This window comes from Terrimonas rubra, assembly GCF_042686025.1.
GTDB classification, from domain to species: Bacteria; Bacteroidota; Bacteroidia; order Chitinophagales; family Chitinophagaceae; genus Terrimonas; species Terrimonas rubra.
This window is the reverse complement of sequence record NZ_JBHUOZ010000003.1, coordinates 1,614,802-1,730,144: the sequence shown is the minus strand read 5'-3', so window position 1 is coordinate 1,730,144 and position 115,343 is coordinate 1,614,802. Positions and strand designations below refer to the sequence as shown.

Below are 115,343 nucleotides of genomic sequence, written 5' to 3'. Positions count from 1 at the left end.
AATTACCGTACTTACGATACCTCACTAATGTATATAACACGCCGTTACTCTTGGAAGATTTATCATAAAGGAACTGAGTTTAAAAAGAATGATTACCCGGCCATTATGAAAGCTGGTAACAAAAACAATTTGGATTTGATGTTTTTGCAAAATGAAAGTGATAAAATACTTAGGTACGAAATGACCTTCCGTAATTCTTTTATTAACTATTTACTTAAGTATTATTTATTCAGTTCAAAGGTGGCAGCTGATATGGCTATATTTAATCATCACCCTGTAAAGCGTTTTTACCAACGCTACCAGGAACTAAGCCCCGAGCGTTCTTTTAATAAAAAGAACAAAACCGAAATTGAAAAATTTGTATCTCGTACAAAGCAATTTAGTTTAGCAAGTGCATTTGATAAGATTACCCGACATGACCTTTTAATACATCAATCAAACGTTACTTTCGATCAAGATATATTTACTATGATGTACAATGTATTTTGGGATAAGGTAAGGCAGTATCAATTAACTACTACTGTAAGTATTGCGCAATTGCAGCATAAAATAAAGGAGGTAAACGACAAAGTAAAGCACTATAAAAAACTTGGTATTAAAGGTCAAAAGGCAAAGGATAGCAGTCGGCTTGTAATAGCTGCGCTGTTATTTCAGCATATGAACATTGATCATTTAAAACAATATATCCCGGAGCGTACTTTTTATGATTTAAAAAAAGATATGTCTAACCTGGGCATAGGGTCAAATAGTACAATGCTCAATATTCCACAGCCCAAAATTGATTATTCAGACTATAAAATTATTTTCTTAAACTATATACATTTATGGCATGGCTTTTAAAAAGAAAGACAACAAAGCAATATTTATTTTTGTACCGTGAGTACGGTAGTTGTATTTCACTTGCTTTCAGTGATAAGACTTTTCATTCAATACAATTTCCTACTCGTTATCGTGCTCAATCTTTTAAACAAAAACATAAATTATGGGAACTCCAAATTTCGCAAGTTTCTGATAGTGATATTTATATACAAAAGAGAATTGAAGATTTTCATAGCGGCCAATAGGCCGCTATTTTTGTTTTATCGCTAATATTATTAATTTAGCTTTTAAAACATATATACTATGCTTAAAAAGCACTTAACAAATATTTGGAAAGACCTTATAAAAAATCCTGATATAAAGGATGGTGAACGTTATGAGGACATTGTTTGTAATGACTATTTTCCTGCTTCACATTATGATTTAATTCATCGTACACATGACGTTAATACAAATTCTATTCGTTTCATAGAAAGTAGTAAATGGCCGGATTTATGGTTTAGAATTAAAGGCACAAAAACTGAATTTAGAATTGAGTGCAAAATGCGTAATAATTATACTGATAGTAATTTGATCAATATTTGCACTGATGATCAGCTCCAACGTTATAAAACTTTCCCTAACACGTTTATAATGCTTTACGCTTATTCTGATAATGGTTACGATGATTATTTAATACCTGTAAAAGAAATGCGTTTCAAAGGAATGTATTTAAACCAGCTACATCCGTACCTTATAAAGTATGATCCTCCTATCTTTCCCGGATTAATTACTAAGTACATAAATTAACAAGTGTTAATAAAAAAAAGTAAAGCAACATTATAATATGTTGCTTTTTTTTTATACTATTGCTTTTAGTTCTTTGTTACTTTTAAATGGAAACGCATATACGTTAATTGACGATACTCTACACTATTTGTAAAACCGCTCTGGTAAAACATCCTACTTAACAAAACGTCAATACTTACATAACGATTTTTTTATATTTATCTCCAAAGCCTTGACAGGCGTGCGTTTTATCTTCTACTTCGTCAACCTTCATATTATAAATTATAAGAAAATAATAGACGCATATAATTATTAATGAATGAATTATGATTTATGAATTTCAATAATAATTTTAAATATTAATTATTAAATATTTAAATATGAAATCCGGCACGCTCCCGGGTTAAAAAAATTACCGGCTACCCCATGGATAACCGGTAATTGATCTTGTGCCATAAAATGCCGGTTTATTTCACCAGCATCAGGTATTTATCTTTATTGTCAATCATGATCCACAATAATACCACCCACATAATAATGGCCATAAGTAAGCCATCGGGGGCTACAATTATATGGGTAAGCAATATGCCCACCATTACCGGGAAAACCACCAGCGCACCCAAGGCCCTGGTTTTGGGTATGGCCAGTAATAAACCGCCGATAATTTCGGCCCAGGCAATCAGCGGCATCAGCCATTCAATTTCCATCATCGCCATACTGTCTTTTACTATGGCCTCAGGCATATTATCCGGCATGGGCATATAATTAAAAAACTTGTTCAGGCCCGCGTTAACCAGGAAAAGTCCCAGCAAAACGGATAATACCAGCAAAATTGTTTTTTTCATGTTGTTCATTTTTTATGGATTATTCATTTTAAACGTTCCAATTTACCCTTACGTTTTACAATGTTTTTATAATCCCACTGTATATCGCGGGCCAGTTGCAGCCAGCGTTGCAGGTCTTTCTTTTTTATTTCGCCTGTAGCGTTGTAAAATATGGATGCATCTTTAAACTTAGCGCCTTTTACGGCCAGGGCTTCTTCCTCAAAATCGGCCCCGCTCCAAAACATCAGGCGGATACCCGCTTTCTGTTTGCTGTATCCGGCTATGGGGTTACCATCAATAAACCATACCGGGTGTGCATGCCATACTTTATTTTCGGCTTCGGGTAACTGTTTGCTTATTTCGGTGGCTAATATGGTACAGATGACTTTATCGTTTTCGTTCTGCGTATTGTTATACGTTAATACATCCGGGGCAATTACTTGTTTCATGCTGTTGTTTTATACTAATCAATTACCGGGTGCCCGGCTGTATTGGTAGTACAAATTACAATACCGTATTGGAATTACAATTGTCATAGGGCAAGAAAATAACAGATAGTTTTTTAATTAATATAATTAATACGTCATTTGTGTCAATACCAGCTTGTAAATGACTACCGGATATTATTTATATTTATACTGCCCTTATCCCTTATTAATAAACCAGTTAACCGTTATAACTTATGCAAAAAGTAACCGGCCTTGGCGGCGTATTTTTTACATGCGATGATCCGCAGGCCATGAACAATTGGTACGCCAAAAACCTGGGCCTGCCCGTAAGTGCCTATGGTGTAACCTTTGAGTGGCGGCATGCCGATGAGCCGGCCAAAATTTATATTTAATAGGTAAGATATAATATTGGGGCGTGTCCCTTGCCCCGATTACATAGTGTTTCAAAGAGGATCATGTCATGCGGGCAAGGGTCGGGCTATACGCTGCTACTCCGCCACAGATGCCACCGCACAAGGCTTCAGCGGGGTATTCGCTGCTATCCCTCACGCGAATTAATAATAAAAATATTTAATCTTGATGAAGCTGCTTATTTTTTTATGGGCTTTGTGTGATTAAGCATTTTACCAACTTCTAACAAAATTTGAACTGATTTTTCGGGTACATTTCCATTACCATCAGGTCCTATATTTAGTAATAAGTTACCGCCGTTGTTATTTATCTCATTAAGCTTTTGATATACTGTTTCAGGCAATTTCCAGTTGTTATCTCCTATTTTAAATCCCCAAGAATTATTTAAAGTATAGCAGGCCTCCCACTCATAATCTAATTTTTCTTTCGGATGTTCTTGTTCGGGAGTACCAAAATCCTTTTTAAATAATTCCCGCTTAGCCACCCTATTGTTAACAATGATACTGGGTTTTAATTCTCTGATATAATTATAAAGGTCTGTTCCAGCATCATTATTCCACCATTCTACCCAATCCCCATCAAACCATAAAATATCAGTATCATAATTTTCTATCAGTTCTTTTATTTGATTTTTCATATATAGGATATATTCACTACGCTTACCGTATTTCATTTGTACATCTCCCCACATTGACCAGGAACTTACTCCTGTTACATTCCGTTGTTGACTATTATGATGCCAATCAATAATGCTGTAATATGTACCGAATTTTAGTTCATATTTTTTGCACGCAGCACTAAGTTCTGCCAGTATATCTCGTCCTTTAAATGGTGTATTGACTACATCAAAATTAGTGTACTTACTATCCCAAAGACAAAATCCTTCGTGATGTTTGGTGGTAATAACTATATATTTCATGCCTGCTTCTTTTGCAAGCGAAGCAATCTTGTCTGCATCAAAATCTTTTGGGTTAAAGGTGTGCGTAAGCATTGCATAATCCTGTGCAGTAATATCTGCACCTGCCTGTATCCATTCAGCATATCCATCTATTGTATCTTTGTTCCAAATGCCACCTAATTGACTGTAAAGTCCGAAATGTATAAACATTCCATACTTTGCCTTTTTAAACCAATCCATACGCTGAGAATATGCAGTTTTGGATTCTTGCGTGTAATCGTGTGAGACCTGCGAATTTGCAAATGCATTCAACATGAATATCAAAATAAGTAATAGTCCTGTGTTTTTCATTTTACAATAGTTTAATTAGCGTTAGCTGCTAAATTTAACAACATGGTTGATTCCGGTTAACTAAAAAATATTTAAATATAATTTTTTGTTCTCAATAAAGCAGAATTGTTGATGAATATTTCTTTATAGGAATACTAACAGTGTATTCCTGCTGCCAACCTCGTCATTGATGGTTATTTTTGGGGGTATAGTTTTGGATCGGCAGCAGGTATGATTTTTCTTTAGGTGTGTTGTTTATATTTTCCTGCACGTACATATGTTAGCCATCGCTTTGATGACAACCGTTAAAATTATGCAGCGTACTTTGGCAGGATAATGCGCCGTGCCCGGGCTGGATAATCAAAAAGGATTAACTTCTTTTGTGTATCATAATAAATCCAGTAGTATCTAGTATAATATTTTTTAGCTCATTTACTTTAATGATGCTGGGTTGACGATGCAACATACGATGACAGTTAGCACATACTAATGCTAAGTCAGTAACCTTTGTTGGTCGGTTAATATCGTAAAGTGCTAAGGGCTCAATATGGTGGCACTCAATAAAACCTTTGCCTAGTTCACCATAGGTTTTATAAAAATCAAACCCACAAGCCTCACAAGCGAGTGTGCCGGTAGCTTTTAATACCGCTTTCTTTTTTGCAGCTATTACTTTAGTATTACGCTCGCGGTATTTATGCATTTTGTAGAGTACTTGTCCCTCTTGTACTCCATCAGTAAATGTGTTTTCATCTTCCTCTATTTGGTAGAGTTGTTGCCGTAAAGACTCATTAGTAGTAATGGCTTTTATTTGTTGTACTAAGTGATGAAGGCGGGCACGATCATTTTTAAACTCCTCAAAAACCAATTTATCAAGTTTGCCACCTCTTTCCATACCCTTACCGCCATAAGCAGGGTCGATTGCTAAAAAGTTGGATAGTTTTAAACTAACGCCGTTCGGATTGCGAAAACGTTCAGCATCGGGCCTGATGGACACAATGGGTAATTTGTTCAGTAGTTCGGATAAGGCAATAATGTTTGGGTTGCGAGCATCTATACTACCTCGATTGGGATCAAAGTAAAGATCAAGGGCAAGCATAAGCTCGTCGCGGTGCCAATTAGGATTTTTCAAAACTGGTGGTTTGCTTTAAAAATATTAAATATACATTTTTAATTATATAAATGATATTTCTAGTTATCTATTCATCCTGCCGCGTGAGGGATAGCAATGAATACCTCTACAGCGGTATAGGGCTGGCATATTTTTACTCAAAAAGATGATGATTAATCCCCTTTATTCGTGGGTACGCACTAAAATAGGTATAGTATTCAGGCTTTTTGCAGCAATAACGACGGCAGTATAATTTTAGATTCTTTTTGTTTAGCCTCATCTTTCCAATATACCACAAAGTTTATTTTGGCGGTGGTAATGCTGAAGCCACGATCATAGTACGCCTGCAAAGTAGCCTTGAATTTTTGGGCGTATTTAAGCATTTGCTCTCCATGAGGGTTGGACAAGCCATCATCTAGTGGTTGTAAGGAAGTACCGCTGAAAAGATGGTTGATTCTGTGCTGCACATATTCGAAATAGCCTAACTGCACATCACGGTGTGTGAGGTGCAGGGTTATTTGCTGTGGTTCAGGGTACTGATTATGGTCTTGATTATAAACAAGCTCCTCTACAGAAAAGGGTTGTAGGTAGTGGCCCTGGTAGTGTATGTTCAGGTTGGTTTTAGCCCTGGTGATGGCCACGTATATTTGTCGCTTGTCTTCATCGGTAGCGGGCGTAAATTGTTGTAACAGAAGGTACACGTTATCAAATTCCTTGCCCTTGGATTTGTGAATGGTAGATGCGTACACTACTTCGGTATCGATGCTGAGAAAGTCTTCTATCTTAGATTCTAAGAGGAAAGCCTTCCAGTCGCTTTTGTATTTTTTGGCGGTATTGACTGCTTCAAATGCCTGGATGGCGGCAAGGGCTAGGTCTTTCTGGGTGCTGGTTTGGATATGCCCTTGTAGTCGGCGTTTAGCATCGGCCCAATCCTCGTCGGTTATTAAGGGGTTGTCAGCATGGGCATGAACCATATCGGAAAAATAACGTAGTTCGTACAGGTTACTAAGGTTAAAGCCTTCGTTGGATTGGATGAGCTTTGCCTGCATGCCTTGTTGCAAGAGCAAGCCGCAGAGCAGTTGGGCTTCTTCATTGGTTTTGGTGAGTACGCAGGTAGAACCGGATAGCCCGGCCTTGCCTATAGTACTGGCCAGTGGCAGAATGATAGGGTTGTATGTGTATTGTGTTATATGAATTAACCCGTTTTGTTGCTGGCTGGCAAAACAAGGCTCGGTTTTAAGCCTGTGGCTGATGGTGGCGGCCCATTGGTTGGCCAGCGATACAATATTGTCTTTGCTACGGTAGTTTTCTGTAAGCTCGTATTTAATGGCACTTTTTTCGGTAATGAGCTGTTGCATATGGGCTGCATCGGCACGGCGAAACCCATAGATATTTTGGTCATCGTCTCCTACCAGGATGACCCGCATGTCTTCGTTTTGCTCCATGAGTGCCTTTACCAGTTCGTATTCTTCGCTGTTCATGTCCTGGGCTTCATCTACTACCAACACCGCTTTAGTAATGCGGAACGTTTCTATTTCACCGTTTCTTATTTTGGCTACTGCCGTTTGTATAATGTTATCAGATTCCAGCAGGCTGCCTATTCTTCCCAGCAGATCGAAACAATAGGAGTGAAAGGTTTTGATTTCTGTAAAATGCGCCGCATTGCCTATGAGTTCGATCAGGCGCTTTTTAAATTCGGTGGCTGCTGCACGGGAAAAAGTGAGCATGAGCAGTTGCTCGTGCTTTACATCTTCGGCCATAAGCAGTGAGGCCAGCTTGTGCACCAATAACCTGGTTTTGCCACTACCCGGCCCTGCAGCTACCACAATATACTGGCTATTGGTATTTTTAATGATTTTTAGCTGAGTCGGCGAGAGCGCACCAAATAATCGCATAAATTTTTCCGGCGTTAAGGTTCGCTTGATTTCATCCTGCCGGCTGCCGGGAAAGTATTTTGATAAGAAGGAGGTATAGTTCAACTTGAAGTAGTCATCTACAAATTTTAAAGCTTCCTGATAATTGCGGATCATTTTTTGGGCATACTCTCCTACAATATGGATCTGTTGTACTTTTTGTTGGTAAAACTGTTTTAATTTTTCGTAGTCGCTTTCTTTGTATTGTATCCGGTTGTTTTTTTCAATTCGCTCGATGGTAAGCCTGTTATGCACCACCAGGAATCCTCCTTCAATTTTGATGGCTTCTATACGCGACAGGTAAAACAGGCTGTCCTCTACATCGTCGATGGTGACTTGTATGGCAAACAGCCCCTGCTCCTTTTCGATCATCTCTTTAAGCTCTTGTACCGAAAATTCGATCAATACTTCTTCTTGAATGTTATCGTTTGTGGTAAGTGTTATCACCTTTTTGTGCAGGTATTCGGTGATCAGCTTTGCGAGTAAATGGCGTTTCTCCTGTTTTTCCCGGAAGACGTTTTTATCCATCATTAAACCAATCTGCACATGGTTCCTGGAATATTCCAAATTACGGCGTTTGATCCAGTTCTTGATTGCCCAGAAGTTGATGATAGTCTTTAATTGGTTCAGTGAGCTGTCTTTAATACCTGATTGCAGCGAGCCCTCGATGATCTCTTTTAAATGATAAGCAGCCTCTCCTTCTTTTAACTGCGTTAATAGCAGTTCTTCCTGTTTTCTAAAGCTTTCAACTATGGCTAATGATTTATTGGCAGATTCGTTTTTTTTGATAAAAGCTGTTAGATCTTTGGTATGGGCAAGTATATTTTCATCCCGCATTAATTCAATTACCCGGATCACCTGCTCTCTGTATATCCCCAGCTGATCGGAGATATAATCTATTCTTGATTCTGCCACTTCTTCTGTGGATAGTCTTTTGCTTTTGCTGGAAAACAGTTTTTTAATGATCCGTATCGCTTGCTCTTTTTCTGTATTGGAGAATTTTTCTGATGTATTTATCTTGTCGATGGCCTCTTGTGCATTTTTACTAAGGATGCTGCTGGCAAAAACCCTGGGCATGTTTTGTCCCCGTTTTAAGTAGCCGGCATCTTCCAGGGCTGCAATGGCGGTGGTTACCCTTGTTTCAATTTCATTGATGCCATCGTCCCACCCTGCTTTCCTGGCTATTTCCAACGCCGAATTGGAGGCTTTGTCCCTTGTTTTAGTCAGTTCTTTTATGGCTTTCCACACCTGGTTAATTTCTTTGCTGCTGATCTTGGTCTGGTTCAACAGGATGAAATGTTTGTCCAAGTCTTCTTCATTAAAAAGTATGAAACAATCGGCCTTGATTTGCTCATCACGACCGGCTCTTCCGGCCTCTTGAACATAGTTCTCTAGTGAATCGGAAATGTCGTAGTGTATGACGGCGCCTACATCGCTTTTATCTACCCCCATACCAAATGCTGAAGTAGCTACCATAGTATTTATCTCGCCGGTCATGAAGGCATTTTGGTTGGCAGTTTTCTCCTCCTTATTCATTTTGCCATGATAAGCCTTGGCTATAAATCCATCGCTGGTGAGCCTTTCCGCCAGTTTATATGCTCTTTTTGTACGGGATACGTACACAATCGTAGGACAATTTTTTTCTTCGATAATACTTCTGAGCTGGTTGTATTTATCCTCTTCATTGTCCCGCCGATAAACCCGGTATTGCAGATTGGTGCGACCAGCATCGGCTCGGAATACAGTTAAATTGAGCTGCAATTTTTCCTTGAAGTAAGAGCGGATGTCTTCTATTACCTTTTGCTTGGCAGTGGCCGTAAAGCAGGAGATCGGAATGGTATGATTGAGCCCTTTTTTTTGTTGTAGGTTTTTGATGAAGTCGCCGATATATAAGTAATCTACCCTAAAGTCCTGCCCCCAAGAGGAGAAACAATGTGCTTCGTCAATTACAAACCGGGCGATTTTTCTTTTCAGCAGTAATCGCTCGATGGTAACAGACCGGAGTGACTCGGGAGAGATATATAACAAGCTGGCTAGTCCGTTTTCAATTCTTTCAATGGCTTTACCCCGATCTATGGGATCCAGCAGACCATTGATGGTAACAGCTTCTGTGATGCCTTTTTTTTCAAGATTATCCACCTGGTCTTTCATTAAAGACTGTAAAGGGGCTATCACTACGGTAAGGGCTTTTGCATTTTCGCCACTCATGAGTGCAGGCACCTGGAAGGTGATGGACTTGCCGCCGCCGGTGGGAAATACGGCCAGGATGGAATCTCCTTGTATTGCTGCCCTCACCGCATTTTCTTGCAACGGCTCATGGCCATATTTACGGAAACCTGGGAAACCAAAGTGTTTTTTTAGAGCAAGCACGGGGTCGTGGGCAAGCCTGCAATAGTTGCATCCCGACACACAAGGATTATTCCTCATGAGAAAAAGCAACTTTTCAACATCGGGGTAGTTTTTTAAGACCCAGGGTGGTGTAATGGAAAAACGATCATCGCAATGGAGTAATGCCAGTGTATAGGCCAAAGCCACCGGAGATTCTTGCATAAAAGATTTCAGGTCACTTTGGTTGCATATGGCATGTTGAAATAGATTGCTGATGCTGATTTGTAGCTGTTCTTTGTCTATAGAGGTGGTATAATTAAGGTACCGGAAGAAGTTGTCAAAGCCTTTTTGATCGTGTAAAAGCCTATACAGGATTTCTTTAAACGTATTATCCAGCGCTTGAAAGGCAGCTACCTCATCATAAAACAGATCTCTCGCTTTTTTAGCATCATTGAATGGATTGCTGCGCTCCTCCGTCTGTACCTTATCATCTTTGAGTAAGCGGTGATAGGGTTGTTTGGGGAACAATAAAGGTGATAGCAATAGTGTATCAATAGCTTTATGAATACCCCATTCCGCATTACCAAAATGCCTTTGTAGAAAGGCCAGGTCGTGAGCAATAATGTTGTGCCCGCAAATAAAGTCGGAGGTATCAATAAATGTTTCGAATTCTTTGGGTTGATTCTTATGGAAGCCAGATCCGTCTGATAAAACACAGCCGATATCCAGCAATTGTGCGCTTGTAGGATTTAGTTCAATATCAAAAAAGGCAATAGAGGTCATTTTAAGACTTTCTTTAGTACATACCTCTAAAATAATTATAACTATTTAAATTAAAAGTGTTTGCCAGCTTTTTATACCATAGGATATTTTGTAATATCACTGCATTTGCTACAATTAGTTGAGACATTCGGTGTGATTAAAACGAGGTCTAATCGAGCCTTACCACTATTTCATCTCCGCGTGAGGGATAGCAGCGGCTACCCCGCTGAGGCAATGGTGCGGTGGCATCTGTGGCGGAGTAATAGCGGATAGCCCGACCCGGAGGGGCACGCCCTACCCTGGCCATAAAAAATCCCCTGGTTACAGGGGATAGGGTATAATAGGACCGTTATTTTATTGCGGCAGTTGGCTGGCATCCGAATACATAATTTCCCACTGGTGACCGTTGGGGTCGGCAAAGGAGTCGTAATACATCCAGCCATGGTCCTCGCCCTGGCGGTAACGGGTGGCGCCATTATCCAGGGCCAGTTGTACCAGTTCATCTACCTTTTCGCGGCTTTCTACCTCAATAGCGTTAATTACCTGCGTAGTGCCGGTGGCAATGGGCCTGTTGGTAAAGCCACTGAAGAAGGGCTCACTTAATAACATGGCATAAATAAGTCCTTCGTTCAATACCAGGCAAAGGGCTTTGTCATCGCTGAACTGTTCGTTAAACGAAAAGCCCAGTGTGGTCCAGAAGGCACGGGTGGCGGCCACATCCTTAATGGGCAGGTTTACATAAATTGCTTTTACTTTCATATACTGTATGGTTTATTTGCTGGTACAAGGTTACAGCATAACTGAACTAAGGCACTTGGCATAAGGCAAGAAATAATAGTGCAGCCTAAGGTTTTTGATAAACAGGTTTTATGAATATCTTTAGTCAACCATGCCGGTAACATAAACTACCCGTATAAAACAAAACAGTATGGCCAAACCAGCACAAATAAAGACCAAACCCACCACTGTAAGTGTGGACGATTTTATTGCCGCCGTAACCAATGAGCAACAACGGAAGGATAGCCAAACCATACGTACAATGATGGAGAAAGCCAGTGGGGCAAAGGCAAAAATGTGGGGTGCTTCGCTGATAGGCTTTGGCGATAAACGGTATAAAAGCGCGGCTACCGGGCGTGAAGTGGACTGGTTTATCATCGGCTTTTCGCCGCGGAAGGCCAACCTCTCGCTGCACCTGGCCATTAACCTGGAAAAACAAGCCGCTACCCTGCAAAAGCTGGGCAAACATAAAACCGGCGCTGGCTGTATTTATATTCATAAACTGGAGGATGTGGATACCAAAGTATTACAGGAACTGATAAATACTGCCGTGAAAGTAAAATGATATTATCGCTAAACAGCCTCTGGCTTTAAACCTTTCATTAGCCCGCCAGTCAATGATTGTATAATTACCACACATGAAAACTGTTCGCTTTTTTTTACTGCTCCTCCCCTTTTTTAGTTGTTCACGCCAAAACCCCGATCCTGCACCGGGTGGCAATGATAGCCTGTATTTTCCACCGGTAAACAGTAGTACCTGGGCAACGGTATCCCCTGCCGGATTGGGATGGAATACCGCCGCCATTACCGATTTAAAGAACTTTCTGGCCGATAAACATTCCAAATCGTTTATGATACTGGTGAATGGCCGCATAGCCATGGAAGAGTATTTTAACGGCCATACTGCCACCGCCACCTGGCCCTGGAATAGTGCCGGCAAAACCCTGGTAGCCACCACTACCGGCATAGCACAACAGGAAGGTTTACTGCAGATCAATAACAAAGTATCGCAATACCTGGGTACCGGCTGGACCAGCGAACCCATAGATAAAGAAAACCTGATTACTTCGCGGCATTTGCTCACCATGACCTCGGGGCTGAACGATGCCAGTAACCTGGTAATTAAAGCCAATATGACCTACCTGGCTGATGCGGGCACAAGATGGTCGTACAGCAATGTATTCCAGAAACTGATGGATGTAGTGGCGGCTGCCAGCAACCGTAGTTTTGAAACCTATTTTAACGAGAAGTTGAAAAACAAGATTGGCATGGATGGCTTTTGGAACAATGGCCTGATATTTACCATTTACCATAGCAATACCCGCAGCATGGCCCGCTTTGGTTTGCTTGCCTTAAACAAAGGCCTGTGGCAAAAGGAGCAGGTGATCAATGAAAGTTTTTTCAACGAAAGCATCAGCACTTCGCAAAACATCAATCCCTCCTATGGGTATTTCTGGTGGCTGAACGGCAAAAACAAGTTTATGTTACCCGGCGGACAAACCGTTTACCCCGGCGCCCTGGTGCCCAATGCCCCGGCTGGTATGTATAGTGCTATGGGTGCGGAAGATCAGCGTATATATGTTATTCCAGACCGGAAGATGGTCATTATCCGCATGGGAGATGCCTCTGACCCGCAGAACCCCAATTTTGCCTTATCGGGCTTTGATGAAGCTTTATGGACAAAGCTTAATGCGGTGATACGGTAAATGTTTAGGTCACAGCGTAGCACAGAGTGGTTTTACGGAGTAACACAGAGGAGTGTTATGCCTTGAAATAGTTTCCTTATATCACTGTTGCTCTTTAAAGACGATTTTAAGCAATACAATCCCCCTACTCTTTTTTAGGTTTCTCCGGGGTATGATACTCCGTTTGCTACACAGATTTTGAAAAATAAATTTGTGTAGTTAAATGGCTACGCATATATTTGTAGTCAAATAGCTACATATTTGTTGCTGCTATTGTAAAATGTGTACCAATGAATTTAAGACGTGATGTTTTCCAGGCCATTGCCGACCCTACCCGCCGGGCCATTTTGTTACTGGTGACCAGCCAGGCCATGACGGCCGGCGCCATTGCCGCCAATTTTGATACGGCACGCCCTACGGTATCCAAACATTTACAGATATTAACGGAATGTGAGTTGCTGCAGCAGCACCAGGAGGGCCGCGAGATTTATTATCATTTAAACCCGCAAAAGATGAAAGCTATTGCCGATTTTATTGAACCCTTCCGCAAAATGTGGGATGACCGCTTTAATAAACTGGAAAGCATTATGAAAAATTATAAGCCTAAAAAATAAATAACGATGGCATTAAAAACAAAGATCAACGCCGAAGACGGCCGGCATGACCTACAGATTACCCGGGAGTTTGAACTGCCTGTGGAATTGTTATTCACTGCCTATACCGATGCGGATATTGTAGCACAGTGGATGAATACCAAAGTGGTAAAACTGGACAACCACCCCTATGGTGGCTGGCAGTTTGAAACCAGCGATAAGGAAGGCAATGTGGTATTTGCCGCACATGGTACTATTCATACCCTGCTACCCAATGAAAAAATTGTCCGCACTTTTGAAATGCGCAATGCACCCTTTGATGTGCAACTGGAGTTTTTAGCCTTTGAAGCCCTGAGCGATACGACCAGTAAGTTAACGATACAGATCGTTTACCGTAGTATTGCCATACGCGACCAGATGTTGCAGTTACCCTTTGCGCAGGGATTGAATATGGCGCATAACCTGTTAGAAAAGATCATGCAATCAAACTAAAACAAATACCATGAGTAAACGTAACAAGATCATTTACTGGATAGCCACCCTTTGGCTATCATTGGGTATGGCATCCACCGGCATAGTACAGGTATTACAGCTAAAAGAAGAAACTGAATTTGTTTTACTTTTGGGTTACCCCGCTTATTTTTTAACCATCATCGGGGTATGGAAATTATTGGGCGTGGTGGCCGTATTGGTACCCAAATTGCCGATGGTGAAAGAATGGGCTTATGCCGGCTTTTTCTTTGTCTCTTCCGGGGCTTTGATCTCGCAGCTGGCCATGGGCCATACGGCTATTGGTGAATGGTTCCCGGCCGTATTGTTATTGATACTAACCATTATATCCTGGTACTACCGCCCTGCCGGCAGGAAACCAGTTACATTTTAATATTACAGCTATATAAAATAATACAAGATGGCAAACACTAAAAAAAAGTTACCGGCTTCACAGGTGGCCGAGTTGCTGGATATTTTACAAAAGCGTTTCGAAAAAAATATGCAACGCCATAAAGGCATAGAGTGGACAAAAGTAAAAGCCCGCCTGGAAGCGCATGCCGATAAATTATGGTCGCTGAACGAAATGGAAATGACCGAAGGCGAACCTGATGTAGTGGGCTTTGATAAAAAGACCGGGGAATATATTTTTTATGATTGCTCAGCCGAAAGCCCCAAGGGACGCCGCAGTATTTGTTACGATCCGGAAGCACTGGAATCCAGGAAAGAACATAAGCCCAAACACAGCGCTCTGGGTATGGCCGATGAAATGGGTATTGATATACTGACCGAGGAACAATACCAGGAATTACAGCAGTTAGGAAAGTTTGATACCAAAACCTCCAGCTGGTTGTTCACCCCTGCCCCGGTACGTAAACTGGGCGGTGGTATTTTTGGCGACTGGCGGTATGGCCGGGTATTTTTTTACCACAATGGTGTGGAATCGTATTATGCGGCCCGCGGTTTCAGGGGGGCCTTGCGGGTGTAAGCCGGATAGCGATACTATATTCAAATACTGTATTTTATATATATGTTATTTTTTAAATTTTTATGTATTGGACTTGCTAACACGCTGGTTTTAAAATTATTATTTCCACTTTTTAATATTGGAATGTTTTTTGCTTAGCAGTTAAAAAAATAACTTTATGAAAAAAGTATCGCTCTTTTTAGTGAGTGCCCTGTTGGTTATGGCGGGTTTTATGGCCTGCGAAAAAAGTGATAAAACCAGTGACGGAACTGCCCGGATGCAACTTTACCTGACTGATGACCCGGCGCAATATGAAAAAGTGCTGATTGATGTACAAAAGATAGAGATACATTCCGATGTGGATGGCTGGATCAGCTTTAATATCCTGAAACCCGGTGTATATAATTTATTGGATTTTACCAATGGACTGGATACCCTGATTGCTGATATAACCCTGCCTGCCGGCAAAATTTCACAAATGCGTTTGATACTGGGCAACAATAACTCGGTGGTGATAGATGGTGTGTCTCATCCACTGGCTACCCCCTCGGCCCAGCAAAGCGGTTTAAAATTTAATATTCACCAGGACCTGCAGGTGAACGGTTCATATAAAGTATGGATAGATTTTGATGCGGCCCGTTCCATTGTTGTACAGGGAAATGGGAACTATTCTTTAAAACCTGTTATTAAAACCTATACCGAATTAACAGATGGTAGAATTAAAGGTATTGTGTTGCCCCTTACTGCAAGGCCGGTAGTATATGCCATTAATAATACCGATACTTCGGCGGCCATTCCAAATGCTGCCGGCTTTTACCTGTTCAGTGGTTTGCCGGAGGGTACTTACAAAATATGGATCGATGGAGATGCTACCGCAGGCTTTAGTGATGCAGTGATTGAAAATGTAACAGTACGCTTTGGCGTAGTAACAGATGTTGGCATTACTACATTAGTACCCTGATAAATACGATATCAACGACCTTTTTTTAAAACAGCCCCGGTTACCGGGGCTGTTTGCCTGTATACTGATCATGTTTAAGGCTTACCTGTTTTGATCAGCTGGGTGGTTTGTTGCTGCCAGTCAATATCCGGGCTTAAATAGTGGTCCGGTTTGATGCCATAATCTTCATACGGTAAAAGTGAAGCGCCGTTCTTCATATCGGTGGCATATACCGAAAACTGCTGGCTGGGCAATGTAATGGTATTACCATAATTACTACCATAAGCCAGCATGCCTTTGGTGGTTTGGCCCAGTACCACCACGTTTTTTAATTTTTTCAACTTGAGTAACAATATTTCGGCTTCGCTAATGGTACCATTGTTAACTAACACATAAATCTTTCCTTTTTTAGCATATTGCTGTAACAGTTTGTAGTATTTATTACTTTCTTTTTCGGCCCCGCCTTCATTATTCCGGAGGTCGAGTATTAAATAAGGTGCTACTAAAGCCGTTTTTATAGAGTCGTAAAAGTTTTTTGACAGCTTGCTGGTCTTGCTGTTGGCCTGGAAACTTTGAATCAAGAGGTATTGTATATCGTTTGTGGCCTGTTTTAGGTTAAACTTCGAATCGCCTCTTACAAGATTCACAAAATCTGTTCCTGGTAAATTTTTAGTATAGGTGCCCCCAAAAAAGGAACGCTTAAAGCTGCTGTTTATCAATGATCCGTTTGTATATTTTTCGATAGGATCAAGGTTGAAATTTTTGGTGTAAGGGTGGGCATAGATGGCTTTGTAATGATATGTATCCTGTTCATACAGGTGCACTGCTACCTGTCCTTTTTCCCAGAAATTCAGTTCCGAATCCAGGATAATGCCAACATATTCTTTCTCCTTTACCCGGAACAGACCTATCGTATAAAATTTGCCGTAATGATAAATGCCTTCTACTTTATGGGCCGGTTTAACTGCCAGCGCCTGTTGTAAAGAATCAATGTTGATATTGTACGACGGATAGTTGTGAAAAGTGCTGGTTTGCACAAAACTATCAATACTGGCCTTACTCCTGAAAGGACGATCATCAGCCTGCTGGTAAAATGCAATATGATTGTCCCGTATAGGAAATAATAACTGCGCCAGGTTATAAAAATATTGATAACTGTTTACATCGGTAATAGTATCAGCCAGCAGCCGGTTATACAGATCCTGGTAAGCAGTCTTTTTTGCCCCTTTTATCTGCGCCTTATACGATTTTGTTTTTTCAATAACCGCTTTTAAAGCCGCCAGGTCTACCTGGTAAACGGATCGCTGTGCTTTTAACCCCAATGCCGCTAAAAGGAAACAGGTTATGGATAATAATATATTTTTCATGCTGTAAACCTGGGCTGGTGAAGAAATACAATGATGTTTATTTTACCTTGTTTAAATAATCTAATACATTTACCACCTTGTATTTAGGACTACGCTGTAACCACATATTAAAGAAAGCGGTATGGGTAGCGCCCATTAATATAAACACCCTGTCCTCTTTTTTTAATTCAACCTGGTTGATATTGGAATACATTACCAGGTTACGGTGATAAAACTTGGCGGCTTCCTCTGCTCCCTCTGCCTTGCCTTCGGTGGAAATATGCGTAAGTATATCGGCATTAATGTTCATGAGCATATCCAGGTACTGGGGGTGATTGGCCATTTTTAAATGATCCAGTACGGTCATCTTATCTTCGGGATATTGTTTGTCCAGTGAATCCAGCATACGCATATACCCTTTTACGGTGGTTGTATCTTTGTATTTAATATTCCTGCCGATCATATAGTTATACCCTTCTTTATAATCAACCCCATAAATGCGTTGGGTATTACTTAAACGACCTATTTCATAAGCAAGCAGTTGGATCTCTGAAGGGTGCTCAAATTTCATTTTCGGGTTTTTCAGGTAGGCATTGTATTCATTTTGCAGGGTAGTATTATAGGATGGCTGTCTTTCTACCAATATAACGGTAGGCTTAAATTCGGCAATGGCTTTGGCAATGGCATGTACCCGGCGTACATTCTCCGCATTGTGTTCATCAAACTCTGTTTTATTGGCATCCGATGTAAAACCCATATGAAAACTGCCCATATTCAATACGGCAATAGCAGTATCAAACTTAGTGCTTACGGCCAGTGGTGGTTGTGCCAGTACAGGTTGCAGGCTGCATAACAGGATAATAGCGGTAATAATTGTTTTCATCGTAAATATTTATAAAATGAATGAATAATATTGGTGAGGCAGATTAACAGCACAAAAATTGTCTATAAATTCCCCGGCTAAAAGTTTTTTCTGCAAACCCCTTTTGTTTTTCTGCAAACCGTTTCCTGCTTTCCTGTGGTGTGTATTACTTTTATAAAAATTTGGGCCATGCCGTATCAACGATCTTTATCAGTTAAAAAAGAAGTCACTATACATATTGTATTCTGGCTCATAGCGGCCTATTTTACCCTCATAAAGTTTAATAATACCAAGCTGGAGCTGGTGCCCCTGCATGTTTTTGAAATAACCTGGGCCTTCATCTTTGTCAGCAGCTTTTATTTTAATTACCTGCTGGTATTACCCCGGCTTATCAGGCCCTTCAGGTGGAAAAAAGTGTTTACCGGAATCTTGTGTAATATAGTATTCTTTATACTACTTCGTTATTTACTGGAGGAAGTACTGGCTTATCGCTTATTCGGATTTAAGAATTATTTTAAAGGTACGCCGCTGTGGTATTATATATTTGATAACCTCTACTATAGTACCCTGCCTATGATACTGAGTACCTTTTTCTGGCTGGTGATCTTTGTGATCCGTTTGTACGACTATAACAATTATATTGTGGAAGAACAAAAGAGTACCGAGATCAAGTTTTTAAAAGCCCAGATCAATCCCCATTTTATTTTTAATACCCTGAACAATATTTATTCGATGGTGTATTTTCAATCGCCGCGGTCTTTATCCGCCATTGAAAAACTCAGCAGTATTATGCGCTTTACTACCTATGAATCGCAGAAGGAAAAGATCAGGCTGACGGATGAGCTGAATTATATACAATCTTATATCCAGCTGGAGGAATTAAGACATGAACAGGAAGATTTTGTAAATACGAGTATCATGATCAGTGAACAGCAGATCATGATACCGCCCTATATCCTCTCCCCTTTTGTAGAAAATGCATTAAAACACGGCCAGGTGGCTACTGAAACACCTATAGAAGTGCAGTTACAGGCCACACCCAATACGCTGACCTTTACGGTGACCAATACCATCGGGCAGCAGAAAAAAGATAAACTGGGTGGCATTGGCCTGGAGAATGTAAAACGCCGTTTGGAAATTTATTACCCGGGTAAACACCAGCTCACCATTCATAACACGAATAATATCTTTACCATACAACTGTCTATACAATTAGCATCATGAAAACAATAAGCTGTATTATATTGGACGATGAGCCACTGGCGGTAAAGCTGGTGCATGATTATGCACAAAAAATAGCAGAGTTAAAGGTTGTATATGCCGGCAGCGATGTGTATAAAGCCATTGATATATTGCGCAGCCAGGAAATTGACCTGGTATTCCTGGATATCCAGATGCCGGAACTGACAGGCATGGAGATCATGCAATTATTTAATAAACAGCATAATTATATTATTACTTCGGCCTATCAGGAATATGCGCTGGATGCTTACCAGTTTAAAGTAGTGGATTTTTTGCTGAAGCCCATCACCTTTAACCGCTTTTACCAGGCGGTGGAGAAGTTCATACAATGGCAGCCGGGTATACAACCTGCTCCGGCGGCTACCGGCCACCTGATGGTAAAAGCGGACCGTAAGCACCACCAGGTAGCCCTGGATAATATCCTGTATATTGAAGGACTGAAAGATTATATCCGCATTCATACCCTGGATGATAAAATTATTGTATGGGAGAATATGAAAGATATACTGGAAAAACTACCTGCACAGCAGTTTATCCGTATCCACCGTTCCTATATTATACCCGTGAATAAAATAAAACTCATTGAAGGCAACCGGGTGCAGATGCAAAACATGGATTACCTGCCTATTGGCGAAACCTATCGCAAGATGGTGGCGGACTGGCTGGGTAAGTATTGAACCGGTTCTTTTTTCTATCACGTTCCAAACCTCCATCAGCTATATATGAACAAAGCGGTTTTGCAAACTAAAAAAATGATAACGAAGATTTTGCATTTGAGAGATAAAGAGCTATGTTGAAGTATTAACTTTGTCTAAATTTTTACCCATGAAAGAAACAGTATACGCTGCATTATTAGTAATTGGCCTGTCAGCTTTTACAGCCTGTAACAATGAATCCGAAGTGAAAAAGGAAGATACACCTGCTCCTGCTCCTGCTGCCGCTGCGCCGGAACCTAAAGCCGAAGAAACGGAGTTGAGTGTGACCGGCAAGATCACCGGCATTGAAAAAGGCAAGGATGGTTATATGGCCACCATTGAAGACTCAACCGGTAAAAAGTATACCGCTACCATTAGTATTGTAAACCTGCAAAAAAGCGGCGGAACCTATAAAGCGCATGAAGTGGGTGAAACCATCACGGTGCAGGGCCCCGGATGGAGCGATTCCACCGGCAATACCTTTATTATGGCAAAGCAATTGAACTGATCAATTGCTTTTTTTTATACATTTTCTTTAGTAACTTAAGGTAAATTATAAGGTTATTAAATGTTAAGTGATGGATTATATTGACTATTACCAGGTACTGGGCATTGATAAAAAAGCGACAACAGACGAGATTAAAACAGCCTACCGAAAACTGGCCCGGAAATACCATCCTGACCTGAACCCGAACAACCCGGAGGCGGAGAAACGTTTCAAGGAGATCAATGAGGCCAACGAGGTATTGAGCGATCCCGATAAGCGAAAAAAATATGATGCTTACGGGGCTAACTGGAAACAGGCCGAACAGTTTGAACAGGCCAGGCAGCAGCAATCTTCCGGGGCTGCAGGCGGCAATCCCTTTGCCGGCTCCGGTGAGGGGTATTATTCTTTTGGTGATGGTGAGGATTACTCCGATTTCTTTGCTTCCATGTTTGGTAATTCCGGGTCAAGAAGTAAGCAAACCCGTTTCAAGGGATCCGATTACAGGGCTGGTTTACAACTTAACTTATCGGAAACCTATAAAACACATCAGCAAACCTTTACCGTTAACGGGAAGAATATCCGTATTACCGTTCCGGCCGGTGTGGAGAATGGCCAGGAGATAAAAATTACGGGTTATGGTGCGCCGGGTGTAAACGGTGGTCCTAATGGCGACCTCTATATTACTTTTACCATTCATAATGATACCGGCTTTGTGCGTAAGGGGAATGACCTGTATGCAGATGTACCCCTGGACCTTTATACAGCCGTTTTAGGCGGTGAAGTGGTGGTGGATACCATGGATGGTAAGGTGAAACTGAAAGTAGCACCCGGAACCGCCAATGCTACCAAAGTAAGATTAAAAGGAAAAGGTTTCCCCGTGTATAAAAAGGATGATCATTTCGGCGACCTCTATATTACCTACCAGGTACAGGTGCCGCAAAACCTTACTGAGAAAGAAAAAGAATTATTTCAACAGCTCGCCCGGGAGCGTCAACAACAATAATTATGCAAACAGCCAATAATATTACTATACAGGAATGCTGCACCCATTATCGTGTTGAAACCAGTTTTGTGTATTCATTGCAGGAGTATGGATTAATAGAAATTATCCATAACGGAGAAGAGCAATATATTCATTATGAGCAACTGGCATTACTGGAAAAATATATGCATCTTCATTACGACCTGGACATTAATTTTGAAGGGCTTGATGCTATTGCCCACCTCCTGCGTCATATTGAAAACTTACAAACTGAGGTGAAAACATTGCGTAACGAATTAGGTACCTAGTATACAATAGCTTACTATCTATTGGTTGTTTTACTGAACTACAGCGGGTAAACTGTAACCCCTTAGTGTTTTGTTTAACAGGCTGTTCTTTGGCTGTTCGGGTTAATTGATCTAACTTCAAACTGGACTTTTTTACCATCAACCATAAAACCTACTCGTATGTCTACATCTGTTAAGCTGAAGCTCTATGGCGTTAGCCGGGAGCCGGGCAGTTTTGAACCCGAACCCTATCTCCAGTTAGAAGAAGCTATTGACTTAAGCACTACCCGCGGCGACAAAGAGGAAAAAGAAATTGAACTTACCGACGATGATTTTATTGAAGTGGTATTTGATGATGATACCACCTGGTTTGGTGATAAGGAAACATTGTGGGAATTATTTCCCAATATGGAAGTTAAAACCAGGTCAGGGGTAAGTGTTGCTGTTTTACCGGAGTCACTGGAAAGTGATGAAGAAACCCGGGGCATTCTTAAAAAACTATTTCCCCGGCTTTTTAAACGGTTCTCCAAAAAAGCAGTGGATAAAACGGTAAAACAGCTGGCCGAAGAATTAGAGAATAATGCACTGGATAATAAAATAGGCCTTTATAAACTTACCAAAGATTTTTCCCTTCTCGATTTTAATGGTGCAGGTTCGGCTCCGGGCCAGCATTATCTTTTATTGCTGCATGGTACGGCTTCTTCCACATCAGGTTCATTTGATAAAATTACCGGTTCAAAGGAATGGGAACAGATCACTGGTAAATATGGTGATAATATCCTGGCCTTCCAGCACCGGTCGCTTACCCAAAGTCCTTTAGATAATGTACTGGATCTGATCAACCGGCTTCCCAATAATGTTTCGCTGGATATTATATCCCAATCCCGTGGTGGTTTGGTAGGTGAGTTGCTGATACGTTTTATTGAAGATGTCAATGGTTTTTTACCGGCCAGCATTACTCTGCTGGAGAAAGAAAAGAGAACTGCTGACCTGGCGGTGATCGGTAAAATATCACAGGCCATTAAAACAAAAAATATCAGTGTTCAAAAATTTGTCCGCTCTGCCTGTGCGGGCAGGGGTACTTCTTTAATGGGTAAAAGGGTGGATATTTTTATCAATACCCTGCTTAATTTCATCAGGCTCTCTCCCTCCCCTGTCCTTTTTATCATCGCCGGTGGGTTAAAAGCCATTATCGCGAATGTATTAAAAACAAGGAATAACCCCGATGTGTTACCCGGCCTGGAAGTACAGGCTACTGATTCTATTTTCGTTAAAATTTTAAACACACCTAAAAAAATATCGGGTGATATAGTGGAAGGTTTTGATAACCGCCTGATCGTTATTTCCGGTGACAGTGAATTTAGTTTTTCCCTGAAAGGTTTGCTGGTGATATTGTCCAATTACTTCTTCAAAAGAAAAAGGAACGATTTTATCAATGATACTGCCTCCATGTACTATGGTGCCAAAAGAAAAAATGTCATTCAATATTATTTTGACCAGGGCAAGGATGTACATCATTTTAATTACTTTAAAAATGATAAAACCCGCGGCGCTATCTGGACAGCTTTGAGTACGGAGGGTGATGTGATACCCGGCTTTAAAACATTATTGCCGGATAATTTTGAAGAGATCGAACGGGCCGGCATCTTTGGCCTGGAGTATGGCCGTTATTTCAAAGAGAATGTGTCGGGCAAAAAACCGATCGTTGTCCTCTTACCGGGTATCATGGGTTCCTTCCTGGAACGGAATGATAAAAATATCTGGATCAACTATTTCAATTTTGTAATAGGCGGCCTGAAAAATATTGCTATTGATAAAACCGGGGTAAAAGCCACCGGCCTTATTAAAACCTCTTATAAAGACCTGGGCGCCTACCTGGAAGTAAATTATGATGTGGTGACCTTTCCCTTTGACTGGCGGCTTACCTTAACCGAAGCCGGTAACCAGCTCAATACCAAGATCACGGAACTCATGCAATACAAACAACCCATTAAACTGGTGGGGCATTCCATGGGTGGCCTGGTGGTAAGGGAACTGATGATTAACCATACTGCCACCTGGCAGCAACTGAATACGCAAAATGATTTTATCACGGTACTACTGGGTACGCCCTGGATGGGCTCCTACCGTATACCCTATGTATTAGCCGGTTTGGATGGCATTATCAAACAATTGAACCTGATTGATATTGCGCATTCCATGTCAGAGTTAATTGACCTGTTCATCAAATACCCGGGTTTACTGGAACTATTGCCTATCGGCATTAATGATATTGATTTTTCCAATAAAGATGTCTGGAATTACTTTCAACCGCTGACGGGGTATAACTGGAGCATACCGGATGATAAACAACTAACCGCTTTTAAGGAATTTCGTACCAATGTACGTAATAAAATAGATAGTATTGATTACTCCAAAGTAGTATATGTAGCCGGTAGGGATAAATCTACCATTGATGGTTTTTACATTGAACACAATACGCTTAAATTTACCGAAACACCTTATGGTGACCAGAGTGTTACCTGGGCCTCCGGTATACCTGCTGGTGTAAACAAAGAAAAAAACCTTTATTATACCGATGTATCTCATGGTGCACTGGCCTGTGATAATAGTTTGTTTTCCGGTATCCGCGACCTGTTGAATACCCGTACCACCGGCTCTTCTGCTTTTTCCCGTACACCACCGGCAACACTTACTACCAAAAGATCTGTTGCTGCCAAAGAAAGCTTTGTGTTTGAATCGGGTGAAAGAGGCGTGATACAGAATATCCTGGGTATTCCTGCTTACGAAACAACAGAAAGGCCTTCCGCTCCTATCTTAAAAATAACCGTGAGCAGGGGCGATCTTATTTTCGCCAAATATCCCGTAATGATCGGGCATTTCCTCAATGATGGTATTTACAGTGCCGAAAAAGTAGTGAACAAATACCTGGATAACACCCTGGCCTTCAAACATGCTTTAGGTATTTATCCTGGTGCCGTGGGTACTTATGAGTTCTTTAAGGATGAGAACAACAACTCACCCTTCCCCGGTACCCTGTTAATTGGTATAGGCCAGTGGGAACACCTGAATGTATACCAGCTATCCAAGGCGGTTGAAAAAGCGGTCTCAGGTTACCTGATCAGTGAATGGCTGCCGCGGATCAAACAACAAACGGTTACAAAACAGGTCATAGGTATCTCTACGGTTTTAATTGGCGCGGGTTATGGCCGTATCCCTATCGAGAGTTCGTGCAGGGCAATTATACAGGGTGTGGTCAATGCCAACAGCCGGGTGGCGGTTACTACCAATGAAGATAACTTATACATCAGCGAGCTGGAATTCCTCGAGCTTTTCCAGGATAAGAGTGTGAGTTGTTTTTACAGTATCAACAAACTGGTTTCATCGGAAAACAGCGGTCTGAACCTGGCTTTTACCAAAAAATCGATACAGGTATTGCCGGGTTCCCGTTCGCGGTTAATGACCGAGAATGAATCGGAATGGTGGAGCCGTTTAAGTATTATTTCCAGTAAAGTATACCCTGTACCGGGTGATGAAACCCAGTGGGAAAGAGTATTAAGTTTTTATTCCAGTACGGCCAGTGCCCGTGAAGAAAAAAGGGAACTGAACAGCAATCTTCCTCTGATTGAGAACCTGCTGAATGAAGTATCACTGAACCGGCGCTGGAGTTATGAAAAAGCCCGGGCCATTTTCGAGTTAATGATCCCTAAAGACTTTAAAGAAAATATCAGGCGTAATGCCAACCTGCTGTGGGTATTGGATAAATATACCGCATCCTTCCCCTGGGAGTTGATGCAGGTAGGTAATAAAGAAGAAAAGCCCTTATGTATCTCTTCTAAAATGATCCGCCAGCTGGCTACGCAGGATTATACCGTGGAGCCTAATATCACCAACAGTAACAGTGTATTAATTGTTGGCGATCCTGACCTGGCCGGTTATACAAAAGCAGGTCAGCTGGACGGAGCTGCCAGGGAAGCGGAGGAAGTATATAAAGGTATAACCCGTTTGAATGCCGGCTTGCAGGTAGAAATGCCTATCATCAGAGGCAATAGCGATGATATACTCACTGCTTTATTTAAACAGGACTATAAAATACTGCACCTGGCAGGTCATGGTATTTTTAATGAAAAAAGAGAAAATGAATCCGGTATGCTTATTGGCAAAAAGGCAGGACTGGATGAAGTGGTATTACTCACCCCGCGTCAGATCGCACAATTACCCAACCCGCCGGAGCTTGTTTTTGTGAACTGCTGTTTCCTGGGACGTATTAACCCTTATGCGGAGGAATTATCGGCAAGCAGGTTCAGGCTGGCCGCAAATATTGGTACGCAGCTTATTGAAAGCGGCGCTAAGGCCGTGGTAGTAGCCGGCTGGGAAATTGATGATAGTGCTGCTTTATTCTTTGCAAAAGTGTTTTATGATAATATGTTGCAGCATAAAACATTTGGTGAAGCCGTGCACCGGGCAAGGGTACATGTATATGAACACTTTCCCAACAGCAATACCTGGGGCGCTTTTCAATGTTATGGCCAGCCTGATTATACCCTGGGCCTGGCACAAAATGAAAGTGCCGGTAATACTGCCAAACAATACAGTATGGTGGTAGAAGCCTTAAACGACCTCGAAAACCTCTTGAGCAAATGTGACGTACCTTTTTACAGCATTGATGAACTAAAAACAGAATTGCGGCTTATAGAACAGGGTGTGGACAATGCGGGTTTTATACTACCCGATATTATAGAAAAGCTCATGAATATATGCTGGGAACTGGGCGAGACAGAAAAAGCGGCTGCACATGGTAAAAAACTCTTTGAACAAAACAATGCTGTGTATGAAGTAAAATCACTGGAACGTTACCAGCAGATACTGCGCAGGCAGGCAATTGAATCGGTGATTAATAAACACAATCCTGCCAAAGAAGAAATAGAAAAAGCGGCACCCCTGGTGGATATCGCACTTCGCAATATTGAAAGCCTGTTAATGATCGGGCAAACCGGCAGCCGCATTGGTTTAAAAGCCAGCCTGTATAAAGTAAAAGCATGGCTTGCTCCCGGTGCTGTTGAAAAACGTAAATTCCTGAAAGAAGCGGTCAGCCTGTATAAGCAAGCTTATGGGTACCTGCAAAATGTGCACAGTTATACCAACTGGCGAATGCTGGAGTATTTTTTACGTAATGACCGGAACGCGAAGGCCAAAACAAGTAAAACGGTAAAAACAAAATTCGATACCAAGCCTAGGATATTGGAGGAACTAAGAGTACTGGATAAAAAATCTGACCTGGAAAGAGGCCAGACCAGCGAGATCAACTACTGGCTCATGTCCGACAAAGCCAATATCGCTCTCTGTACTTTTATATATCATACTACAGATGAGACTACAGCGGAAGTTTTATTCCAGTTAGAAAAAGCATGGAAAAAAGCAGGCTCTTATATTAAAAAACAGCGTCAACAGGAGCAGTTTGACCTGTTGATACATTTATGCGATTTTGCCGGAAATAAAACCCTGGCCAACCGGTTACGAAACATAAAAAACACTGTTTCGGGCTGGAAGTAGATAACAATAATTATCAAATGCATTAGTCATGTTGTTTTATTACAACATGACTAATGTTCATTTCTTCTTTGGCTTACGCCATAACCAGGGCGGCGAAGCATTTTTATCCTGCCACAAACCGGCTTTATTTTTTCTAGCCATTTGTTCCAGCCGGTAATAACTGCTGTCGTTACTGTACTGTTTAAAATGCCAGGCCCACCCGGCTTTCACTAGTTCCTTATTTACATTGATGGTGTCATTAACATAAACTTCGGCAATGAGACGTTTATAACGGTCTTTTTGATTACTGGCCACTACCCTCACCTCTTTGCCGAAACAAATAGCGGCTGCAAATTGTTTGGCCTGTTTGCCATAAGGTTGTGATCGTTCGGGGCAATCAATATGCGCCAGTCTTATTACCGTTGCTTTGCCCTGGTGTAGTACTTCAAATGTATCGCCGTCTTTAATGGCCACTACCTTGCCGGTAAAACTTTTTGCCTGCCAGTGCAGGGGTTCCCTGTTAACCAGTAATAAAAGCCATACCAGCCATATTTTTCCCATCAGGAGTGTATCATGTTTTATGAATAAAGGATTGCGAAGGTAGGATTTAGACAGGAGTATACAGATAGTAGATGATAGATAACAGATAATAGATAATAGATGATAGACAATGAAATTTTATATGGCAGGATGTTCCCTGTCTTAGATGTATACTATAATTTTTTGTACCAGCGGCAGTACAATTTTCATCGTTCCTTGCGTCGCACACTTCAGCCACAGAATCATTGCTCACCATTTTGGTAACGTAAAAGGTTCATATTCTTTTGGCTACCTTTGTAATCTTTAGTAACCTGTAAAAATAAAATATGGCATCCGCATCCTTTGTTTGTTTTGGCGAAATATTATGGGATATATTACCGAACGAAGAAGTACCCGGCGGTGCGCCCATGAATGTAGCTTATCACCTGCAACAATTAGGCAATAAACCTGCTATTATTACTCAAACGGGTGAGGATGAAAGAGGAAAAAAACTATTACAATTATTGCAGGAACAGCAAATTGATACGCGGTATGTATTTACAACCAATGAATACCCTACCGGGGTGGTGAATGCTATTCCCCAGCCTAACGGTGATATGCGTTATACCATTATGCAACCGGTGGCCTGGGATTTTATTCCATACAACGGGGAATCTGCTTCCCTGGTGGAACGGGCCGACTATTTTATTTTTGGTAGTCTTGCAGCACGTAGTGCCGTATCTGCCAATACCCTGCAGCAGTTATTAAAAGCTGCAAAAACCAAAGTACTGGATATTAACCTGCGGGCACCTCATTATACCCCCGACACCGTTACCTCCCTGTTAACGGCTGCAGATATCCTTAAACTGAATGAAGAAGAACTGGTACTTATCACTGATTGGTGGGGTGACTTTCAAACCCTGGAAGAAAGGACCATTTACCTGCAGGATAAATTTCAATTGCAATTGATCATAGTGACCAAAGGTGCTGAGGGTGCTATGGTGTACAGGGATGGTCATTTTTATTACCAGGAAGGTATTAAAGTAAAGGTAATAGATACTATTGGCAGCGGTGATTCTTTTCTGGCCGCATTTATGACCCGTTATGCTGACGGTAAGCCTATACCGGAAGCCTTATCTTTTGCTACTAAACTGGGTGCTTTTGTGGCTTCCTCAAAAGGCGCCTGGCCTGCTTATAAGCCGGAAACATTATAAGTATTATCAGCTCATTTTGTTCTTTGTACAATACTTATGATCAACCCTGCCCCGGGTTAACCTCAAATTGCTAACAATCAATTCACTGTCTGTACTAATTACAGCCGGCATATTTTATTGCCGTTTTTTCTGAAAACTTATCCCCCAATTGGCCGGTTTGGCGTGAAAATGGTTGACTATACATTATCACATAAAAACCTATCATTATGAGTACAGAGAACTTGCACGACAAAGAAGCCATCAGTAAATTAAAAAAATTAGCCGAGAAAACCGATATAGGTATGTTTTGTACCCACGTTAAAGACACCAAACATATCCATGCAATACCCATGAGTACACAGGAAGTGGATGAAGAAGGGAATATCTGGTTTTTATTTTCGTCGGAAAGTGAAACCTATAAACACTTACAGGATGATAAAACCGTTTGCCTCCTGTATTCAGATATTAAAAATTATAACTTTCTCAGCATTCATGGAGTGGCAGAAATATCCGGCAGTAAAGTATTGATCGATAAATACTGGAATAAAATGATGGAGGTCTGGTTTGAGAAAGGAAAAGATGACCGGCATATACGTGCTTTAAAAGTAATCCCCTCCGAAGCACATTACTGGGATAATAAGACCAATAAACTGGTGACGTTTTTTAAAGTTGCTGCCAGTGCCTTATCAGGTGAGCCCATGGATATTGGCAGGCAAGGCCACCTGAACATTTAATGTATTGTTTCATTTTTAAATATAATTGTTATGACTAAGAAAATAGCCATACTGGCAACACATGGATTTGAAGAGAGTGAATTGAAATCACCCAAGGATCACTTGGAAAAACAAGGCTGGACGGTACATATTGTCAGTACTGAAACCGATACCATTAAAGCCTGGGCCAAGACTGATTGGGGAAAGGAATATGAAGTGGATAAACACGTGAACCAGGTTTCGGCTTCGGACTATGATGCCCTGGTTTTGCCCGGCGGTGTATTGAACCCTGATAAATTACGCACCGATATGGAAGTGATCGCTTTTGTACAGGAGTTCTTTAAACAGCAAAAGCCGGTAGCGGCCATTTGTCATGGCCCGCAGGTGTTGATCAACGCAGAAGTAGTGAATGGCCGTACCCTTACTTCAGTTGCCGCAATACGTATTGACCTGGAAAATGCCGGGGCCCGCTGGCTGGATGAGGAAGTGGTGGTGGATGCCGGCCTGGTAACCAGCCGCACACCCCAGGACCTGCCGGCATTTAATGCCAAGCTGGTGGAGGAAATAAGGGAAGGAAAACATGTTAAACAACATGCCTGATCGGGAATATTGTTTTAGTAAAGCACCGAAAGGTGCTTTTTTTATGCAATAAGTAATATATGCTTGTATGTCAATCAAAATTAATTTTTGTTCATGTACTGCTGTAGGATAAAAGAATTAACTTTCGCAAATAATAATTCTTAAACACCAGTAAAAACTACTTCATGATCTCCCGTATCAGTATTGCCTGCCTTTTAACTCTAGTTACCGGATACTCAGTATATGCACAGAAAGTATTGCCCCCGGCGCCGGTATTGCCTGTTCCCAGTGCCAAACAATTAGCATGGCAAAAAATGGAGATGAATATTTTTGTACACTTTACTACCAATACTTTTACAGATAAGGAATGGGGTTTTGGCGATGAGAAGGAAACGGTATTTAACCCTACAGCGGCCAGTCCTGACCAATGGCTGCGGGTGTTTAAAAACAATGGCTTTAAAGGGGTTATTCTTACTACCAAACACCATGACGGCTTTTGTTTGTGGCCGAGTAAGTATACAGAACACTCAGTAAAAAATAGTCCCTATAAAAATGGTAAAGGCAACCTGGTAAAAGAAACCAGCGATGCGGCAAAAAAATACGGCCTGAAATTCGGCATTTATCTTTCACCCTGGGATCGTAATCATGCGGCATATGGCACACCGGAGTATATTACTTATTACCGTAACCAGTTAAAGGAATTAACTACTCAATACGGCCCTATTTTTGAGATCTGGTTCGACGGCGCCAATGGTGGTGACGGATATTATGGCGGAACAAACGAAACCCGGAAGATCAATGGTGCTACTTATTATGACTGGCCCACTACCATCAGCCAGGTGCGTAAAGTACAACCTCAGGCATTATTTTTTAGCGATGCCGGTCCGGATATACGCTGGGTGGGTAATGAAAGTGGTATTGCCAATGTGACAAACTGGAACACCATTACCCCTGATACATTATATGCGGGTAAGCCAAATATAACTGAACTGTTAAACACCGGCTCACCTGACGGAACAAAATGGATACCAGCCGAAGTGGATGTATCTATCCGCCCGGGTTGGTTTTATCATGCTAAAGAAGATAACCAGGTAAAAACGCCGGAACAACTGTTTGATATTTACCTGAGCTCAGTAGGTCGCGGTTCGGTGTTGTTACTCAATATTCCTCCCGATCGCCGCGGACTGGTACATGAGAATGATATTAAATCCCTGGAAGGATTTACCCGTTTGCGTAAAGAACGCCTGGGCAATAACCTGGCAAAAAATGCGGTTGTAAAGGCTTCTAACACCAGGGGTAACTCACCTTTATACAAAGCTGCCAATATTACTGATAATAATACCAATACTTACTGGGCAACGGATGATAATCAAACTACCGGCAGTTTTGAGATGGATCTGAAAACGGCTAAAGAAATTAAATATATTTTATTACAGGAGTATATAACATTAGGTCAGCGTGTAGAATCATTCACGGTTGAAGCCTGGCAGGATAACGGCTGGCAAAAAGTGGCAGAAGGCACCACCATTGGTTACAAACGTATCTTGAAAATTGAGCCGGTAACAACATCAAAGATCAGGGTAACCATTACCGGTGCAAAAGCCTGCCCTTTAATATCTAACGCAGCATTGTATTAATTACATTTTCCGGAATATTTTGTTTGTTAGTCTTCCCCTGACATACTGTTGTCACAGGCCCGGGATAGTTTTGTCTGAAAACAGATAATATGACGCAACAAAAGGCATTTAAAATCATTGGTATTACCGTACGTACCACCAATCAAAACGGACAGGCTACACAGGATATCCCGGCCTTATGGCACCGGTTTATGGGCAATAACCTGGCAGCTATCATACCTAATAAACTAAGTGATGATATATATTGTCTGTATACAGAATATGAAAAAGATCATACCCTGCCCTATACTACCATGATCGGTTGTAAAGTATCCAGCCTGGATACCATACCCGAAGGCATGACAGGTAAAACCATCAGCGCCGGCAGTTTTACCAAATACACGGCTAAAGGCAACCTGGCACAGGGTGCGGTATATAACGAATGGAAAAATATCTGGGCTACTGCCACCAACCGTGCTTTTACAACGGATTATGAAATATATGGCGCCAAAGCGGCTAACCCGGAGAATGGCGAGGTAGATATTTTTGTAGGCGTGAAGGAGATATAAGATTTGCGATTTATGATTTAAGAATTATTGCAGTAGTGGGCTTAAAGGTTTAAGAGCTCCCCTAGGTTCGAAAGTGTTAAACAACTATTGAATACTGGTGTCTTCACTTCTTCTTCTATCCAAGCCCTTTTGTATCTTTAGCCGGAGATAAAAATTACACTATGCATTCCGTCCCGCTCTATGTTATCGGTCAGTTACAACCTGTGATGAAAAGCCAGCTGGAGGAATGGCAGGCTGCCGGCAGTGTAAAATTTCCCGCTGACTATACCGCTTTTCTGCTGCAATATGGATTGGGAAGCATCAATGAGTTGTTGATGATTGATGTTCCGGATCCGGATTATATGGCGCTTAATTTTAGCGACTACCTCGATTTCTGGGAGTTGACGGAGACAGATAAAACTGAACTGATGAAGGGCTTAACTGTCCCTACTACTATTGATGGCGATATCCTGGTACTTACAAATGACGACCATACTCCCTTTATGTTGTTACCGCGTCATTCCGGTAGCATCAGACGTTTTCCGGATTTTAATACCGTGATCGGAGATTATATTAACAGGTATGCCCTTGGTACAGATATTTACTTTGATCCTTACGCCGGTTATGCGCAGGAGTATATCAGTTTTATCATCGATAATAAATTAGATAAGAAGTTGTTTGATAAAGTGCATGAGGCTTTGTTAGCGAATTACCGGTTTGACCGGACCTTTAACGCCGCTATACAACCGAAATATATTTTACAGTCTATCGGTGGGTGGGTCTATGCCGATGCGGTAGGTAAATCAGCTATCAGGGTAAAATACCAGCAGGCTTTTGCAACCGAAGCTGCAGTAGTGATTGATTTTATAAAGAGCAAAATAGCAGCGCTTACTTCTTAGATCTAGCGTCTCAGATATCATGCAAACAACTCCTGTTGCTGCTGTACACCTTCCAGTTGTAATAATTTTTTCTTAGCCGGTAATCCTCCCGCATAACCGGTGAGTTCGCCTTTGCTGCCAATGATACGATGGCAGGGCACAACAATAGATATGGCATTGGCACCATTGGCCGATGCTACCGCACGAATGGCTTTTTCATCACCCAATTGCCGGCTTAATTCCAGGTAGGAGATTGTTTTACCATAAGGTACCTGTAATAACTGTTGCCATACTTTTTGCTGAAACTCAGAGCCAGCCAGTAAAAGCGGGATATCGAAATTGTTTCTTTTTTTGTTAAAGTATTCTTCCAGTTGCTGTATGGTATGCTGATGTAAGGGGGTAGATTGGTGCACATATTTGGCAGATAAAAAATGGCATACCCGTTCATCTACCTGTAACCGGCGGGCACGGTATTTCCAATCCAGTAAACATAATTGTTCTTCGTAATCGCCAATTAACAAGGTCCCAAAAGGACTTTCGTAAGTGGTAGTATAAACGGTATTCATAATATGAAAAATAGTGAAGCAAGTTACTCTTTTTTCCACTGTCAATAAAACCATTTGTATAGATGTGTATATCCTTGTGAAGCTGTATATTTAGTATAGCTAATCACCACCTATTCATCACCGATCTATGAACCTGCACCCCACCCTTGTCACAGATATCAGGGCCATTATTGCTAATTCCCGGCATAAAGCTATCCGTGCTATTGATCATGAACGTACTTTAATGTACTGGCATATTGGTAAACGTATTTTTGAAGAAGAGCAATCCGGGAAAGACCGGGCGGATTATGGCACTTACCTGATAAAATACTTATCCCAACAATTACAACCGGAATTCGGAACAGGATTTTCTACTAGGCAACTGGAAAGATACCGGCAGTTTTACAGGCTATTTCCAATTGCGCCTACACTGTGGACGCAATTAAGCTGGAGTCAATATAAATTATTATTAAGCATTGATAATCAAAGTAAAATAGAATTTTATATGGCGGAGTCCATTAAAAATAACTGGACGGTCAGGCAACTGGAAAGACAGATTAATGCCAGTTTATACGAAAGACTTTTGGTGAGTAATGATAAAGAGCGTGTACTGGCTGTAGCTAAAAATGAAAAACTCCCTGCAGACGCCGGGGAGATCATTAAAGACCCCATTTTCCTCGAATTTTTAGGATTAAAACGTGAGGCGGCCTATTATGAAAAAGACCTCGAAGCAGCTATCATTACCCATTTACAGGAGTTTTTATTGGAGCTGGGCAATGGGTTTTCCTTTGTAGCCCGGCAAAAAAGGATACATATTGAAGGTGATGAGTTTTTTGCTGACCTGGTGTTTTACAACCGGCTGATGCAGTGTTTTGTGATTGTTGAAATAAAGACCACTAAACTTACCCACCAGGATATAGGTCAGTTACAGATGTATGTAAATTATTATGATCGGGTAGAAAAGGCAGCACACGAACAACCCACTATCGGCATTTTATTATGTGCCAGTAAAAACGATGCAGTGGTACGTTTTACTTTACCGGAAGGACAACAACAGATCTATGCCAGCCGCTATCAATTGTACTTACCTACCGAGCAGCAATTACTGGCCGAAGTGCATAAGGAAATGGAGAGCTTTAAGGAGCAGCAGTCCCCCGGGCAAAACCGGCAGTAAGATGAGCTGGTGAACTTTTTACGATCTTTGTTAATTATGTTCAACTTTAGTATAAAAGATAAAGGGATCATATCCCATACCTTTCTGGCACATCATATCGCTGATTTTAAAAACGCCTGCAGTTTTATAGCCAACCTGCCCTATAAGCGTAATACCAATAAGGAAGATTTAACTACCGTATTTACGGAGAATGGCGGAACCTGCAGCACCAAACATGCCGTGTTACAAAAACTATGTATGGAGAACGGGTATGAAGCGGTGAAACTGGTACTCGGTATTTTTAAGATGGATGGTGTTTATGCGCCACCTATAACACCGGTATTACAGGCATATGGATTAACCTATATCCCCGAAGCACATAACTATTTACTTATAGAGGCTGACTACTTTGATTTTACGGAACCGGGTGCCCATTATAGTGACTTTAAAGATAAACTGGTACAGGAAGAGTTGATTGATTATACACAAATAACCACCTATAAAGTGCAGCAGCATAAACGTTTTCTGGCAGCATGGCTTCAAACAGAACAATTGACTTATTCCCTGGATGAATTATGGCAGATACGTGAAAAATGTATTGCGGCATTACAGGCTTAGTTTATTATCTTGTACTATAAAAGTTAAGTGTATGCAATTTGGAAAAGTAGCGAATCCCGGGGCGGTTGATTTTACCTTACCCAAAGATGCGCCCGAAACAGCAAAGGTATTAGAGGCTTATAAAAATGATATGCCCTTTGATGTATATGTGGGTTGTGCCAAATGGAATCGGAACGATCTGAAAGGCTTTTATCCCCGCGGCACCAAAGATGAACTGACCTACTACTCTACCCAGTTCAATTGTATTGAGCTGAACGCTACTTTTTACAAAATGCCCGATTTTAAACAGGTAGAGACCTGGAAGAATAAAACCCCGGCCGGCTTCCGCTTTTTTCCTAAAATAACCGATATCATCAGTCACTATAAACGGTTGATTGATGTACAGCAGCCCCTGGAAGAATTCTGTAATGCTATCAGTGTGTTTGAAGAAAAACTGGGCATGCCCTTTTTACAGCTGCACGATAATTTTGCACCGAAGGATTTTGACCGTTTGCGCAATGTACTGGAAAATTTCCCCAAAGGCATTCCCCTGGCAGTGGAAGTACGTAATGAAGCCTGGTTTGCGGATAAAGCGGTCAGCAAAGCCTACAGCGAGTTACTGGAAGGCTTAGGCATGGCCAATATTATTGTGGATACGGCAGGCCGCCGTGATATGCTGCATATGCGCCTCACCGGTCCTGAAGCTTTTGTACGTTATGTAGGGGCTAATCACGCAAGCGATATTACACGGCTTGATGACTGGATCACCCGTATAAAAAAATGGCGCAAGGCCGGCTTACAAAAGTTATACTTTTTTGTACACCAGAATGTAGAGCTGGAATCACCCTTACTGGCAGCACATTTTATCACCCGTATGAATAAGGAATTTGGTTTAAACCTTACCATTCCCAATAAGGGTGATAAAGGGCCGCAACAATCTTTGTTTTAGTAAGTTAATCTTTCCAGCGCCAGTCACCTGCAATCTGTAAGGCTTCTTTCAGGTTGTTTTTAATCAGCATGGCTTTGATCTCCATATCGGTCTGGCGTTTTACCGGTATAAGTTCTGCATCGGCCAGACCGTAGGTTAACATGGCATTGTAACGAACGGTGTTCTGCATACCTTTTTCATCTACCAGGTCAAAATCATCGCAATCCGCATGGTAACAGCGCCCGCTGTTATTAGGCAGCTTACCGCCGCCTGCCCCGCCGGTTGCTACACCTTGCAACATAAAGGGCTGGTGATCGCTATGCAGGCCAACACCGGAGCGGAATGTATTTTTAAAGGCTGTATCAATATGCTGTGCAATAGCGCCAATGCTTTCAAATAAGGCTTTGGTCTCTTCACGACTGCTGGAATAACCGGTGGGATCGTTGGTCATATCATAATTAAGCATATACCTTACCTGGTTTATGCTTTTATCTTTTAAAGCCTGCGCCACATAATGTTTGGAGCCTAACAGGCCCTGCTCCTCGCCCATAAACAATACAAACTCCACTGTGCGGGCCGGTTGTAATTGCAGGGCTTTAAAAGTGCGTGCCATATCAATTACCGAAAACGATCCAATGCCGTTATCAATAGCACCGGTGGCCAGGTCCCAGCTATCCAGGTGACCACCTACCACAATTTTTTCGTTGGGTAATGTCTTACCTTTTAAAGTGGCAATTACATTACGGGCTTTTATTTTACCGGAGAAATTGGTCAGGGTGATCTGCGCCGTCTGGTCAGAGGTTTTTAATTGTTCTTTAATGGCAAAGCCATCCTCCTTACCAATACATACGGCGGGTATGGGAATTAATTTACCGGTTACCGATGCGGTGCCCGTTAATAACACACCATTATCCACGGTGTTGAAAATAATAATACCGGTAGCGCCATACTTTATGGCAAGAGCCGTTTTTTCGGACCGGTGCAGGTTTTTTAATCCTTCCTTTGAGCCTGGTAATATGCCTAAGTAAACCAATGCAATTTTACCTTTTACTTTATTCACGTCGGCTTTATAATCCTCTTCCAGGCCATTACCCATATCTACAAGTGTACCGGTGATATTGGCTTTTACCGGTGCATGGGCCAGCGATACTGCTTTTACAGGGGCCAGGTTATTGGGATTAACACCCACTTTTACGGCAATGGTACCACGGCTCCAGCTTTCTACTTCAAAAGTCTGGAAACGTACATCGGTAAAACCATAACTCTTTAACAGGTCAAAAGCCTGCTGCTCGGCTTTGGCGCCATTGGTGCTGCCGGTTAACCGGTGACCGATGGTAGATGTTGACAGTTTAAGATTGGCGTATGCCTGGGAGTTATTCAACACTTCCTGGTTGATATTGTTGAACACCTGTGGCCAGCTGGCCGGATTTTGCGCCAGGATACTATTACTGCCCATTAAAAGCAACAAAGCCGCTGCTAAACTTTTTACCTTATTCATATATTCAGTATTATATATTCTTTTTCAGACTTCCGTAAAAATAAGGGATAGTTTTATGTTGTTCCCGGCTGTATTGCCAGTGGCATCGCCTGTTGCGTCGCACACTTCAGCTGTATAACGCTGGTCAGCAGCAACCGGTCATGTACACTACCTCTCATCCTTATTGCAAAGAACCCCGAATATAAGCATAAAAAGCTTGCCATATGCATTGGCTGTCACCTGTTGATAACCGTATTGTATACCATGGTATACATTTTTATACAATGGCCTGTATCCTTAATTCCACAATGGTTTTTTACCACTGGGTTTAATGCCGCCTTTCGGTTTGCTGGATACTTTTATGTTTTGCCTGGGATCGGCCTTGGCCGTGAATTTTGAAAATTCACTTACCGGTATATCATTCGGATCAACCGTATGTTCATGGTGTTCGTTAGATAATAATGTGTCCACAGGTACTGCCACAGGGGGCTGGTTTATTTCCAGTGGCTGCGATATAATGAGTTTGTCAGTTGAAACCGCTTGTTGCGTGGATCTTTTTGACGTGGATTTTCTGGCGGTTTTTTTCTTTGGCGCTGCTTTTTTTGTTGTTTTTGTAGCTGCCGCTTTTTTCTTCGGACCTGCTTTTTTTACGGCTGTTTTTTTTGTCGCCGTTTTTTTTACTGCTTTTTTGGGAGCGGCCTTTTTAGTCGCTTTTTTAGGAGTAGCTTTTGCGGCTGTTTTTTTAGCGGCGGCTTTCTTTTTTGGGGCTGCTTTTTTTGCAGCAGATTTTTTGGTAGCTGTTTTTTTCGCTGCTTTTTTAGGAGCGGCTTTCTTTTTAGGTGCAGGTACTTTAGCGCCCTTTTCCCTTGCTTCGGATAAACCGATAGCTACCGCTTGTTTAGGATTGGTTACTTTTTTACCGGATTGCCCGCTGGTTAACTTACCCTTTTTCATTTTACGCATTGCCGAGGCAACTGTTTGCTGTGCTTTTTTTGAATACTTGGCCATAATCATATAGTTTAAAAATGATTCAATACAAAGTACAGTGGCTTATGGTGGTAGGTTTTCAAAAACCATACCATTGCGTTAATTATAGGAATTCATACCCGGGTAATGATATAAACCACCTGCCTGTTGGGCCGAACGGTTAATGATGATAATGCCGGCAATTACCAGTATCATTAAGAGTACCAGCTCGAGATAAGTTTGAATACGGGAACTGTTGATGATATAATGCGAGCTTTTACCCAGCAAATCGGCTTCCGTTGCCTGCAGGTTACTTAACTTTTTTAAAACCTCCTGCGAATGAATAAAGTGTTGTTGCAGGGTGGCCTGGTCATAATGATTGGAATCGGCATTGACCAGGTAGCCTGCCTCGGTAATATTGTATTGCAGTAAACTGTTTTTAAAATGCCGCCAGTAGTTTTCTTCAGCGGGTGTTAAATAAGTATTTTCATAGGCTTTGATAATAGCCGATACATCCTTATTATGCGCGGCAATGGCCGCTGCTTTCTCCGACTGCGGAATACCGGGCTGTTGCAACAACAGTTTTTTCTGGTACAGGTGATCGTGCAACTGGTAAATATAACCGGATGGCATGATCCTGTCCTTATAAATGGAAGAGAAATTTTTACTGAGGTTGGTATAGTTGCGCCAGTTAGAAAAATTATTCAGCATAATGGCTACCACCAGTACAATAAAGATGAGCAGCGCTTTTTGCTGCGGTTTGAGTTTTGTTTTCAGGTTCATATAACAAGTTAAAAATGGACAGCAGTTGTTTGCTAATGAAAGCTTGCCGGGTGAGGGATAGCAGCGGAAAGCCCGCAGCCGTGAGGTACGAGCGGCGAGGACTTGCAGCGTATAGCCCGACCCGGTGTAAGCAAGGGGTTCTGCAGCCCGGGCATGGCGAACACCGGGGCACCCCATCAGCATAACAAACAAAAGGTCAACAATCGTTAACCTGTAAGATAGTTACTGAAAGCCAAAAAGAAAAGGTAAAATTATTGTAAGGCTACTGACCAGGTACGTTCAAAACCGGCCTGTGGTGCCAGGGATTGTATGCCTTCTTTATTGGTTAGCTGCTGGCTGGCCTGTACACTATCCGCTATACCACACCAGGGTTCTATACAAATAAAATCGGCTCCTTTGGCTGCCCATAGTCCCAGGTAATCAAAGCCCGGGAAACTGAAGGTGAGCGCCTTATTGGTTTTGTTACTGGCCAGGGTGACCCTGTTGGAACGTAAATGTTTTAGCACCAGCGCATCTTTGGCAAATAACTCCTTGGTAACGGGCAACAGGTTGTTGTGGTCCAGTAAAGGAAGCGGCTCCTGTTCTATCAATCCGTCAGGCGAAATGGGCCAGCGGCCGGCAGTTTCTTCCTGGTCAAATTTCAGAAAGTAATCATGATAAGCCGTATCAGTTGTCATAGGCAGTTTAAAAGCCGGGTGACCACCTACCGAGAAATACAGTGTATCCGTACCGGTATTGATTACATGATAGGTTACGTACAGACTGTTGTGTTGTAAACGATAGCTGATGCTGAATTGAAAGTGAAAAGGATAAACCGCATGTGTGGCGGCATCGTCCGTTAGCTGCAGGGTAATACTTTCGGCATCCTGTTGGGTAACCGTAAAGTTTTTATCGCGGGCAAAACCATGGCGGGGCAACTGATAAGCTTTATCCTGGTAATAATAGGTATTATTTTTCAGTGTGCCCACAATGGGAAAAAGTACCGGGGAATGTTTGGCCCAGGCCTCCCCTGCCGGCCACATATAATCATCGCCCGTGGCTAATAAAATTAAACTGCTGAGTTCTGCACCCTTGCTTAAAATAGTTGCCTGTAGTATGCCATTGCTGATCGTGTACATACTGCAATTTATTTATTTTTCAGCACCAGTAACCAACCTTTGTTTTTTTGTACCGGAATTTTATCGCCGGGTGTAAATGTACGTGCAGGCTGGAAGTTGGCTACAGCCGGCGCTTCAATAACAGCGTTGGCGGCATTAATGCCTAATGCTTCCCAGTTGATCTGTAGTTGTACTTCAGTATCCTCAGCAGCCCAGCTGGCAATGGAAATAAGGGCGGTGCCGTTTTTTTTGTACACGGTAGCCAGTACCTTATCATTGTTTGTTTTAACGGGGCAGTTGGGGCTCCAGTAGCCGATCATATCCGTTTGCTGTATGCCAAAATCGTCCCATACTTTCCAGATCGGGCGTGGGTCGGCATTGGCGCTCCAGGGTAAGCGGTTGGTAATGCCATAGATCATACCACGCCAGGGATTACCACCACCTTCCAGCATTTCGCCCATTAAGCCAAAGGGAATACCGCTGACCTCTGTCAGGTAAAAATCGGGATTGTTTTTTTCATAATCGAAGTACTCGCCAAACCATAAACGGTTGATATAGGGAAAGTGCTCCATGTACAGGTTAGCGCTGTTATTAAAGCCATCACTTTTATTGTACTGGTTGGCGGAGTGCAGGTCAATGATGCCGGGTTTGTTATTTTGTGTCAGCACCCTTTTAATACGTTTCATGGTAGTACGGTCAAAAGCCACATCATCCAGGTAAATGCCGTCTATACCTACTTTTTGTGTAAGCCAGTTCATACCTTCCACATAGTAGTTATGCCAGCGACTCATACCGCTGTTGATGATGGCAGCATCTTTTATTTCGGGTACAAACCAGGCGGCAATATAATCGTCCTTTACATGCTCCTGTAACCAGCTAAAACCACCGCCTTTACCGGGCGAATATATTTCGTGGCCCAGGCTGCGCAGCGGGAAGGTTTCATAAGCTTTATTGGATAACTCCCTTACCGTGTTGTATATTTTTACTTTTAGTCCTTTCTGGTGTGCCTCATCAATATAGGCTTTCATTTTTTTCCATTCAATAAAGGGATAGTTGATCCAGGGATTAATGGCATTGGCATGGTGAATATTCACCACGGTTGCACCGGCAGCTTTAATGGTATCTATTTCTTTGTAGCGGTGGTAATACCTGTCGGCCCACTGCTGCTGCGTATTTAAAGGGTGGAAAGGGGTAAGTAATAAAGTAAAGTTGTAATAGAGTACTTCGCCTTTTTTCATGTTACGTTCACCACTGTAGGCATTTACCAGTACCGAACTGCCTTTTTTAAAAATGTCGATACCGCCCTTGTTGCTGTTGCCCCAGGATGTGGGTAATAACAAAGGTTTTTGCAGGTAAAAATTAGTATTCAGCGGGCGTACATAGTGCTCGTCACGTAAAGAAAATTGCAGGCCTATATTTACATCGCCCAGCCAGGCGCCATCCTGGTTTTTGTTGGCTACATCCCATTTCCATAATACGGAGTCGGGACGGTTACCGCCTTTCAACCCAAGGCCCATTACATATTTAGCATGTTGTGGCGCTACGGGAATATGAAAGTTGATATCGCTGAGGGTAATATCTTCCAGTGCTGTTAATTTAACCTGGTAGTTTAAAAAGCCGTCAAATTCCAGGCTGCCGTTTACCTGCATGTTCAGGTTAGGTGCAGTGCTGGTAGCATGCCAGCTAACTGTGCCGGGTTGGCGGTTGGTAAACTGTAATCCCTGTTGCTGCCAGTTTATTTTTTGTTTACCGGCGGTAAAATGAAAATGCATAGGCTCGGCCAACAGGTTGTAAGCCTCTTTCCCTATGCTGGTCATTTCCGGGGTAAAAAAGCTTTGTACCTGTGCAGGGAAGCCATCTTTGGCAATCAGTAATTTTCTGCCTAATAAAGAGATGGTGGTATCTGTTACCTGTAAAGGTGTATAAGGCGCAATCACGGTGTTCTCCTGTGCCAGTGTGGAGTTTAACCAGTGTAGTCTTGTTTGTTTTTCCGGCTGGCCAATACCGCCTTCCGTTGCGGTATTGTTACTTACCTGTAATTGTATACGAATGGTGGTAGCTGCCTGTCCCGCCACGGTTATGGTAGCCGTGCCGTTGTATACACCGGCGCTGATGTTTTGCGGTACCTGTACCATACACCACAAAGGTTGAATAAAGCCGGCAGGCACATCCACCTGTTTGGTCAGTGGTTCGGCTTTATAATTGGTACCATCGGTATTTAAACAGCTCATGTTACTGCTCCTGATCAGCTGACCGGTTGCCGATTTAAGATCGGAAAACTGTACCTGTACTTTCTGCAGGTTGATCTGCGCCCAGATGCCTAACTGGTAACTATACCATTCGCCTTTATCGACCTTACCGGAAAAGCTGGTTTGTATGCCTTTTTGTGCCCAGCGATAAGGGATATTATCCTGCATTTTTATGGGGAACATCCTGTCCTCCGGGAAAACGATATACGCTTTGTTTTTGGCCATTGACTTTAGCCTGGCTGTTTCAGCGGCAGTAGCAATAAAGCTCATCGGGTAAAAGCTGTTGAACGCATCGATGGACTGGTAGGCGGTTACACTTGCCATGGCCGGTTTTGTAGCAGCGCTGGCTGTGCTTTGCCAGCTACCGGTAGTTGTAACCGGTTTTAAGTATACTCCTTTGGGATAGTTGGAACGGCCTTCGTTTTTATAGGGCAGGTAATACACAAAATATTTCCCCGCACCGTGTAGGGGCTCAAATAACAGTTCGCCTTTTTCTGCATTAATATGTAACGGCAATATATTTTGTACCAGGGTATTGTTTTTTTCACTCACCACAATGATCCTTTTTTTACCCGGATCTTTATCGGACCTCCGCCATGGAATGGATACTCTGGCCACCTGACGGTTTACCTTGAATTGATCAGCGGTTAACAGTATCACAAAACGGTGATTACCCAGGCTGTCAGGATCCCAGCCGTTATTACCATTCTGGTAGGCTATGTTTTGTGCCCGGCTGTGCGTATTGCCGGTAAGCAAAAAAACGATAAGGGCGAGAAAAGAAACAAACTGTCTCATGCTGTTAATATATTAATCGAGTGCTGTAAAATCAATAACTGGTGCAGTTTTCGATGGTGTGAAGTTGTGGACCCCATCTACCTGCATAGTACTGTTAAAAAAGCCGCAGTTGCGCATAAAGGGCATATTATTCTCTACCCCGCCATCATAATCAAGCCGGTATTTTTTGCGGCCGGTATTATCTACCGTTACTTTTACTTTATCCACTGCTTTCCACTCGCCGGTTGCCGTACGCATCCATTGGTTATGGTAGTAAGCTTTACGGCTGATATTGCCGGTAGCAGGATTAAAGTTTTCGAGGAAGGAATGAAAACGTGTTAAATAAGTACTGGTTTTTGGACGGCTGAAGCTGGCAATTAAACGCCATTTACCTTCTTCCGGTGCAAAGAAATGAGCGGTGTAATTGGTATAGTTATTTGCAGCAGGAACGCCATGTAATAAGAATTTATAGGTATTGCCGGCCTTCCAGTTAAAGCGTAAAAAGCTTTGTCCGCCTGAACCTTCATTACCAAATTCGCCTGTGTTCACCTCTTTTCCTTTTTTTAACAACAGTATTTTATGATCGTCGGGTATTTCTTTAGGGTTATCGGTACTGAAAGGGCTCCATACAGAGAACAATACCCTTCTTTCAGTGGCAGCGTTTACCTGCATACCAAAATAACCTTCGCCAAAACCATTGGCCATATAGTAAGAGCCGATCACATCATTATCCTTGGGTACAGTGATCTCGCTGTAATACCATTCAATGTTTTTTTCTTTGTTAAGATCATAATTCAGGTGTACCGAAGGGCCACGGCGACCCCAGTAAAAGAAATTGCCTTCGTTGTTTTTTACATATTGGGTATTGGTGTCCACAGCCGTGCCTTTTATTTTAAGGGCCGTTACCGTTGCAAACTGGCTGCCCGTTTTCTGAACGCCTTTGCAATTGATCTGTACATAACCGGCCCCAGCAATCTGCCATTCACCGGCCTCAAAACTTTGTTCACCATCGCCGGTCAGCTTTACTTTTTTTGCTTTGCCGTTGATGCTTATTTCAACCGTGGCATTATTACCCCCGGCGTTGGCTACTATTGCTACCTGTAAACTGCCGGGTTTATCCAGCTTTACAAATGTGCTGAACACCGCTTCGCTGTTTTGCCAGTTACGCCAGCCATCGTTACGTACTTCTTCCTTACTTTGTCCGGGCTTTGTTACCCAGGAGTTGCCACCAACCGGTACGGTTTGCCAGTCATCAGCCATGGCGTATACCGGAGAGGGATCGTTAACGGGTGTGTCGGTAAAATTATTTTTAACGCCGGACATCATCAAACCCAGGCCTACTACGCCTAACAGACTTACTATTTTCATTTGAAAAATTTATGATACTTTATAATACAGGCAGGTAAAATGGTCGCATTATGAATGCTGGCCCTGTGAAGTTAGTATTATGTAGTATAGATAAATCATGCAAACGATTCGCCTATTTTTGGGGATAGTATACAGTATAGAGTATATAGTATTTAGATAGGTCCCCCGGAATAGGGATAGTCAATGCCTGATCTCTAAAATTTAGTGCCGGTAGTATGTATATAGTATGGAGTAATAGTATTCAGACAGAACTCCGGAACCAGCTTTGTTAATGTCTGATATCTCAAATCTCATATCTAAATACTATTATCTAAATACTATCATCTGAATACTAATATCTGATAGCTGAATACTAATGTCTAATACTGAAACCATATCTCCGTTGCGCCGTATCCATAATTGGGATGGTACTGGTTAACAAAGGATTTTACTTCTTTTTTCAAACGCAGGCTTTCGTGGATATCATTCCGTAAACGTCCCTCGCCTACTCCATGGATAATGATGAGTGAAGGCTGGCGGTGGGCCACGGCCAGGTCGTAGTATTTTTCAAAAGTCTGTAGCTGGAGGGTGAGTATCTCAAAATTGCTCATCTTTTTCCAGTTATCCGTCAGCTTTTCAATATGCAGGTCCACCAGGCTGCGGGCCGGCTCTAAATATTCCCGGGCCTCGCTGGCTTTATACACTTTATACCCTTTGGCCGTTAGTTTTTCCAGGCCCAGGCTATCAACCAGGTCCTCGGTTTTATCGGGGTAGGTTTCAAACAGGATGTGCGAGAACATGGCCTCATTGTTCTGCCTGATCTTTTCAATGGCATTGAACAATTGTTTGGGCTTTAGTTTTACCTGTGTTTCGTAATAAGGGGCTTTATTTTTTTGTTCTACCACAAGACTGAACTGGAAGTTAAATACCGGGCTGTCGTTCAGGTCCGAAAAAGGAATATCATGCAGGTAAAAATCCTGGAAGGGCTGGATATTATTCTTTAACTCAAAATCCTTCTCCCCTAAAAAGAATAACTGGTAGTAAAAGTTAAAAGCTGTTTTGGTACGGTTGATCACATGGATTTTCAGGGATTCCACTATATCGTCCCCAAATTCATCAGTGGTCAGAATGGGAATAAAACTCAGCCATACCCCATCCTCTTTACGGTCAGCCAGGCTTACCCTTTTTTCCTTGGGCAGGTCCTCCAGTTGTTTTTTAACCGGTATATTCTGTATTTTTTTTTGGGTAAAGCGTTTAAAATAAGGGAAATCTATCTGGTCTAGATATACCGGGAAACGTACGCCACGTATCTCTACCAGCACCATTTTATCATTAATAAACTCCACCACTTTCCCTTCTTCGTCGGTCTGCAGCACAATGATCGTATCGCCAATCTGATATTTCATAAATAAGTAAAAATTGAAGAGGAATTACCTCTTTTTGGCTGCAAAGGTAAAACAAAGAATTTGGTAATTAGCCAATTTGGAAATTTGGTAATGTTGTTCCCATTGGAAAAAATGTGAAAATATGGGCTATGATCTGATAGCCAAATGGGAACCTCCCAACCGGTAATGATCAGTATGCGAATACATTCGTATGTATAATCAGTCTACAGAAAAGAATCATGAATAGTAAAGCTGTTCAAATCTTACTTCTGACTTCTTAAATCTGACTTTATTTCTCTTTCGCTAACTTGCTGTTCCTGTAACCATAAAAGAAATAAATAGCCAGGCCCAGGCCCATCCATATAAAGAACCATTGCCAGCTTACGGCCGGAATTTCTATCATCAGGTACATACAGGTAAGTACCCCCATAATGGGTATCAGTGAGTATTTGCGTATAAAAGTGAGTATGCTGAATATGGCGGCAAAGAGAATAAATACCAGGAATAGTATTTTCTGGTAGCTCTCATGACCAATATTTACCACGGCATCATTGATCCTGTCCCAAAAGAAATAGCAGAATATTGCCAGTAAAACCGGTACAATAAATTGCCCGTTGATATAAGGCAGGTTAAACTTGCCGGGTTCTTTGGGGCGCGGTGGCAATAACAGCACACCACCTGATACCAGTACAAAGGCAAATAAGGTACCGATGCTGGTAAGGTCAGTTACCAGGTCGCCTTCCAGGAACAAAGCACCAATGCCTACCAGGATGCCGGTTACAATAGTGGCAAAGGAAGGGGTCTGGAATTTAGGATGTACTTTCTGGAATTTCTTGGGTAATAATCCATCCCGGCTCATGGCCATCCAGATACGTGGCTGACCTATCTGGAATACCAGTAATACCGATGTGGTGGCTACTACGGCGCTGATGGATATAATGGTTTCGATCCAGGGCGCTCTTTCTTTAAATACAAAGGCCAGCGGATCATTCACGCCATCAAACTTGGAATAGTTCTCAATGCCCGTTAATACCAGGGCAATTAAAATGTAAAGGCCGGTACAGATCAGTAAGGAGTAGATCATACCTCTCGGCATATCCCGCTGCGGGTTCTTACATTCTTCGGCGGTGGTACTGATGGCATCAAAGCCAATATAGGCATAAAACACGGCTGATACTCCTTTTAAAACGCCTTCAAAACCGTTGGGCATAAATGGCCGCCAGTTATTGGTATCCACAAAAAAAGCGCCCGCTACAATCACAAATATGATCACAGCAATCTTGAAGATCACCATATAATTGGCGGAATTTTTACTTTCTTTAATACCAATGTAAGCCACCCAGGTAATGAGGGCTACAATAATAAAGGCCGGCAGGTTAAAGAATATGCGGTAGCCTGCTACCATTGGTGCACTGTTATAGGCCTCAATGGCAAACTGGTAGCTTTTTATTTTCTCCGGATCGGTCACCAGGCCAGTGGCCATTTCGGTGGTTGCCGTATTAAATGCATGTACGGCGGTGCCGGGGTCAACCAGCATCCAGTCCGGCAGGTGAATATTAAATAAATGGACCAGTAAATTATTAAAATAACTGCTCCATGATATGGCCACTACAATATTACCAATGGCATATTCCAGTATCAGGGCCCAGCCAATGATCCAGGCTATGAGCTCACCAAATGTTACATAGGAATAAGTATAGGCACTACCCGCTACCGGTACCCGGCTGGCAAACTCGGCATAACAAAGGGCCGAAAAACCACAGGTAATGGCGGTAATAATAAATAATACCGATACACCGGGGCCGCCGTCAAAAGCAGCTCCGCCAATGGTAGAAAAAATACCGGCGCCCACAACGGCTGCTATGCCCAAAAAAGTAAGGTCGCGTACACCCAGTACTTTCTTTAACCCGCCACCATGATGATCGGACTGGCCTGCCTCATACTCTGCCTTAATTTTATCGATACTCTTTTTACGAAATAGCGGGTTTGCCATTAGTTGTGGTTTATAATTAAGCAGGTAAAGTAAGGAAAAAAATAAAAAGTATAGTAAAAAAGTTAGAATCGTCCCGAACGCATGGGTATTCTTCTTGTAGGTTAATGATCTCATGATCAGTCAGGTCTCGGGGCTGTCAGCTGCAGTACTACTATCAGCTTCAGTTCCGGCTGTACGCTTGTAGTGGCCGGCCAAGCCCTACTCTACCCTGCGCTTCACCGGCCAGCTACCGCTTCCATCCGGCAGCCTTTGGGCAGTGGGTTCCCTGTTTGGTCCTGATAGCATGAGGGCTAATGTAAAAGACATGGATCACCCTTTGGAATACTTACGCCAGTTAAGCGACAGGTTTTTGTTTTGTCCTGATAAAATCAGGACTGATTTAAAAGACACGAGTCTCCCTTCGGAAGACTCGCGCCAGTTAAGTCAGTTAATCATGATATAATCAGGGTTAATTTAAAAGGCATGGATTTCCCTTTGAAAGACTTACGCCAGTTAAGCGACAGATTGTTGTTTTATCCTGATAAAATCAGGACTGATTTAAAAGACACGAGTCTCCCTTCGGAAGACTCGCGCCAGTTAGATTTATTTCAAACCAATAATTTTTATAAAATAATATTTCTCCTGGTGGGTATACCCGTTAATAAGACTTTTCAGGGTAAACGTAAGATAATATTGGCCATGAATTTCCCCGTCATAAACAACCGTACCTTCCTCACTTGTTGTGGAAAAATATATCCGGTTGGCTACTATTTCATACAGACCCACTGATGGATTCTCCTGCTTTAAATGAAACCACTTTTTCAGGTCATGGGCATTACCTCTCGAGGTTACGCTTAACACTTTTCCGTCCGGGTAAAACCGTAAAAAATTATAGGTGGTGTCATTATTAAGTGAGTCTATTTCACTTACCGTTTGGTAAAGACCATCAAATCTTACTGCCGGTTTTGTTTGGCTAAATAAATTTTTCGCAGGTATGAATAGTATGACAACTATCAAAAATCTTGCAATCAGCATCATAATAAATAATTTTTTGGTGTGTACAGGCAATATCTTTTAACTGCTTCAACTCCGCATATAAACGTTAAAGAACGGTATTATTCCGGTTGTTTATCCGAAAAAATGGCTTTAAACGTCCCGTTCGGCTGTACCGAGGTAAAGCCTGCTGGTTTCCCATCCTTCATGTGAAAGGTGATCTTATAACCTTGTTTTCCTTTAACAGTAAAAACATTTTCTGCAAGCCATTCAAGTTCATCATCCTGCTCTCCCTGCACTTTGGCCCATAACTGAGCATTACGTATCTCCAGTACGATGGGAATATTATAGGTTTCTAAAATATATACTCCGGCATACTGATCCAGTTTTACCGGTGCCGGAACTGCGTTTTCCTTCATGGCTAATATATCCAGTTTTCTCTGCACCACTGCATCCGGTTTAACCAGTAAAGCCTTTTTATAGTAGCCAATGGCACTCAGGGTATCTTTCCTGTTTAAAAAATAACCGGCATAGGCATCATAAGCACTAACATTTTCCGGGTACCATTCCAGGTTTAACTTAAATAATGCATCTGCTTTGGTATACTGTTTTTTCACCAGCGCATCGTAAGCCAGGTAATTGACAAAGGTTTCCGGCGCTGCATTTTTATAGCCCATTTTAGCCGATACCTTGGCATAATGTGATTGTAGTCTTTTAGCAATTGCTGCTGTAGTATCTGCAAAATCCTTTTCGCCGGCATCTAAAAAATAATAATCAAAAATAAAACGTAAGCCATCATATATACTTAACAGGGGTACGGTATTATGTCTTTCTTTTTCATAATACTCTTGCCTGTACTGCAGGCCGTTTGTATTGGCAGTTAAAAATGTACCGAGTTTTACAATAGAACGTATATGTGCTGTTTCGCCGGATTTATCTTTCTTTAGCCCGGTCATCGTCATTCCCGCAGGCATGGTATTCGCTATCCCAATAAATAACCGTTCACCGTTCATTTTTTGTTGTGGTAACCGGGTAATAACATTATTCAAGAACCATTCGTTATCAAACCACATACTCGGGTCAATAGCAATATATGCATTAAACAGTCCGGGCGATGTGGTAAGCATATCAATGGCTGTAAGTCCGCCCAGTGAATGTCCTGCCAGTAACTTGTAAGGGGCAACAGGATAATGTTTATTTATATAGGGAATAAGCTCAGCAGATAAGAAGTCCGCAAACGGATTCACTTTTTTTGTGTCTTTTGATGGTACAAGGTCTCTGAACCGGCTGGTGTTTTCAATGCCTACTACGATCATTTCCGGTACTACCCCGTTGCCATTAGCCTGGCTAAGCTGCTGAATAATACCTGTAGTGGCAAAAAAATGAGCTTCGCCATCCAGTACATACAATACCGGGTATTTTTTACCGGGAGTTATAACCGGGGATGTCATACCGGGTGTATAGATCCAGACTGTCCTGTTTTCCCCCAGGGCTTTGGAATAAATAACCTCTTTTTTACCAATGGTAATGTTTTCATTATGCTGGGCATGTATGCAGCAACTCAGCAATAATACAGCAGTTGTTATGAAAATTGTTTTCATAAAAGAATTAGTTTTTACCATCCTCTACATATTCAAGAATATCGGCCGGTTGGCAGTCCAGGGCTTTACAGATGGCATCCAGCGTACTGAAGCGAATGGCTTTTGCTTTTCCTGTTTTTAAAATAGAGAGATTGGAAAGTGTGAGTCCCACTTTTTCTGACAGCTCATTCAGCGATATTTTCCGCTTTGCCATCATTACATCTAAGTTTACAATGATCGGCATAGTTTATACGGTTAAATCGTTTTCTTCCTGTAATTCGATACCTTTTTTAAAAATGGTGGCAATTATATAGATCACCGCTCCCATTACAATAAAAGCCTGGCTGTCATCCAAAAACTGGTTTAAGCCAGTAGTTGTATAACCCCGGTGCACCAGGTTATTAGTCCACTGCCTTGCAATATAACTAAGCAGTCCAATAACCAGGGTAAAATAACTGATGCGTAAAATTTGTGCGGATACAAAACGGGTGAATGGTTGTGAAAGTTTCATGGTGTGCATCAACCTGATAACGATATAAAACATGACGGCTTTTAATACCGCATTTGTTATAATAAAACTATAAATGCCATAAAAAGCGAGTTGGTTGCGATTATACATTTCAGATAAGTCAAGTTTCTGGTACAGGTTATGGACCATTTCGGGATTATACAGGCTGAAAAAGAAGTTCACCAGTAAACCACCTGCTTCTATAGACAGGCCAACAAAAATGAGCCAGACTATGACATATAAACCCCAGTATATGAAGTTGTTAGTTTTTGAATGCATAAGTTTATTTAATTAGATACGGCAAAAGTAATAAATATTTATTGATAAACAATAAATATAGGCCTTTATTCAGAAAATATTGTTTGAATATTAAAATTAGGGAGTATTATTTAAGAGACTATTGTCTTGTGTGATTGTATTAAATTCTTCTTTATTGGTGAGGGTTAATGGTTCCTTCCTGATATAATCAGGACAGGTTTAAAAGACACGAGTCTCCCTTCGGAAGACTCGCGCCAGATAAATTTATGTATTTTGTTTTCCTTAAGATTTAGTAATCAATTGGGAGGTTAGTTTTGCTAATACTCTTACTTTATTCCATTCTTCATTTGAAAAATCCTCTTCACCGATATTCCTTAAACACCACTGTACCTTATTATTGAGTCTTAACACCGATACAATGGAACCAGTTGATAACATATTGTTTTCGATAAGTTGTGAAAGTAATAAAAAACCATTTTCAAATTCAGAAATAACGTCTTCGCCAATATCATATACAAATGCTGGTAGCGTCTTTTCCAGATCTTCTATAGATGAACCCAGGAGGTCTAAACTTCTTATAAGAATATCAAGTTGTTGTTGGTGTTCCATTATTATAATTTTAGTTCTCTTGTATAAGAGTCTATCAATGAGATTACATATCTCTCAACATAATTATTAGGCATCATTACAGCCATACTCATATAAGCGCTTCGCAGTTTCTTCAATAGTGGGTGTATAATCTAAACTTGCTTTCCAATCTTCAACAAACTCTTTTGCTAAGAATACTTCTATCAAATAAAAGTATTTGCGTCCATTTTCTTCTCTTATTACACTATCATCTTCAGCATAGGCGAGAATAATATCAGAGTTAGCGTCATCCTGATACTCTTGAAAAATGATGGTATCCCTATCCACATGTTCAATATTCTTAATGAAATCGGTTAACTTCATATTCTTTTTTTATGAGATTTTTTTGACTATGTTTTACAGACTGCCTTTGCTGTTCAAAACTTGTAGTTTCGAACAATTATTTTATTGCCTTTGGCAATCGTTGGTTAAAGATTTCTTTTACCGCTTTCAATCGCAATAAATTCGGGTAAATAGTCGGGCGTACAACCTTTTGATACCATTTCACCTTTATAAAGACCGGTTTTTTCTCCAAGTGCAATACAACGATCCCGGTATTGCTTTTCATATACACCGATCCAGCCGGCAGTGAAATTCATAGCCCATTGCACTTCCGGCTCTTCTTTGCTGATTTTACTTTCAATGACCTTTAATAAGTGGCCGGTATTCTCGGGAGGTGTTTGCCCCATCCATCTCAATCTTGCCTGGTAATACCAGAAAATCCGTCTCTGAAGAGCAGAAGAGCTATTTTCCCAGGAATTGATCAGTGCAATTGTTTTTTTATCTTTTGTAAGCTGGTTGGCCATTAACCAGTCCGTTAACTGATTCCGTTCATCAAAAGGGTGAGACCGGATATCTTTGTCAAGTTGGTCAATAAATTCCTGCGAAAGCAATTTGCTGTCCATGATCAAAATAGATAACTGTCTTGGCAGGAACTTACCGGAACGCCATAATTCCATAGCGAGGTCATGATCTTTTTTTATTTCTTTCGCTATTGTCCGTAAATCTCCCAGTTTTGTTTTATCATTTATGCTATGCAGGATATGTGCAGCTTTTGAAGAAGTTTTCATATTCTGTATTGTGGGATTATTGATGTATTGTTTTCAGTGATATTCTTATTATTTATCCACTATTGTTTTCAAAATATCATTTAACTTAATCACGTCCTCAGTATACCTTGGGTATTTTTCAATATTTCTTACACTATGGTTTTCTTTATTTACAATGCCCACTCCTTCCTGCTTAAAAAACGGCCCACTGGTCTTTAACCCGTTTAGTATACAATCCGCAATATAGCCAGCTTTATCTTCAAATTTTGGAATTGTCTTTAATTGATTGGTAATAAGCTCAAGTGCTGCTGCAAATTGATGAACTTCGACTCCTGTCATCGGTAATAATAAAAGGAACAGATAGCTATCTGTTTTTAATGCTAAAAGCTCTTCCCAGGTAAGAAACCATGCTTCAAAATGTCCTCCCAGATTGCCGATGTATAGGTCATTAATAAAAAATACAACTTCGTATTTTTGAAATTCGAAATGGAAGGAAATACTTTCATCAATTTCCCCTCTGACAAATCGTATAGCCTCCTCGCTCTCATTTTCCGGAAAAAATTCCTGCTCCCATTTATATAGCTCTTCACGATCTATATCAATAACTTCAAGTACTTCATCAATATTCAATTCATTTTTATCATCATAGCCCCTGAACCAGCAGATATAAGCATACCAAAAAAATGAATTGTCTGTCAGTTCTTCTTTTGTAATTTGTCGGATCATTTTTCAAGATTGCGTATAAAATTATATCCAGCTACCAGCTATTCGAAACTTGTAGTTTTGAATCATTATTTTATTGCCTTTGGCAATTCGGTATAAAATATAATGCTTAAATTATAGCAGCAATATGTCGCCAAAGGCGACAGAATAATATTACGAAGCTATAAGCTTCGTACAGCAAATAATGTTATGAAGCTTATAAAGCACCATTAACTATGAACTATTAACCATGAACTCTCCCCCTACACATCCCGCTTCACCAGGTACTCCGCCAACTGTAACAATGGCTGCTTACGTGCCGATAATACCGCAATTTCTTCCAGGTAGTTGAAAGCTTTGTCCAGGTAAGTGTTTTTTAATTGCAGGGCCCAGTCGTCCACTTTACAATCGCGGTACAACTGTAATACTTTGGCAACTTTGTTCGGATAATTATTGTTGAGTTGTTCTTCCAGTTGCAGTTTTTGTTCGGCATTGGCAGTTTCCAATGCATGAATGAGCAGGAAGGTTTTTTTGTTGGCAAGAATATCACCTCCTACCTGCTTGCCAAATTTCTCCGGGTCGCCAAAAGCATCCAGGTAATCATCCTGTACCTGGAAAGCCAGGCCCAGGTTTAACCCGAACTGGTAAATATTATCCTGGTTACGCTGGCTGGCGCCGCCAATGATGGCGCCCAGTTTCAGACTGGCAGCAATTAACACCGATGTTTTCAGCTCGATCATCTTTAAATAATCGTCCTGGGAGACATTGTCCTGTTTTTCAAAGTCCATATCCATCTGCTGCCCCTCACAAACCTGGCGGGCCGTGGTATTGAATAAATGCAGCAATTGCGTAAGGTAGGGCGATTGTACCGATGACAGGTGCTCATAAGCCCTTACCAGCATTACATCGCCACAAAGAATGGCGGTGCTGTTATCGTATTTGGTATGGATGGTCTGCATACCCCGACGTAATGGCGCATTGTCCATGATATCGTCGTGTATCAGGGTAAAGTTGTGGAATAGCTCAATGGCGGTGGCAATTTCATAGGCTTCGGGTTTAAGATCATCAAACAGTTCATTGCCCATTAAACAGAGCACGGGACGCACCCGCTTACCGCCAATTTGTAAAAAATACTCATTGGGTTGGTACAGGGTGGCCGGTGTGGCCGGGAACTGCGGCTGGTTAAATGTTTTTGCAAATTGCTGGGATAAATGCTCAAAGGAGTTCATGCCGTAAAAATAAGGTCTATCGTTATCGTTTCGTCTTTTTTGTTTTTTGTTTTTTCGGTGCTGCTGCTTCCGCATCTGCATCCACTACCCAGTCGTAATCCAGCTGGCGTTTTTCCAGGTTGGCGGCCAGTACTTTTATCGTTACTTTATCACCCATCCTGAATTTCTTACCGCTGCGCATGCCTACCAGGCAGTATTCGCTTTCAACATGACGGAACTCATCATAATCCATCAGGTTGTTCACACTTACCAGCCCTTCGCATTTATGCTCTACCGTTTCTACCCAGAAGCCGAATGCGGCTACACCACTGATAACGCCTTCAAACTCATGCCCCACAAATTGCTGCATATACTGCACCTGTTTGTATTTATTGGCCGTACGCTCTGCATCCATGGCGGCTTTTTCCCGGTCACTGCAGTGTTTGCATTTCTCTTCCATGCGTTTGTCCACCAGGGTCTTGCCATCCAGTACTTCCTGTAATATGCGGTGTACCATAATATCCGGGTACCGGCGTATGGGCGAGGTAAAATGACAGTAATATTCAAAACCCAGGCCATAGTGCCCGATGTTTTCACTGGTATATTTGGCTTTGGCCATGGTACGGATGCCCAGTTGCTCCAGCACATGTTGTTCCGGTTTACCATGCACATCTTTTAACAGTTGGTTAAATGAGCTGGCAATTGCTTCCGGCGAGGAGTTGTCGAACTTATGGCCGAATTTATTGGCAAAGGCTATAAAGGGCAATAGTTTTTCTTCATCAGGAGTATCATGCACGCGGTAAGGGAATGGTAAAGGTTTACCCTTTACCTGTATTTTGGCAACATTCTGCGCCACGTATTTATTGGCCAGCAGCATAAATTCTTCAATCAGCTGGTGGGCCTCCTTGCTTTCTTTTACTACAATACCAATAGGATTACCGGCTTCGTCCAGTTTAAAACGTACTTCCTGGGAAGAGAAGTTAATGGCGCCTTTGTCAAACCTTTGTTTGCGTAATTTTTGTGCAATACTATTTAAAATCTTGATCACTTCGGCATGATCGCCTTCGCCGGTCTCAATGATCTCCTGTGCTTCCTCGTAGGTAAAACGACGGTCAGAATGTATCACGGTACGGCCCAGCCAGTATTGTTTTACATCGCCCCGTGCATTTACCTGGAAGATGGCGGAGAAGGTGAGTTTATCTTCATTGGGTCTTAAAGAACAAAGCACATTGGAAATATGTTCCGGCAACATGGGATTCACCCTGTCGGGCAGGTAAACCGATGTGGCTTTGCCATAGGCCGCTTTGTCTAGGGCATTCTCCGGCTCTACATAATGGCTTACGTCAGCAATATGTACCCCGATCTCGTAACTGCCGTTCTTTAATATGCGGAAGGAAATGGCGTCGTCAAAGTCTTTGGCATCTACCGGGTCAATGGTAAAGGTGAGAATATCGCGTACATCTTTACGGCGGCTTATTTCATCATTGGAAATAGTATCGGGAATACGGGCAGCTACTTCCAGTGCATCATCGGGGAAGGATAAAGGAAAGCCGGCATCCAGCAGTATCTCCTTCATGGCCACGTCATTCATATTTTCCTCGCCCAGTACATTTACCACTTCACCCACCGGGCGTTTATCGCCCTGCTCCCATTTTACCAGCCTTACCACTACTTTGTCGCCGTTTTTAGCGTTATTGATATGGTTTAAAGGAATATAAAAATCAGGTGTGGGTTTATCGCCATCCACTATTACAAAGGCAAAGCCGTCATTCATCTCCAGCTTGCCGATAAAGTCGGTACGTTTACGTTCTAAAACGGTTTTTACTTCGGCCTGAGGCCTGCGCCCGCCGCCGGCTTTTATTTTTACTAAAACGGTATCACCATGCATGGCCGTATTAAAGTCATGCGGGCGTATAATAAGGTCAGTTTCCTGGTCAGGAACAATAATAAAGCCCATGCCCGAACGGGTAATGTCCAGTGTGCCTTTTACCGTACCGGCGCTGCCGCCTGCTTCGTGTCTTCTTTTGGTGCTCTTCTTCTGCGAATGCTTCTTCCCCATAGTTTATATAATTGGTTTAACTGTGCTTACAAATTGCAGAACTGCCTGGTCAAATATTTCGCCTTCATTAAAGAGGAAATGGTGTTCAATAGGAATTACATACACAGGATCATCGTGCATGTCCGATTGAAATTTTGATAACCTAACAGCATCTTTTTCAGTTGTTAAGATAATTTTATTTTCGTTGTCAATGGTGTTAAATTTTTTGCGTATCTCTTTCAGGTCATCAATATTAAAAATATGATGATCCGGGTATTGCAATAACTGGTAGGAAGCTGTGTGCTTTTCCAGCAGTTGTTTCAGGTGTGCCGGGTTGGCAATACCGGTTACCAGCAATACTTCCATATCCATGGTAATGTTAACGATCTCCCTGGTAAAAAGATGGTAGGCCTTGCCATATCTGGTAGTAGTGAAAAATACCTGCTGGTGTGGTAATGGCTTTATTTCGGCTATGATCTTATTTTTTTCAGCTGCTGTGAGTGCCGGATCGCATTTGGTTACTACAATAATATCGGCTCTTTTGTATGATGATTTCAGGTCACGCAGATCACCGGTGGGTAAATAAAAGTCCCTGGTAAATAAATTACTGCTGTCGGTGAGTAAAATGTTTAACCCTGCCTGTACCGCACGGTGCTGTAAGGCATCATCCAGGATAATGACATTGGTTTCCGGTTTGTCCTGTAATAATAAGGGAATGGCCACTACCCTTTCCTCACCCACGGCTACGGGAACGTCCGGAAATTTGATATGGAATTGCATGGGTTCGTCACCAATATCAAGGGCGGTAGTAGTATCCCCGGCCAGTACATATCCTTTTGTACGCCGTTTATAACCACGGCTTAAGGTTGCCGGTTTAAACCTGTTTTCCAATAAACGCAGGAGGTATTCCACCATGGGCGATTTTCCTGTGCCCCCTACGGCCAGGTTACCCACACAGATAATGGGTAAGGCAAAGCCGGTGGATTTGTAGATTTTTTTGTTGTACAGCCAGTTACGGATGGTAATGACCAGCCAGTAAACCAGGGCTACCGGTAATAACAAAATACGGAAAGAACGTAAGAAAAAATTAGAAAACATATGTGTTATGCGGTGTGATACAATAACTTAAAGGTACATCAAAATTATTGCGGTCGGTTATTTCCTTAACCGGTTCAAAATAACTGATGCCTATTTTAATGATATCGGGGCGGCAATTGGCCAGGTATTTATCATAAAAACCTTTGCCATATCCCACCCTGTAACCTTTTGTATCAAACGTTAATAAGGGTATAAAAATAAGTTCCGGCTGTTCCGGTGCAATTGTTATGCCGCCAACGGGCTCAGGAATATTCCATTCATTTTTCTCAAAAAAAACGGTTTCATCCGTTAATACAGCTTCCATTTCCTGTGCAGGTACATTACTCCTGGGGTAAGCGATCTGCAACTCCGGTATCATGTATTGCAGGTAATCCACCATCAGGTCGGTAGGCGGTTCATTGTTCTCGTCAATGGCCGCATAGGCTAAAATGGTCTGAAGCGGCGGCAAGGGAATGTTTTGAAACTGGATCAGCAGCAGATCGTCCAGCTTGTTTTTTTCAGCTGCGGTTAATGCTTTTCTTTTCTGGCGGTATATGGCGCGGAGTTCTTTTTTTAACATGAGGAGTGGTTAATGGTTCATACTGGAGAATTATGAATTATGAACGATGAGTTATGAATGACAAAGGACTTGTTAACTTACTATCTACTGACTTTCGGTATCCCCGTCTTTCTCTATTCTGGCTTTCTACTGTTCAATAGCCTTACCGGACGTACAAGTGTGCGACGCAACGACTGATGAGCAAAGCGGTGCAGCTGGTAACAAAAAATTAAACGGTAAAAAAAGAAAAGATGGTGGTGCCGTAGTTCTTTTCCATTTTATAGCCTTCAAAAGTCTTATAATCGTTGCGGGGCGTATGTTCCAGCACAAATATACCGCCGGGTTTAAGCAATTTTTTTTCTATGATCTGTTTGGGTAATTCATCAATGGTGGTGAGTGCATACGGCGGGCCGGCAAAAATAAAGTCGTATTGCTCGGTGCATTGCTGTATGTACTTGAACACATCCATTTTAACAGGTTTAATGCCCGGAATGTTTAATTGTTCTATGGTTTTTTTGATAAAGGCGAACATGTTGTTATCCTTTTCTACCAGGGTAAGATCTTCTGCACCACGTGAAGCCAGTTCGTAGCTGATATTACCGGTGCCGCCAAAGAGGTCAAGGGTTTTAAGGCCTTCCATGTCCAGCTGGTGCTGCAGTACATTAAATAGTCCTTCCTTGGCAATATCGGTAGTAGGACGGGTATAAGGCATTTTGGAAGGCGGGTTAAACTTACGTCCGCCATACTCGCCGGCTATAATACGCATGTGGCCAATTGGTTTAAAGGAGTGAAAAAATGCGCGGGGTAATTTTCTTCCGTATCGCTGAATTGCCAGCCGTTAACCGCGGCAAAGTCGATATGGATGAAGTATTGGTACAGCTCTTTATACAGGGCCGATTCCTGCGTAATTAAACCGGAGAGAACCAGTTTTACTTTTTCCTGTTCCAGGTTGTATTGCTGGCAGCAGGATAATAGCTGCAGTAATACATCGGCCGGCGTTTTATAAGTATACGTTTGTGCCAGTAATAATTGCCCGTCGTTTTCGGCCACCACACTGAACTCAGTGCCACCAAAGTTTACCTGTAAACTGCCGTTGCCCGGCAGGTTGGTCAACTGGTGAATGCTTACCGTATGCTGATGCACATATTGCGCCTGCGGAAATTTGTTTTTAATGGCCAGGTAAATTTCCTCCGGTACGGCAAATACATTACAGATCTGCCAGCCGGCAATGCGGTCATTGGAAATAATATCAAAATTGCTTACCAGGTGAAGCTTTTTTAATAACTGCCCGCTCTCCTCTTCTTTATAAAATTTAAAGGGCACCAATATGTTCTGCGGAAAATTATAGGCAATTTTTACCTGCGAAAAACCGGTTGATAATTCGGGATAGGTATCAAAAAAATCAGCAATTGTTTTTTTGTCCACTACAGTGCCGGTATGCCAGGCCAGCGATTGCAGTACAGCCCCATCATGACCGGTAATGGAGAAACCTAAAAAAGTTTTGCCTACGCACAATGCCAGCGCCTGCTCTTTTACTGCTACTTCTTTATTGTTTTTTATGCTATATATCTGGTTCAAATCTGCTCGTTTTCAGCTGCAATGTTAACAAAAAATACCCATTAGGGCGGTACAAATAGTACAAATGGATACAATAATAAAACATGGGGAATGAATGCTTTGCCGTAGCTTTGTTGCCTTTTTTATGGCAGGCATAGCACCACATAACGATTTACGGGTAGGCACCAGCAACCGGCAGATATTAAAAATTGCCATGCCTATTTCGCTGGCCCTGCTGGTACCACAGATCAATTTTGTGGCCAATACCATTTTTTTGGGCGGCCTGGGCGAGCTGGAGCTGGGTGCTGCGGGCATTACCGGTGTGTATTACCTGGTGTTTGCCCTGGTAGGTAATGGCCTCAACAGTGGCCTGCAGGCACTGATTGCCCGCCGTGCCGGGGAAAACCGCCGTCATGATATTGGCCTGTTATTCTCCCAGTCTGTCTGGATTGCCCTGCTTTTTGCGGCTTTCAGTATTTTATTATGTTACCTGGCGGCACCCTATTTTTTTGGGGCGGTGATACAGAATGAGGCCATCCGTAAAGATGCTATTGAGTTCTCGCTGATCCGGATATTGGGTTTACCGTTTTTATACCTGTTCCAGATGTGTAATGCCATGCTGGTAGGTACCAATAACAGTAAGTACCTGAAGTATGCGTTTTTTGTAGAAGCGGTATTGAATATATTTTTAGATTATGCTTTAATATACGGCAGGTTTGGTTTTAATGCCATTGGGTTTAACGGGGCGGCCATAGCTTCTGTATGTGCCGAAATAACAGGACTTGCCATAGTACTGGGCCTTATACATTATAAAAAGTTTAACCGGCAGTTTAGCCTGTTCAGTTATTTAAAATTCAGACCGCAAACGGCAGGTTTAATTTTTAAACAATCATCTCCCTTGGTATTGCAGTTTGTATTAAGTGTAGGCGCCTGGTTATTGTTTTACCTGTTAATTGAAAAGCATGGTCCGCGGCCGCTGGCCATCAGTAACGCCATCCGGAATATGTTTGGCGTATTTGGCATTTTTATGTGGGCCTTTGCTAATACCAGTAATGCCATGGTGAGTAATATTATCGGGCAGGGAAAGAAGGAACTGGTATTGTATATTATCAGTAAGATTGCCCGCCTGAGTTTTAGTTTTACGCTGGTGATGTGTGTACTCATTAATATCTTCCCGCATCTTGTTTTATCCATTTACGGGCAGGGACCCGATTTTATAGCTGATGCCACACCGGTGTTACGGATCGTTTCTATCGGCTTATTGATGATGTCGGTGGGAACTGTCTGGCTAAATGGTGTTACCGGTACGGCCAATACAAAGGTGAACCTGGCAATTGAGTTGGTGACTATCGCTGTATATAGCTTATATATTTACCTGGTGTTACACGTGTATCACCTGTCGCTGGTATGGGCCTGGGGTTCGGAATTGTTATACTGGAGTTTATTATTTTTATTATCGTATATGTATTTGCGTAGTGGCAAGTGGAAGCATAAAGTGATTTAAGGTTATTGGAGGAAGTCAGGAAGTCAGTAAGACTGTAAGTTCGAAAGTCAGGAAGACGGAAAGTCGGGAAGTTGGGAAGACCGAAAGTCAGAAAGTTTGCACCTTCATTGTTATTCATAACTCATAATTCAACATTCATAATTCATAACTCATCATTCATAACTAGGCTTCATTAATCTTTTAACTCGCTGCTGGTAAAGGCAAAGGGCAATAACTGTTTTGCCGTTTCAATAATATATACCTGCCCGCTTTGGCCCGAGAGTATAATACGGATGGGTTGCTGCATACGACCTTCGTATTCCAGCAAAGCCTGCCGGCACATACCACAGGGTGATATGGGGTGTGCGGCATCGCGGTGTTCGGAGGAGAAAGAGATAGCCAAGGTCTCAATAGGCGTATCGGGGTGTAACATGGCCGCAATACCCAGTAAAACCCGCTCGGCACAGATAGTAACGGGATAAGCGGCATTCTCCTGGTTGGTGCCGGTAATTAGCTCGCCATTGGCCAGTAAGGCGGCAGCACCCACATGAAACTGTGAGTAAGGGGCATAGGCCTGTTCCGTTACCCGGCGGGCCTGGTTTAACAGGTTTTGATCCTGTGGTGTTAATTCCTCACTATTCGTATATAACTCGTATGTAAAGGCGATCTGTTTTTTTTCCATACTGTAAACAAAGGTTTAAAAGACAAAAATGCCCCTGTGAAAGGGGCAGTTAAAGGTAACTTATTTTATGATGTTAAACAACCGTTTCCATCGTGGTCCGTTTTCCCAGCTGAACCAGATCATCCAGGCCTTGCCTACGATCCGGTCTTCGGGTACAAAGCCCCAGTAACGGCTGTCCTGCGATTTATGGCGGTTATCCCCCATCATCCAGTAATAATCCATTTTAAAGGTATAAGTAGTGGCTTCCTGCCCGTTAATAAACACTTTACCTCCTCTTTCTTCCAGTTTATTATGCTCATAAAAGCCAATAGCACGGCGATATAAAGCCATGTTTTTAGGCGTTAACTGTACTGTGCCTCCTTTTTTAGGTATCCATATCTGCTCAAAATTATCCCTGGAGTTTTTAAAGTAGGTGGTGTCCTGTGGAAAAGTGGCGTAAATGCCGTCAGGGTCAATTTCCTTTTTAATGGAAGCCGCATTTACCAGGGGGAGTTTTTTCAATATCTCCAGCTCCGTTAGGGTCAGGTTGATCTTATACTCAGTGCTGTTACCCTGTGGTCCCATAAAATCGTTCATCCCGTCGTTCTGGTTTAAGCGGATACCGGCATCTGTTAAATAATCGGTGCCGATAGCCACATTATTTACTGAACTGAAAGTATAGTAAGTGGCCGATGTGGGAGAAACAAAAGCCGGTTCATTGTTGACATATAAAATACCGTTCACAATTTTTATGCTGTCACCCGCAATGCCCACACAACGTTTAATATAATTATCCGTTTTATCCACCGGGTGTACGGCAATCGGGTAATCGGGGTTGGAGAGTATCTGCTGACGTGTCTGATCATTGAAAGTACCATCCAGGTTTCTGATGATATCATAATAAGGTTGTGCGGATTGAAAATCCGGCCGGTTGATCACCGTATCTCCCTCAGGATAGTTAAATACCACATTGTCATTACGCTTAACCGGTGAGGCAAACCAGCGACGGTAAGGTATTTCAATAGCCGTAGAGTATGATTTGTAACCGCTACTGCCCGGCATATAATTGTGCAGGAAAGGAACGGATAAGGGTGTATTGGGAATACGGGTACCGTAACTTAGTTTACTTACAAATAAAAAGTCTTTTACCAGTAAGGTTTTTTCCATTGAACTGGTAGGAATGGTATAGGCTTCAAAAATAAAAGTACGGATGAGGGTTGCCGCAACAATGGCAAAAATGGCAGCGTCCACCCATTCACGCCAGGCGGCTTTTTTATGTTTACGTACTGCTTCCGGCCCAATAAAACGGGCTATATAATCCTTGCCGTATTTTTTGCCGGTGTCTTTTGCAGCAGCATCTACTTTCTGGGCCAACCAGGGAAAATAAAACGGCGCAAATAAGGAGGCACAGATATGTTCTAAAAACGAAAAACGGTTAAATACTTTGGCAAACTCAATAAAGATACCAGGTGTAATAAACCAGCCTACTACCGGGATAAATTGCCAGAACACCCAGTGCTTCGGACGGCCCGCTATCTCCTGCATTACCCAGGTATTATAAAAGGGAACATAAGCCTTCCAGGCTTCCTGCCCTGCTTTGGGAAATAATTTTGATAAACCGTATGATGGTAAAAAAACTAAAAGAATGCTGATCAAATAAACTATCAATATATCCTGTACTGGCATGAACCTGTTTTTTTAGCCAACAAATGTATCGTTTTAAACTGGAAAATGATGCTAAAATGGGTGAACGGGGCTTTTTACCGGGCGATTTAACAAGGAAATAGTTGCTTAAAACTTATTTTAATTTTATTTCCTGCCAATAATGCCGATTAGGAAACAGCTTTTAATGAAGATATAATATACTTCCTGTTGGGGAAACTGTTTATCTGAAATAGTTAAACACCGTTTTTTTCCCGCAGATAAGAATGATTGGTCCGCAGATTTTCGCAGATGAACGTTTTGCTTGTTTACAAAACAACTGTGATCTAGTACTTTAAAAAACTGTTTATATACTGTAGTTAAGTGCCGGTTTTTTCCCGCAGATAATGGTGATAGGTCCGCAGATTTTCGCAGATGAAACCTCCTTGTAATTCCTAATTCTCAATTCATCATTCATAACTCATCATTCTTCATTCCCTTTGTACACAATTCCCAATCCCGGTCCGTTGCCGTAGATCACTTTACCCATATCATATGCTATCCCCGTGGCAATATCTTTTGCCAGTAACAAAGGCCCATCCATGTCCACATGATCAATATAAGGTATCAGGTGTGCAATAGCGGCCGAACCTACCGTAGATTCGTTCATACTGCCCACCATCACGGAAAGGTTTAATTCACGTGCTTTTTTAATCATGCGTAAGGCAGGCGTTATACCGCTGCATTTGGTCAGTTTGATATTAATGCCATGAAAATGACCGGCGCATTTTTCCACATCCTGCTCAAACACACAGGCTTCATCGGCATATAAAGGAAGGGACGATCTTTCAAACAATACTTTCATACCCTCCCAGTTATCTTTGGCCAGGGGCTGTTCAATGAGTTCTACGCCTAATTCTTTTAACTGTGGTATAAGTGCCAGGGCTGTATCCAGGTCCCAGCCGGCATTGGCATCCACCCTTAACACGGCGTCGGTATTTTCCCTTAAAGCTTTTACGATAGCTATATCATTGGCGGTGCCTACCTTTATTTTATAAATGGGCCAGGGTTTTTCTTTCATTTTGGCCACCATCTTTTCTACAGTATCTATACCAATAGTATAATCACAGATAGGTGGCTGAGCCACAGGCGTTAACTCGTTAGCAAATAAAGTATCCAGGCGTTTGCCTTTTAATTTACCAAACATGTCCCAGGCGGCCATATCCAGCGCACAAACCAAAAAAGGGTTTTTCGGTAATAAGTGATGCAGGTAATGCCAGTAACGCGAAGGCTCGGTAAACGCAAACTTTTCTACGAACATTTTTTTCAGCTCCAGGTCGGCCATCATTTTTTCTACAGTAATATCATAGTAAGTAATGGCCGGGGCCTCACCATAGCCCGTGAGGCCAAATTGCTCTAAGGATACTACCAGGGACGGTTGATGCGTTTTAGTTCCTTTGGAAATAGTGAACGGATGCTGAAACGGCAGATTATGCGGATACCAGTTAACTTTCATACTTATAATTTACAATAAGGCTGCAAAGATAAATTTACCACCGTAAACTGCCCGTAATTATTATAAGCCGGTGATCTCCTGTGGCGACAGTATTTTATTAAATACCTGTAGTTTTTGTATACTGCCTTTAAATGCGTTTGTTTTAGCACCTATATATTGCAGGGGGAAAAACAGGGTCTGTACCTTTGCGTTCTTTTTGTCGATATTAGGAAAGGTTTTTACAGCGCCTTCCAGTTTCTCCACCAGTTGCCCGTTCACATATAAAGAAGTACCCTTGTGGTTACCGGTAATAACAATTTTTGTCCATACACCCGGCTGCACCGTATAATTAAAATAATAATCATACCCCTCTCTTGAAAAACCCAGCTTGCCGGTTTGCTGTTGCATTAGTTTTACCACGGCATCATCCGATGAAAATATAGTCGTACCGGCTTTATTACCCGCATCAGCTTTTATGGTAAAAGATACAGTATAATCATACCCTATACCTGTAAAGGGGGTTTGTATATAACTGGTGCCACCGGTCAGGTTTAAACCGTTCTTATTAATAGTGGCCTTGTTCTTTACCAGTTTATTTACCGTTTGTTGTGTACTGGCTTTGGTAAAATCATAATCCAACAATAAAGCGTCTTTTAACCTGTAGCGTCCCATTACATTTAGCAATGGTCCCTCACCTATCCTGTCAGCCTGCTGATGAAACTGATCATATTTTAAAACGGTATCAGCGCCGGCCCACATTTTATGCGCCAGCACCTGCATGGCCGGGAAAGCCCGGTGGTGTACATCTTTGGCCGTAATGCCATTGCCAGGGTGGTCATTCCAAACAGCAAAGGCACCACCCTTTACCTGTGGGTGTTTTGGGTCAAATGTCTGGTTGCCGATCATGTTCGGTGTCCACTCCCTGTACAATTTTTTCAGGTTCAGATAATCGTAGTAATAACCGGCGGCAGGCACTATATACAGCCATCCATCCGGTGTGCTGATCAGGTCATAACCCTGTGCTATCATTTCTTTGGGATCAGCATAACCATTATACCAGGCATTCATGGTTACACCTTCCGATTTTACCGGTGTGCTACCCGCCGCATGGGTCAGTGCACCCCATAATCTTACTTTCTTCCCATAACTTTCTACCAGGCGGATATAATGATCTGTGAATTTCCTGAACTGCTCCGCTTCTTTCTTCGCGTATTCATCGGTGCCAATATGAACGGTCTCACCGCTGAAAACAGGATCAGGTCCCTGCAGGTATTCCTTAAAAACATTATCAATAACCTCGTAGGTTTTGGGGTTCTCCAGGTCCAGGTGGTCCATGCCATATTGTTTACTGCCTATTTCGGGAAATAACCTGGTAAAGGCCAGCGAATGGGCAGGCACATCTATTTCGGGGATAATATTCACACCATACAACCTCGCTTCTTCCTGTAATGCTTTAAACTCCTTTTTTGTATAACTGCCGTCTTTGGCTGTAAGTCCCGGGTAGGTACTGCTCTCTAAGCGGAAAGCGGCATAAGTACTGTCCCAGTTGTTACCAAAAAAATCTTTAAAGCCGTTATCGTTTAAATGAATATGAAAATCGTTCATCTTATAATAAGACATCAGCTTTACATAGTCCCTCAAAAATTGCAAAGGAAAAAATTTTCTCCCGGCATCCAGTACAAACCCTCTTACCGCGTATTGTGGTACATCTTTGATCCGGCCTTTGGGTATATGTGTATGGGTTATGTCCTGTTCCAATATCTGTAAAAGTGTACGGGTGCCCCATACAATACCTTTGGTGGTATTGGCTTTAATAGTAATGAACTCATCAATACTGATCGTATAGCCTTCTGCACCCAATGTGGTGTCATTGGTCAGTAATTGCATATAAATATCACCGGCTTTGGGGGTAAGGGGGCTAACCACCGGCTTAAACTGCGTAGTGGCCGCCAGGTCGCGTGCAAACAGGTTGGCCACAGGTAATAACTGTTTCTGTTGCGCCGTATTCGCTACCAGTCTTGTTTTATTACCCAGTACAAAACTACCCTGGCTTCCCTGCCATGACTGTAAGGCAGGGATCACAAATGGTTTTGGATTAACAGTAGCGGGTTGGGCAAATAAACAAACGGGTAAGGAAACAATACAACATAAAAAGAACAGGCGCAAAACAATCATGTCAGTTTTTTGCAGAAAACTACAATATATTCAGCAGCTGAAACGCTTTACTGGTCAGTATTTTGGCAAAATGCAGCAAAATTATTTATGCAAACGATTTACATGGCACTACTCATTTTCTTTCTGCAAAAAATACCGCTCATCTATATATCCTGGGGCTGTCTGCTGCAGTAACCCTGCTCAGCTTTTGTTCCCGCCTTCGGTAGTAGTGCAACAGCCTGTTCCGGCTTTCCCTTCGGGTCAGGGTGCAGTTTTACGTTGCAGCTACTACTGCCAGTCGGGCAGCCCTTCACCTGTTGATCCTTTTATGAACAATAAATAATACGCCACATAAGGAGCAGTTATTTTTTTTGATAAAATCCCCTGTCTTTAAAAACGCCTGCTTCACTATCTTTACAGCCTAAACGTTACTTTACCAAACGGCTTATAGAATGCCCCTTATACCACCCTGTTTAACAACTAAACTGAGATCTTCTTTATCTGCCGGCTATATGGTGCTGTTATTGGCTGTATTATTTATACAATACCGTGCAAACGCACAATACGATCCCTTGAAAAATCTTTCCGGTAAAGAGCGGGAACTGGCCATCAGGAAAATCTGTGATTCTATTTATTATGCGCCGGATACCATTACTGCTTACAAAATAGCTGACCGGTTTAAAAATTATGCTGAAAAAATAAACAACGACTCCCTGGCCCTGCATATCGCATTGTATAAAGTGTTTGTGTTTTCCAGGCGGTTTTATAAGAGCGCAGACAAAGACAGGGTAGAAAAAACATTCAATACTTTACTGGAAACAGCCATCAAAAAAAAGTTTATTACGGTTGAACTGGATATCCGTGATGTTATAGCTAATTTTTACTGGGACAGGCTGAAAAATTATGAGCTGGCTTTACAGGAATATAATACCCTGGGCAGGTTGATTGAAAGGGTCACCGAGAGCAGCTATCCCGATAAGAAAAAAATATACTTCCATATAGGCTATGCGTTCTTTTATTTTAAAGACTATGTCAAAGCTATTGACATGTTTAAAAAAGCTATTGCTACCAAGCCATGGTATGATTTTCAGGAATACGATTACCGCCATTCCCTTGAAAACCTGGGTACTACTTACCAGGAGTTGAACCGCCTTGATTCGGCAGATCATTATTTCCAGCTTTTACAGCAACATGTTACAGCCAATAACGATAGTGTCTGGATAGGTATCAATAATGGTAATATCGGTAAAAATGAGTATTTGCGGGGAAATTATGTGCAAGCTCTTCCATTGTTACAGTTTTGTGTGAACAGGGGTATGAAGGATAAAGATGCCGGTGTAGCAGCCGGTGCACAGATGGTATTGGCGGATATTTATTTTAAGCAGAACAATATACCGGCTGCTATTGCTGCTACCCTTAAAGCAAGGGAACTGGTGCTGGCCTCGGCACATTATGCGCATTTCCGGCATCTATACCCTTTATTGGCTAAAATGTATGGAACCCGGGGGCAACATACCCTTGCTGCTAATTACGTGGATTCGGGTTTTGTGGTGGTGGATAGTATTAACCGCATGTACAGTGGCATACTAATGGCCCGGGCTTTACAAAAAGATGCCATTGGTGAACAAAAAGCCCGTTTGGTTGAGGCCGAGAACAGTAAAAAGCTGATGAATATAAAAATGTATGCGGCCTTGAGTATTGCGCTCATCATTTTGTGTGTTACCGTATTCATTTATCGCAATAAAAGAAAACAGCACCGCCAGGAAAATGAATTAAAGGATAGTGCGATAAAAAAATCACAAACCGACCTGGAGCATGCCCGGGTTCAGTTAGCGGACTTTACCCGTAATATTGCCGAGAAAAATAAACTGATAGAACAAATGGAAATACAGTTTGGCAATACCAATAAACTGGCCGAGCTGGAAAAAAGTATTATCCTTACGGGTAGCGACTGGCGTCGTTTTAAAGAGCTTTTTGAACAGGTATATCCCGGTTACCTGCAAAGGCTTACCGAAAAAATACCTGGTATTTCTCCTGCCGAAACCCGGCTCCTCACACTGGCCAAACTCAACTTCTCCTATAAAGAAATTGCTTCTGCCCTCGGCATTACTCCACAGGCCATCAGGGTAAGCTGGCATCGTCTGCGTAAAAAAATCAATATCGACGATGAAACCACTACTATGGAAGAGCTGGCCAATATGGTATAACTATTCATTCTTGCAGGCTACTCCCTTGCCAGGTATAATATTAATTGAAAATATATCATGGTCCGTTTAGCGGACACACTCTTGCTGCATCTCTCTTTGCTGATAAAAATCATGACAAAATGCCATCTATCATGGTTCCCCTTCTTTGTCGTGTTTTTAATATTATATTAAAAATTATTTCGTTATTTGTTGTGAATGAGTTTATTGTATGGTGTAACGATTTGTAACGCTGTTTGTAACCAGATGTAACCTCTTTTTTTTGGAATTGCCTGCCCCCGTAAGCTACATTCGTTCATAGTAAAATGGCAGTACAAGTATTGCTGTTCCAATCCCTTTAAAAGCTATTTAAACTGAACCAAATGAACCTGCTAAACCCTGTTGCCGCTTTTGCCGGTGACCAACTGTCTCCTGTTGTCTTAACCGCTTCATTAACTATAAGCAGGCACTCTCCGGGTACTTAACAAGTTTGCGTTTACATTTTATTGCAACATAAAAACATTCCGGTTTACGGAAGACCTCATGGTATTTATACGTGTTTAAGCCATTACCCTTTTTCCTCATCCTTATAATTGAATTATGAAACCTAGTGCTACAATCTTCATTCTTTTTTTTCGTCAGTTGTTTCTCCTAAAAATTAAAAAAAATATCCTGGTGTTTATTTTCCTTACCGGTACAGGTATGGGTGTATATGCGCAGGATGAATTGCGCAGTGCAAGGATAGAAGGAGGAGGAATGGATGAATACGGCGCTTATGTCGACATTTATTTGCCCGTATCTAATGTACAGGGTATTGACAGGTGGGTAAACACCGGTCATTTATTTGCCAATAATAATTTCAGCGGCGATTACTGGTCGGTTAGTGCAGAGAACAGAACGATCAGTTTCAGCCTTCGCGGAACCATGTTTGTCGGAATGCGCTTAAGAGCCTATAATACCGGTGGTTGGTCCGCCTTCTTTACCGATCAGAGTGAACATCATGTTAGTGATGATGGCGATGTGGCAGAAGCAGTGGTGCGTTTATACCTTTCCCAGGCTCAACTGGATCAGGGTTTAAGTTTTAAAGTAACAGGTAATATAGATGGTAACAGCGGAGCAGGTGTGGGTTATAAAGGAGGATTTGATTATGAATTGGGAAGCCGCACTATTGCCCACCCTGTTTTAGATGCCACACTGACTGCCGATGTATCTGCTACGGCCGGTAATATGAGTGTGGCTTACCGGTATACCGGCATGATAGGAGGTGATTTTGGAGGCGATTATACTATTACGCACTGGCTGGATAATAATACGGGCGCAACCGTCACTGATAATACCAATAACAATGCCAGCGGAAGCATTAATACAAACAGGACCAATACGGTTAGGAATGTAACATTCCGTACCAGGTTTGCCGGTAAGGGCGGCCTGGTGGTATACACTAAAAACCAATCCGTAGAAATGCCGGCCTATCAATGGCCCGCAACACTCACCCCTGTTTATGATGATTCCTCGGGTATTATGACCGTCAGCTGGACCATTAATGCTTTGGCATCATCTGCCAACTATATAAAAGGTGATGAATTTGAGGTGCAGCGGTCATTAAATGCCAATTTCCCTACCAATACTACCAAAACCTATACTGTGGCATTTGATGGTGCCACCACAAACTATTCCATTGAAGATGATCTGAAAAGTGAAAATGTACAGGGTACGGTATATTATCGTTTACGCCGAACCAAAACAAGAGGCAACTGGGAATGGAATACAAAAGTTGAAGCCAGCAAAGCGGTTAATATGAAATTATTAACGGCACTGAAAACAGTGCCGATTGCCCTGGATACAGCCAATGCCCGTATCATTGTGAAATGGGGCGTATCCAATGGTGTATGGCCGGCCGGCACTAAGTTTACCATTAAACGCAAAGAAGAGAATAACAGCACTAATTATACTGAAATTGTGCTAACGGATATTGATCTGCGTAAAGGAGAATATATTGATGAAAACCTGAGTACCTGTGTAGATTACAGTTATAGTTTACTGGTGCAGCCCGGCAGTACTACTTATGCTACACCGGCTGCAGTAAATGTGGACGGGAAACGTAAACTCATTGAAATAGGTACGATCGAGAGCTTATTGGGTAGTAAAGGCTATTTCTCCGATCGTGTAGAACTGCAATGGATATCGGAGGGAGGCTTTACACAATATGTGGTATTGCGCTCCACCACCGGTAATATTGCGAATGCTGTACAGATAGGTACAGTACAGGCGCTGTCCACTGCCAGGGGCCTGATACAATATGAGGATACAAGAGCACTGGCAGGCACTTATTATACTTATTTTGTCAGGGGCGTAAATAGCTGTGGCGGCAGCAACGGCCAGACAGCGGCCCTTTCAGTCGTAGGCTTTAAATCCCCTACCGGCAATATTTACGGCCGCATTACTTACGAAAATGGCCAGGCTGTGGAAGGAGTAGGCGTTCGCCTGCAAAACAACAGCAGCACCTTAAGCGGGAAAAGTATTATGCTCACAGGCAATGCCGACAGCTATTTAAAACTGGATTCCCTGTATACACCGTTCTCCGATACAGCTTTCACCGTTGAAACCTGGATCAAACCCGGTGATGCGGCCCCGGCCGACCAGGTATTGTTTAGCCGTAATAACCAATATGAACTGGGCTTTGCTGCAAACGGGCAATTATATTTTTCAGCTTATGGTAATACCGTAAGTGCGGCATATATTAATACCGGCAATAATTATAAACATGTAGCCGGCAGTTATAACAGCGATTCACTCTTCCTGTATATCAATGGCGAAAAAGTAGCTGCGGTAAAAACCGGTTCACTCTCCCCTGCTACCCCTGCCAATATTGTTTATATTGGTAAACAGTCGGCCGGTAAAAACTATAAAGGCAATATTGATGAACTCCGTTTATGGAACCGGGTGGTGCCTGTAGCCGAACTACAGCAAAATCATACCCGTATGCTGGTGGGTAACGAACCCGGCATGGTGGCTTACTGGCGTTTTGATGAAACCATCAATAACCAGTTTTTCGACCTTTCCATGCAGGATGGTGAGTATAATCGTAACGATGGTAACATGAATGCAGCCCAGGTTACCCGCAGTACTACCATCCCTACAGCCGATCAGCTGGCATTAAAAGGTATTACCGATCAATCCGGTAACTATATGGTATCGGGTATTCCTTATACCGATAATGGTATTACCTATACTATCATCCCTACCCTGGGTACACACCAGTTCGATCCTACATCGGTAAACAGGTTAATGTCTGCCAACTCCAATGAATTCACAGTTGATTTTAAAGATAAATCCTCCTTCCCTGTATCCGGTACTATTTATTATACCAACAGTACTATACCGGTTAAGGGCGTACAATTCCAGATCAATGGTCAATATGCACACCAGTCCAACGGGCAGATCATTGAAAGCGATGAGTTTGGTAAATTCACTATCAATGTGCCGGTGGGTACACAGGAGGTAAAAGCCGTTAAGCTGAATCATAGTTTCGAAAACGGTGGTAAAATAACCGATCGTTTTGGCGCAAACTTAAATTACCAGGGTCCTGTCAGCGAAAGAATATTATACGATAAAACTACGGTAAGATTTATAGGCCGTGTAGCAGGCGGCAGCGTACAGGAAGGTTTTGCACTGGGCCATTCTTTATCTAAAAATAATTTAGGTGAAAAGCTGTCGGTAACCATGGAGCTGGTGGGTGCACAAAACCGTAAGATCAATGCGTCAGAAACGAATACGGACAGCCTTGCCATAACCAACCATTTACTGCCTACCAACCAGCAGGCTACACAACGCAAGACCAATACACATTTTAAAACCTACTCCATAGATATTATTCCCGACCCGGTTACCGGCGAATTTGTAACCGACCTGATCCCGGAGAACTATAATATTATGTCTGTTAAAGCCACAGGTCATAATGACCTGATGGGTAATAACCCCGTGAATATTAATTTAAGTGATCGCTTTAACCTGGAAAAAGAATTATACACATATAAAGATTCTGTTACGGTTAACGGTGTAACAATACCCCGGGAATATACCGATACGGTATTTTATAACGGCAAGTATAAGTTTACTTACAGGTATAACCCTACTATTGCGGTTAACCAGCTGGATAAAAGAAATGACCCGGCGGCATACTTTGGCGATACCACTATCAAAACAACCTTCTTTAATGGAACAGTTAATAATATCAACATAGTTAACCCGGTAAACAATGCCTATCTTTTCGGGTATCCCGTGTTTACGCAAAATGTTAACTATAAATTTAAAATACAGGCCTTTGAACAATATGGTTTTTATAAAGAAAATGACCTGCAGAATCCCGTTGCTATTGATAAAGTAGCGACTACTGACGGATCTGTTTCGGTAGCCAATGACCTGAGAGATGGAGATACAGCTCCTGATACGCTGAGTCTGAATAGTGAAGGTATCGGGATATATAGTTTTGCTGCCGGTACCCCTGAAATGGGCGATGGTGTTGGCCGCAAAGGATTTTCATTAAGTATTAAATTTGGTGCACAGGTGTTACAATGGAATAATGGTAATAAACAATACGCGTATATACTGGGTGGGCGGAAAACCGGAAGCGATTTTGTAACGGCTGGCCCCAACGAAATCATAGCTGTATTACGTGACCCGGGCGGTAGTAACAGTGCTTCCTTTTTTGAAGCAGGTACAACCATCACTTCAACCAAGGAGTATAACGGCGGGCTGGTACAGGCGGGGAATATTGATATCATTAGTTCATTAGGTAGTACCAGCAGTAGTCTGATAGGTGTTGGGGTGGCAATAGGTACTACTATTGATGTAGTGAATGATAATGGCGGCCGGATCAGTCATCAGACAAGCTATACCGGCAGTAATGCAAAAACAGAGGTAGTAAGATTGCTTACCCGTTATGAAACCAGCAGCGATCCTTTATACGTAGGCGCCGCCGGTGACCTCTTCATTGGTAATTCCAACAACATCAGTTATGGTAACACTATTAATCTGATAGTGGTAAAAAACAATGAAATCAAAGAAGGGGCAGATATTGTTTATTTTGATGGACGGACAGAAAATACCGAGTACTCGATTGTACAGAGAACCGGGGTTGACTTCAGCCAAAAATTTGCTACTACGTTCGCTTACCCGCAAAAACATATCGAAACAATTTTATTGCCTAATTTAACCAGGGGCCGTAACGAAATATTATTGCCGGTTACTACAAATGCCACCGATGCGCAAATGAAGGCCGATAATGAAAAAAGATTGGTATATGTATCCAAATTACCGGCTACCGATCCCAACTACGGTGCGTCCAATGGTGATACTGATGTTTTTGGCCCTGATGAAATCAATAAAACATGGGATAATGGTTCCAGTTACAAAATATATTACCCGTCAGATGCCAACCTGGTCATTTCCTATACCGATACTATCCGTACCATTAATCAATATATTAAGGGCTGGAAAAAGGAGTTAGCCAACAACGAACAAACAAAAATTGAAGCAAAGGACAGGGACCTGGTAAAAAACTTTTCTTTTACAGGGGGAAGCAGTATCAGCTCTTCACACGAATACAATACTTCTACTACTAAAGTCAATAGTTTTGAATTTGTAGTGGGTGGTAGCTTCTTAAAGGAAACAGGTATATTGATCAACGGAACCGGTATTGTGGTACGTGTTGATGAAAGTGTATCTACTAACCAGGGCGGTACCTTTACAACTGATAATACTAATACCAAAACTTTCGGCTTTACCTTAGCCGAAGAAGGCCTGGATTATTTAAGTATCGATGTATTAAAAGCTCCCGACAGCAGTTTTGTATTTAAAACCAAGGGCGGTGTAACCCAGTGCCCTTACGAAGGTGCCACCGTTTCACAATATTATCAGCCAGGTACCATTATCAGCCAGCCTACTATCCAGGCACAGGTACCCAATATTACGGTTGAGCAGGCGGTGGTAAACAATGTGCCTTCTTCCCGTAAGGCTTCTTATGTTATTCATATGTCCAATAATACGGACAATGCCAACTCGCGCGGCGCCAGCTTCCTGATACACCTGGGTGATGATACCAATCCTGATGGCGCTAAAGTATATATGGATGGTACCGAACTGGGAACCGGACGCGAGATCTATGTACCTTATGGCAGCACCATCACCAAAACCCTTACATTGGAAAAAGGACCCAATGTAATGAGCCACGAAAACCTGCAGGTGATCCTGGAATCGCCCTGTCAATGGCAGATCGCTGACAGCGTATCTATCTCTGCTCATTTCATTCCTTCCTGTTCCGATATTAATATCAAATCACCGGTGGATAAATGGATCGTGAATACCAATACCCCGGTGGATAATAATGATAATCCTTACCTGGCAGTAACGATTGACCAGTTTGATCAGAACACCAGCCTGTTCGATCATATTGCCCTGCAATATAAACCGGCTTCTACTGCCACCTGGATCACCAATATGAATTTCTATAGCGACCAGGCAAAATTTGATGCGGCACAGGGTGAAAAAATGATGATCACCCAGAACGGTAAGATTGATTACAATTTTGCCATGAATACCCTGGCATTTGCCGATCAGAGCTACGAGATAAGGGCGGTGAGTTATTGTATGAACAATGCACAGATCATTGCCACTACCGAATCAAACCTGATCACCGGTATAAAAGATACCTATAGTCCAAGATTATTTGGTAACCCGCAACCGGCCAATAGTATACTGGGTATTGATGATGATATCCGTATCAACTTTAATGAACCTATTGCCGATGGTTTATTATCCTACAGCGACTTCCAGGTAACCGGCGTTCGTAACGGTACCCTGGGCGATCATAATGTAGCGGTACAACTGGATGGCCAGAACGATTACCTGGTAACCGAATTCAATAAAAACCTGGCAGCAAAAAGCCTGACCATTGAGTTATGGGCCTTACCAACTGCCGCCGCTAACGGTACTTTATTCAGCCATGGTAATACGGCCAAAGCACTGGAGCTGGCTTTAACTTCCGATAATAAACTGGAAGTGACTGTCGGTACACAAACTATTGTGAGTCCTAATCCCGTTAACTATCGCCAGGGCGAATGGTCACATATTGCCGTGGCATTAAATGCCGAAACAAAAAAACTATCTGCCTACTATAACTTCCAGGAGGTAATAGCCGGTGTGGAAGTGAATGCATACGAAGAGACCGGTTTAATACAAATAGGCAAAAGTATGCGTAAGCCAAGTGGTAACTACTTTAACGGTAAGCTGCATGGTGTATGTATCTGGTCGGGTGTTATATCAAGTATCAACCTGCAACAGAATAGTCTGAAACGTTTATCCGGATCAGAAAGCGGACTGCTCACCTACTACCCTATGAACGAAGGAAAAGGCACGGTAGTAATGGATAAGGCCCGCGGCATTAATGCAAAATTAGAAGGTAGCTGGAGCATGCCTGCAGGCAGGGCCATCAGTCTAAACGGTAATGCTTATGTTAAAGCCAATACCTCCTTTGCACCTGTTCTGAAGGATATGGATTATACCATGGAACTCTGGTTCAAAGGTGAGCCCGGTCAGTCCAATGCCACACTGTTATCAAGCGGTAAAGGAAACGGCAGCGACCTGGGTGGATCCGAAGACCTGTTCACACTGGGCTTTGAGGCGGGTAAACTGGTGTTCAACAACAATAGCATCAGCATACCGGTAGAAGGTAACTACCTGGATAATAACTGGCACCACCTGGCACTGGCGGTAAACCGTAATGCCGGCAACGGACAAGTGATTATTGACGGCGTGTTAAAAAGAACCTTTGATCCGCAGGGACTGGGTGGTATTGCTTCCGCACAAGTGCTGATGGGCGCCAGGGGCTGGTACTCCGATCCTGTAACATTGGAAGTGGATCAGCATTTTAAAGGATATATTGATGAAGTAAGGTTATGGAATACTTACCTGAGTATGCCCATACTGGAACAAAACAACAATACCGCTTTACACGGTAATGAATTTGGTCTTCTTGCCTACTATCCTTTTGAAAAGTATTTCACTTTCCAGAATAACCAGGAGCTTGGCTTTACCCTTAACGACCGTAAAATACAGGAAGTAGCCACGGTAGTAGTGCCTGATGCAGTATTATCCAATGCAGCGGAAGCAACCGAAACAGCCCCGGTTAAACGTTTGGGTGCGGTAGAGAATTTACAATTTGATTATGTGGCCAATAACGATGCCATCATTTTAAATATGCTGGAACCCCGGCAGGCTATTGATAAAACCATTGTCACTTTTAAAGCCAAGAACATCCGTGATAAAAATGGTAATACCATTAAATCACCGGTTACCTGGTCAGCCTATATTGATAAAAATCCATTAAGGTGGAGTGATGATGTATTGAACCTGTCTAAAAAAATATATGATAACCTGGCGTTTGAAGTGGTGATCAGTAACCAGAGCGGCCTGATGCAGAATTACAGGCTGCAAAACCTGCCATCCTGGTTAACGGTTAGTCCTGCCTCGGGTACTATCGGCCCCAAAGGCAACCAGAAACTTGTATTCACTGTAAACAAAGGCCTGAATGTAGGCGCTTACGATGAAACGGTTTACTTATTAAACGATAACCAGGAATCGGCTCCTTTGGCCATTAACCTGAAAGTAAATGGTGTTAAGCCGGCATGGGTGGTTAACCCGGCGGATTATAAATACAATATGACCGTTTACGGAAAAATAAAAACCAGGGGCGCTTTCTCCAGCAATCCGGAAGATATGCTGGCGGCCTTTGTGAATGGTAAATGTATCGGTGTTACCAACAGCACGTATATTGCCAGTAACGATAACTGGTACAGCCTGTTAACCATGTACAGCAATGAGGTGCGTAAACAAAATGTAGAGTTCAGGATATGGGAAGCCGCTACGGGTAAAACCTACCTGGCTACACCATCGGTTCCGGTAAGCTTTATCAACGATACCATCTATGGTACGGTACGTAACCCCATTATATTTGAGGGTAACGAAACCATCTTCCAGAATGTGGCATTAAACAAAGGCTGGAACTGGATCTCCTTTGGCTTGAAAAGCCCTGCCTTAAACAGTGTTAACAGCACATTGGCCAGTGGTAACTGGGCAGCAGGCGATATTGTGAAGAATGAAGAGATCGGCTTTGACAGTTATTCTGCCACTGAAGGTTGGGTTGGCCTGTTGAGACAGTTCAACAACACATCACTCTTCATGTTAAAAACGGCTAACGAACAAACCCTGAGTGTGCCGGGTATTGTGGATACGGAAAAAATACATATACCGGTTAAAGGCGGCAGGTGGAACTATATCAGTTATATACCGCAAACCAATATCAACATCAAGGAAGCGCTGGCCGATTATCCTGCAACTGATGATGATGTGATCAAATCACAGACCGGTTTTGCCATGTACGATTCCCGTAATGGCTGGGTGGGCACCCTCACTTACCTGGAACCAGGTAAAGGATATATGTTATACCGTAAAGCTGCCAATGATGTAAGCTTTGTATACCCTACTATCACAGGTATTCTCACAGGTTATAACAGGATTAGATTAAACAGTCTGGAAGCGCCGGTAGATAATAACTACCAATACGCGGAAAATATGACCATGGTAGCCGTTCCGGATGAACAGACCCAATTACTCCCCGGTGATAAAATACTGGCTTATGCCGGTACGGAATTGAGAGGCCAGGCTGGTTCTGTGAACAACCCGGTAACCGGCAAACCTACCCTGTTCATTAATATTGCTGGCAGTACAACACAACAGTTACACTTTGCACTGGAACGCAATGGCCAGGTAATTGCCACAGCCCAGGATCCGGTTATTTACAATGCCAATGGTTATGCGGGTACTATTGTTAATCCTTATGTACTCCGTTTCAGCAGTATTGCGGTAACGGCAGAAGATAAAATTTATCCTACACCATTTACCAACCAGGTGACCGTGCAGGTAAATATGGCCAATGAAACTACAGCGGCGGGTAATACCTTGCAAACGCTGGTACATGATGCAGCCGGAAATCTTGTCTATCGTGGCAACAAACTAACTGCAGTTGGCAATTCATACAACCTGCAGTGGAACGGAAAAGACAATAACGGCTTACCTGCCAAATCCGGTGTGTACATCATTACCGTGTATGTAAACGAAAAAGCAAGGGTGTATAAAACAACCAAACTGTAATCACGCTTAAACAGTAAACATGAAAAAACTATCTATCATAAGCCTGCTGATCATTACTTTATTAACCGGCATGGCCTGCAAAAAGGATAAAAAAGGAACCAGTTTCGGCACACCCGATTGGGTACTGGTAAAAAAGGAGTTATATCCTTACAGCATGACCGCTGTTATTAAAATTGATGAGGCAATTAATAAGACCATCAATATCACCGATCAGCTGGGCGTGTTTGTCGGCACCGAATGCCGGGGTAAAGGGGCGCAGGTAACCAACAATGGTACTACCCTCTTCTATGTTCAGATACATGGCAGTGCTTCTGAACAAAGTAACCTCAGCTTCCGTTACTACAATGCTAAAAACGGGTATATGTATGAATCAACCCAGCAGGTCAGCTTTACCGTTGATGATAATATCGGGAGTGTGGACAACCCCTGGGTAATACCGTTAAAGCAGATGAACTGAGTTGAGCAATAGCGTTAACCTCGCAAAAAGGCTGCACCAGGTGTGCAGCCTTTTTTTATTGTGCCGGATGGTAGCCTGTAATTAACGTTGTACAATAAATTTACTGCTTAGCTGCTCCTTACCTTTTTCGTCCTGTATCTGTATAATGTAAGTGCCGGGAGTAAACCGGTTATCAATCGGCAAATTAAAGTTGTTTGTGCCTGCGATAAACTCCTTTATTCCGGAGAGAACCAGTTTGCCTTCTATCGATAGTATATGATATTGATATTTGCCTGCTGATTCAATGTTCAACTGTATGGTAAGGGATTTATTAACTTCGACAGGATTGGGATAAATATTTACTTTGTTTGGAGAGGGTACTCTTCCGTCGAGCGAGGTGGCCAATGATTGAACAGGAAAGGGTTTTATATCCTCCGTAAGACTTTTTGAATTAATCATCACTACACCACTGCTTGTGCGGCCGCACCTGATAGTGAGAGGTGTAGTAAGCACTATTTCCTCCAAAGTATTATTGGCAACAAGCGACACCTGTAAACTTTTGTTTTGATTTATCCGCGAAACAAAAAAAGTTTGGGGCGTATAACCTACGGCCGATACAATATATTGACTGCCCTCCAGCAAATGCACATCTTTCAGGGAGAAATTGCCGAGGCTGTCGGCCGTCACACCGGCTTTTGTTTTTTTGTTAATAATACTGGCATAAGGAATGCCGTTATCCGTTTCATCGGTAACCTGTCCTTTTACGGAGGTTACCTGTACCGGGCTTAGCTTTTTTTCCCGGAGAACACTCCCTGCTACAAGTATAACTTCGGTCTCATTTTTTTTATATTCCGGCACTACTTTACCCTGTGCCATTAACTTACCCGAAGCAATAAATGCCGGCAAAGTGATCTGGAAAAAATACCTAGCCCAGGGAATACGTTTAACCGGTACCGGCATGGGATTATTTAGCTGGTCTTCGTAAAAACGTCCGCAAACATTACCTGAGGTTTTCTTCCTGAAAAAGGCGACCAGTTCGGCCTGTCCCATATTGGTAAAATCAACCACATCTTTCTGGCAGGCAGCACAAAAGCGTCCTTTCTCCGTTGGGGTCATGTCGTTCCAGTTCTCATGGCAGGGCTCCGGAACGCTTAATTCAATTGTTTTGGCCATAAAGCAGCAATTTTGGGTTTGTGTTAATGTTAACACAGGAAGGATGCCGCCGATTTAGGGATTACATAAAAACTTGCCTTTTATTTTTTTACCGGTGCCGGGGCTACCAGGCCCATGATGATTTCGCGGGGCGATTGGTCGTCCGGTTTAAGACAAACAGGAATGGAGGCAACGGCATTGTTTTTTGCTTTGATGCTTATTTTTTTACTGAAGGGGAGATAACCCCATTGACTGATCTCGATCACCGATTTATTATTTGAGCCGCCATATATAATGGTGTATTCGCCTTTTTCATTTGTAATGGCGGAGTAATCAGTATTTTTAATCGTTACCAATACCTGTGGAATACCCATGCCATCAGCACCGGTTACTTTGCCGGTAATTGTCCTGGTTTTGGGTGGTGTGGTCATGATTGACACAGTGATATCTGGTGTTGGCGCGGTAACCATATCTATTTCACCTACCAGTACCTTGCCTTGCAATTCGTTATTACAGGATAATAAAAGTGCAGGCAAACCAATGCCCAGCACATAAGGCAATATTTTCTTTTTGGGAGTTGGAACCGGTAAAGGCTTATTGATCTGTTGGGTATGCATACGCCCACATACAGCGGTATTTTTATGTTTGATAAAAAAGGCTGCCAGTTCGGTGTCGGATAAACCGGTGAAGTCGATCACCTGCTTCTGGCAGGCGCCACAGAATTTTCCTTTCTCAGTCGGGGTCATATTTGCCCAGTTCTCGTGGCAGGGCTCCGGGATACTCAGTTTGATATTATTACTCATACAACATCTTTTAAGTTGAACTAAATCGTCTCTCTTAAACGATGCCGTAAAAAATAGTTTTACATAAGGACGGGGATATTTTTATTTGTTCTCCTTGTCAACCCGGGCGGTTTTTTTATCATTTTTTGTTTTGGGCTTAATGATCTTTTTACTGGCATGGCCATGAGGGAATCCTTTAAAATCCTCGTCAATCTTTTTATCCGGATTCTTTGCTACTTCCTCTTCATTTTTAATGGGTGCTGTTTTTTTACGCATAACAAATCGTTTATACTTATCAACCTAATTATTATGCCAAAAACCACATTTTACCGCCTGCATCGTGATAAATGGGCTCACTCCCCTATTTGTACGTATTTTTGCCGCTATGAGTAATATAAAGGACAATTTTGACCATATACTGGCATTGTTAAATATTAATGCGCTTAACGAGATGCAACTGGCTTCCATAGAAGCTAATGAAAAAGAAAAGGACATTGTATTGCTATCGGCAACTGGTTCCGGCAAAACCCTGGCTTTTTTACTTCCCCTGTTATCGCGCTTTCAACCTGATAATAAAAAAACACAGGCCATCATTATCGTACCTGCCCGGGAACTGGCCATGCAGATCGAAAAAGTATTTAAAAGCCTGGGCAGCGGTTTTAAAGTTACCTGCTGTTACGGAGGCCATTTACGGGAAACGGAAGAGAATAATTTAATAGAACCTCCTGCATTGTTAATTGGTACTCCCGGCCGCCTGGCCGATCATATACGCAGGGGCAATATCACCACCGACAGCATAGAAACACTCATATTGGATGAATTTGATAAATCGCTGGAAGCAGGTTTTGAAGAAGAAATGGCCTTTATTATCGGTTCTTTACCTAATATAAAAAAGCGTATGCTTACATCGGCCACACAGGCCGTGGAGGTACCTGCTTTTGTAGGGTTAAAGGACCGGCAGGTATTGAATTTTTTAACCGATGAAGAAGCCTCACCGGAAAAACTGGCCTTTAAAGTGGTGAACAGTGCTGATAAGGACAAACTGGAGAGTTTGTTCAGACTGGTGTGTTATTTAGGCAACCGGTCAACTGTTGTATTTTGTAACCACCGCGAATCGGTTGAACGGGTAAGTGCTTACCTGACGGAACAAAGCATTACCAATGTATTCTACCATGGCTCTATGGAACAGCAGGAACGTGACAGCGCCTTATGTAAATTCAGGAACGGTACTTCCAATATACTGGTAACAACCGACCTGGCCGCAAGAGGACTGGATGTACCAAATATCCGTTATATCGTTCACTACCATATCCCCAATACTGAGGATAGTTTTATTCACCGTAACGGCCGTACGGCCCGTATGGATGCCAGTGGTACGGTGATACTGATCATTGGCCCGGAGGAGAAAACACCGGCCTATGTGCCGGAAGCGGAACCCATTGAACTACCCCAGGAAACTATTTTACCTGAAAAACCTAAATGGTCTACCATATTTGTAGCAGCCGGTAAAAAGGATAAAGTGAATAAAGTGGATATCGTTGGTTTTTTAAGTAATAAAGCCCACCTTAAAAAAGAAGATATCGGTTTAATTGAAGTAAAAGATTTTTTCAGTTTTGTGGCCGTTAAAAAGATAAAGATGAATGAGACTTTGCGGTTAATTAAAAATGAAAAAATAAAAAATAAAAAAGTGAAGATCGATATTGCGAAGTAAGCAAGCTTACAATTGTCATTTTTAAAGCCATGGTTCGTGTCTCACGAACCATGGCTTTTATATGTCATATGGTAGTAACCGTCACCTCGACAAAGGAGAGGTCTTTTCCATCAGGTAATAATTCTTTATATGCAGGAGATGCCTCCTGCGTCGGCATGACGCGACCCATTGTTGATCCGTTAGATACAAACTATCATTTATCCCGGAGGGATAACATATTTATAGCACATGCAATTTAAAAATGCAATACCGACCCCAGCGGGGTCGCATGTTTTATGTGTGTAAAGATTTGGTTCGTGAGACATGAACCATGGCGTCACCTATACGAAAGAGAGGTCTTCATCATCAGGTAACATTTTTTTATGTGTAGGAGATGCCTCCTGCGCTGGCATGACGTTCCCGTTGGTTGATTAATAGAAACTTGGTTCGTGAGACACGAACCAGGGCATGGGGATGACGTCGTTCACGGGTTGGCCCGGTTCATGAGACAGGAACGGTAGCTTGTATGTTGCCCAAAGAACCAAAAGCTGAAAGGAGCGTCGCAAGGGACGATGATAGCAGTTACTGCAGCTGGTCTGACAAAAAATAACCTACAACCGCAATAAACCCATCTTATGCATATTGCTCACCGGTTTATTATCCCAGAACAATTCAAAATCTTCCAGGCCGGCCGCATAGTAGCTGTCTTTTATTTCCTGCAGGGTCAATATTTTGGTGTTGTTCACCGATAATTGCGGTAACAGGTTGATGAACCACTCCCCCTGTGCCCTGGGCAATTGTACCTGGTGGGTTTGTTTCCGGGTGGCGATATGCAGGGTGGCCATTTCGCGGGTATTGCCTTTTTTAGATTGGGTAAAGTATTCTGTTTTGGTCTGTTTGCCTAACCAGATCACTTTTGCATTGGGTTTAAAGGATAACATATCGTGATCGTTCAGGGCTTTGGCAATAAAATCAGGGGCCACCGTGGTTTTGGGTGTTTTAAAATCAAACCATTTATGTAAAGGATCGTTCAACCCGATACCGTGCATGAAGTTAAGCAAGGATTTTTTTAAACCAAAGCTGAACATATCGTGATCGGCACCGGTAGGGTCGGTATGTACAATATCATTATTGGCAAATGTGCCTACCGCATCGGTTACTTTTTTTACACTGAATTGTTCGGGGTATAATCCCACAGGACTATGCGCCGTCATGGCAAACTGGTGCCAGTAAGCGGATTGCAGCACGCCTTCTTTGAACATCTGGCGTACCATCTCCAGTGAGTCGATGGTTTCCTGTTCGGTTTGTGTGGGAAAGCCATACATGAGGTAAGCATGTACCATGATGCCGGCATCGGTAAAGTGTTTATTTACTTTGGCCACCTGTGCTACGGTAATGCCTTTTTGTATTAGTTCCAGTAAACGGTCCGATGCTACTTCCAATCCACCGGATACCGCAATACAGCCCGAAGCTTTGAGTAAGAGACAAAGATCGCGGGTAAAACTTTTTTCAAAGCGGATATTGGTCCACCAGGAAACGGTGAGTTTACGTTTAATGATCTCGATAGCCAGGGCCCGCATCAGGGCCGGTGGTGCCGCTTCATCTACAAAGTGAAAACCATTTTGCCCGGTTTGCTGCATGATCTCCTCCATGCGGTCGCATAATAAGGAGGCGGCAATGGGTTCATATACTTTGATATAATCCAGCGAGATATCACAGAAAGTACATTTACCCCAGTAACAACCGTGGGCCATGGTTAGTTTATTCCAGCGTCCATCACTCCACAGGCGGTGCATGGGGTTCACTACTTCAATAGCCGAGATATATTTATCCAGTAAGAGGTCGCTGTAATCAGGGGTACCTACCTGCCCCTGTTTATAATCGCTGCAGGATGGGTTGTTGAAATAAGTAACGGTGCCGTCTACCAATGTAAAGGTCCGTTTTAATTCATGTAATGCTTTATTGCCCTGTATATAAGCGATCAGGTTTTCAAAAGGCGCTTCGCCATCATCCAGGGTTATAAAATCGAGGAATTCAAAAACGCGGGCATCGCTTAATGAACGTAATTCGGTATTGGCAAAGCCGCCACCCATCACTACTCTGGATTGCGGGAAATGGTCTTTTATGTATTTGCCGCAACGCAAGGCCGCATATAAGTTGCCGGGAAATGGCACAGAAATAGCCACCAGTGCAGGTTGCAGCCTGTTCATTTTTTCGGTCAACAGCCCGGTTAGTATATTATCAATAAACGTAGGCTCGTTTTGCAGGGTCTGGTACAGCTCATCAAAACTATTGGCGGAGCGGGCCAGTCTTTCGGCATAACGGCTGAAACCAAAATGATCATCCACGCATTCTTTGATCAGGTCCGACAGGTCTTCCAGGTACATGGTGGCCAGGTGTTTGGCCATATCCTGTGTGCCCATGCTGCCGAATGCCCAGTTAAGGTCATCCAGTTGCTGAAAACGGGAGGCTTCGGGTAAAAAATCACGTTTACAGATCAGGTGCGCCAGGGTTGGATTTTTGCCCTGTAAAAACAATATTACATCGTCAATAGTGGCAATATAGTCATCCTGTAAAGCAATGATCCGGGCTGCATTATCCGAGGGTGTGCCGTTTTGCTGCTGAATATGCGCAAAAACCTCCGTTAAACCTTTTTTGGAGAATAAGGCCAGGGTTACTTCTATACCCAGGTCGGCCTGGAATGAGGGAATGTTCTTCGTGTTTAAAAAACCTTTTAAATAAGCCGTTGCCGGGTACGGGGTATTTAATTGCGTGAAGGGAGGCGTAAATAAAAAAACGGTTGCGCTCAAAAATGTGAATTTAAGGAGCAAAGTTAGGAATTAGACTGAGTATATGGATATTAGTATGTAGTATATAGATATTAGTATGTAGTATATAGATATTAGTGTGTAGTATATAGATATTAGTGTGTAGTATATAGATATTAGTGTGTAGTATATAGATATTAGTGTGTAGTATATAGATGTTAGAATTTAGTATATGGCTAGTGGTATACAGGCTTTCATGAGTATCAGGACTGCGACAGGTTAATGCGGTAGGTATAAAAATCAGTTTCGGGCTCCTGTTTTACAAAACCTATTTGTTCGTACAGGTTTTGTGCGGTAAAATTGTCTACGGCAGTGGAGAGCTCTACAAAAACGGCCTCCTGCTGTGTGGCAAACTGCATAGCCGTTTTAATTAAAGCTTCGCCTATGCCCTGTTTCCGGTAGTCAGCTTTTACATACAGGTCATTTAATATCCAGTTCTTAACAGCCCTGGCCGAGGAGTATTTGGGATATAGTTGTGTAAAACCTACGGGCTTTGTTTTATCCAGCGCTACAAATATGATGGATTCGCCGTTGTCTAACCTGGCCTGGATAAATTTCTTTGCCAGTGCCAGGTCTGATGCTTTTTTGTAAAATACCCGGTATTGATCAAAGAGTTCGATCACCAGGTCACTCTGCGACCGGTCAATTTGAATAATGTTGAATTTCATTATCATTAAGAAAGGATAGCCGCCGCTTTGTTTTTAATTACTTCTTCAATCTTACCTTTAAAAAACGATAACATGAAGGGCAGGTCACCCTGTATGGTCATATCTTTTTCATTTACCTGTATGGTGCCGTCCAGCGAAAAGCCTTTGGCATTAAAACTGAATTTAGCATTATTACCATCCCACTCTTCTGAGAGATCATCAATAAGATGCTTTTGCTCCTCCTGTACCTGTGCCAGTAGGTTTTTTACACGGCTCAATGCTTCTTCCTGTGGTAACTGGTGTGGTACGCTGATATCTAACTGGCTCATCTGTTGCTGTTTTTTGTAAAATTAGTATAATCTGTTGTGGTGCGTTATAATTTACTATCAAGGTCTAACCCGTTTTGCTTTGCTGTTTCTATGGCCAGTTCATAACCCGCATCGGCATGGCGGATAACGCCCATACCCGGATCATTACGCAATACACGGCCCAGGCGTGCTGCGGCTTCGGGCGTACCGTCGGCAACAATCACCATGCCGGCATGTATACTGTAGCCCATGCCTACCCCGCCACCATGGTGTAAACTTACCCAACTGGCGCCACCGGCGGTATTTACCAAAGCATTCAGTAATGGCCAGTCAGCCACGGCATCGCTGCCGTCCAGCATGGCTTCGGTTTCCCGGTTAGGACTGGCCACACTACCTGTATCCAGGTGATCACGTCCTATCACAATAGGCGCTTTTACTTTACCGGTTTTTACCAGTTCATTAAATGCTAATCCAGCTTTTTCCCTTTCGCCCTGGCCCAGCCAGCAAATACGGGCCGGTAAGCCCTGGAAAGCAATTTTTTCGCGGGCCATTTTCATCCACCTCATCAAACCTTTATTTTCCGGGAACATATTCATGATGAGTTCATCGGTCACGGCAATATCGGCCGGGTCACCGCTTAAGGCAGCCCAGCGGAAAGGGCCTTTTCCCTCGCAAAACAGGGGACGGATATAAGCCGGTACAAAACCGGGGAAATCAAAACAGCGGTTCAGCGGGAAAGCCGGTACTGTTTTTCTGACTTCCTGACTTTCCTCAAACTCCCTGGCCCTGGCCCTGATATTATTACCATAATCAAATGTGATAGCGCCTTTATCCATCAGTTGCAACATCAGTTGTACATGCAGGTACATACTCTGGTAACTGAGTTTCATATATGCATCGGGATCATTATTGCGTAAGGCATTGGCTGCTTCGTTGGTCAGGGTATGTGGTACATAACCGATCAGGGGGTCATGTGCACTGGTCTGGTCGGTCAGTGTATCGGGGATAATGTTTTTATCCAGTAAACGTTGCAGCAGGTCTACTGCATTACACAGTACACCAATACTTTTAACGGTGCCGGATTGTTTGTATTGTAAAGCCGCTTTAATAGCAGCATCAATATCGGTGTATTTTTCGTCGAGGTATTTTGTCTCCAGTCTTTTGTCAATGCGCCATTCCTCCACTTCTGCTACCAGGGCTACCCCTTCGTTCATGGTGATGGCCAGCGGCTGGGCGCCGCCCATACCACCCAGGCCGGCGGTAACATTTAAAGTACCTTTTAAAGAGCCACCGAAATGTTTATCGGCTGCGGCTGCATAGGTTTCGTAAGTGCCCTGTACAATGCCCTGGCTGCCGATATAGATCCAGCTGCCGGCGGTCATCTGGCCATACATCATGAGACCTTTTTTCTCCAGCTCTTCAAAATGTTTCCAGTTGGCCCAGTTAGGTACCAGTTGTGAGTTACTGATGAGTACCCGTGGCGCATTGGCATGTGTTTTTAAAATGCCTACGGGTTTACCTGATTGTATGAGTAAGGACTCATCATTCTCCAGTATAGTAAGCCCTTTGATGATCTTATCCAGCGCATCAAAATTACGGGCAGCCTTACCCCTGCCGCCGTACACGATCAGGTCATCGGGGCGTTCAGCCACTTCCGGATCTAAATTGTTTAATAACATCCGCAGGGCGGCTTCCTGTACCCAGCCTTTACAGGTAAGGGTGCTGCCGGTTGGCGTTTTATATTTAACAGGATCGTATTTAGGTTGTGTTGACATAAAAATATTTTTACAGGCATGTATTGCAATCGCCCCGAATATAAAGAAGTTTTTTTAACCGGCGCTGTTTGCGTAAAAGCACTTTGTCGTTTTTATAGTTTACTGCCTTATCTTGCAATACTATGCTGTATTTGCAGTCCATATCATTATTACAGTTTAAAAACTATACCAACCGGAAGTTCAGCTTTACCAAACCGGTAATAGGTATCTGCGGCAATAACGGGCATGGTAAAACCAATTTGCTGGATGCCATCCATTACCTCTGTTTTACCAAAAGTTATTTTACCCGTACCGATGCTAATTGTGTACAGGCCGGGCAGCAGGGCTTCAGGCTGGAAGGTGAGTTTGTGGTACAGCAACAGGTGGAAAAAGCAACCTGTTTACTGCGTGAGACAGGCAAGAAAGAGTTTGCCATTAATGGACAATTATATGATAAGTTTTCACAGCATATCGGCCGTTATCCCTGTGTAATTATTGCACCGGATGATGCGGTACTGATCACCGGTGGCAGTGAAGAGCGGCGCCGGTTTATGGATGCACTGCTGTCGCAGCTGGATGCTACCTACCTGCAACAACTGATCGTTTACAATAAGGTATTGCTGCAACGTAATGCCCTTTTAAAATCCTTTGCCGAAACCGGTCAGAAGAATTTGTCTTTACTGGATATACTGGATGAACAGCTGATAGGCCCCGGTGAATATATTTTTACCGTGCGCAGGGATTTTATGGTCACTTTTTTACCTGCTGTAAAACATACTTACCAGAACATTGCCCAGCAGCCGGAAGATATCCGCCTGATCTATGACAGCCAGTTACACACATCAGGCCTGAAAGAATTATTACAGGCCCAAAGGAACAAGGATATCTATGCGCAACGCACAACAGCCGGCCCGCACCGCGATGACCTGGATATTCAGTTTGGTAACCAGTCCTTTAAATCCATTGCTTCACAGGGGCAAAGGAAAAGTCTGCTGTTTGCCCTGAAACTTACCGAAACAGATGTACTGAAAGAGCAGAAAAAATTTGCGCCTATCTTGTTGCTCGACGATATTTTTGAGAAACTGGATGAATCCAGGATCAGTAATTTACTGCACCATGTTTGCCAATCCGATGAAGGACAGGTTTTTATAACCGATACCAATGCACAGCGCCTGACCCAACAACTGGAGAACCTGGGTATTGAATTTGATATGCTGGAGCTTTGATGACATTTTACCTGTATTAACGATGTGTTACGGTGAGCATTAACCGGAGTATTTGTACCTTTGCAGGGTAAACTTATAATTAATTATTGCAATATGGGCGAGTATTCCTTAGGTGATGCCATACAACAATTCCTGGATAAAAGCCGGATCAGGGGCGATATCCAGGCAATGCAGATCTACGATGTGTGGGAGCATATTATGGGTAAAACTGTTGCCCGGTATACTAAAAAACTGCAGATTTTTGGCAACAAACTAATTATCAGCACCGATGTTGCCCCCCTTAAACATGAACTGCGTTACCAGAAAGATAATATCATTAAACGGGTGAATGAAGCTTTAGGTAAAGCGGTGATCACAGAAATTGTAGTGCAATAGATAGGATGATGAATGACGTTGTTATTGTGGAATTTTAACAATTATTAGCCTTGCAGGCACGGTAATTGAAATATTTATACCAAAATTTTGCGTTATGAAAGTGATTTTACTGGCTATCACCATGAGTTTATCCTTATCGTTACTGGCTGTGAATAAGAATGATAAATCATTTGAAAAGCAGCAAAAAGAACTGGAAAAAGATATTAAATCTGCTTACAAAAAGAAACAGATCACCGAACTGGAGTATAATAAATTATTAAAAGAGCAGGACGTGATCGTTTATACTATTGAAAAGTATAAAATGGACGGCATTCTTACCCCTAAAGAGAAAAACAATATTAACAGCAAACTGTTAAGGGCAAAAAAACGCCTGGCAAAATACAAACGTAATAACGAAGTATATTAAAGCATCACTCGTTATTTACTTTGAATAAAATTTGTTGCTGCACTACCCCTTTATCGGTTATTCCTTCAATGATACAGGCATACACACCCGGCAGGTCATTGGTGTAAAACTCCAGTTTTGCCTCGCCCTTTTCGTTGGTAATGGTCACCGGCTGCCAGAATAAGGTGCTGGATATCTCCGGGTCGGGTGGATTGAATTTAGCGTAATCGGCTTTATAAAACTCTTTGGTATAATAACGTCCTTTGATCTTTATAAAAGTTTCCTGCTCTTTTTTATTCTTATTGTTATTGGCGCAGTGATAAACGATCAATCTGCCACCGGACGAATAAGTCATGCCGTCAATGGCAGGTGAACCATTAGGATGGTTGCGGCAGTTGAGTATATTATTCATGCACACATAATCGTTACAGGTTGTGCTGACATAATCAAAATCAGTTTTCATCGCATTAAATTCATCCTTTTTATCTTTACTGGTTACCACTACATTGGTTAAAGTGGGTATTTTATTGATCTCCCTTTTTTCCTCCTCCGGTAACTGCGCTTTAATTAACAGGTGTTGTAAAAAGTACAGCCGGGAAATCTGCTCTGCCAGCTCTTCTTCCTGTTTGTTCAATATAATGGTATGACTTTCTTTGTTTTTAACGGCGTTGATGAACAGGCTTATTTTATTATCGGCCGAAGTGGCGAGCATTTGAGGCGGCACGATAAAATTACCCGATGAATCTGTCTCAATGATGTCAAAGCCGTCTTTATTGAAAATTCCCACCTGTACAGGTTTTTTTAATTTTTTTTCATACTGCAATACTTTTCCTCCTGCATTCAGTTCCACCGGGGGCAGTTTTGTGAGAACGGGATTTTTTTGGGGATGTAATTCCCTGAAATTTGTCCAGCAACGTGTCAGGAGAAACATTTCCAGTTCTTCTTTATGCTGCAGGTTGGTAAACTGTGATTTGGAGATAATACCGTTTTGTATAAAACCATTCAATGCAGCATAAGGCAGGATATGCTGAAAACTGGTAGTGTCTACTCTTTTATACAAAACCGCGGCAGTGGAAAATACGGCCGGAACCGGGCTATTATCGGGCATAGAGGCCTGCAGGCCAATAGTTACCTTGCTGCGTTTCTTATATTGGGCAGCATCGGCTTTTGCCTGTAAAACCGGAAGCGTGTGATGACCAAAGAACAGGCTTCTTTCGGCCAATGGTTCGCCATCTTTTGTAATTAAGGTAATAAATGCAAGTCCTGCAGGCATATCCGTAACGGGCATTTTAAACTGCACCACATTGTTTTTGAACCGTACAGGAAAATAACTGAAAGCGGTGCGGTAATCGTGTACCAGCACCCAGGCTTCCTCTGGCATTTGTTTATTATAGATGCGCATGGTAAGGGTATCCACGGGTAACGCATGCTGCAATTGCAATACATAACCCTCCGGTTTAATTTCCGGCAGGGAGAAATTCCTTACCTGGTAAGTACTGTCATCAATTACCAATGTATAGGTTTCGGCCTTGTTGGGTTTAAAAGCCGCAACTCCAAGCCCTGCGGCATTGGTTTGCAGCGGGATTACCGTTTGCGAAGAGGATACCAGTTTGCCTTGTAAAGCCACCGGTTTACCGGTAACCGTAAGCGCTTCAAACGCAATCCTGGAAGGCAGGCCATCCACCAGGCTGCCGCCTTCCGGGTACCAGTTAATGATAACCTGGCGGGATAAGGTGCTGATGTCTTTTTTAGTGGTAAATATTTTTTTATCTTCTTTAATGGTCGCATGCCATTCATATTGCGCAGGCTGTGATAACAGGGGAACTTTTATATTGATCTCACCATAATTATTGGTACTGCCCGTGGTTTCATAGATCTTATTACCATTGGCAATGACCTGGTAATTCACCAAAGCCATTTTGGCATCATAGGATTCAGCCGTAGTTATTTTACACGGAACAGTTAAGGTATCAGTAGTGCCGGCCAGGGGTTTATCCAGTTCCACTGTAAAGAGATCTTTACGGGCCGATTTAATACTGATGCGTTGCTGGAAGAAAGTTTTATTGGGTTGGTCCTCTGTGAAAGTATTGGTATAAGCAATAAGGTCATAATCGCCGGCCGGTAATGAATCGGCGAGGAAGATATTACCGGCAGATAAACCGTTTTCCATGACAAACTTATCATAGGCGGCTATTTTTTTGGTGCTGCTGTTACTCAATACCACATGCATGGTATGGTGTCGGGTAATATCCACCGCTGTTTTTAGTAAATAACCGGCGAACCAGATATTTTCATTATTAACGTAGACTGATTTGTCAATGTGTAAATACAATTCATTGGTGCGGAAATACTGTTCGTTATGGGCAAGTTGCCGGGCTATTTTTTCGGGTAATGTCAGCTCCTGTGCCGTAATCCGGGTATAGGCCAGTAAACATACCATGGATACAAAGAAATGTAGCAGTCGGTTCATAATACTAAAAAGCAGATAAAAGAGTATTGCCTGGTAAGTTAAGTTATATCTGCGTAAAAGTATCATGCAGTCCTGGATAAACGGTTGTTATGACATTAAAACCGGTAAACTATCCTTATAACTCTTTCTTTTGGTGAAAGCGGATGGTAGCGCCATAATCCATCTTTCTTTCCAGGCCATAAATAGCCTGTGCTATCCGTTTGTCGCGGGTGGCATCTGTTTTGGCGCTGTCGATCCATTTACTGAAATAGTTTTTATGACTGTTATTGAGCGTATTAAAGAATGCCAGGGCTTCCGGTGCGTCATCCAGGCAATCCATAAAAAAATTATTCAGCTGGTATACCGTTTTATCCTCTTTTAACTGCACCCGTAACAAGGCGCCTACCTTTTTGGCAATACCTTTCCGGAAAGCGGCATTTAAGGGAATAATAAAACTGCCATCACCCATGGGTATCAGCGAAACCATGGCAATGGAAAAATTATCCAGTTTACCTTTTACTTTAAAGCCCTTTTTATTGCCTGGTTTTAATTGCGCGGCAATATCCTGGGGCACTGTAACATAGGTCCAGCCTGTTTTATCGCCATTAGCGCCGAATTTTTTTATCTGCGTGTCAAAAGTCACCATTGTTAGCAAATTGTTACAGATTTCTGATTTTCAAAATTAAAAATTGTTTCTGATGAAAACCAACTATCTTTGCACAGTCAATTTGAGTTTTACAGCCTCGTGTAAGTGAACGATAATTTCTGCTAAGCATTCGTTGTCTTGATAGTAAGTCTTCTTTACCCTGTTTTCTCAAGTATTTTTATTTATTTTAATTTCTCTTGAATGAACATTTATGTTTCAAACCTCAGCTTCGCTGTTATTGACGAAGATTTGAGAAGCTATTTCGCAGAGTATGGTGAAGTAAGTTCTGCTAAAGTGATTACAGACAAATTCACTAACCGTAGTAAAGGTTTTGGTTTTGTTGAAATGCCTGATGACGCTGCTGCTGAAAAAGCTATCGCTGAGTTAGATGGTGCTACCGTTGACGGTCGTACTATTAAGGTTATGGTTGCTCGTCCTAAAGAAGAGCGTCCTGCAAGACCTGCTCATTCCAACAATCGCTGGTAATATTTATTATAGCAAATCATTTGGAAAAAAGGGACTTCAATATTGAGGTCCCTTTTACGTTTACATTATTTAATGCCTTGTTGCGCGGCAATGGTCTCTTTCATTTTTGTCATGAACATCGAATATTCTATCACATAATTTTTTCCCGAAGGGTATTTACCATAGTTACTTAATTCACTCATGCCATCAGATAACAGGTCATAAGCCATTTGCGCCTGTTCCGTATTATAGTAATAGGAGGCAAAAGGACTTTCCGGTTCAAAAGGCACCATCCCTACTCCATGCTGGTAATATTTAAAGGGTAAATGAACCCGCTGACCTACAAAAAAGCTGGTAGACTCGGATACGATCTCGTAATACAGCGAATAGTATTCCAACATGTCCAGCAAACGTTTTGTGATGGCCGTTTTATCCTCACTGGTTACAGGGCGTTGACGCCAGTTATTGCCTTCATCGGTAAACAAAGGTTTATATTTTTTATCAGTGATCCTTTTCAGGTTCCATACAATGCTTACCTGTTCAGCACCTGCATCAATTTTTTCTGACATTTTTAAAATGTCCTTTTCCAGCACAGCCTCTTTACCATAAAATACATTCAAACCTTTGCCGCCGCTGGTAATATGTATTACAGCATCAGGTAACAATTCCCATTCCCCGGGTGTTTTATACAGGCTATCAACCTGGGAAAACCGGCCTTTAGCATCCAACCTTAATACTTTTAAGCCTAATAGGCCTACAACAGAGTCCTGCACCATGGCATAACTCTTTTTCTGGTCACGGGTCAGTTGATTATGATCTGGGTACAAAACCAGCCAGCCACCTTCCAGCTTGGCGTTGCTGAGGCCTTTATCCTCTTTACAGGAAAGCAAAATGGTAAGTGTAAGGCAGAACAGGAGTAGTTTTTTCAAAACGGTGTAATTTAATGGTGGTTGTATGAGCGGATCAATAAGTTTTATTTATTCATTTTATGTTGCAGCCTGCTCTTCGATTTGTTGAACACGTTCCTGCCCTTATCAATACCGCTTCTTAATCTTTTTTGTTCTTCCTCCGGCAGGTGAATGAAATCCTGGCATTCCTGGCTGCAGCAGTTCTCAAATTTTTCTTTGCACTCCTCACATTGTATAAATAACAGGTGACAGGCATCATTTACACAATTGGTATGTGTATCGGCCGGTTTGCCGCATTGGTGACAGTTGGCAATTACCTCGTCGGTAATTCTTTCACCCAGGCGTTGGTCAAACACAAAGTTTTTACCATGAAATTTGTTTTCCAGTCCCTGTTCTTTTACCAGGTTGGTATAATTAATAATTCCCCCTTCCAGGTGAAATACATTTTTAAATCCTTTGTGTAACATATAGGCAGAAGCTTTTTCGCAACGGATGCCGCCTGTACAGTACATGATGATGTTTTTGTCTTTGTTTTCCGCCATCATATCGGCCGCCATGGGTAATTGTTCCCGGAAGGTATCACTGGGTATTTCGATGGCTTTTTCAAAATGACCTACTTCAAACTCGTAATGATTACGCATATCGATCACGATGGTATCGGGATCATTGGTGAGCTCGTTAAACTCCTGTGCGTTCACATATCTGCCTTTGTTGGCCATGTCAAAACCGGGGTCATCAATACCATCGGCCACTATTTTTTCCCGCACTTTGATATCCAGTACATAAAAGGATTTGCCATCATCATTAACGGCTATGTTCAAACGCAGCCCGTTAAGCGCCGGGATAGTATAGAGGTAAGCTTTCAGGGCCTCAAAGTTCTCTGTGGGTACGCTGATCTGCGCATTGATACCCTCTTTTGCCACATAAATGCGACCCATAACCCCCAATTCGTTCAGAGCCCTGTATATTTCGTTACGGAACAGCACAGGCTCCTCAATGGCAAAATACTGGTAAAAGGATATCGTGGTTCGGGGTGTGGGATCATTGGCAATACGATCCTTTAATTCCTGGCGGGAAATACGGTTGTGTAAAGGCATATGTTTGAAATTTGATCCCGCTAAGCGGGAAATTAATAATAATTGGGTAATTGCAGGTTACACCAAATTCCAGGTCATTTTTTGACCGGTGCAAAGGTAGCACAGATTTTAATAAATATGAAGGTGTTTTTTGTCTGCAGATCTTCGCCGACTGGTTTTATCAGCGAAAATCCGCGGTGTATTTTTCTGCGTAAATCAGCGGGAACTTTTGCCCGCAGATGAACGCTGATCGGTCCGCAGACCTTCGCTGATTGGTTTTCTCTGCGAAAATCCGCGGTATATTTTCTCTGCGTAAATCAGCGGGAACTTTTACCCGCAGATGAACGCTGATCGGTCCGCAGATCTTCGGTGATTGGTTTTCTCTGCGAAAATCCGCGGTATATTTTCTCTGCGTAAATCAGCGGGAACTTTTGCCCGCAGATCTTCGGTGATTGGTTTTCTCTGCGAAAATCCGCGGGAAAAAACCGCCGGTCATATTTTATCGCATTCCCTTTATTTCACCGTCCCCGGGCTGTAACTTTATACCTTACTCCGGTAAAATAATAGTATGACCAGGTTGATCATTGTTTTATTATTGTTCACGCAACTTGTGGCCTGTGCACAGGAACAGGTAAAAGATATTTCTGTAAATCCGATGGCGTTTTACAGGATGGATACGGTTGTTGCCGACATGCTGAAGAAAGACCTGGAGGTTTTTTTAGACGATGTAAAGAACAATCCTTTTGCCTCCACGGTGATTGATAAAAATTATATGGAGCAAGACCCTGATGCATTTGTTTTTTTTACAACCGCTGATAACGGCGGCACCTGTGAGCCTGTGCTGATGCATGTAAATGAACTGAATGCTACCGAGTATATGGTAAAACTGGCTTACACCCGGACGGGTGAAGCTGGTACCACGATCAATTGTATTTATAATTTACTGGCCCGCAGACAGGAAAATGGTTTCCGGTTCTTCTCCCCTGCTGTATACCATGCGGCTGCGATGCATACCTATGTGGCAGGGTCGGTTACTTATAAATACAACGGAAATATTAATAAAGAGGCCTGCAAAAAGATGGACGGCATTAACCAGGGTATCGCTGTATTGTTTAACCAGCCGGTAAGGCCGGTAACCTATTACAAATTTGCTAACGCGGTAACCTTATTCAATTTTTTGGGTTTTGAGTATTTACCCAATATGTATTTTGATACCACAGGCGGATTTATTAAACACCAGGCCGGTGAAGTATTGGCGGCCAATAACAGTGAAATATATGAACACGAGTTTGTGCATTTTTATACCCGGGATATAACGAACGGGCCGATCAATCATTATGCGGATGAAGGACTGGCTACCTTAATAGGCGGAAGCGGAGGCATAACCTACGAAGCGGGGCTTAAGCGGGTTTATGAGCGTATCCAAGAAAAAAATATCACTAATATATACGAGGGTTTTGTCGGCGATTTCCAGGTAGATCAGAAAGTATCAGTGAAGTATTTTTTGAGTGCCCTTATCTGTAAACTCATCAGGGACCGTAAAGGCATGGCCGGTTTAACCGATGTTTTAAAGGCTCCCAATACTATAGAAGGTTTTTTAAGCAAGACCAGGGAAACGCTTCAACTGGACGAACAGAATTTTAATGTGCGCATGATGGAGTTGCTGGAGCAGGAAATGCAGCGGTCCCCGGCAAAGCTATTGTAGCTGGTGCGGCTGTTACAGGTTAAATACCTGGCCTTTACGGGCTATTTTAAAACCGGCCTGCGCTACTTTTTTATATTCCTTGCTGGTACTGTCAATTAAAGGATTGGTATGATTGAAATGGATAAAGATTATTTTTTGTTTTTCCGTTTCATTGAGCTGTTTAAACCGGTCCATGCTTTCTATTACAAAAGGATGTGGTATAGTGGAAATATCCCGGTTATTGATCTCCTCCCCGCTATAAAAAGTGGCATCAATAAATGCGTAATCAACGTTTTTGATTTCCTCCTGAATATTCTTTGTCCATTTTTCCCATTTGTCAATATCAGGAATAAAAAACGCTTTTTTATTAGGGCCTTGTATGGTATAACCTACGGTTTCTGAAAATTCATCCCTGTGCGGAACGGTAAAAGCTGTGACAGTTATATTGTTGGTCAGGGGTACCGGTGTTTCGTTTTTTAATGGAGTTAACAGGATGTTCTTTTGTGCAACCAACTGGCTCCAGGGGCCATTGTTTTCCAGGTAGGTTTTCATACCCGGCATAGCATACACCGTAACCTGTTGGGCATTGGCAGCTTCTTTACCCAGGTACATCAGGCCGGTATAATGACCAATATGGGCATGGGTTAAAAATATGCCGTCCGGTATTTCGGTTGCCGTTTGCGGGTTGTACTGTTTTAATTGTTTTACCTGCCGGCTGATATCGGGTGTAGCTTCAAAGAGATAGGTTTTATGCTCTTCATTATCGGAGAGGCCTAATGCTACTACCTGCCGGTTAGGGTCAGGATGTTCAAAAAGACTTTTGCAACAGTTTTTGGTACAGCCTATCTGGGGTGAGCCGGCATCCTGTAGGGTGCCTAAAACCACCAGGGAGACTTTAGGTGTGGCGGTTTTATTTTCGGGTTGGCCAGCCTGTTTGCTTTTACAGGCTGTGGTTAATAAACCAATACATATAGCCAGGTAATAAATTGTTTTTATCTCCATCACCTAAATTATGTATAATACTAATTTCCACCAAAGCGCATTTGCCCGCCAATGATGCCGCCAAAGCCTACACGTACGCCTACGTTATTGCCTAAGCCCGGCTGGTAAGCATTTACCACATCCACCCGTAATAACTTGAATATATTCTCCAGGCCGGCAAAAGCCTCAACGTAATAGTTGGACTGGTTTACATAAAAAGCATTACCGCCAATTACCAGGTTCCATTTAAGCGAGTTGAGTAACGGTATTTTATTGGTCAGTAAGCCGTTCAGGTGGTGTTCAATATGTGCAATGGCATAAAAGCTTTCGGCATTACTGTAACGGTAATAAGGTGCCAGCTGAAAGCTGTTCAGGTATTTGGTATTGTAGAAAGTACGGTTGCCGTTAAAATGTTGCAGATCGGGAATGCCAACCTGTTTGCTGTTTAAAAAGCCACCGATGCCTGCTTTGTATTTAAACTCCCCGCCCAGTTTAAAGTTTTTTGTATGGGTAACCGATAAAGCCCATTTGTCATAATCAACATCGCTGCCAAATACTCCCTTGATGCCTTTGGTATAGGCAAGATCAAATACAGGTTTACGGGAGCCTAATGACCTTTTATACCTGGGGTATTGAATATACTTTTGTCCCGGCTGCCACCTGATGGTAAAGCCGGCTACCAGCGCCTGGTGCTGCTCAAAAGGTATAGCGGCCAATTCATAAGGGTGGTTGGGTAACAGGTTGTCCTCCTTATTAAAAATGGAAAAGTCGGTGCTGTTCTCTACCGGTAAACGGTTCTCATATGTACCATGGATGGTATAACTGAACCCGTTCTCGGTATTATGTTCCCAGCTTACACTGCCAAACCAGTTTTCATAGAGCTTCATGTAGTTACGTTTCAGCAACAAGGTGTAAAAAGCATTGGTCCATTTATCAATGGGATTATCGGCGTTGAATTGTACCAGTCTTTTACCGCCCGATATTTTTAATTGTTGCTGGTTAAAGGATTCTTTTCTCCGGTTATGCAGGGTAAGGGTACCAAAGGAGTTGAGGTGACCGTTCATAAAGCCATACCGGGTAAACCAATCTAAGGTATAGCCAATCTTAGATTTCCGGGGCATCATACTGATCTGCTGGTTCACATTCAGCGAAATACCTTCCACGCTGTTATATTGTAGTTGCGGTAATAACGGCTTTATATTGTACCGTACCGTATTGTTTTTAGCATACCAGCTATAACTGGCGCCGCCCGATTTCCATAATAGATTTTTTAGACCTATGGTATTTTGCAGGCTTCGCAGGGAGTCGCGGTAGGCTTTGCTGTAAAGCGAATCCCTTGATACGCGGGCCACACTGTCTTTAAAAATATAATCCCTTACCTCGTCCGGGTCAAGCGGTACGGGTCGTACTTCATTCCAGTAGTTGGTATCTCTTTTATTGGAAGCTGTATCATAACGCATCAGTACATTACCGAAGTGTTTTTTAGCAAAGCCGGGGTTGATATTATAATCGGAGTACACATTCACAAAATTGCCTGCTACATCAATACCAAATTTTTTAAAGGTAATATAGGTTACCTGGCTCTGTGTTTTCCATACATCGGCCTGCACAACGGATGATAACTGGCTGATACGTAAAGAGTCGGCCAGTTCCAGTTGATAATTGCTGGTAGTCACCAGGTCAAGACTGTGGATGGCCCATTCATCTTCCACGATATGGATGGTGCCGGAGAATACCGGTTCGTTCTTACGTTTGGGAATTACTTTGATGGTATTGATGGTTTTACCATCCTCTACAAAAAAGCCTTCGTATTTGAATTTGTAAAAATTAAAGGCACCGTCCGCAATGGGCGATACAAACCCTCGTGGATTGATATTATTGTCGAATACCGCAACATTATTCTGGTAAAAGTTAATAAAGAAAGGAAAGCTCAGCCCAAAGCCATCCCCACCGCTTTGTCTGGTGGAGATAACATCCAGCTTGATCTTATCAGGTTTGGCAAAGGCTACCTTGGTAAGGGATTCTGATAAAAATAAGATACCCTTGCCGGTTGAATCGAGCCCGTCATTATCCGCCCGTTCAATTTTTTGACCAAATACTTTTTTAGGCAGTTTACGGGAACGCATAATGCCTTTGATATAAACATTCACTTCAAAAGAATCGACCTGGTTATTGTAGTAGGAGCGTTTTTTAATGGCATTGCGGATAATTTCATAAGCCGGGTCCTCCCCTTTCTGGATCACCACTTCGTCCATGGTGAGGCCCTGCTGAGTGAGTACAAAATCCAGGGTTTTATTTTCGTTGGTTACCGTGATCTGTTTTTCTACCTTGGTATAGCCCACAAACTGGCATACCAGTGTATAACTGCCATTGTTGAGGTTAAGGCTGTATTCGCCCGCATTATTGGCGTTCACTCCCCTGGTGGTACCCTTAATGGTAATAGAGGCAAATGGTAATGCATTACCGTCAATATCGGTTACTTTACCGCTGATACGGTTAGCAAATGCGGCGAGGCTGGTAGTAAAAAAGCAGAGAATAAAGAGTAGATGTTTCGTCATTACAGGCAAAATAAAACTTAAAATAACAAAAACCGGAAAAAGGATTTGTTAATATGATAAGCGTTGAACGTTGCAGGTGGCAATATGTTACATGGCCTGCTTATTTTTCCTTTAAAATGACGATCACCTTGCTGGTTGCCAAACACACGGATGGGGTATTTGGTCCGATAGCGAATAGCGTTGATGCAGTACAGCTTCAATATTATATACAACCTATTTCGTAACAGGCTTACTGCGTAAGAAGCTACCGCTCATGGCGGCAAAACCTGCCACCAGGGCTGCAATGAAAGCTGTGATGATCATTAACAGTACGGCATTGTTACCAATACCTAAAAGTTGTGCAATTTTACCGGCAAGTATATTGTCATTAGCGCTGCTCTGCCACCAGGCCAGCACCAGCCATAATAAAAATAAGGAAGTAAAACCAGCCAGGAAGGAACGGCCGGCCCTTTGGTGTACCAGCAGGCCTACAACAAAAGCGGCGATGGCAAAGCCCCACCAGGGTAAATACAGGCCTGCAATAAAGGCTAATAATATAGTGAGTATGGTGGCGATGATAAATTTCATATCTGTAACTTGAAATTGAATGAATAGTTGTTGTGCTTACAAAAGGGCTTATTTACTGAAGTTCATGGTCCATTTTACTTTTTTATCGCCGGCTTCCGCCGCTTTCATTACCCATAAAGTATAGTATTCGCCTTTAGCCCAGGTATCGATAAAGTTATCGTAGAACCTGCTGCCGGGATTACCACTTTGTCCGCCCGGGTATACGCCATAGGCTTCGGTCTGGGCGCCCATTTGGGCCACCATACGCCAGCTTGGCCCGTGACTGTGTTTAATAGCATTGATGATATTATTGGCGCCGCCTACTTTTAATCCTGTCCTCGCAAACGGCATTAAAGCCGTGCGTAGTAAATGGTATACCGTTGGGTTTTTAAAGGCCGCCCACTCCAGCTTACCTTCTTTATCTTTTACACTTAAATTATCGGCAGCTTTGTTCAATGAACTTACCAGGATATCGGCCAGGGTCTCTTTCTCAGGCGTATTGATATTGTCGATATAGGAAAGCGCAGTAGAATCACGTATCAATAATTCAATAGTCGTTTGTTCATCGGGCACCGGGGCTGCTACTTTTATCTGGTCCAGTTCATCATACCATAAAGCTACTTTTAAGCTATCGAACCAGGTCTGGTAAATGGTCTGACCTTTAGAAGTGGCTGTGGCAAAATAATCCCAGCCCTTTAATTCGTCCAGGTATTTTTTGGCGGAGGCGTTCAGCCTCGATTCATCCACGTATTTTAAAAATAAAGGAACAATATCCTGTGCCGTTACATTGAAGTAGTTGTTTTGCAGGGCCATCATATCCTGTGGGGTGATCCCGCTCATGGTATTTAAATAGTGTTCAATGGCAATACCACGGGGAGTCATATACGAGCCGGGAATAAAATAAGGATAGGTCCCATCTACCGGGCGCTGGTTGGCGCTTTCCAAAAAGCCTCTGGCGGGGTTTAAAGCATGCGGACTTTCATTTTTGGGAATAAAGCCCTGCCATTCAAAACTGCTGTCGGTTCCGGGCATGGTATACAGGCCCTGGCCTTCCCAGCGTGCAGGGAACAGTCCCTGCTGCCAGATGGCAATATCCCCGGTTTTGGACGCAAAAACAAAGTTCTGTGCCGGGCATATCATATTGGAAATGGCCAGTACATACTGGTTATAATTTTCCGCATGGTTTAACTGGTGAAAAGCTTTACCATCGTTACCGGGTTCATAACCTACCCAGCGCACGGCCAGGTTTCTGTCGTTGGTCAACCCGTTTGTATAACTCTTGTCAAACATTACCGGGCCATAATGCGTGTATATCACCGTATCGTACACACTGGGTTTCCCCTTTACTTTTATTTCTTCAATTACCTGCCGCGTTGGTTTCCATTCGCCATTGTACAGGTATTCTTTTTTCTGGCCATCCTTAAAAGTGATCTCGTAAAAATCTTTTACATCTCTTTGTGCATTGGTTACGCCCCAGGCAATGCTGTCGTTAAAACCAATAATAATAAAGGGACTACCCGGTAAGGTAACACCATATACATTGTGTTGGGGTGTGCTTAATTGCATTTCGTACCAGATAGAGGGCAGCGATAATTCCAGGTGCGGATCATTAGCTAAAATGGGTGCACCGCTCTGGGTTTTGCTGCCGGCTACTACCCAGTTATTACTGCCGTTATCAATATCGGGTTTAAAGTGCTCATTGGCGGCGATCGTTTGTTGGGCTTTAAAGTAAACCGAATCGGCCACTGCCGGTTTAACCGGTACAATGCCGGGTTTATCAAATGCTGTTCCCTTGGGTACAATGGGTAATAAGGAGTCATGTACTTCCGGGTATAAGGCCTTCATTTGTGCATCGGTAAAAATATTGCGGGCATTGGTAGCGGCCAGGTCACTTTCGGTTCCCCAGGCCAGCATCTTGGCCATCATTTTTAATAATAAGGCAGTACGGAGATTGGTCCAGGGCTCCGGTTTAAAATTCAGGATCTTGTATTCAACCGGTATTTCACTTTCTTTTAAGGAGTTGATATAGGCATTGATACCTTTTGTATAAGCGCTGTAGTAGGCTTTGGCTTCGGGCTCTTTTTCCATTTCCAGCAAGGCATTTTCTGCGGCATGGCGCATACCGCCGCGGCGGCTTTCCCTGTCCATGGGAATGGCTTTTTCGCCCGCTATTTCACTGGCCCGCCCTTCGGCTACCTTGGTTTGCAGGTCCATCTGGAACAACCTGAATTTGGCATGCAGGTAACCCTGTACAAAATACAGGTCCTCTTCTTCCGAGGCAAATACGTGTGGCACCAGCCTGTCATCAAAGTATACATCCACCTTGCCTTTCAGATCGGGGAATTTTAAATTGGCGGAAAAATTATGATTAACATCTTCGGCATTTTGCCAGAACCCGTGTTGCGGGCTTAAAAACTTGCCTAATGGCATCGGTACTTTCTCTCCCCAGGGCTTATTGAGGGCCCAAACCAAACCCACTGTTACAATCGTAGATACTATAAACGGTACAATACGCATAAAATTCGCTTATTATAGCGTGAAAATAATCAAACTAAGCTGATTCGTTGCTATTTTTTGCACGAAGTTGTCAAGGAGTTATTAAGGATTGGGGCAAGGAGTATACAGTATAAAGTACATAATATTCAGACAGGGAGTTTCGGTGCAGGAGCCGGGTTTTTTAATGAAGAATTATGAGTTATGAATTAAGAATTATGAATTTGAGTCTTTAGTATTAAAAACCTCCGGCATCATGGCTGTATTTTATATTCGGAGGCTTAATTCATCATTTATCATTAATAATTCATCATTCCTAAATCTTAAATCACAAATCCTACATCTTAAATCCAAAATCCGGCTTCTTCCAACTATATTTGCTAGACTTAAATTGTAAACTTTTTAAAAAATTTCTCATGAAAGTAACGGTTGTAGGTGCGGGCGCAGTAGGAGCTACTTGTGCTGATAATATTGCCAGGAAAGAACTTGCCAGCGAATTAGTTTTATTGGATATTAAAGAAGGGATAGCCGAAGGTAAAGCGCAGGATATGATGCAGACCGCTACCCTCCTTGGTTTTGATACAAAGATCGTTGGATCGACCAATGATTATACCAAAACCGCAGGAAGTGATGTGGTGGTAATTACTTCGGGCTTACCCCGTAAACCGGGTATGACCCGCGAAGAGCTGATCGGCGTAAATGCGGGTATTGTAAGAACAGTAGCCGAAAATATTTTACAGCATTCTCCCAATGCCATCATTATTGTGATCAGTAACCCGATGGATACCATGACCTACCTGGCTTTACAAAGCACGGGTTTACCCAAAAACCGTATTATTGGTATGGGTGGTACACTGGACAGCAGCCGTTTTAAATACCAGCTGAGCCAGCACCTGGGTTGCAGCCCCAGCGATCTGAATGCCGTGGTAGTAGGCGGACATGGCGATACGACCATGATACCTTTGATTAGATTAGCTACCTGGAACTCGGTACCGGTTACCAATTTCCTGAGTGAAGAACAACAAAAACAAATTGTTGCTGATACTATGGTAGGTGGTGCTACTTTAACCAAACTGATCGGCACTTCGGCCTGGTATGCACCGGGAGCAGCGGGGGCCGCTTTAGTGGAAAGCATTTTGCGTGACGAGAAGAAATTATTTACCTGCTGTGTAGCGCTGGATGGCGAATACGGACAAAAAGATATTTGCCTGGGTGTACCGGTGATTATTGGTAAAAACGGCTGGGAAAAAATTCTTGATTTTGGCCTGAACGAAGCTGAGCAGGCGGAGTTCAACAAAAGCGCCGATGCGGTGAGGAGTATGAATGAAGTATTAAAAACTTTATAATAACTTAATCAGAAAAGGCCTTGGATTTCCAGGGCCTTTTTTTTATTTTACTGTTGTTTCATTCGTTTTTTAAACCTTTTGTATGCTTAAAAACTGCTTTATTGTTCTTGCTATTCTTGTCTGCACCAATAGTATTGCACAAAATATTTTAAAGCCGGGATTTAACCCTAAGGAATATGCCGATCTTCTCTCGCTTACTTTTTATAAAAGCAGCATTCCCGATTCGGTAGAACGCTTAACCGCAACAGACCCTTATAAACTGGTGTACCGTTCCCCTGAAGTGGGTTTGTTAAATGTATGGACACTCTACCTGCGTAATGATAATGTGGGTGTAATTGACCTGCGTGGTACCGTGAGTAAAGCAGCCAGCTGGATGGAGAATTTTTACGCCGCATCCATACCGGCCACCGGTAGTTTACAACTGAACGACAGTACCGTATTCAATTACCAGTTTGCCAGCAACCCCAATGCGCAGGTGCATGTGGGCTGGGCCTTTGGCATCGGTTTCCTGGGGCCTGATGTGGTGGCCAAGATCAATGAATATTATAAGACGAAGGGCGTAAAAGAATATTTTATTTCCGGTCATAGCCAGGGCGGTGCGCTGTCCAACTTAATGCGCTCTTATCTGGCGTATGAAATAAAAAAAGGCAACCTGCCCAAAGACCTGGTATTTAAAACCTATTCCAGTGCCGCACCCAAAGTAGGTAATATGTATTATGCCTACGATTTTGATTTTCTTACCCGTGGGGATTGGGCTTTTACTATTGTAAATGCTGCCGACTGGGTACCGGAATCGCCTTTCAGCGTGCAAACCCTTAATGATTTTAATTACTCCAACCCCTTCCCTGGTTTGAAACAGACCATTAAAAAACAAAAGTTATTACCACGCCTGGTATTGGGAAGTATGTACCGCAAGATGGACCGCTCTACCAAAAAAGCGCAGGCGCGTATGGAAAAATACCTGGGCAAACGGTTATATAAAATGGTGAAGAAAGAACATCCGCAGTATAAACAACCTGCTTATGCCGGGGGCAATAACTATATGCGTTCGGGTGTACCCATTATTTTAATGCCCAGCGAAGCGTATATGAAAAAATTCCCCGACAGCCGGGAAACACCCTTTGTACATCACATGTTTACATCCTATTCGTTTTTGCTGAACGAGATCTATTTCTCCAATAAATAACACCAGCGGAACAGCTTGCCTTCAAAATCAAAAGGCGTGGTGGCCCTGGTAATATTTTTTATGGACTTGCTTTGTATATTGGCTTCATCCAGCTGAAAAGTACGGGCATTGGTACTGAAATATAATTTACCGCCGGGCGCCAGGCTTTTCAGCGTATCATTCAGCAGGCTTACATGGTCACGCTGTATATCCAGTATATCCAGCATGCGTTTACTGTTACTGAAAGTGGGCGGGTCCATCACAATGATATCAAAATAATTTTCAGGCAGTGTTTTTACATATTGTAATACATCGGCCTGAACAAAACTATTGCCACCTGTAAAAGGTTCAGCGGCAATGCTAAAGTTGTTGGCCGTAAAATTGCGTTGCGCCCATTGCAGGTAGGTGTTTGACATATCTACGGTAACCACTTCACTGGCCCCGCCAGCCGCCGCATACACCGAAAACGATCCGGTGTAGGCAAACAGGTTCAATACTTTTTTACCTGCGCTTTGTTCACGCACCAGTTGGCGGGTAGTGCGGTGATCCAGGAACAGGCCGGTATCCAGGTAATCGCTGAGGTTGATATTAAAGTGGAGACCGTTTTCCTGTACAATAAATTCGTTCTGTTGTTTATCAATACGCTGGTACTGCCCCAGCCTGCCGGGTTTGCGCTGGCGCAGTTTTAAAAATATGTTTTCTTTGGCAACGCCCAGTACGGATTGTAATACTTCGATACTCTGTTCCATCCAGGCATCATGGGCGGCATCGTCCATACCATGGTTACGTTTATACTCGGCCACATACAGGTTTTCACCATACCATTCAATACAAAAGGGAAATTCGGGCAGGTCATGGTCGTACAGGCGGTAACAGCTTATACCCAGCCTTTTGGCCTGTTTATGCCTGTGTTTAAATACTTTAGCCAGCCTGTTACCGAACATTTCAAATTTCATGTGCACCATTTTAAACCGGCTGCGAAAATCGGCATTCTGCACGAGATAAACCAGTGATAAAATTTACAGGCAAATATTATTTGTATAAAAAATTTAGTTTATTTTTGCTAAATAATTTATCATTTTTGGTTTGAATGATGAATGATAAATTATGAATGATGAAAGGGTTTCTGGTAGCCAATTACCTGTTGTCCATTGTCAACTGTCAATTGTCCATTAGTTTTAAAAATGCGTTTTTCCATTGTAGATATCGAAACAACGGGTGCACATGCAGCAGCAGGTGGCATTACCGAGATATGCATTTATGTACTGGAGAACGGGCAGGTGATAGAGACTTTTGAAACCCTAATCAATCCCCACAAATATATACCGCCCTATATTTCGGCCATGACAGGTATCACCAACGAAATGGTGGAAGATGCACCTTCGTTTAAGGATGTGGCCGAAAAGATCTATTCCATGTTAGAAGGCAATGTGTTTGTAGCCCATAATGTGAATTTTGATTATTCATTTGTCAAATACCAGCTGGAAGTATGTCAATATGATTTGCGGGTAAATAAGTTGTGTACGGTAAGGTTGAGCCGCAAGATTTTCCCCGGCCTGCGTTCTTATAGTTTAGGTAACCTGTGCCGTTCGCTGGATATACCGTTGAACAACCGTCACCGTGCCGGTGGTGATACGGCTGCTACGGCTATTTTGTTCCAGCGTTTACTGGCCAATGATGAAGAGCAGCTGATTATAAAAAGCCTGAAACGCAATTCCAAAGAACAGGTATTGCCGCCAAATGTTCCAAAAGAACATTTTATGAACCTGCCCTATTGCCCCGGCGTATATTATTTTCACAATGAAAAAGGGAAAGTAATTTATACCGGTAAGGCCAAGAATATACGTTACCGGGTAAATAGTCATTTCAGTAATAACAGCCCAAGCAAACAAAAGCAGAATTTTTTGATCCATACCCATGCCATAAGTTACGAGCCCTGGGGTACCGAGCTAATGGCGGCTATTTTTGAATCGGTGGAGATAAAAAGATTATGGCCCGTTTTTAATTCGTCCCAAAAAAGTCCCGAAGCACAATATGGTTTTTTTATGTACACCGATCAGAACGGGTACAGCCGTATTGCAATTGAAAAAGTGCGTAAAAGCATGCAGCCTCTCTACCGTTTCCAATACGTGGTGGAGGGGCATAATATCCTGCGCAGCCTGATGAGGGATTTTAACCTCTGTCCCAAACTATGTTTCATACAGGTAAGCCATGATGCCTGTGAAGGCATGGAACAACATTACTGCAACGGCGCCTGTGAACAGCAGGAGGAGCCGGGGATTTATAATCAACGGGTGGAAGCCGCACTGGCCTCTTTAAAAACTGATAAAACCTTTGTGATACTGGATAAGGGTTTACAGGGTAATGATCAGTCCTGCATACTCGTATACCAGGGCGAGTTTTATGGTATGGGTTATATCCAGGCCGATGATGCGGTGTATGATGTGGAAGACCTCAAAGACCGCCTGACCCGGTATAAGGATAACATGGTCATCCGCCAGCTCATCAATAGTTATGTAGAAAAAAATCCCCGTAAGATGAAGCTGTTACAGCCTGCTTCAGTTAACGATTTTCAATAACCGGTTACGGTTACAATTTTTGTTTTACCAGTTTGGCCAGCAGTACTATTTGTCCCAGGTGGTAGGCATCGTGTTGCAGTATACCCTGTATATGTTCGTAATAATTCATCTGGTTATTGGGGTATATCTTTTCAAGATCAGCTTTGGGGTAGGTTTGCAGTAATTGCTGCCAGTTTTCCTGTGAGGTAGCCAATTGTGCTAAGGTTTTTTTCCAGGCGGCTGCAGAGGTATTGTTTACCGGTTTAAAATAATTATGGTCTGGTGTGCTGATCACTTTGCCTTGTATTCTCTGCAATACATTCTCCCGCCAGCTGATAAGGTGGTTTACAATCTCCCAGATGGTATTCAGTTGTGGCACTACCCTGTCGGCTGCCTGTGCAGCGGATAAGGGCGATAAAGTATCGTACAGGTTTACATCAATCCAGGGACTGCCGTTATACAGTTTTTCAAACAGCGAAGTCATGCGCAGGGTTTCTTTCATAGCACAGTTTTGTTCCCTAAAGTTACTATAAAAAGATAGGTTGCCGCTGCTATAAAGGTATTAATCAATGGCTGCAAAATGTTCCACCACCGGGAAGGGATCGTAATAATGGTGCAGCAGTTTTTTCCATTCCAGGTAGGCGGCCGATTGCCTGAAACCTACGGTATGGTCTTCCAGTGTTTCCCATTCTACCAGTAAAATATATTTATTGGGTTGCTCCAGGCATTTACGAATACTGTGCCTGATATAACCTTTAATGCTGCTGATATACACACCGGCTTTTGCAAAATCCTGCTCAAAAGCGGCTTCCTTACCGGGTATTACTTCCAATAAATCTACTTCTAAAATCATCGTTACTAGTTTAATCTATTTCAATCAGTACAGAATTTCCGGCCGATAAATCACCACTTGTCCATTGCCAGTCCTCATACAACTTTATTTTACCATTCTCCATTATTTCCGGGGTGGAAATGCAGGTGCCGGTCATCAGCTGGCCACGGGTATTTACCTGGTGGTAGCGCATGGTAATGGTGCCGTCATCGGCCACTAAACCCAGCAAATGCCCCTGTACAATATTGGCGCCACTATAGGCGCAACTGAGAATATTGCCTTGTTGCCGGTAATGAAAAACCAGTGCAGTATCCACCTCCCCGTTACCGGAGTTATGCAGGGCACGGAATTTTTTATTATTATAGTTAATGGAAGCCGCCATACAATAGTTTTAAAATATAATTACCCTTTTTTCTGTTGCTGGTATAATGCGGCATAATAACCATCAGGTATTTGCAGCAGTTCCTCGTGGGTGCCCTGCTCTATCACTACACCCTCATCCAGTACAAATATTCTATCAAACTGCAGCGAGGCAAATATGCGGTGGGTAATAATAATGGCGGTCTTATTTTGCAGGTAATTATTTAAATGTCCTGTAATCAGGCTCTCGGTCTTGGCGTCCACGGCGCTTAAACAATCGTCAAACAATAAAATATGCGGGTTTTTAATAATGGCCCGGGCAATGGATACCCTTTGTTTCTGGCCACCGCTAAGGGTTACGCCCCTTTCACCTACAACGGTCTGGTATTGTTGGGGAAAGCGCAGTATCTCCTCATGTACTCCTGCCTGCCGGGCCGCTTCATGCACCTGCTCCTCCGTTACATCGGCCTCACCTGAAGCAATATTGTTGTAAATGGTATCGCTGAATAAAAATACATCCTGTGGTACATAACTGATCTGCTGGCGCAGTGCAGCCAGTTTAATCTCCCGCAGGTCTGCCCCGTCAATAGATACATGCCCTTCCTGCGGGTCGTACATACGTAACAGTATTTGTGCCAGCGTGGTCTTACCACTGCCGGTGCGGCCAAAAATGGCGATCTTCTCACCCGCTTTAATATGCAGGTTAAAATGTTTCAATGCCTGTATGCCGGTATCGGGATATTGCATGGTCACATTATTAAAAATAATATCACCATGTAAAGGTATATCCCTGGCCATGGGCTGGTCAACAATGGCGGGTTTAATATCTAAAAACTCGTTCAAACGTTTTTGCGAGGCCGCTGCTCTTTGTATCATGCTGGCGGTAAGTCCAATGGCACTTACCGGGAACGTGAGCATGTTTACATAAATAACAAACTCCACAATGGTACCGGGGCCTATATTATGTGTACCATGAATATAGTACAGCCCTCCGATCATAATGGTGAGCAAAGTACTCAGGCCAATCAGTAAAGTAATGGAGGGGAAATACAGGGCTTCAATCTTTGCCAGGCCCACCGCACTCTGGCGGTATTTTTCACTGTTCTGGGTAAAAAAACGCAGCATGGTGTTCTCCTGCGTAAAGGATTTAATTACCCGTATACCCGCATAGGATTCCTGCGCATTGGTGGTTAGCGCCGATAAGGATTCCTGTATCACCTCGCTTTGTTTATGAATGCGCTGGTTCACTACATAAATAATGGCGGCCAGTACCGGCAGCGGCAGTAATACATATAAGGTAAGCTCGGGGCTGCGCTGGAACATAAAGAAAACGCTGAAGCCGATAATGGTGACTAAGTTCACCACGTACATAATAGCCGGGCCGGTAAACATGCGTACGCGGCTTACATCCTCGGTAATCCGGTTCATCAGGTCGCCGGTGCTGTTGCGTTTGTAAAACAGGGCATCCAGTTGCTGGTAATGTTTATATACCTCGTTTTTCTGGTCGTACTCAATCAGGCGGCTCATTACAATAATGGTCTGCCGCATTAAAAACAGGAAAAAAGCTTTCAGCAAAGCCAGTATAATCAGTACTACCACGCATAACAATACCACGTTCCAGGCGCCGCTCATGGTAGTAATATAATTAATCAGCTGTTTAATTAAAATATCGTAAGATTTACCGTCGGTAGAAGGCGCTGCACCATTAAATTGTAAAGAATGGTTCACATAATCGATCACGTAGCCGGTAAGCTGGGGTGCCAATACGTTAAAGTAGTTGGATAATACCACGAAAAAAACACCGAATCCCAAACGCCACCTGTATTTCCAGAAATATTTATTAAGCGCCCTTAAATGCTTCATGCTGCAAAAATAATGATATAGTTGTTCTAAAGCGTATGCACGAAAGTTAAAACGCGGCAAGGCCGAATGCCTTAATTTTGTTCAAAAAAAAGCATGTCTGCCAAGTTGAATTTTGAGTTTAAAGCCCGTACCACACAATTGCCTGCACTGGAAGAAAAATTATTAACCCTTAATCCCGTTTTCAAAGGCACCGATAAACAGGTGGATACTTATTTTAACGTAGCAGAAAGCCGCCTGAAACTGCGGGAAGGGAATATTGAAAATGCGCTCATCCACTATATCCGCCCCAATATTGCCGGTGCCAAACAATCAGATATACTCTTATACAAACACCAGCCCGATGCCACGCTAAAAGCCATACTGGTAAAAACACTGGGTATAAAAGTGGTGGTGAGTAAAAGCCGGAAGATCTATTTTATTGGTAATGTAAAATTTCATTTTGATACCCTCGATAACCTGGGCACATTTGTAGAAGTGGAAGCCATTGCCGATGAGCAGCATGCTACACTGGAAGCCATACAGCAGCAGGCCAATTATTATAAAGATTTCCTGGGTATACAGGAGCAGGATTTTGTTGCCGTTTCCTACAGCGATCTCCTGCTGGCGCTTTAATCGGTTATCTGTATCAGCCTGGCCGGGTACAGACCACTGAATAAATAGGTCTTGCCCGTTTTTAATTCCTTGCACAAATAGCGTTTACGCAGCTTTTTTCCCTTGGCAAAAATGCGGCCGTCGCTGGTGGCAAATAAACTGTCTTCGGGTAATTCCTCCACCAGTTTTTGCGAGTCGGGAATACTGTCGTAGCGGCGCAATACCCTTAACAGCCCTTCTTCGGCACAGCTGGAAGCTGCGGGATTTTTTAAGGATTGCAGCAGCTCGGCTTCAATATCGGGGGGGAAAACCTTGGTCATTACAAACTGGTGTAATACCTGCCCGTACACGGCTTTCCATTCCTTGCCGTGGGCCTGTACCCGGTTGCCAAACTGCTCAAACGTAAGCAGGTGGGCCAGCTCGTGTAATAAAGTAATTAAAAAG

Annotated in this window: 97 protein-coding genes (2 of these 97 only partly in view); 40 read left to right on the top strand and 57 right to left on the bottom strand. The window is 42.6% G+C overall.

Features of this window, described 5'->3' with window-relative positions; all coding sequences use genetic code 11:
• The 3 genes in view from ACFS6H_RS16455 to ACFS6H_RS16445 are tightly spaced (at most 58 nt apart) and all read left to right on the top strand, a layout consistent with a single transcriptional unit that may run on beyond the window.
• Window positions 1–840 carry the 3' portion of a phage/plasmid replication domain-containing protein gene (locus ACFS6H_RS16455; RefSeq protein ID WP_386101389.1) on the top strand. 549 nt of this gene lie to the left of the window's left edge, so the window shows 840 of its 1,389 coding nt (coding positions 550–1,389); its start codon lies off the left edge, out of view; the stop codon is at window positions 838–840.
• Window positions 825–1,064, top strand: coding sequence for a hypothetical protein (locus ACFS6H_RS16450; RefSeq protein ID WP_386101386.1), 240 nt, complete (start codon window positions 825–827; stop codon window positions 1,062–1,064). Before ACFS6H_RS16455 ends, ACFS6H_RS16450 begins: the two co-directional genes overlap by 16 nt.
• A 58-nt stretch (window positions 1,065–1,122) precedes the next feature.
• On the top strand, window positions 1,123–1,608 hold the full coding sequence (locus ACFS6H_RS16445) for a hypothetical protein (RefSeq protein ID WP_386101383.1): 486 nt from the start codon (window positions 1,123–1,125) through the stop codon (window positions 1,606–1,608).
• 446 nt (window positions 1,609–2,054) lie between these two features.
• On the opposite strand, the gene ACFS6H_RS16440 is transcribed toward ACFS6H_RS16445, so the two are convergent.
• Entirely contained in the window at window positions 2,055–2,432 is a 378-nt protein-coding gene (locus ACFS6H_RS16440) for a DoxX family membrane protein (protein WP_386101380.1), read from the bottom strand.
• 23 nt (window positions 2,433–2,455) lie between these two features.
• A complete protein-coding gene (locus ACFS6H_RS16435; protein ID WP_386101377.1) occupies window positions 2,456–2,860 on the bottom strand; it encodes a DUF1801 domain-containing protein in 405 nt (134 codons plus the stop codon).
• Between the two features lie 233 nt (window positions 2,861–3,093).
• Here ACFS6H_RS16435 and ACFS6H_RS16430 point away from each other — a divergent pair, with 233 nt between their 5' ends.
• Complete coding sequence (locus ACFS6H_RS16430; protein ID WP_386101374.1) at window positions 3,094–3,252, top strand: hypothetical protein; 159 nt, start codon at window positions 3,094–3,096, stop codon at window positions 3,250–3,252.
• Between the two features lie 197 nt (window positions 3,253–3,449).
• Here ACFS6H_RS16430 and ACFS6H_RS16425 read toward each other — a convergent pair whose 3' ends face one another.
• From ACFS6H_RS16425 to ACFS6H_RS16410, 4 genes are all read right to left on the bottom strand, one after another.
• Window positions 3,450–4,520, bottom strand: coding sequence for an alpha-L-fucosidase (locus ACFS6H_RS16425; RefSeq protein WP_386101371.1), 1,071 nt, complete (start codon window positions 4,518–4,520; stop codon window positions 3,450–3,452).
• Window positions 4,521–4,869: 349 nt separating this feature from the next.
• Window positions 4,870–5,628, bottom strand: a complete 759-nt coding sequence (locus tag ACFS6H_RS16420; RefSeq protein WP_386101368.1) for an HNH endonuclease — start codon at window positions 5,626–5,628, stop codon at window positions 4,870–4,872.
• Between the two features lie 197 nt (window positions 5,629–5,825).
• Window positions 5,826–10,631, bottom strand: coding sequence for a RecQ family ATP-dependent DNA helicase (locus ACFS6H_RS16415; protein ID WP_386101366.1), 4,806 nt, complete (start codon window positions 10,629–10,631; stop codon window positions 5,826–5,828).
• Between the two features lie 333 nt (window positions 10,632–10,964).
• Window positions 10,965–11,369, bottom strand: a complete 405-nt coding sequence (locus ACFS6H_RS16410) for a VOC family protein (protein ID WP_386101364.1) — start codon at window positions 11,367–11,369, stop codon at window positions 10,965–10,967.
• A 169-nt stretch (window positions 11,370–11,538) separates the two neighbouring features.
• Here ACFS6H_RS16410 and ACFS6H_RS16405 point away from each other — a divergent pair, with 169 nt between their 5' ends.
• From ACFS6H_RS16405 to ACFS6H_RS16375, 7 genes are all read left to right on the top strand, one after another.
• A complete protein-coding gene (locus ACFS6H_RS16405; protein WP_386101361.1) occupies window positions 11,539–11,952 on the top strand; it encodes a DUF1801 domain-containing protein in 414 nt (137 codons plus the stop codon).
• A gap of 73 nt (window positions 11,953–12,025) precedes the next feature.
• Complete coding sequence (locus ACFS6H_RS16400) at window positions 12,026–13,093, top strand: serine hydrolase domain-containing protein (RefSeq protein ID WP_386101358.1); 1,068 nt, start codon at window positions 12,026–12,028, stop codon at window positions 13,091–13,093.
• A 269-nt stretch (window positions 13,094–13,362) separates the two neighbouring features.
• Window positions 13,363–13,686 (top strand): ArsR/SmtB family transcription factor, encoded by a 324-nt coding sequence (locus ACFS6H_RS16395; protein WP_386101355.1) that lies wholly within the window; start codon window positions 13,363–13,365, stop codon window positions 13,684–13,686.
• Between the two features lie 6 nt (window positions 13,687–13,692).
• Complete coding sequence (locus tag ACFS6H_RS16390; protein ID WP_386101352.1) at window positions 13,693–14,157, top strand: SRPBCC domain-containing protein; 465 nt, start codon at window positions 13,693–13,695, stop codon at window positions 14,155–14,157.
• A 10-nt stretch (window positions 14,158–14,167) separates the two neighbouring features.
• Window positions 14,168–14,548, top strand: coding sequence for a DoxX family protein (locus tag ACFS6H_RS16385; protein ID WP_386101349.1), 381 nt, complete (start codon window positions 14,168–14,170; stop codon window positions 14,546–14,548).
• Window positions 14,549–14,575: 27 nt separating this feature from the next.
• Window positions 14,576–15,142 (top strand): DUF4256 domain-containing protein, encoded by a 567-nt coding sequence (locus ACFS6H_RS16380; protein ID WP_386101346.1) that lies wholly within the window; start codon window positions 14,576–14,578, stop codon window positions 15,140–15,142.
• A gap of 157 nt (window positions 15,143–15,299) precedes the next feature.
• Window positions 15,300–16,082, top strand: coding sequence for a DUF4382 domain-containing protein (locus ACFS6H_RS16375; RefSeq protein ID WP_386101343.1), 783 nt, complete (start codon window positions 15,300–15,302; stop codon window positions 16,080–16,082).
• Between the two features lie 74 nt (window positions 16,083–16,156).
• Here ACFS6H_RS16375 and ACFS6H_RS16370 read toward each other — a convergent pair whose 3' ends face one another.
• A complete protein-coding gene (locus ACFS6H_RS16370) occupies window positions 16,157–17,428 on the bottom strand; it encodes a S41 family peptidase (RefSeq protein WP_386101340.1) in 1,272 nt (423 codons plus the stop codon).
• A 37-nt stretch (window positions 17,429–17,465) separates the two neighbouring features.
• Window positions 17,466–18,290: a DUF5694 domain-containing protein gene (locus tag ACFS6H_RS16365; protein WP_386101337.1), complete on the bottom strand. Its 825-nt coding sequence runs from the start codon at window positions 18,288–18,290 to the stop codon at window positions 17,466–17,468.
• Window positions 18,291–18,458: 168 nt separating this feature from the next.
• On the opposite strand from ACFS6H_RS16365, the gene ACFS6H_RS16360 reads away from it, so the two are divergent.
• From ACFS6H_RS16360 to ACFS6H_RS16335, 6 genes are all read left to right on the top strand, one after another.
• The gene (locus tag ACFS6H_RS16360) at window positions 18,459–19,493 is read left to right on the top strand and encodes a sensor histidine kinase (protein WP_386101334.1); all 1,035 of its coding nucleotides are present in this window, start codon (window positions 18,459–18,461) and stop codon (window positions 19,491–19,493) included.
• A complete protein-coding gene (locus ACFS6H_RS16355) occupies window positions 19,490–20,188 on the top strand; it encodes a LytR/AlgR family response regulator transcription factor (protein ID WP_386101331.1) in 699 nt (232 codons plus the stop codon). The genes ACFS6H_RS16360 and ACFS6H_RS16355 overlap by 4 nt, the downstream gene beginning before the upstream one ends.
• A gap of 148 nt (window positions 20,189–20,336) precedes the next feature.
• Window positions 20,337–20,714, top strand: a complete 378-nt coding sequence (locus tag ACFS6H_RS16350; protein WP_386101328.1) for a hypothetical protein — start codon at window positions 20,337–20,339, stop codon at window positions 20,712–20,714.
• A 70-nt stretch (window positions 20,715–20,784) separates the two neighbouring features.
• Window positions 20,785–21,696, top strand: a complete 912-nt coding sequence (locus ACFS6H_RS16345) for a DnaJ C-terminal domain-containing protein (protein ID WP_386101325.1) — start codon at window positions 20,785–20,787, stop codon at window positions 21,694–21,696.
• A gap of 2 nt (window positions 21,697–21,698) precedes the next feature.
• Window positions 21,699–21,983 (top strand): chaperone modulator CbpM, encoded by a 285-nt coding sequence (locus ACFS6H_RS16340; RefSeq protein WP_386101323.1) that lies wholly within the window; start codon window positions 21,699–21,701, stop codon window positions 21,981–21,983.
• Between the two features lie 159 nt (window positions 21,984–22,142).
• Window positions 22,143–27,515 (top strand): CHAT domain-containing protein, encoded by a 5,373-nt coding sequence (locus ACFS6H_RS16335; protein WP_386101320.1) that lies wholly within the window; start codon window positions 22,143–22,145, stop codon window positions 27,513–27,515.
• 57 nt (window positions 27,516–27,572) lie between these two features.
• On the opposite strand, the gene ACFS6H_RS16330 is transcribed toward ACFS6H_RS16335, so the two are convergent.
• Window positions 27,573–28,055 carry a thermonuclease family protein gene (locus tag ACFS6H_RS16330; protein WP_386101317.1) on the bottom strand — a complete coding sequence of 161 codons (483 nt, stop codon included), beginning with the start codon at window positions 28,053–28,055 and terminating at the stop codon, window positions 27,573–27,575.
• Window positions 28,056–28,360: 305 nt separating this feature from the next.
• Between ACFS6H_RS16330 and ACFS6H_RS16325 the strand changes: the two genes are divergently transcribed.
• The 6 genes from ACFS6H_RS16325 (at window position 28,361) to ACFS6H_RS16300 (ending at window position 33,561) form a co-directional block, all read left to right on the top strand.
• A complete protein-coding gene (locus ACFS6H_RS16325) occupies window positions 28,361–29,227 on the top strand; it encodes a carbohydrate kinase family protein (protein WP_386101314.1) in 867 nt (288 codons plus the stop codon).
• A 206-nt stretch (window positions 29,228–29,433) separates the two neighbouring features.
• Complete coding sequence (locus ACFS6H_RS16320; RefSeq protein ID WP_386101311.1) at window positions 29,434–29,940, top strand: pyridoxamine 5'-phosphate oxidase family protein; 507 nt, start codon at window positions 29,434–29,436, stop codon at window positions 29,938–29,940.
• A gap of 30 nt (window positions 29,941–29,970) precedes the next feature.
• A complete protein-coding gene (locus ACFS6H_RS16315) occupies window positions 29,971–30,519 on the top strand; it encodes a type 1 glutamine amidotransferase domain-containing protein (protein WP_386101308.1) in 549 nt (182 codons plus the stop codon).
• Window positions 30,520–30,683: 164 nt separating this feature from the next.
• The gene (locus ACFS6H_RS16310) at window positions 30,684–32,135 is read left to right on the top strand and encodes an alpha-L-fucosidase (protein ID WP_386101305.1); all 1,452 of its coding nucleotides are present in this window, start codon (window positions 30,684–30,686) and stop codon (window positions 32,133–32,135) included.
• A gap of 89 nt (window positions 32,136–32,224) precedes the next feature.
• A complete protein-coding gene (locus tag ACFS6H_RS16305) occupies window positions 32,225–32,683 on the top strand; it encodes a GyrI-like domain-containing protein (protein ID WP_386101302.1) in 459 nt (152 codons plus the stop codon).
• Between the two features lie 161 nt (window positions 32,684–32,844).
• Entirely contained in the window at window positions 32,845–33,561 is a 717-nt protein-coding gene (locus ACFS6H_RS16300) for an SMI1/KNR4 family protein (protein WP_386101299.1), read from the top strand.
• 17 nt (window positions 33,562–33,578) lie between these two features.
• On the opposite strand, the gene ACFS6H_RS16295 is transcribed toward ACFS6H_RS16300, so the two are convergent.
• Window positions 33,579–34,106, bottom strand: a complete 528-nt coding sequence (locus ACFS6H_RS16295; RefSeq protein ID WP_386101296.1) for a methylated-DNA--[protein]-cysteine S-methyltransferase — start codon at window positions 34,104–34,106, stop codon at window positions 33,579–33,581.
• 127 nt (window positions 34,107–34,233) lie between these two features.
• Here ACFS6H_RS16295 and ACFS6H_RS16290 point away from each other — a divergent pair, with 127 nt between their 5' ends.
• The 3 genes from ACFS6H_RS16290 to ACFS6H_RS16280 are packed head-to-tail and all read left to right on the top strand — an operon-like array spanning window position 34,234 to window position 36,784.
• The gene (locus ACFS6H_RS16290) at window positions 34,234–35,259 is read left to right on the top strand and encodes a PDDEXK nuclease domain-containing protein (RefSeq protein ID WP_386101293.1); all 1,026 of its coding nucleotides are present in this window, start codon (window positions 34,234–34,236) and stop codon (window positions 35,257–35,259) included.
• Window positions 35,260–35,295: 36 nt separating this feature from the next.
• Window positions 35,296–35,856 (top strand): hypothetical protein, encoded by a 561-nt coding sequence (locus ACFS6H_RS16285; RefSeq protein ID WP_386101291.1) that lies wholly within the window; start codon window positions 35,296–35,298, stop codon window positions 35,854–35,856.
• 31 nt (window positions 35,857–35,887) lie between these two features.
• Complete coding sequence (locus tag ACFS6H_RS16280) at window positions 35,888–36,784, top strand: DUF72 domain-containing protein (RefSeq protein WP_386101288.1); 897 nt, start codon at window positions 35,888–35,890, stop codon at window positions 36,782–36,784.
• A gap of 4 nt (window positions 36,785–36,788) precedes the next feature.
• Here ACFS6H_RS16280 and ACFS6H_RS16275 read toward each other — a convergent pair whose 3' ends face one another.
• The 22 genes from ACFS6H_RS16275 to ACFS6H_RS16170 form a co-directional block, all read right to left on the bottom strand.
• Entirely contained in the window at window positions 36,789–38,261 is a 1,473-nt protein-coding gene (locus tag ACFS6H_RS16275; RefSeq protein WP_386101285.1) for a M28 family peptidase, read from the bottom strand.
• A 276-nt stretch (window positions 38,262–38,537) separates the two neighbouring features.
• The gene (locus ACFS6H_RS16270; RefSeq protein ID WP_386101282.1) at window positions 38,538–39,248 is read right to left on the bottom strand and encodes a DUF6496 domain-containing protein; all 711 of its coding nucleotides are present in this window, start codon (window positions 39,246–39,248) and stop codon (window positions 38,538–38,540) included.
• Window positions 39,249–39,326: 78 nt separating this feature from the next.
• Complete coding sequence (locus ACFS6H_RS16265; protein ID WP_386101279.1) at window positions 39,327–39,989, bottom strand: MCP four helix bundle domain-containing protein; 663 nt, start codon at window positions 39,987–39,989, stop codon at window positions 39,327–39,329.
• A 251-nt stretch (window positions 39,990–40,240) separates the two neighbouring features.
• Window positions 40,241–41,107 (bottom strand): aldose 1-epimerase family protein, encoded by an 867-nt coding sequence (locus tag ACFS6H_RS16260; protein WP_386101276.1) that lies wholly within the window; start codon window positions 41,105–41,107, stop codon window positions 40,241–40,243.
• A gap of 8 nt (window positions 41,108–41,115) precedes the next feature.
• On the bottom strand, window positions 41,116–44,130 hold the full coding sequence (locus ACFS6H_RS16255) for a glycoside hydrolase domain-containing protein (protein WP_386101273.1): 3,015 nt from the start codon (window positions 44,128–44,130) through the stop codon (window positions 41,116–41,118).
• Window positions 44,131–44,142: 12 nt separating this feature from the next.
• Window positions 44,143–45,477: a DUF3472 domain-containing protein gene (locus ACFS6H_RS16250; protein WP_386101270.1), complete on the bottom strand. Its 1,335-nt coding sequence runs from the start codon at window positions 45,475–45,477 to the stop codon at window positions 44,143–44,145.
• Between the two features lie 359 nt (window positions 45,478–45,836).
• Complete coding sequence (locus tag ACFS6H_RS16245) at window positions 45,837–46,862, bottom strand: Smr/MutS family protein (RefSeq protein WP_386101267.1); 1,026 nt, start codon at window positions 46,860–46,862, stop codon at window positions 45,837–45,839.
• Between the two features lie 268 nt (window positions 46,863–47,130).
• The gene (locus tag ACFS6H_RS16240; RefSeq protein ID WP_386101264.1) at window positions 47,131–48,834 is read right to left on the bottom strand and encodes an amino acid permease; all 1,704 of its coding nucleotides are present in this window, start codon (window positions 48,832–48,834) and stop codon (window positions 47,131–47,133) included.
• Between the two features lie 582 nt (window positions 48,835–49,416).
• Window positions 49,417–49,851, bottom strand: coding sequence for a hypothetical protein (locus ACFS6H_RS16235; RefSeq protein ID WP_386101261.1), 435 nt, complete (start codon window positions 49,849–49,851; stop codon window positions 49,417–49,419).
• 77 nt (window positions 49,852–49,928) lie between these two features.
• Window positions 49,929–51,407 carry an alpha/beta hydrolase-fold protein gene (locus ACFS6H_RS16230; protein WP_386101258.1) on the bottom strand — a complete coding sequence of 493 codons (1,479 nt, stop codon included), beginning with the start codon at window positions 51,405–51,407 and terminating at the stop codon, window positions 49,929–49,931.
• Between the two features lie 7 nt (window positions 51,408–51,414).
• Window positions 51,415–51,630: a helix-turn-helix domain-containing protein gene (locus ACFS6H_RS16225; protein ID WP_386101255.1), complete on the bottom strand. Its 216-nt coding sequence runs from the start codon at window positions 51,628–51,630 to the stop codon at window positions 51,415–51,417.
• Between the two features lie 3 nt (window positions 51,631–51,633).
• A complete protein-coding gene (locus ACFS6H_RS16220) occupies window positions 51,634–52,173 on the bottom strand; it encodes a DUF2975 domain-containing protein (RefSeq protein ID WP_386101252.1) in 540 nt (179 codons plus the stop codon).
• Window positions 52,174–52,434: 261 nt separating this feature from the next.
• Entirely contained in the window at window positions 52,435–52,761 is a 327-nt protein-coding gene (locus tag ACFS6H_RS16215; protein WP_386101249.1) for a hypothetical protein, read from the bottom strand.
• A 66-nt stretch (window positions 52,762–52,827) separates the two neighbouring features.
• On the bottom strand, window positions 52,828–53,103 hold the full coding sequence (locus ACFS6H_RS16210; protein WP_386101246.1) for a hypothetical protein: 276 nt from the start codon (window positions 53,101–53,103) through the stop codon (window positions 52,828–52,830).
• Between the two features lie 104 nt (window positions 53,104–53,207).
• Complete coding sequence (locus ACFS6H_RS16205) at window positions 53,208–53,849, bottom strand: DNA alkylation repair protein (RefSeq protein ID WP_386101243.1); 642 nt, start codon at window positions 53,847–53,849, stop codon at window positions 53,208–53,210.
• Between the two features lie 48 nt (window positions 53,850–53,897).
• Entirely contained in the window at window positions 53,898–54,554 is a 657-nt protein-coding gene (locus ACFS6H_RS16200) for an Imm19 family immunity protein (RefSeq protein ID WP_386101240.1), read from the bottom strand.
• A gap of 239 nt (window positions 54,555–54,793) precedes the next feature.
• The gene (locus ACFS6H_RS16195) at window positions 54,794–55,759 is read right to left on the bottom strand and encodes a polyprenyl synthetase family protein (RefSeq protein WP_386101237.1); all 966 of its coding nucleotides are present in this window, start codon (window positions 55,757–55,759) and stop codon (window positions 54,794–54,796) included.
• Window positions 55,760–55,781: 22 nt separating this feature from the next.
• On the bottom strand, window positions 55,782–57,797 hold the full coding sequence (gene rnr, locus ACFS6H_RS16190) for a ribonuclease R (RefSeq protein ID WP_386101234.1): 2,016 nt from the start codon (window positions 57,795–57,797) through the stop codon (window positions 55,782–55,784).
• Between the two features lie 3 nt (window positions 57,798–57,800).
• Window positions 57,801–58,874 (bottom strand): tetraacyldisaccharide 4'-kinase, encoded by a 1,074-nt coding sequence (gene lpxK / locus ACFS6H_RS16185; RefSeq protein ID WP_386101231.1) that lies wholly within the window; start codon window positions 58,872–58,874, stop codon window positions 57,801–57,803.
• A complete protein-coding gene (locus ACFS6H_RS16180; RefSeq protein ID WP_386101228.1) occupies window positions 58,864–59,433 on the bottom strand; it encodes a 5-formyltetrahydrofolate cyclo-ligase in 570 nt (189 codons plus the stop codon). The genes lpxK and ACFS6H_RS16180 overlap by 11 nt, the downstream gene beginning before the upstream one ends.
• Window positions 59,434–59,641: 208 nt before the next feature.
• The gene (locus ACFS6H_RS16175; RefSeq protein WP_386101225.1) at window positions 59,642–60,178 is read right to left on the bottom strand and encodes an RsmD family RNA methyltransferase; all 537 of its coding nucleotides are present in this window, start codon (window positions 60,176–60,178) and stop codon (window positions 59,642–59,644) included.
• Window positions 60,166–60,990 (bottom strand): DUF3822 family protein, encoded by an 825-nt coding sequence (locus ACFS6H_RS16170; RefSeq protein ID WP_386101222.1) that lies wholly within the window; start codon window positions 60,988–60,990, stop codon window positions 60,166–60,168. The genes ACFS6H_RS16175 and ACFS6H_RS16170 overlap by 13 nt, the downstream gene beginning before the upstream one ends.
• 124 nt (window positions 60,991–61,114) lie before the next feature.
• On the opposite strand from ACFS6H_RS16170, the gene ACFS6H_RS16165 reads away from it, so the two are divergent.
• Entirely contained in the window at window positions 61,115–62,473 is a 1,359-nt protein-coding gene (locus ACFS6H_RS16165) for an MATE family efflux transporter (RefSeq protein ID WP_386101219.1), read from the top strand.
• A 172-nt stretch (window positions 62,474–62,645) separates the two neighbouring features.
• Here ACFS6H_RS16165 and cdd read toward each other — a convergent pair whose 3' ends face one another.
• The 4 genes from cdd to ACFS6H_RS16145 all read right to left on the bottom strand — a co-directional run bounded on the left by cdd (window position 62,646) and on the right by ACFS6H_RS16145 (window position 68,424).
• Window positions 62,646–63,134 (bottom strand): cytidine deaminase, encoded by a 489-nt coding sequence (gene cdd, locus ACFS6H_RS16160; RefSeq protein WP_386101216.1) that lies wholly within the window; start codon window positions 63,132–63,134, stop codon window positions 62,646–62,648.
• Between the two features lie 60 nt (window positions 63,135–63,194).
• On the bottom strand, window positions 63,195–64,799 hold the full coding sequence (gene lepB, locus ACFS6H_RS16155; RefSeq protein ID WP_386101213.1) for a signal peptidase I: 1,605 nt from the start codon (window positions 64,797–64,799) through the stop codon (window positions 63,195–63,197).
• 439 nt (window positions 64,800–65,238) lie between these two features.
• A complete protein-coding gene (locus ACFS6H_RS16150) occupies window positions 65,239–66,270 on the bottom strand; it encodes a dipeptide epimerase (protein ID WP_386101210.1) in 1,032 nt (343 codons plus the stop codon).
• Between the two features lie 60 nt (window positions 66,271–66,330).
• A complete protein-coding gene (locus tag ACFS6H_RS16145; RefSeq protein WP_386101207.1) occupies window positions 66,331–68,424 on the bottom strand; it encodes a family 20 glycosylhydrolase in 2,094 nt (697 codons plus the stop codon).
• Between the two features lie 491 nt (window positions 68,425–68,915).
• On the opposite strand from ACFS6H_RS16145, the gene ACFS6H_RS16140 reads away from it, so the two are divergent.
• From ACFS6H_RS16140 to ACFS6H_RS16130, 3 genes are all read left to right on the top strand, one after another.
• Entirely contained in the window at window positions 68,916–70,610 is a 1,695-nt protein-coding gene (locus ACFS6H_RS16140) for a tetratricopeptide repeat protein (protein WP_386101204.1), read from the top strand.
• Window positions 70,611–71,186: 576 nt separating this feature from the next.
• Entirely contained in the window at window positions 71,187–80,795 is a 9,609-nt protein-coding gene (locus tag ACFS6H_RS16135) for a LamG-like jellyroll fold domain-containing protein (protein WP_386101201.1), read from the top strand.
• 19 nt (window positions 80,796–80,814) lie between these two features.
• On the top strand, window positions 80,815–81,252 hold the full coding sequence (locus tag ACFS6H_RS16130) for a hypothetical protein (RefSeq protein ID WP_386101198.1): 438 nt from the start codon (window positions 80,815–80,817) through the stop codon (window positions 81,250–81,252).
• An 81-nt stretch (window positions 81,253–81,333) separates the two neighbouring features.
• On the opposite strand, the gene ACFS6H_RS16125 is transcribed toward ACFS6H_RS16130, so the two are convergent.
• From ACFS6H_RS16125 to ACFS6H_RS16115, 3 genes are all read right to left on the bottom strand, one after another.
• A complete protein-coding gene (locus tag ACFS6H_RS16125; RefSeq protein ID WP_386101195.1) occupies window positions 81,334–82,404 on the bottom strand; it encodes a carboxypeptidase-like regulatory domain-containing protein in 1,071 nt (356 codons plus the stop codon).
• 80 nt (window positions 82,405–82,484) lie between these two features.
• On the bottom strand, window positions 82,485–83,186 hold the full coding sequence (locus ACFS6H_RS16120) for a carboxypeptidase-like regulatory domain-containing protein (RefSeq protein WP_386101192.1): 702 nt from the start codon (window positions 83,184–83,186) through the stop codon (window positions 82,485–82,487).
• Between the two features lie 81 nt (window positions 83,187–83,267).
• Entirely contained in the window at window positions 83,268–83,441 is a 174-nt protein-coding gene (locus ACFS6H_RS16115; RefSeq protein WP_386101189.1) for a hypothetical protein, read from the bottom strand.
• Between the two features lie 109 nt (window positions 83,442–83,550).
• Here ACFS6H_RS16115 and ACFS6H_RS16110 point away from each other — a divergent pair, with 109 nt between their 5' ends.
• On the top strand, window positions 83,551–84,876 hold the full coding sequence (locus ACFS6H_RS16110; protein WP_386101186.1) for a DEAD/DEAH box helicase: 1,326 nt from the start codon (window positions 83,551–83,553) through the stop codon (window positions 84,874–84,876).
• A gap of 590 nt (window positions 84,877–85,466) precedes the next feature.
• On the opposite strand, the gene ACFS6H_RS16105 is transcribed toward ACFS6H_RS16110, so the two are convergent.
• The 4 genes from ACFS6H_RS16105 to hutU form a co-directional block, all read right to left on the bottom strand.
• The gene (locus tag ACFS6H_RS16105; protein ID WP_386101183.1) at window positions 85,467–87,665 is read right to left on the bottom strand and encodes a B12-binding domain-containing radical SAM protein; all 2,199 of its coding nucleotides are present in this window, start codon (window positions 87,663–87,665) and stop codon (window positions 85,467–85,469) included.
• Between the two features lie 221 nt (window positions 87,666–87,886).
• A complete protein-coding gene (locus ACFS6H_RS16100) occupies window positions 87,887–88,351 on the bottom strand; it encodes a GNAT family N-acetyltransferase (protein WP_386101180.1) in 465 nt (154 codons plus the stop codon).
• 5 nt (window positions 88,352–88,356) lie between these two features.
• Window positions 88,357–88,659, bottom strand: coding sequence for a polyhydroxyalkanoic acid system family protein (locus tag ACFS6H_RS16095; RefSeq protein ID WP_386101177.1), 303 nt, complete (start codon window positions 88,657–88,659; stop codon window positions 88,357–88,359).
• Between the two features lie 44 nt (window positions 88,660–88,703).
• Window positions 88,704–90,413 carry a urocanate hydratase gene (gene hutU / locus ACFS6H_RS16090; RefSeq protein WP_386101174.1) on the bottom strand — a complete coding sequence of 570 codons (1,710 nt, stop codon included), beginning with the start codon at window positions 90,411–90,413 and terminating at the stop codon, window positions 88,704–88,706.
• A gap of 122 nt (window positions 90,414–90,535) precedes the next feature.
• Between hutU and recF the strand changes: the two genes are divergently transcribed.
• The 3 genes from recF to ACFS6H_RS16075 all read left to right on the top strand — a co-directional run bounded on the left by recF (window position 90,536) and on the right by ACFS6H_RS16075 (window position 92,399).
• Window positions 90,536–91,618 (top strand): DNA replication/repair protein RecF, encoded by a 1,083-nt coding sequence (gene recF, locus ACFS6H_RS16085; protein WP_386101171.1) that lies wholly within the window; start codon window positions 90,536–90,538, stop codon window positions 91,616–91,618.
• A gap of 93 nt (window positions 91,619–91,711) precedes the next feature.
• Complete coding sequence (locus ACFS6H_RS16080) at window positions 91,712–91,993, top strand: DUF721 domain-containing protein (protein ID WP_386101168.1); 282 nt, start codon at window positions 91,712–91,714, stop codon at window positions 91,991–91,993.
• A gap of 94 nt (window positions 91,994–92,087) precedes the next feature.
• On the top strand, window positions 92,088–92,399 hold the full coding sequence (locus ACFS6H_RS16075; protein WP_386101165.1) for a hypothetical protein: 312 nt from the start codon (window positions 92,088–92,090) through the stop codon (window positions 92,397–92,399).
• A 4-nt stretch (window positions 92,400–92,403) separates the two neighbouring features.
• On the opposite strand, the gene ACFS6H_RS16070 is transcribed toward ACFS6H_RS16075, so the two are convergent.
• Window positions 92,404–94,848: a hypothetical protein gene (locus ACFS6H_RS16070; RefSeq protein ID WP_386101162.1), complete on the bottom strand. Its 2,445-nt coding sequence runs from the start codon at window positions 94,846–94,848 to the stop codon at window positions 92,404–92,406.
• Between the two features lie 115 nt (window positions 94,849–94,963).
• On the bottom strand, window positions 94,964–95,473 hold the full coding sequence (locus ACFS6H_RS16065; protein ID WP_386101160.1) for a YdeI/OmpD-associated family protein: 510 nt from the start codon (window positions 95,471–95,473) through the stop codon (window positions 94,964–94,966).
• Between the two features lie 201 nt (window positions 95,474–95,674).
• Between ACFS6H_RS16065 and ACFS6H_RS16060 the strand changes: the two genes are divergently transcribed.
• Window positions 95,675–95,959 (top strand): RNA recognition motif domain-containing protein, encoded by a 285-nt coding sequence (locus tag ACFS6H_RS16060; protein WP_386101157.1) that lies wholly within the window; start codon window positions 95,675–95,677, stop codon window positions 95,957–95,959.
• A gap of 65 nt (window positions 95,960–96,024) precedes the next feature.
• On the opposite strand, the gene ACFS6H_RS16055 is transcribed toward ACFS6H_RS16060, so the two are convergent.
• Both ACFS6H_RS16055 and trhO read right to left on the bottom strand, forming a co-directional pair.
• Window positions 96,025–96,867, bottom strand: coding sequence for a hypothetical protein (locus tag ACFS6H_RS16055; RefSeq protein WP_386101154.1), 843 nt, complete (start codon window positions 96,865–96,867; stop codon window positions 96,025–96,027).
• Between the two features lie 44 nt (window positions 96,868–96,911).
• Window positions 96,912–97,943 carry an oxygen-dependent tRNA uridine(34) hydroxylase TrhO gene (gene trhO / locus ACFS6H_RS16050; protein WP_386101151.1) on the bottom strand — a complete coding sequence of 344 codons (1,032 nt, stop codon included), beginning with the start codon at window positions 97,941–97,943 and terminating at the stop codon, window positions 96,912–96,914.
• Between the two features lie 547 nt (window positions 97,944–98,490).
• Here trhO and ACFS6H_RS16045 point away from each other — a divergent pair.
• Window positions 98,491–99,627, top strand: coding sequence for a hypothetical protein (locus tag ACFS6H_RS16045; protein WP_386101148.1), 1,137 nt, complete (start codon window positions 98,491–98,493; stop codon window positions 99,625–99,627).
• Window positions 99,628–99,639: 12 nt separating this feature from the next.
• Here the strand turns inward: ACFS6H_RS16045 and ACFS6H_RS16040 are convergent, their stop codons facing one another.
• The 4 genes from ACFS6H_RS16040 to ACFS6H_RS16025 all read right to left on the bottom strand — a co-directional run bounded on the left by ACFS6H_RS16040 (window position 99,640) and on the right by ACFS6H_RS16025 (window position 106,208).
• Window positions 99,640–100,608: an MBL fold metallo-hydrolase gene (locus tag ACFS6H_RS16040; RefSeq protein ID WP_386101145.1), complete on the bottom strand. Its 969-nt coding sequence runs from the start codon at window positions 100,606–100,608 to the stop codon at window positions 99,640–99,642.
• Window positions 100,609–100,628: 20 nt separating this feature from the next.
• Window positions 100,629–103,145, bottom strand: a complete 2,517-nt coding sequence (locus tag ACFS6H_RS16035; RefSeq protein ID WP_386101142.1) for a DUF5686 and carboxypeptidase regulatory-like domain-containing protein — start codon at window positions 103,143–103,145, stop codon at window positions 100,629–100,631.
• Between the two features lie 213 nt (window positions 103,146–103,358).
• Window positions 103,359–103,712: a hypothetical protein gene (locus ACFS6H_RS16030; RefSeq protein WP_386101139.1), complete on the bottom strand. Its 354-nt coding sequence runs from the start codon at window positions 103,710–103,712 to the stop codon at window positions 103,359–103,361.
• Between the two features lie 48 nt (window positions 103,713–103,760).
• Window positions 103,761–106,208: a penicillin acylase family protein gene (locus tag ACFS6H_RS16025; RefSeq protein WP_386101136.1), complete on the bottom strand. Its 2,448-nt coding sequence runs from the start codon at window positions 106,206–106,208 to the stop codon at window positions 103,761–103,763.
• Window positions 106,209–106,600: 392 nt separating this feature from the next.
• Here ACFS6H_RS16025 and mdh point away from each other — a divergent pair, with 392 nt between their 5' ends.
• On the top strand, window positions 106,601–107,530 hold the full coding sequence (gene mdh, locus ACFS6H_RS16020) for a malate dehydrogenase (protein WP_386101133.1): 930 nt from the start codon (window positions 106,601–106,603) through the stop codon (window positions 107,528–107,530).
• Window positions 107,531–107,612: 82 nt separating this feature from the next.
• Entirely contained in the window at window positions 107,613–108,716 is a 1,104-nt protein-coding gene (locus ACFS6H_RS16015; protein WP_386101130.1) for a lipase family protein, read from the top strand.
• On the opposite strand, the gene ACFS6H_RS16010 is transcribed toward ACFS6H_RS16015, so the two are convergent.
• Window positions 108,698–109,651, bottom strand: coding sequence for a class I SAM-dependent methyltransferase (locus ACFS6H_RS16010; RefSeq protein ID WP_386101127.1), 954 nt, complete (start codon window positions 109,649–109,651; stop codon window positions 108,698–108,700). The two genes, ACFS6H_RS16015 and ACFS6H_RS16010, sit on opposite strands and share 19 nt — an antisense overlap.
• Window positions 109,652–109,879: 228 nt before the next feature.
• Here ACFS6H_RS16010 and ACFS6H_RS16005 point away from each other — a divergent pair, with 228 nt between their 5' ends.
• On the top strand, window positions 109,880–111,274 hold the full coding sequence (locus ACFS6H_RS16005; protein ID WP_386101124.1) for an exonuclease domain-containing protein: 1,395 nt from the start codon (window positions 109,880–109,882) through the stop codon (window positions 111,272–111,274).
• A 10-nt stretch (window positions 111,275–111,284) separates the two neighbouring features.
• Here the strand turns inward: ACFS6H_RS16005 and ACFS6H_RS16000 are convergent, their stop codons facing one another.
• Genes ACFS6H_RS16000 through ACFS6H_RS15985 form a run of 4 tightly spaced genes read right to left on the bottom strand, consistent with a single transcriptional unit; the run spans window position 111,285 to window position 114,308 of the window.
• Window positions 111,285–111,755: a DinB family protein gene (locus ACFS6H_RS16000; protein ID WP_386101121.1), complete on the bottom strand. Its 471-nt coding sequence runs from the start codon at window positions 111,753–111,755 to the stop codon at window positions 111,285–111,287.
• 60 nt (window positions 111,756–111,815) lie between these two features.
• Window positions 111,816–112,106 carry an antibiotic biosynthesis monooxygenase family protein gene (locus tag ACFS6H_RS15995; RefSeq protein WP_386101118.1) on the bottom strand — a complete coding sequence of 97 codons (291 nt, stop codon included), beginning with the start codon at window positions 112,104–112,106 and terminating at the stop codon, window positions 111,816–111,818.
• Window positions 112,107–112,116: 10 nt separating this feature from the next.
• Window positions 112,117–112,467 carry a hypothetical protein gene (locus ACFS6H_RS15990; RefSeq protein WP_386101115.1) on the bottom strand — a complete coding sequence of 117 codons (351 nt, stop codon included), beginning with the start codon at window positions 112,465–112,467 and terminating at the stop codon, window positions 112,117–112,119.
• Window positions 112,468–112,487: 20 nt separating this feature from the next.
• On the bottom strand, window positions 112,488–114,308 hold the full coding sequence (locus tag ACFS6H_RS15985) for an ABC transporter ATP-binding protein (protein WP_386101113.1): 1,821 nt from the start codon (window positions 114,306–114,308) through the stop codon (window positions 112,488–112,490).
• Between the two features lie 93 nt (window positions 114,309–114,401).
• Here ACFS6H_RS15985 and ACFS6H_RS15980 point away from each other — a divergent pair, with 93 nt between their 5' ends.
• Window positions 114,402–114,920: a class IV adenylate cyclase gene (locus ACFS6H_RS15980; RefSeq protein ID WP_386101110.1), complete on the top strand. Its 519-nt coding sequence runs from the start codon at window positions 114,402–114,404 to the stop codon at window positions 114,918–114,920.
• Here ACFS6H_RS15980 and ACFS6H_RS15975 read toward each other — a convergent pair.
• On the bottom strand, window positions 114,917–115,343 hold the 3' portion of the coding sequence (locus ACFS6H_RS15975; protein ID WP_386101107.1) for a SprT-like domain-containing protein. 203 nt of this gene lie beyond the right edge of the window; the window shows 427 of its 630 coding nt (coding positions 204–630); the start codon falls outside the window, past its right edge; it ends in the stop codon at window positions 114,917–114,919. The two genes, ACFS6H_RS15980 and ACFS6H_RS15975, sit on opposite strands and share 4 nt — an antisense overlap.

Bases quoted from the DNA above. Each gene is read 5' to 3' on its own strand.
- ACFS6H_RS16400 (WP_386101358.1), top strand. From the start codon at position 12,026: ATGAAAACTGTTCGCTTTTTTTTACTGCTCCTCCCCTTTTTTAGTTGT.
- ACFS6H_RS16430 (WP_386101374.1), top strand. From the start codon at position 3,094: ATGCAAAAAGTAACCGGCCTTGGCGGCGTATTTTTTACATGCGATGAT.
- ACFS6H_RS16260 (WP_386101276.1), bottom strand. From the start codon at position 41,107: ATGTACACGATCAGCAATGGCATACTACAGGCAACTATTTTAAGCAAG.
- rnr (WP_386101234.1), bottom strand. From the start codon at position 57,797: ATGGGGAAGAAGCATTCGCAGAAGAAGAGCACCAAAAGAAGACACGAA.
- ACFS6H_RS16010 (WP_386101127.1), bottom strand. From the start codon at position 109,651: ATGAAATTTGAAATGTTCGGTAACAGGCTGGCTAAAGTATTTAAACAC.
- ACFS6H_RS16205 (WP_386101243.1), bottom strand. From the start codon at position 53,849: ATGAAAACTTCTTCAAAAGCTGCACATATCCTGCATAGCATAAATGAT.
- ACFS6H_RS16445 (WP_386101383.1), top strand. From the start codon at position 1,123: ATGCTTAAAAAGCACTTAACAAATATTTGGAAAGACCTTATAAAAAAT.
- ACFS6H_RS16255 (WP_386101273.1), bottom strand. From the start codon at position 44,130: ATGAGACAGTTTGTTTCTTTTCTCGCCCTTATCGTTTTTTTGCTTACC.
- ACFS6H_RS16345 (WP_386101325.1), top strand. From the start codon at position 20,785: ATGGATTATATTGACTATTACCAGGTACTGGGCATTGATAAAAAAGCG.
- ACFS6H_RS16270 (WP_386101282.1), bottom strand. From the start codon at position 39,248: ATGGCCAAGTATTCAAAAAAAGCACAGCAAACAGTTGCCTCGGCAATG.
- ACFS6H_RS16415 (WP_386101366.1), bottom strand. From the start codon at position 10,631: ATGACCTCTATTGCCTTTTTTGATATTGAACTAAATCCTACAAGCGCA.
- ACFS6H_RS16115 (WP_386101189.1), bottom strand. From the start codon at position 83,441: ATGCGTAAAAAAACAGCACCCATTAAAAATGAAGAGGAAGTAGCAAAG.
- ACFS6H_RS16005 (WP_386101124.1), top strand. From the start codon at position 109,880: ATGCGTTTTTCCATTGTAGATATCGAAACAACGGGTGCACATGCAGCA.
- ACFS6H_RS16080 (WP_386101168.1), top strand. From the start codon at position 91,712: ATGGGCGAGTATTCCTTAGGTGATGCCATACAACAATTCCTGGATAAA.
- ACFS6H_RS16410 (WP_386101364.1), bottom strand. From the start codon at position 11,369: ATGAAAGTAAAAGCAATTTATGTAAACCTGCCCATTAAGGATGTGGCC.
- ACFS6H_RS15990 (WP_386101115.1), bottom strand. From the start codon at position 112,467: ATGGCGGCTTCCATTAACTATAATAATAAAAAATTCCGTGCCCTGCAT.
- ACFS6H_RS16370 (WP_386101340.1), bottom strand. From the start codon at position 17,428: ATGAAAAATATATTATTATCCATAACCTGTTTCCTTTTAGCGGCATTG.
- ACFS6H_RS16450 (WP_386101386.1), top strand. From the start codon at position 825: ATGGCATGGCTTTTAAAAAGAAAGACAACAAAGCAATATTTATTTTTG.
- ACFS6H_RS16200 (WP_386101240.1), bottom strand. From the start codon at position 54,554: ATGATCCGACAAATTACAAAAGAAGAACTGACAGACAATTCATTTTTT.
- cdd (WP_386101216.1), bottom strand. From the start codon at position 63,134: ATGGAAAAAAAACAGATCGCCTTTACATACGAGTTATATACGAATAGT.
- ACFS6H_RS16340 (WP_386101323.1), top strand. From the start codon at position 21,699: ATGCAAACAGCCAATAATATTACTATACAGGAATGCTGCACCCATTAT.
- ACFS6H_RS16095 (WP_386101177.1), bottom strand. From the start codon at position 88,659: ATGAGCCAGTTAGATATCAGCGTACCACACCAGTTACCACAGGAAGAA.
- ACFS6H_RS16180 (WP_386101228.1), bottom strand. From the start codon at position 59,433: ATGTTAAAAAAAGAACTCCGCGCCATATACCGCCAGAAAAGAAAAGCA.
- recF (WP_386101171.1), top strand. From the start codon at position 90,536: ATGCTGTATTTGCAGTCCATATCATTATTACAGTTTAAAAACTATACC.
- hutU (WP_386101174.1), bottom strand. From the start codon at position 90,413: ATGTCAACACAACCTAAATACGATCCTGTTAAATATAAAACGCCAACC.
- ACFS6H_RS16235 (WP_386101261.1), bottom strand. From the start codon at position 49,851: ATGATGCTGATTGCAAGATTTTTGATAGTTGTCATACTATTCATACCT.
- ACFS6H_RS16220 (WP_386101252.1), bottom strand. From the start codon at position 52,173: ATGCATTCAAAAACTAACAACTTCATATACTGGGGTTTATATGTCATA.
- ACFS6H_RS16100 (WP_386101180.1), bottom strand. From the start codon at position 88,351: ATGAAATTCAACATTATTCAAATTGACCGGTCGCAGAGTGACCTGGTG.
- ACFS6H_RS16240 (WP_386101264.1), bottom strand. From the start codon at position 48,834: ATGGCAAACCCGCTATTTCGTAAAAAGAGTATCGATAAAATTAAGGCA.
- ACFS6H_RS16130 (WP_386101198.1), top strand. From the start codon at position 80,815: ATGAAAAAACTATCTATCATAAGCCTGCTGATCATTACTTTATTAACC.
- ACFS6H_RS16125 (WP_386101195.1), bottom strand. From the start codon at position 82,404: ATGGCCAAAACAATTGAATTAAGCGTTCCGGAGCCCTGCCATGAGAAC.
- ACFS6H_RS16145 (WP_386101207.1), bottom strand. From the start codon at position 68,424: ATGATTGTTTTGCGCCTGTTCTTTTTATGTTGTATTGTTTCCTTACCC.
- ACFS6H_RS16210 (WP_386101246.1), bottom strand. From the start codon at position 53,103: ATGAAGTTAACCGATTTCATTAAGAATATTGAACATGTGGATAGGGAT.
- ACFS6H_RS16305 (WP_386101302.1), top strand. From the start codon at position 32,225: ATGACGCAACAAAAGGCATTTAAAATCATTGGTATTACCGTACGTACC.
- ACFS6H_RS16315 (WP_386101308.1), top strand. From the start codon at position 29,971: ATGACTAAGAAAATAGCCATACTGGCAACACATGGATTTGAAGAGAGT.
- ACFS6H_RS16440 (WP_386101380.1), bottom strand. From the start codon at position 2,432: ATGAAAAAAACAATTTTGCTGGTATTATCCGTTTTGCTGGGACTTTTC.
- ACFS6H_RS16395 (WP_386101355.1), top strand. From the start codon at position 13,363: ATGAATTTAAGACGTGATGTTTTCCAGGCCATTGCCGACCCTACCCGC.
- ACFS6H_RS15995 (WP_386101118.1), bottom strand. From the start codon at position 112,106: ATGATTTTAGAAGTAGATTTATTGGAAGTAATACCCGGTAAGGAAGCC.
- ACFS6H_RS16075 (WP_386101165.1), top strand. From the start codon at position 92,088: ATGAAAGTGATTTTACTGGCTATCACCATGAGTTTATCCTTATCGTTA.
- ACFS6H_RS16060 (WP_386101157.1), top strand. From the start codon at position 95,675: ATGAACATTTATGTTTCAAACCTCAGCTTCGCTGTTATTGACGAAGAT.
- ACFS6H_RS16360 (WP_386101334.1), top strand. From the start codon at position 18,459: ATGCCGTATCAACGATCTTTATCAGTTAAAAAAGAAGTCACTATACAT.
- ACFS6H_RS16025 (WP_386101136.1), bottom strand. From the start codon at position 106,208: ATGCGTATTGTACCGTTTATAGTATCTACGATTGTAACAGTGGGTTTG.
- ACFS6H_RS16265 (WP_386101279.1), bottom strand. From the start codon at position 39,989: ATGAACCTGAAAACAAAACTCAAACCGCAGCAAAAAGCGCTGCTCATC.
- ACFS6H_RS16365 (WP_386101337.1), bottom strand. From the start codon at position 18,290: ATGAAAACAATTATTACCGCTATTATCCTGTTATGCAGCCTGCAACCT.
- ACFS6H_RS16375 (WP_386101343.1), top strand. From the start codon at position 15,300: ATGAAAAAAGTATCGCTCTTTTTAGTGAGTGCCCTGTTGGTTATGGCG.
- lpxK (WP_386101231.1), bottom strand. From the start codon at position 58,874: ATGTTTTCTAATTTTTTCTTACGTTCTTTCCGTATTTTGTTATTACCG.
- mdh (WP_386101133.1), top strand. From the start codon at position 106,601: ATGAAAGTAACGGTTGTAGGTGCGGGCGCAGTAGGAGCTACTTGTGCT.
- ACFS6H_RS16040 (WP_386101145.1), bottom strand. From the start codon at position 100,608: ATGGAGATAAAAACAATTTATTACCTGGCTATATGTATTGGTTTATTA.
- ACFS6H_RS16015 (WP_386101130.1), top strand. From the start codon at position 107,613: ATGCTTAAAAACTGCTTTATTGTTCTTGCTATTCTTGTCTGCACCAAT.
- ACFS6H_RS16355 (WP_386101331.1), top strand. From the start codon at position 19,490: ATGAAAACAATAAGCTGTATTATATTGGACGATGAGCCACTGGCGGTA.
- ACFS6H_RS16175 (WP_386101225.1), bottom strand. From the start codon at position 60,178: ATGCGTATTATAGCCGGCGAGTATGGCGGACGTAAGTTTAACCCGCCT.
- ACFS6H_RS16065 (WP_386101160.1), bottom strand. From the start codon at position 95,473: ATGGTGACTTTTGACACGCAGATAAAAAAATTCGGCGCTAATGGCGAT.
- ACFS6H_RS16295 (WP_386101296.1), bottom strand. From the start codon at position 34,106: ATGAATACCGTTTATACTACCACTTACGAAAGTCCTTTTGGGACCTTG.
- ACFS6H_RS16230 (WP_386101258.1), bottom strand. From the start codon at position 51,407: ATGAAAACAATTTTCATAACAACTGCTGTATTATTGCTGAGTTGCTGC.
- ACFS6H_RS16245 (WP_386101267.1), bottom strand. From the start codon at position 46,862: ATGAAATATCAGATTGGCGATACGATCATTGTGCTGCAGACCGACGAA.
- ACFS6H_RS16275 (WP_386101285.1), bottom strand. From the start codon at position 38,261: ATGAATAAGGTAAAAAGTTTAGCAGCGGCTTTGTTGCTTTTAATGGGC.
- ACFS6H_RS16135 (WP_386101201.1), top strand. From the start codon at position 71,187: ATGAAACCTAGTGCTACAATCTTCATTCTTTTTTTTCGTCAGTTGTTT.
- ACFS6H_RS16310 (WP_386101305.1), top strand. From the start codon at position 30,684: ATGATCTCCCGTATCAGTATTGCCTGCCTTTTAACTCTAGTTACCGGA.
- ACFS6H_RS16195 (WP_386101237.1), bottom strand. From the start codon at position 55,759: ATGAACTCCTTTGAGCATTTATCCCAGCAATTTGCAAAAACATTTAAC.
- ACFS6H_RS16215 (WP_386101249.1), bottom strand. From the start codon at position 52,761: ATGGAACACCAACAACAACTTGATATTCTTATAAGAAGTTTAGACCTC.
- ACFS6H_RS16285 (WP_386101291.1), top strand. From the start codon at position 35,296: ATGTTCAACTTTAGTATAAAAGATAAAGGGATCATATCCCATACCTTT.
- ACFS6H_RS16425 (WP_386101371.1), bottom strand. From the start codon at position 4,520: ATGAAAAACACAGGACTATTACTTATTTTGATATTCATGTTGAATGCA.
- ACFS6H_RS16380 (WP_386101346.1), top strand. From the start codon at position 14,576: ATGGCAAACACTAAAAAAAAGTTACCGGCTTCACAGGTGGCCGAGTTG.
- ACFS6H_RS16120 (WP_386101192.1), bottom strand. From the start codon at position 83,186: ATGAGTAATAATATCAAACTGAGTATCCCGGAGCCCTGCCACGAGAAC.
- ACFS6H_RS16405 (WP_386101361.1), top strand. From the start codon at position 11,539: ATGGCCAAACCAGCACAAATAAAGACCAAACCCACCACTGTAAGTGTG.
- ACFS6H_RS16280 (WP_386101288.1), top strand. From the start codon at position 35,888: ATGCAATTTGGAAAAGTAGCGAATCCCGGGGCGGTTGATTTTACCTTA.
- ACFS6H_RS16250 (WP_386101270.1), bottom strand. From the start codon at position 45,477: ATGAAAATAGTAAGTCTGTTAGGCGTAGTAGGCCTGGGTTTGATGATG.
- ACFS6H_RS16390 (WP_386101352.1), top strand. From the start codon at position 13,693: ATGGCATTAAAAACAAAGATCAACGCCGAAGACGGCCGGCATGACCTA.
- ACFS6H_RS16140 (WP_386101204.1), top strand. From the start codon at position 68,916: ATGGTGCTGTTATTGGCTGTATTATTTATACAATACCGTGCAAACGCA.
- ACFS6H_RS16030 (WP_386101139.1), bottom strand. From the start codon at position 103,712: ATGAAATTTATCATCGCCACCATACTCACTATATTATTAGCCTTTATT.
- ACFS6H_RS16150 (WP_386101210.1), bottom strand. From the start codon at position 66,270: ATGAAAGTTAACTGGTATCCGCATAATCTGCCGTTTCAGCATCCGTTC.
- lepB (WP_386101213.1), bottom strand. From the start codon at position 64,799: ATGCCAGTACAGGATATATTGATAGTTTATTTGATCAGCATTCTTTTA.
- ACFS6H_RS16325 (WP_386101314.1), top strand. From the start codon at position 28,361: ATGGCATCCGCATCCTTTGTTTGTTTTGGCGAAATATTATGGGATATA.
- ACFS6H_RS16110 (WP_386101186.1), top strand. From the start codon at position 83,551: ATGAGTAATATAAAGGACAATTTTGACCATATACTGGCATTGTTAAAT.
- ACFS6H_RS16165 (WP_386101219.1), top strand. From the start codon at position 61,115: ATGGCAGGCATAGCACCACATAACGATTTACGGGTAGGCACCAGCAAC.
- ACFS6H_RS16320 (WP_386101311.1), top strand. From the start codon at position 29,434: ATGAGTACAGAGAACTTGCACGACAAAGAAGCCATCAGTAAATTAAAA.
- ACFS6H_RS15980 (WP_386101110.1), top strand. From the start codon at position 114,402: ATGTCTGCCAAGTTGAATTTTGAGTTTAAAGCCCGTACCACACAATTG.
- ACFS6H_RS16300 (WP_386101299.1), top strand. From the start codon at position 32,845: ATGCATTCCGTCCCGCTCTATGTTATCGGTCAGTTACAACCTGTGATG.
- ACFS6H_RS16000 (WP_386101121.1), bottom strand. From the start codon at position 111,755: ATGAAAGAAACCCTGCGCATGACTTCGCTGTTTGAAAAACTGTATAAC.
- ACFS6H_RS16435 (WP_386101377.1), bottom strand. From the start codon at position 2,860: ATGAAACAAGTAATTGCCCCGGATGTATTAACGTATAACAATACGCAG.
- ACFS6H_RS16225 (WP_386101255.1), bottom strand. From the start codon at position 51,630: ATGCCGATCATTGTAAACTTAGATGTAATGATGGCAAAGCGGAAAATA.
- ACFS6H_RS15985 (WP_386101113.1), bottom strand. From the start codon at position 114,308: ATGAAGCATTTAAGGGCGCTTAATAAATATTTCTGGAAATACAGGTGG.
- ACFS6H_RS16290 (WP_386101293.1), top strand. From the start codon at position 34,234: ATGAACCTGCACCCCACCCTTGTCACAGATATCAGGGCCATTATTGCT.
- ACFS6H_RS16045 (WP_386101148.1), top strand. From the start codon at position 98,491: ATGACCAGGTTGATCATTGTTTTATTATTGTTCACGCAACTTGTGGCC.
- ACFS6H_RS16070 (WP_386101162.1), bottom strand. From the start codon at position 94,848: ATGAACCGACTGCTACATTTCTTTGTATCCATGGTATGTTTACTGGCC.
- ACFS6H_RS16035 (WP_386101142.1), bottom strand. From the start codon at position 103,145: ATGACGAAACATCTACTCTTTATTCTCTGCTTTTTTACTACCAGCCTC.
- trhO (WP_386101151.1), bottom strand. From the start codon at position 97,943: ATGCCTTTACACAACCGTATTTCCCGCCAGGAATTAAAGGATCGTATT.
- ACFS6H_RS16335 (WP_386101320.1), top strand. From the start codon at position 22,143: ATGTCTACATCTGTTAAGCTGAAGCTCTATGGCGTTAGCCGGGAGCCG.
- ACFS6H_RS16350 (WP_386101328.1), top strand. From the start codon at position 20,337: ATGAAAGAAACAGTATACGCTGCATTATTAGTAATTGGCCTGTCAGCT.
- ACFS6H_RS16385 (WP_386101349.1), top strand. From the start codon at position 14,168: ATGAGTAAACGTAACAAGATCATTTACTGGATAGCCACCCTTTGGCTA.
- ACFS6H_RS16330 (WP_386101317.1), bottom strand. From the start codon at position 28,055: ATGGGAAAAATATGGCTGGTATGGCTTTTATTACTGGTTAACAGGGAA.